Source organism: Streptomyces sp. TLI_053 (assembly GCF_900105395.1).
Taxonomy (GTDB): domain Bacteria; phylum Actinomycetota; class Actinomycetes; order Streptomycetales; family Streptomycetaceae; genus Kitasatospora.
The window spans coordinates 8,589,017-8,704,359 of record NZ_LT629775.1 but is presented as its reverse complement, the minus strand read 5'-3'; the positions used below and the strand labels follow the sequence as shown (position 1 = coordinate 8,704,359).

Annotated in this window: 94 protein-coding genes and 2 pseudogenes (2 of these 96 running past the window's edge); 61 read left to right on the top strand and 35 right to left on the bottom strand. The window is 73.4% G+C overall.

What is annotated here, in order from left to right; all coding sequences use genetic code 11:
• Positions 1 to 692, bottom strand: partial view of a dihydrolipoyl dehydrogenase gene (gene lpdA, locus BLU95_RS36245; protein WP_093863720.1) — the 5' end (the start) only. 724 nt of this gene lie to the left of the window's left edge; 692 of the gene's 1,416 nt are visible here — the first part of the coding sequence; its start codon is at positions 690 to 692; its stop codon lies off the left edge, out of view.
• Positions 693 to 1,020: 328 nt separating this feature from the next.
• On the bottom strand, positions 1,021 to 2,526 hold the full coding sequence (locus tag BLU95_RS36240) for a M28 family metallopeptidase (protein ID WP_502689876.1): 1,506 nt from the start codon (positions 2,524 to 2,526) through the stop codon (positions 1,021 to 1,023).
• Between the two features lie 229 nt (positions 2,527 to 2,755).
• Here BLU95_RS36240 and BLU95_RS36235 point away from each other — a divergent pair, with 229 nt between their 5' ends.
• The 3 genes from BLU95_RS36235 (at position 2,756) to BLU95_RS36225 (ending at position 5,069) form a co-directional block, all read left to right on the top strand.
• Positions 2,756 to 2,935 (top strand): antitoxin, encoded by a 180-nt coding sequence (locus BLU95_RS36235; protein ID WP_093863718.1) that lies wholly within the window; start codon positions 2,756 to 2,758, stop codon positions 2,933 to 2,935.
• A 261-nt stretch (positions 2,936 to 3,196) separates the two neighbouring features.
• Positions 3,197 to 3,682 (top strand): cation:proton antiporter regulatory subunit, encoded by a 486-nt coding sequence (locus tag BLU95_RS36230; RefSeq protein WP_093863717.1) that lies wholly within the window; start codon positions 3,197 to 3,199, stop codon positions 3,680 to 3,682.
• 7 nt (positions 3,683 to 3,689) lie between these two features.
• Entirely contained in the window at positions 3,690 to 5,069 is a 1,380-nt protein-coding gene (locus tag BLU95_RS36225; RefSeq protein ID WP_231978063.1) for a cation:proton antiporter, read from the top strand.
• 67 nt (positions 5,070 to 5,136) lie between these two features.
• Here the strand turns inward: BLU95_RS36225 and BLU95_RS36220 are convergent, their stop codons facing one another.
• Positions 5,137 to 5,346, bottom strand: coding sequence for a hypothetical protein (locus tag BLU95_RS36220; protein ID WP_093863716.1), 210 nt, complete (start codon positions 5,344 to 5,346; stop codon positions 5,137 to 5,139).
• 74 nt (positions 5,347 to 5,420) lie between these two features.
• Between BLU95_RS36220 and BLU95_RS36215 the strand changes: the two genes are divergently transcribed.
• Positions 5,421 to 6,083 (top strand): TetR/AcrR family transcriptional regulator, encoded by a 663-nt coding sequence (locus BLU95_RS36215; RefSeq protein ID WP_093863715.1) that lies wholly within the window; start codon positions 5,421 to 5,423, stop codon positions 6,081 to 6,083.
• Positions 6,080 to 7,522: an MFS transporter gene (locus BLU95_RS36210; RefSeq protein ID WP_093863714.1), complete on the top strand. Its 1,443-nt coding sequence runs from the start codon at positions 6,080 to 6,082 to the stop codon at positions 7,520 to 7,522. Before BLU95_RS36215 ends, BLU95_RS36210 begins: the two co-directional genes overlap by 4 nt.
• A 71-nt stretch (positions 7,523 to 7,593) precedes the next feature.
• Here BLU95_RS36210 and BLU95_RS36205 read toward each other — a convergent pair whose 3' ends face one another.
• Complete coding sequence (locus tag BLU95_RS36205; RefSeq protein ID WP_093863713.1) at positions 7,594 to 8,199, bottom strand: TetR/AcrR family transcriptional regulator; 606 nt, start codon at positions 8,197 to 8,199, stop codon at positions 7,594 to 7,596.
• A gap of 90 nt (positions 8,200 to 8,289) precedes the next feature.
• Here BLU95_RS36205 and BLU95_RS36200 point away from each other — a divergent pair, with 90 nt between their 5' ends.
• The 3 genes from BLU95_RS36200 (at position 8,290) to BLU95_RS36190 (ending at position 10,918) form a co-directional block, all read left to right on the top strand.
• Entirely contained in the window at positions 8,290 to 8,733 is a 444-nt protein-coding gene (locus BLU95_RS36200) for a DUF4345 domain-containing protein (RefSeq protein ID WP_093863712.1), read from the top strand.
• Positions 8,734 to 8,885: 152 nt separating this feature from the next.
• Entirely contained in the window at positions 8,886 to 10,076 is a 1,191-nt protein-coding gene (locus tag BLU95_RS36195; protein WP_159425144.1) for a HEAT repeat domain-containing protein, read from the top strand.
• Positions 10,077 to 10,576: 500 nt separating this feature from the next.
• Positions 10,577 to 10,918 (top strand): ferrous iron transport protein A, encoded by a 342-nt coding sequence (locus tag BLU95_RS36190; RefSeq protein ID WP_093863710.1) that lies wholly within the window; start codon positions 10,577 to 10,579, stop codon positions 10,916 to 10,918.
• A gap of 256 nt (positions 10,919 to 11,174) precedes the next feature.
• On the opposite strand, the gene BLU95_RS36185 is transcribed toward BLU95_RS36190, so the two are convergent.
• The 4 genes from BLU95_RS36185 to BLU95_RS36170 form a co-directional block, all read right to left on the bottom strand.
• Positions 11,175 to 12,041, bottom strand: a complete 867-nt coding sequence (locus BLU95_RS36185; RefSeq protein ID WP_231978062.1) for an alpha/beta fold hydrolase — start codon at positions 12,039 to 12,041, stop codon at positions 11,175 to 11,177.
• A gap of 115 nt (positions 12,042 to 12,156) precedes the next feature.
• Positions 12,157 to 12,972, bottom strand: coding sequence for a class I SAM-dependent methyltransferase (locus tag BLU95_RS36180; protein WP_093863709.1), 816 nt, complete (start codon positions 12,970 to 12,972; stop codon positions 12,157 to 12,159).
• A 20-nt stretch (positions 12,973 to 12,992) separates the two neighbouring features.
• A complete protein-coding gene (locus BLU95_RS36175; RefSeq protein WP_093863708.1) occupies positions 12,993 to 13,193 on the bottom strand; it encodes a hypothetical protein in 201 nt (66 codons plus the stop codon).
• 38 nt (positions 13,194 to 13,231) lie between these two features.
• The gene (locus tag BLU95_RS36170; protein WP_159425143.1) at positions 13,232 to 14,614 is read right to left on the bottom strand and encodes an MATE family efflux transporter; all 1,383 of its coding nucleotides are present in this window, start codon (positions 14,612 to 14,614) and stop codon (positions 13,232 to 13,234) included.
• 314 nt (positions 14,615 to 14,928) lie between these two features.
• On the opposite strand from BLU95_RS36170, the gene BLU95_RS36165 reads away from it, so the two are divergent.
• The 8 genes and pseudogenes from BLU95_RS36165 to BLU95_RS36130 all read left to right on the top strand — a co-directional run bounded on the left by BLU95_RS36165 (position 14,929) and on the right by BLU95_RS36130 (position 26,606).
• The gene (locus BLU95_RS36165; protein ID WP_093863706.1) at positions 14,929 to 15,471 is read left to right on the top strand and encodes a PadR family transcriptional regulator; all 543 of its coding nucleotides are present in this window, start codon (positions 14,929 to 14,931) and stop codon (positions 15,469 to 15,471) included.
• A gap of 283 nt (positions 15,472 to 15,754) precedes the next feature.
• A complete protein-coding gene (locus tag BLU95_RS36160) occupies positions 15,755 to 16,558 on the top strand; it encodes a class I SAM-dependent methyltransferase (RefSeq protein WP_197698837.1) in 804 nt (267 codons plus the stop codon).
• Between the two features lie 121 nt (positions 16,559 to 16,679).
• Entirely contained in the window at positions 16,680 to 17,816 is a 1,137-nt protein-coding gene (locus BLU95_RS36155; RefSeq protein WP_231978061.1) for an acyltransferase domain-containing protein, read from the top strand.
• 190 nt (positions 17,817 to 18,006) lie between these two features.
• The gene (locus BLU95_RS36150) at positions 18,007 to 18,897 is read left to right on the top strand and encodes an isocitrate lyase/PEP mutase family protein (RefSeq protein ID WP_093863704.1); all 891 of its coding nucleotides are present in this window, start codon (positions 18,007 to 18,009) and stop codon (positions 18,895 to 18,897) included.
• Complete coding sequence (locus BLU95_RS36145; protein ID WP_093863703.1) at positions 18,894 to 19,232, top strand: hypothetical protein; 339 nt, start codon at positions 18,894 to 18,896, stop codon at positions 19,230 to 19,232. Before BLU95_RS36150 ends, BLU95_RS36145 begins: the two co-directional genes overlap by 4 nt.
• Before the next feature lie 53 nt (positions 19,233 to 19,285).
• Positions 19,286 to 20,248 (top strand): annotated as a pseudogene (locus BLU95_RS44660) (bile acid:sodium symporter family protein); the annotation flags it as partial.
• A gap of 888 nt (positions 20,249 to 21,136) precedes the next feature.
• Positions 21,137 to 25,333 (top strand): nSTAND1 domain-containing NTPase, encoded by a 4,197-nt coding sequence (locus BLU95_RS36135; RefSeq protein WP_093863701.1) that lies wholly within the window; start codon positions 21,137 to 21,139, stop codon positions 25,331 to 25,333.
• Positions 25,334 to 25,586: 253 nt separating this feature from the next.
• Positions 25,587 to 26,606, top strand: a complete 1,020-nt coding sequence (locus tag BLU95_RS36130) for an NlpC/P60 family protein (RefSeq protein ID WP_231978060.1) — start codon at positions 25,587 to 25,589, stop codon at positions 26,604 to 26,606.
• Positions 26,607 to 26,717: 111 nt separating this feature from the next.
• Here BLU95_RS36130 and BLU95_RS36125 read toward each other — a convergent pair whose 3' ends face one another.
• From BLU95_RS36125 to BLU95_RS36115, 3 genes are read right to left on the bottom strand one after another with little or no spacing between them, the layout of a single operon-like run.
• Complete coding sequence (locus BLU95_RS36125; RefSeq protein ID WP_093863700.1) at positions 26,718 to 27,662, bottom strand: hypothetical protein; 945 nt, start codon at positions 27,660 to 27,662, stop codon at positions 26,718 to 26,720.
• Entirely contained in the window at positions 27,659 to 29,554 is a 1,896-nt protein-coding gene (locus BLU95_RS36120) for a GMC family oxidoreductase (protein WP_093863699.1), read from the bottom strand. The genes BLU95_RS36125 and BLU95_RS36120 overlap by 4 nt, the downstream gene beginning before the upstream one ends.
• Positions 29,551 to 29,985 carry a hypothetical protein gene (locus BLU95_RS36115; RefSeq protein ID WP_231978059.1) on the bottom strand — a complete coding sequence of 145 codons (435 nt, stop codon included), beginning with the start codon at positions 29,983 to 29,985 and terminating at the stop codon, positions 29,551 to 29,553. Before BLU95_RS36115 ends, BLU95_RS36120 begins: the two co-directional genes overlap by 4 nt.
• Before the next feature lie 383 nt (positions 29,986 to 30,368).
• Here BLU95_RS36115 and BLU95_RS36110 point away from each other — a divergent pair, with 383 nt between their 5' ends.
• Entirely contained in the window at positions 30,369 to 31,199 is an 831-nt protein-coding gene (locus tag BLU95_RS36110) for a DUF4389 domain-containing protein (RefSeq protein WP_093863698.1), read from the top strand.
• A gap of 134 nt (positions 31,200 to 31,333) precedes the next feature.
• Here BLU95_RS36110 and BLU95_RS36105 read toward each other — a convergent pair whose 3' ends face one another.
• Positions 31,334 to 33,190, bottom strand: coding sequence for a S8 family peptidase (locus BLU95_RS36105; protein ID WP_502689761.1), 1,857 nt, complete (start codon positions 33,188 to 33,190; stop codon positions 31,334 to 31,336).
• Positions 33,191 to 33,513: 323 nt separating this feature from the next.
• On the opposite strand from BLU95_RS36105, the gene BLU95_RS36100 reads away from it, so the two are divergent.
• Both BLU95_RS36100 and BLU95_RS36095 read left to right on the top strand, forming a co-directional pair.
• Positions 33,514 to 34,269, top strand: coding sequence for an N-acyl homoserine lactonase family protein (locus tag BLU95_RS36100; RefSeq protein WP_093863697.1), 756 nt, complete (start codon positions 33,514 to 33,516; stop codon positions 34,267 to 34,269).
• Between the two features lie 170 nt (positions 34,270 to 34,439).
• Positions 34,440 to 34,877, top strand: a complete 438-nt coding sequence (locus tag BLU95_RS36095) for a MarR family winged helix-turn-helix transcriptional regulator (RefSeq protein WP_093863696.1) — start codon at positions 34,440 to 34,442, stop codon at positions 34,875 to 34,877.
• A gap of 131 nt (positions 34,878 to 35,008) precedes the next feature.
• On the opposite strand, the gene BLU95_RS36090 is transcribed toward BLU95_RS36095, so the two are convergent.
• Positions 35,009 to 35,767 carry a thioesterase II family protein gene (locus BLU95_RS36090; RefSeq protein WP_093863695.1) on the bottom strand — a complete coding sequence of 253 codons (759 nt, stop codon included), beginning with the start codon at positions 35,765 to 35,767 and terminating at the stop codon, positions 35,009 to 35,011.
• A 201-nt stretch (positions 35,768 to 35,968) separates the two neighbouring features.
• A complete protein-coding gene (locus BLU95_RS36085; protein ID WP_231978058.1) occupies positions 35,969 to 36,601 on the bottom strand; it encodes an AAA family ATPase in 633 nt (210 codons plus the stop codon).
• 673 nt (positions 36,602 to 37,274) lie between these two features.
• On the opposite strand from BLU95_RS36085, the gene BLU95_RS36080 reads away from it, so the two are divergent.
• The 4 genes from BLU95_RS36080 to BLU95_RS36065 all read left to right on the top strand — a co-directional run bounded on the left by BLU95_RS36080 (position 37,275) and on the right by BLU95_RS36065 (position 41,364).
• Entirely contained in the window at positions 37,275 to 39,032 is a 1,758-nt protein-coding gene (locus tag BLU95_RS36080) for an AMP-binding protein (RefSeq protein WP_159425142.1), read from the top strand.
• Positions 39,033 to 39,182: 150 nt separating this feature from the next.
• On the top strand, positions 39,183 to 39,368 hold the full coding sequence (locus tag BLU95_RS36075; RefSeq protein ID WP_093863692.1) for a hypothetical protein: 186 nt from the start codon (positions 39,183 to 39,185) through the stop codon (positions 39,366 to 39,368).
• A 282-nt stretch (positions 39,369 to 39,650) separates the two neighbouring features.
• The gene (locus tag BLU95_RS36070; protein WP_093863691.1) at positions 39,651 to 40,472 is read left to right on the top strand and encodes an aldolase; all 822 of its coding nucleotides are present in this window, start codon (positions 39,651 to 39,653) and stop codon (positions 40,470 to 40,472) included.
• 1 nt (position 40,473) lies between these two features.
• The gene (locus tag BLU95_RS36065; protein WP_093863690.1) at positions 40,474 to 41,364 is read left to right on the top strand and encodes a dihydrodipicolinate synthase family protein; all 891 of its coding nucleotides are present in this window, start codon (positions 40,474 to 40,476) and stop codon (positions 41,362 to 41,364) included.
• 105 nt (positions 41,365 to 41,469) lie between these two features.
• Here the strand turns inward: BLU95_RS36065 and BLU95_RS36060 are convergent, their stop codons facing one another.
• Positions 41,470 to 42,045 (bottom strand): helix-turn-helix domain-containing protein, encoded by a 576-nt coding sequence (locus BLU95_RS36060; protein WP_093863689.1) that lies wholly within the window; start codon positions 42,043 to 42,045, stop codon positions 41,470 to 41,472.
• A 180-nt stretch (positions 42,046 to 42,225) separates the two neighbouring features.
• Here BLU95_RS36060 and BLU95_RS36055 point away from each other — a divergent pair, with 180 nt between their 5' ends.
• Positions 42,226 to 43,149 (top strand): phytoene/squalene synthase family protein, encoded by a 924-nt coding sequence (locus tag BLU95_RS36055; RefSeq protein ID WP_093863688.1) that lies wholly within the window; start codon positions 42,226 to 42,228, stop codon positions 43,147 to 43,149.
• Between the two features lie 126 nt (positions 43,150 to 43,275).
• Here BLU95_RS36055 and BLU95_RS36050 read toward each other — a convergent pair whose 3' ends face one another.
• The 3 genes from BLU95_RS36050 to BLU95_RS36040 all read right to left on the bottom strand — a co-directional run bounded on the left by BLU95_RS36050 (position 43,276) and on the right by BLU95_RS36040 (position 50,628).
• Positions 43,276 to 44,268: an ABC transporter ATP-binding protein gene (locus tag BLU95_RS36050; RefSeq protein ID WP_093863687.1), complete on the bottom strand. Its 993-nt coding sequence runs from the start codon at positions 44,266 to 44,268 to the stop codon at positions 43,276 to 43,278.
• A gap of 115 nt (positions 44,269 to 44,383) precedes the next feature.
• Complete coding sequence (locus BLU95_RS42685; RefSeq protein WP_093863686.1) at positions 44,384 to 47,209, bottom strand: FtsX-like permease family protein; 2,826 nt, start codon at positions 47,207 to 47,209, stop codon at positions 44,384 to 44,386.
• Positions 47,206 to 50,628, bottom strand: coding sequence for an FtsX-like permease family protein (locus BLU95_RS36040; protein ID WP_159425141.1), 3,423 nt, complete (start codon positions 50,626 to 50,628; stop codon positions 47,206 to 47,208). Before BLU95_RS36040 ends, BLU95_RS42685 begins: the two co-directional genes overlap by 4 nt.
• Positions 50,629 to 50,991: 363 nt before the next feature.
• Between BLU95_RS36040 and BLU95_RS36035 the strand changes: the two genes are divergently transcribed.
• Entirely contained in the window at positions 50,992 to 51,711 is a 720-nt protein-coding gene (locus BLU95_RS36035) for an ABC transporter ATP-binding protein (protein ID WP_093863684.1), read from the top strand.
• Positions 51,712 to 52,445: 734 nt separating this feature from the next.
• On the opposite strand, the gene BLU95_RS36030 is transcribed toward BLU95_RS36035, so the two are convergent.
• Positions 52,446 to 53,720: a ThuA domain-containing protein gene (locus BLU95_RS36030; protein WP_093863683.1), complete on the bottom strand. Its 1,275-nt coding sequence runs from the start codon at positions 53,718 to 53,720 to the stop codon at positions 52,446 to 52,448.
• Between the two features lie 579 nt (positions 53,721 to 54,299).
• Here BLU95_RS36030 and BLU95_RS36025 point away from each other — a divergent pair.
• The 3 genes from BLU95_RS36025 to BLU95_RS36015 all read left to right on the top strand — a co-directional run bounded on the left by BLU95_RS36025 (position 54,300) and on the right by BLU95_RS36015 (position 58,658).
• Positions 54,300 to 55,748, top strand: a complete 1,449-nt coding sequence (locus tag BLU95_RS36025) for a chitinase (RefSeq protein WP_231978057.1) — start codon at positions 54,300 to 54,302, stop codon at positions 55,746 to 55,748.
• Positions 55,749 to 55,780: 32 nt separating this feature from the next.
• The gene (locus BLU95_RS36020; protein ID WP_093863682.1) at positions 55,781 to 57,988 is read left to right on the top strand and encodes an RICIN domain-containing protein; all 2,208 of its coding nucleotides are present in this window, start codon (positions 55,781 to 55,783) and stop codon (positions 57,986 to 57,988) included.
• Positions 57,989 to 58,478: 490 nt separating this feature from the next.
• The gene (locus BLU95_RS36015; protein WP_093863681.1) at positions 58,479 to 58,658 is read left to right on the top strand and encodes a hypothetical protein; all 180 of its coding nucleotides are present in this window, start codon (positions 58,479 to 58,481) and stop codon (positions 58,656 to 58,658) included.
• 116 nt (positions 58,659 to 58,774) lie between these two features.
• On the opposite strand, the gene BLU95_RS36010 is transcribed toward BLU95_RS36015, so the two are convergent.
• Both BLU95_RS36010 and BLU95_RS36005 read right to left on the bottom strand, forming a co-directional pair.
• Entirely contained in the window at positions 58,775 to 58,993 is a 219-nt protein-coding gene (locus BLU95_RS36010) for a hypothetical protein (RefSeq protein WP_159425140.1), read from the bottom strand.
• Positions 58,994 to 59,256: 263 nt separating this feature from the next.
• Positions 59,257 to 60,258, bottom strand: coding sequence for an acyltransferase family protein (locus BLU95_RS36005; protein ID WP_159425139.1), 1,002 nt, complete (start codon positions 60,256 to 60,258; stop codon positions 59,257 to 59,259).
• Positions 60,259 to 61,410: 1,152 nt separating this feature from the next.
• Between BLU95_RS36005 and BLU95_RS36000 the strand changes: the two genes are divergently transcribed.
• A complete protein-coding gene (locus BLU95_RS36000) occupies positions 61,411 to 61,818 on the top strand; it encodes a hypothetical protein (protein WP_093863678.1) in 408 nt (135 codons plus the stop codon).
• Positions 61,815 to 61,973, top strand: coding sequence for a P-loop NTPase family protein (locus BLU95_RS42680; protein ID WP_159425138.1), 159 nt, complete (start codon positions 61,815 to 61,817; stop codon positions 61,971 to 61,973). Before BLU95_RS36000 ends, BLU95_RS42680 begins: the two co-directional genes overlap by 4 nt.
• A 764-nt stretch (positions 61,974 to 62,737) precedes the next feature.
• Here BLU95_RS42680 and BLU95_RS41775 read toward each other — a convergent pair.
• The 4 genes from BLU95_RS41775 to BLU95_RS42675 form a co-directional block, all read right to left on the bottom strand.
• Positions 62,738 to 63,406, bottom strand: coding sequence for a hypothetical protein (locus BLU95_RS41775; protein ID WP_107452637.1), 669 nt, complete (start codon positions 63,404 to 63,406; stop codon positions 62,738 to 62,740).
• A 31-nt stretch (positions 63,407 to 63,437) separates the two neighbouring features.
• A complete protein-coding gene (locus BLU95_RS35990) occupies positions 63,438 to 64,037 on the bottom strand; it encodes a hypothetical protein (protein ID WP_093863676.1) in 600 nt (199 codons plus the stop codon).
• Between the two features lie 848 nt (positions 64,038 to 64,885).
• A complete protein-coding gene (locus tag BLU95_RS35985; protein WP_093863675.1) occupies positions 64,886 to 65,296 on the bottom strand; it encodes a hypothetical protein in 411 nt (136 codons plus the stop codon).
• Between the two features lie 290 nt (positions 65,297 to 65,586).
• Positions 65,587 to 65,742: a hypothetical protein gene (locus BLU95_RS42675; protein WP_159425137.1), complete on the bottom strand. Its 156-nt coding sequence runs from the start codon at positions 65,740 to 65,742 to the stop codon at positions 65,587 to 65,589.
• A gap of 452 nt (positions 65,743 to 66,194) precedes the next feature.
• On the opposite strand from BLU95_RS42675, the gene BLU95_RS35980 reads away from it, so the two are divergent.
• The 3 genes from BLU95_RS35980 to BLU95_RS45680 all read left to right on the top strand — a co-directional run bounded on the left by BLU95_RS35980 (position 66,195) and on the right by BLU95_RS45680 (position 69,363).
• Complete coding sequence (locus tag BLU95_RS35980) at positions 66,195 to 66,797, top strand: CDP-alcohol phosphatidyltransferase family protein (protein ID WP_286158604.1); 603 nt, start codon at positions 66,195 to 66,197, stop codon at positions 66,795 to 66,797.
• Between the two features lie 245 nt (positions 66,798 to 67,042).
• Complete coding sequence (locus BLU95_RS35975) at positions 67,043 to 68,515, top strand: MFS transporter (RefSeq protein ID WP_093863674.1); 1,473 nt, start codon at positions 67,043 to 67,045, stop codon at positions 68,513 to 68,515.
• A 65-nt stretch (positions 68,516 to 68,580) separates the two neighbouring features.
• A complete protein-coding gene (locus BLU95_RS45680) occupies positions 68,581 to 69,363 on the top strand; it encodes a tetratricopeptide repeat protein (protein ID WP_093863673.1) in 783 nt (260 codons plus the stop codon).
• On the opposite strand, the gene BLU95_RS35965 is transcribed toward BLU95_RS45680, so the two are convergent.
• The gene (locus BLU95_RS35965; RefSeq protein WP_286158666.1) at positions 69,314 to 70,666 is read right to left on the bottom strand and encodes an alpha/beta hydrolase; all 1,353 of its coding nucleotides are present in this window, start codon (positions 70,664 to 70,666) and stop codon (positions 69,314 to 69,316) included. The two genes, BLU95_RS45680 and BLU95_RS35965, sit on opposite strands and share 50 nt — an antisense overlap.
• A 745-nt stretch (positions 70,667 to 71,411) precedes the next feature.
• On the opposite strand from BLU95_RS35965, the gene BLU95_RS35960 reads away from it, so the two are divergent.
• Positions 71,412 to 71,648, top strand: coding sequence for a hypothetical protein (locus BLU95_RS35960; protein WP_093863671.1), 237 nt, complete (start codon positions 71,412 to 71,414; stop codon positions 71,646 to 71,648).
• 206 nt (positions 71,649 to 71,854) lie between these two features.
• Here BLU95_RS35960 and BLU95_RS35955 read toward each other — a convergent pair whose 3' ends face one another.
• Both BLU95_RS35955 and BLU95_RS35950 read right to left on the bottom strand, forming a co-directional pair.
• The gene (locus BLU95_RS35955; protein ID WP_093863670.1) at positions 71,855 to 72,301 is read right to left on the bottom strand and encodes a DUF4265 domain-containing protein; all 447 of its coding nucleotides are present in this window, start codon (positions 72,299 to 72,301) and stop codon (positions 71,855 to 71,857) included.
• 175 nt (positions 72,302 to 72,476) lie between these two features.
• Entirely contained in the window at positions 72,477 to 72,731 is a 255-nt protein-coding gene (locus tag BLU95_RS35950) for a hexameric tyrosine-coordinated heme protein (protein ID WP_093863669.1), read from the bottom strand.
• A 122-nt stretch (positions 72,732 to 72,853) separates the two neighbouring features.
• Here BLU95_RS35950 and BLU95_RS35945 point away from each other — a divergent pair, with 122 nt between their 5' ends.
• From BLU95_RS35945 to BLU95_RS35905, 9 genes are all read left to right on the top strand, one after another.
• Complete coding sequence (locus tag BLU95_RS35945) at positions 72,854 to 73,273, top strand: DUF1622 domain-containing protein (protein ID WP_093865382.1); 420 nt, start codon at positions 72,854 to 72,856, stop codon at positions 73,271 to 73,273.
• A complete protein-coding gene (locus BLU95_RS35940) occupies positions 73,270 to 73,557 on the top strand; it encodes a hypothetical protein (RefSeq protein WP_093863668.1) in 288 nt (95 codons plus the stop codon). The genes BLU95_RS35945 and BLU95_RS35940 overlap by 4 nt, the downstream gene beginning before the upstream one ends.
• Before the next feature lie 230 nt (positions 73,558 to 73,787).
• Positions 73,788 to 74,264, top strand: a complete 477-nt coding sequence (locus BLU95_RS35935; protein ID WP_093863667.1) for a hypothetical protein — start codon at positions 73,788 to 73,790, stop codon at positions 74,262 to 74,264.
• A 127-nt stretch (positions 74,265 to 74,391) separates the two neighbouring features.
• Positions 74,392 to 75,348: a hypothetical protein gene (locus BLU95_RS35930; RefSeq protein ID WP_093863666.1), complete on the top strand. Its 957-nt coding sequence runs from the start codon at positions 74,392 to 74,394 to the stop codon at positions 75,346 to 75,348.
• 117 nt (positions 75,349 to 75,465) lie between these two features.
• On the top strand, positions 75,466 to 76,929 hold the full coding sequence (locus BLU95_RS35925) for an efflux RND transporter periplasmic adaptor subunit (protein ID WP_093863665.1): 1,464 nt from the start codon (positions 75,466 to 75,468) through the stop codon (positions 76,927 to 76,929).
• On the top strand, positions 76,926 to 77,612 hold the full coding sequence (locus BLU95_RS35920; protein WP_093863664.1) for an ABC transporter ATP-binding protein: 687 nt from the start codon (positions 76,926 to 76,928) through the stop codon (positions 77,610 to 77,612). The genes BLU95_RS35925 and BLU95_RS35920 overlap by 4 nt, the downstream gene beginning before the upstream one ends.
• A gap of 98 nt (positions 77,613 to 77,710) precedes the next feature.
• Positions 77,711 to 78,910: an ABC transporter permease gene (locus BLU95_RS35915; RefSeq protein WP_231978922.1), complete on the top strand. Its 1,200-nt coding sequence runs from the start codon at positions 77,711 to 77,713 to the stop codon at positions 78,908 to 78,910.
• A gap of 149 nt (positions 78,911 to 79,059) precedes the next feature.
• Complete coding sequence (locus BLU95_RS35910; protein WP_159425135.1) at positions 79,060 to 83,475, top strand: SMP-30/gluconolactonase/LRE family protein; 4,416 nt, start codon at positions 79,060 to 79,062, stop codon at positions 83,473 to 83,475.
• A 452-nt stretch (positions 83,476 to 83,927) separates the two neighbouring features.
• Positions 83,928 to 85,061, top strand: coding sequence for a Gfo/Idh/MocA family protein (locus BLU95_RS35905; protein WP_093863661.1), 1,134 nt, complete (start codon positions 83,928 to 83,930; stop codon positions 85,059 to 85,061).
• 43 nt (positions 85,062 to 85,104) lie between these two features.
• Here BLU95_RS35905 and BLU95_RS35900 read toward each other — a convergent pair whose 3' ends face one another.
• Complete coding sequence (locus BLU95_RS35900) at positions 85,105 to 85,491, bottom strand: winged helix-turn-helix transcriptional regulator (protein ID WP_231978055.1); 387 nt, start codon at positions 85,489 to 85,491, stop codon at positions 85,105 to 85,107.
• A gap of 179 nt (positions 85,492 to 85,670) precedes the next feature.
• Between BLU95_RS35900 and BLU95_RS35895 the strand changes: the two genes are divergently transcribed.
• Entirely contained in the window at positions 85,671 to 86,714 is a 1,044-nt protein-coding gene (locus BLU95_RS35895) for a zinc-binding alcohol dehydrogenase family protein (protein ID WP_093863659.1), read from the top strand.
• A gap of 298 nt (positions 86,715 to 87,012) precedes the next feature.
• Here the strand turns inward: BLU95_RS35895 and BLU95_RS35890 are convergent, their stop codons facing one another.
• The 5 genes from BLU95_RS35890 to BLU95_RS35870 all read right to left on the bottom strand — a co-directional run bounded on the left by BLU95_RS35890 (position 87,013) and on the right by BLU95_RS35870 (position 92,054).
• The gene (locus BLU95_RS35890; RefSeq protein ID WP_093863658.1) at positions 87,013 to 88,548 is read right to left on the bottom strand and encodes an FG-GAP-like repeat-containing protein; all 1,536 of its coding nucleotides are present in this window, start codon (positions 88,546 to 88,548) and stop codon (positions 87,013 to 87,015) included.
• Between the two features lie 123 nt (positions 88,549 to 88,671).
• Positions 88,672 to 89,835: an FG-GAP-like repeat-containing protein gene (locus tag BLU95_RS45325; protein WP_286158603.1), complete on the bottom strand. Its 1,164-nt coding sequence runs from the start codon at positions 89,833 to 89,835 to the stop codon at positions 88,672 to 88,674.
• A 174-nt stretch (positions 89,836 to 90,009) separates the two neighbouring features.
• The gene (locus tag BLU95_RS35880; protein WP_093863657.1) at positions 90,010 to 91,404 is read right to left on the bottom strand and encodes an FG-GAP repeat domain-containing protein; all 1,395 of its coding nucleotides are present in this window, start codon (positions 91,402 to 91,404) and stop codon (positions 90,010 to 90,012) included.
• 162 nt (positions 91,405 to 91,566) lie between these two features.
• Entirely contained in the window at positions 91,567 to 91,863 is a 297-nt protein-coding gene (locus BLU95_RS35875; protein ID WP_093863656.1) for a hypothetical protein, read from the bottom strand.
• A gap of 5 nt (positions 91,864 to 91,868) precedes the next feature.
• Complete coding sequence (locus tag BLU95_RS35870; RefSeq protein ID WP_093863655.1) at positions 91,869 to 92,054, bottom strand: hypothetical protein; 186 nt, start codon at positions 92,052 to 92,054, stop codon at positions 91,869 to 91,871.
• A gap of 384 nt (positions 92,055 to 92,438) precedes the next feature.
• Here BLU95_RS35870 and BLU95_RS35865 point away from each other — a divergent pair, with 384 nt between their 5' ends.
• Complete coding sequence (locus tag BLU95_RS35865) at positions 92,439 to 93,410, top strand: LuxR C-terminal-related transcriptional regulator (protein WP_093863654.1); 972 nt, start codon at positions 92,439 to 92,441, stop codon at positions 93,408 to 93,410.
• Between the two features lie 455 nt (positions 93,411 to 93,865).
• Positions 93,866 to 95,644, top strand: a complete 1,779-nt coding sequence (locus tag BLU95_RS45675) for an eCIS core domain-containing protein (RefSeq protein ID WP_107452636.1) — start codon at positions 93,866 to 93,868, stop codon at positions 95,642 to 95,644.
• A 324-nt stretch (positions 95,645 to 95,968) separates the two neighbouring features.
• Here BLU95_RS45675 and BLU95_RS35855 read toward each other — a convergent pair whose 3' ends face one another.
• Complete coding sequence (locus tag BLU95_RS35855; RefSeq protein WP_093865381.1) at positions 95,969 to 97,387, bottom strand: COG1470 family protein; 1,419 nt, start codon at positions 97,385 to 97,387, stop codon at positions 95,969 to 95,971.
• A 226-nt stretch (positions 97,388 to 97,613) separates the two neighbouring features.
• Between BLU95_RS35855 and BLU95_RS35850 the strand changes: the two genes are divergently transcribed.
• The 15 genes and pseudogenes from BLU95_RS35850 to BLU95_RS35785 all read left to right on the top strand — a co-directional run.
• Entirely contained in the window at positions 97,614 to 98,426 is an 813-nt protein-coding gene (locus BLU95_RS35850) for a helix-turn-helix transcriptional regulator (protein ID WP_231978054.1), read from the top strand.
• Positions 98,427 to 98,654: 228 nt separating this feature from the next.
• A complete protein-coding gene (locus BLU95_RS35845) occupies positions 98,655 to 101,987 on the top strand; it encodes a DUF11 domain-containing protein (protein ID WP_173862195.1) in 3,333 nt (1,110 codons plus the stop codon).
• Entirely contained in the window at positions 101,984 to 102,730 is a 747-nt protein-coding gene (locus tag BLU95_RS35840) for a Pvc16 family protein (protein WP_093863653.1), read from the top strand. Before BLU95_RS35845 ends, BLU95_RS35840 begins: the two co-directional genes overlap by 4 nt.
• Positions 102,727 to 104,850: an ATP-binding protein gene (locus BLU95_RS35835; RefSeq protein ID WP_231978053.1), complete on the top strand. Its 2,124-nt coding sequence runs from the start codon at positions 102,727 to 102,729 to the stop codon at positions 104,848 to 104,850. The genes BLU95_RS35840 and BLU95_RS35835 overlap by 4 nt, the downstream gene beginning before the upstream one ends.
• 347 nt (positions 104,851 to 105,197) lie before the next feature.
• Positions 105,198 to 106,754, top strand: coding sequence for a phage tail sheath family protein (locus tag BLU95_RS35830; RefSeq protein ID WP_093863652.1), 1,557 nt, complete (start codon positions 105,198 to 105,200; stop codon positions 106,752 to 106,754).
• 62 nt (positions 106,755 to 106,816) lie between these two features.
• A complete protein-coding gene (locus BLU95_RS35825) occupies positions 106,817 to 107,257 on the top strand; it encodes a phage tail protein (protein ID WP_093863651.1) in 441 nt (146 codons plus the stop codon).
• Positions 107,254 to 107,751, top strand: coding sequence for a zinc-ribbon domain-containing protein (locus tag BLU95_RS35820; protein WP_093863650.1), 498 nt, complete (start codon positions 107,254 to 107,256; stop codon positions 107,749 to 107,751). The genes BLU95_RS35825 and BLU95_RS35820 overlap by 4 nt, the downstream gene beginning before the upstream one ends.
• Complete coding sequence (locus BLU95_RS43110) at positions 107,748 to 107,906, top strand: DUF6760 family protein (protein WP_167349762.1); 159 nt, start codon at positions 107,748 to 107,750, stop codon at positions 107,904 to 107,906. Before BLU95_RS35820 ends, BLU95_RS43110 begins: the two co-directional genes overlap by 4 nt.
• Positions 107,907 to 110,895: 2,989 nt before the next feature.
• Positions 110,896 to 111,171, top strand: coding sequence for a hypothetical protein (locus BLU95_RS42665; RefSeq protein ID WP_093863649.1), 276 nt, complete (start codon positions 110,896 to 110,898; stop codon positions 111,169 to 111,171).
• Positions 111,172 to 111,205: 34 nt separating this feature from the next.
• Positions 111,206 to 111,631: a phage tail protein gene (locus BLU95_RS35810; protein WP_030394849.1), complete on the top strand. Its 426-nt coding sequence runs from the start codon at positions 111,206 to 111,208 to the stop codon at positions 111,629 to 111,631.
• Between the two features lie 111 nt (positions 111,632 to 111,742).
• Positions 111,743 to 112,441 (top strand): annotated as a pseudogene (locus tag BLU95_RS35805) (CIS tube protein); the annotation flags it as partial.
• Between the two features lie 176 nt (positions 112,442 to 112,617).
• Entirely contained in the window at positions 112,618 to 114,435 is a 1,818-nt protein-coding gene (locus BLU95_RS35800; protein ID WP_093863648.1) for a VgrG-related protein, read from the top strand.
• A 71-nt stretch (positions 114,436 to 114,506) separates the two neighbouring features.
• Positions 114,507 to 114,824 (top strand): PAAR domain-containing protein, encoded by a 318-nt coding sequence (locus BLU95_RS35795; RefSeq protein ID WP_093863647.1) that lies wholly within the window; start codon positions 114,507 to 114,509, stop codon positions 114,822 to 114,824.
• Entirely contained in the window at positions 114,824 to 115,246 is a 423-nt protein-coding gene (locus tag BLU95_RS35790; protein ID WP_030307173.1) for a GPW/gp25 family protein, read from the top strand. The genes BLU95_RS35795 and BLU95_RS35790 overlap by 1 nt, the downstream gene beginning before the upstream one ends.
• On the top strand, positions 115,246 to 115,343 hold the start of the coding sequence (locus BLU95_RS35785) for a putative baseplate assembly protein (RefSeq protein ID WP_093863646.1). Its footprint extends 1,864 nt past the window's final position; the window shows 98 of its 1,962 coding nt (coding positions 1-98); it begins with the start codon at positions 115,246 to 115,248; its stop codon lies off the right edge, out of view. Before BLU95_RS35790 ends, BLU95_RS35785 begins: the two co-directional genes overlap by 1 nt.

Sequence of the window (115,343 nt, the reverse complement as noted above, 5' to 3'; positions counted from 1 at the left end):
CCGAGCTTGCGGTACTGCTTGGCCAGCTCGGCGGAGACGTCGGCGTCCTCCAGCGGCACCATCCGGTCGAGGAACTCCACGATGGTGACCTGCACGCCGTAGTTGTGCAGCACGTAGGCGAACTCGACCCCGATCGCGCCGGCACCCGCGATGACGATGCTGCCCGGAAGGTCCTCGGTGAGGATCTGCTCCTCGTAGGTCACCACACGGTCGCTCAGGCTGGTGCCGGGCAGCAGCCGGGTGCTGGCACCGGCGGCGATGATGCAGTGGTCGAAGGTGACGACCTCGAAGCCGCCGCCGTTCAGGGCCACCTGGAGGGTGTGGTCGTCGACGAAGGTGCCGCGGCCGTCGTACTCCGTGATGCCGTTCTTCTTCATCAGGTAGTGGACGCCCTTGACCCGGCCGTCGGCGACGGTGCGGCTGCGCTTGAACGCCTCGCTGTAGTCGAAGGTGACCTTGCCCTCGACCTTGATGCCGAAGGTCTTGGCCTCCTTGGTGAAGATGTGCGCGAGTTCCGCGTTGCGCAGCAGGGCCTTGGAGGGGATGCAGCCGACGTTCAGGCAGACCCCGCCCCAGTACTTCGACTCCACGACGGCGACTTTCAGGCCGAGCTGGGCGGAGCGGACAGCCGCGGTGTACCCGCCGGGACCGGCTCCGAGAACGACGACGTCGTAGTGCGTGCTGCTGCTCATGGTGCTGATTCCTCCGAGGGTGTCACGGTGTCGTGCTCTCGCCGTCCATGGTGTCAGGCCACCGCTCCGCGCACTCGGCGGACCCCCGATCGCCCGGCAGCGGGACCCGTCCTGGCGGGATTCCGGCGGAGTTCGGTGGAATTCGGCGGGATCCACCAGGATTCAGCGGGTGCAGCGCGGCTCGGCGGGGTTCGGCGAGGGCCGACATGCGTGCGGCCCCGCCCCCCGAGAACGCGGGGGGCGGGGCCGGTGGCGAGGCAGGCCCCGGTCGGGGCCGCCCCGGGGCGATCAGGGCTGTTCAGCGGTGATCAGCGGTGATCAGGGGTGATCAGGACGCGACCTCGTGGGCGTGACCCTCCTGGAGGCCGCCGCCGCTGCCCACCTGGCCCTCGGTCTGCTTCGGCGCGACGGGCGCGGTCAGCGAGGAGAGGTCCCAGGCGTAGCGGCCGACCGCGTTGGCGATGGCGTCGATGTTGAGGTCGAAAGCGGCGAGGTCCAGGTTGTCCAGGTCGTCGCAGGCCTTGTGGTAGCACTTGTCGAAGGCGACCCCGGCGGTGCCGCCGTACCTGGCCGCCTGCTCGGCGCTCTTGATCACCTCGGCGCCGGTGTCGGTGCCGCCGGACGGGATGCCCGCCTCGATGAACGGTCCGTAGTCGGAGCGGCCGGTGAAGTCGGTGCCCTCGTGCGGGACGCTCCAGTCGTCGAGGAAGTCCGTGATCAGACGCTCGATCTGGGCGGAGCCCTCCGGGCCCGGGCCCGAGCCGACGTGGTCGGAGTCGTCGCCGTCGTAGACGAACTGGGCCGAGTTGGGCGAGGCGATCATGTCGAAGTTGAGGTAGAGCCGGATCTTCTTCTTCTCGGCCTCGGAGAGCGAGTCCACGTACGCCTCGGAGCCCTTGAGGCCGAACTCCTCGGCGGACCACCAGGCGAACCGCACCTTGTTCTTGACCGGCCGGGTGCCGAGGTTCTTGGCGACCTCGAGGATGCCGGCCGAACCGGAGCCGTTGTCGTTGATCCCGGGACCCTCGACCACCGAGTCGAGGTGGGAGCCGACCATGACGACGTTGTTCGGGTCCCCTCCGGGGGTCTCGGCCAGCACGTTCCAGGTCTTGCGCTTCTCCATGAAGGTGCGCAGGTCCAGGCTGACCGTGACCGGACCGGCGGCGGCCTTGACGACGAGGGCCTCGCCGGCCGCCTTGCTGGTGCTGCCGACCGGGAGCCGCCCGGCGTCCGGCTCCCCCAGCGTGCCGCTGAGGTCGGCGTCGGTGTTGTTGTACACGACGGCGGCGGCCGCGCCCGCGGCCGCCGCGGCCGCCTGCTTCACCGCGAAGCTGCAGCCGCCGCGCTTGATCAGCGCGACCTTGCCGGTGAAGACGCCGGCCGCGTAGTCGGAGGCCTCGCAACCCGTGGTGTCGTCCACCGGGACGACCGCGAGCTGGGCGGTGATGCCGCCCGCCGGACCGCTGAGGGAGTACGTCATGGCCTTCAGCGGCACCGTCTCGGCCTGCGGGGAGACGACGGCGAACTTCTCCGAGAGGGCCTGGAAGAAGGTGTACTCGAACTCCTGCTTGGAGACCTTCAGCCCGGCCCGGCGGGCCTGGTCGTAGACGTACTGGGCGGACTGCTCGTGACCCCGGGCGCCGGCCACCCGGGTGCCGCCGTTGCGGTCGGCGAAGCGCTGGAACGCCTCCAGGGTCCCGAAGGCGTCGTCGGCGTCACTGCCCGCGATCAGTCGGGCGGCCAGCTTCGCGCCGTTGCGGGCCGGGTCGGCGTCGGCGGCGGCACTGCCGGTACCGACCAGCAGCAGCGGGGTCACCAGCGCCGCGACCGCCAGTGCGGCGCCCGCCGTCCTGCGGGTCGGGGCGGCCTTGGAACGGGGTGCGGTGGCCGGGCGACCGGTCCGAGCGTTCAACGTGAGTCCTTCCGACAGTCTGTGGGTCTCCCGATTTGACATGCTCCGGGACGTCTTGCCAACCCCGGCGCGAAAGCTGACCGGATGCGGACACCCGGGTCTGCGGCGATCCTGGAGGAGGTGGGGCCGTCTCTTCCGGGAGTGTGACCAGATGTCCATGTTGGATAAGCTCAAGGGCCTGCTCAAGGGCCATGAGGACCAGGCCGAGAGGGGCGTGGACAAGGCCGGCGACATGATCGACGAACGGACGCAGGGCAAGTACAGCGGCCACGTCGACACGGCGCAGGACAAGATCAAGGACCAGCTGCGGGACGACCGGCCGCCGCAGTAGGCCCACCGCGTCGACCCCCCGAGCTCCAGAACCGCGGACCGTCACGCAGTCACCCGGTCCGCACCGGGCCCGTGCCCGCGCCCTTCGGCGCCCGCACGGGCCTGGTCGCATTTTCGGACTTTACATACTCATTACTATTGATCCGGTTGCGCGTTCGCGTCCTGTACGCGGTCAGGCGCCGGTGTTCTCCTGCCCCGGTGCGCCCGGCCTCGCGTCCGCGCACCACCGAGGGAACCCCCCCCTGACGAGAGGACAGCCGCCGTGTCGATCGCCCGTGTCCGAACCACTCCGCTGCCCGGTGTCGGCGTCCAGTACGACCTCACCACCCGAGAACAGCGGCACCTGTCGGTGATCGCGCACCGCGACGGCTCACGCAGCCTCAACGTCTACCGCTCGGACGACCCCGACGCCTGCTCGCAGGCGTTCCGGCTGACGGCCGAGGAGTCCGCCGCCCTGGTCGACGCCCTGACGCCGGCCCACCACAGTCCGGGCCTGCTGCACACCACCGACCTCGGCCTGGTCGCCGAGCGGCTCCCGGTCGACGGCACCTCGTACTGGAACGGGCGGCTGCTCGGCGAGACCAGGATGCGCACCGAGACCGGCGCCTCGATCGTCGCCGTGCTGCGCCGCACCGGCGCCGTCCCCTCGCCCGCACCGGACTTCCGGCTGGCCGGCGGCGACACGCTGATCGTGATCGGCACCCGCGAGGGTGTGGACGCGGCGGCGGCGATCCTGGAGAGGGAGTGATCGGGGGGTGCACACCGCCACCGTCTTCATCGAGCTCGGCTCGGTCATCCTCGTCCTCGGACTGCTCGGCCGGATCGCCGGCCGGTACGGCTTCTCACCGATCCCGCTGTACCTGCTCGGCGGCCTCGCGTTCGGCACCGGCGGACTGCTGCCGCTGAGCGCCAGCGAGGAGTTCGTCGCGACCGGGGCCGAGATCGGCGTCGTCCTGCTGCTGCTGATGCTGGGTCTGGAGTACACCGCCGCCGACCTGGTCACCAATCTGAAGGCCCAGTACCCGGCCGGCGCGGTCGACTTCCTGCTCAACGCGATACCCGGCGCGATCGCCGCGCTGCTGCTCGGCTGGGGCCCGGTGGCGGCCGTGGTGCTGGCCGGCGTCACCTGGATCTCCTCCTCGGGCGTGATCGCCAAGGTGCTGGGCGACCTCGGACGGCTGGGCAACCGGGAGACCCCGGTGATCCTCAGCATCCTGGTGCTGGAGGATCTCGCGATGGCGGTCTACCTGCCGATCCTCACCGCCCTCCTGGCCGGGGCCGGCCTCGTCGCCGGCTCGATCACCCTCGCCATCGCGCTCGCCACGGCGGGAGCGGTGCTCTTCGTCGCGCTCCGTTACGGCCGGCTGATCTCCCGTTTCGTCTCGCACGACGACCCGGAGAAGCTGCTGCTGGTGGTGCTGGGGCTGACGCTGCTGGTCGCCGGCATCGCGCAGCAGCTCCAGGTGTCGGCGGCCGTCGGCGCGTTCCTGGTCGGCATCGCGCTCTCCGGCGAGGCCGCCGAGGGCGCGCACACCCTGCTGAGCCCGCTGCGCGACCTCTTCGCGGCGGTGTTCTTCGTGTTCTTCGGCCTCAGCACCGATCCGACCAGCATCCCGCCGGTACTGCTGCCGGCACTGCTGCTCGCCGCCGTCACCGCCGTCACCAAGGTCGCCACCGGCTACTGGGCGGCCCGACGGGCGGGGATCGCCACCCGTGGACGGTGGCGGGCCGGCGGGGCGCTGGTGTCCCGGGGCGAGTTCTCGATCGTCATCGCCGGGCTGGCCGTGACGGCCGGGATCGAGCCCGGGCTCGGGCCGCTGGCCACGGCGTACGTGCTGATCCTGGTGGTCACCGGACCGCTGGCCGCGCGGTACACCCAGCCCGCCGTGGAGCGGCTGGGCGCGGTGGTCGCGCGACGGCGGGGCACCTGGACGCCGGAGGCGCGAGTGGGCGCGACGGGCGCGGTGGTTACGAAGGGCGCGGTAGGCGCGGCGGGCGGGAGTGCCGCCGCGCCGGCCGCCGGGGCGGTGCTGCCCCCGCAGGCTCCGGAACCGGAGCCGGTGGAGGACTCGCCGGACGCCGAAGGCGCGCTGGAACCCGGTCCCGGTCAGGCCCTGGACGGACTGTCACGCTGACCCCGGGGCGCCCGCGCCCGTAGGACGCCGCCCCCCGGCGTGCCCGACTCCCCCGCCCCCGGGCGGCTCACCTCAGGTGATCCGCCCGGGGGTTCTCGTTGCCCTGCCCCTTGGTCCCGTCCGTGCCGCTCGTCATGCTCGCCCTGCTCGTACCGTCCGTGTCGTCCGTGCCGGCTGCGCAGTACTCGCAGGGGCCGGGGCCCGGCCGCTCGCGCACCCGTCCGCAGTCCTCGCACACCCGGTCCAGCCAGCAGGCCGGTTCGCCGCCCTCGTCCATCCGGCGATTGTGCCCCCGGGGAGACCGGGAGCGCGAGTAGACAGTGTCTACTCGATCTTGATAGACACATCCCCATGACCGAACAGGACAAGTCCGTGGGCCTGCGCGCCCGTCTGGTCGCGGCCGGGGTCGAACTGCTCGCGCTCGAAGGCGTCCACGCCCTCACCCTGCGCGAGATCGCCCGCCAGGCCGGGGTCTCGCACGGCGCCCCGCGCAGGTACTTCGCCACCCACGCCGAACTGCTCGCCGCCATCGCCGGACACGGCTTCGGCGAACTGGCCACCGCGCTCGGCCTCGACGCACCGGCGCCCGCCTCCGCCCCCGCCGCCGATTCGGCCCCCCTCTCGGCCGCGGCGGCACGGGCCCGGCTCGACGACCTCGCCCGCGGCTACCTCGCCTTCGCGGCCGAACAGCCGGGCATGTTCGAGCTGATGTTCCGCCACGACGTGCTGGAGGGCAGCGGCGCCGAGCTGCGCCGCACCTCGCTCCCCCTCTTCGAGGCCGTCACCCGCCTGGTCGCCGTGATCCGCCCGCCCGCCGGGGAGGGGGACGGGGGACGGGTCGGCGACGGGGGCGCCTCGCCGCCGACCGTGGCGGCGGCGGCGCTCTGGGCCAATCTGCACGGCCTCGCCCAGCTCCGCGCCTGGGGCAGTCTCCGCCTCGCCACCGGCGGCGACAGCGTCGAACCCCTCCTCCGCGCCACCCTCGACGCCCACCTCGGACGGGACGCAGGATGACGCCCGCCCGCACCCAGCGCCTCACCCTGGTCGGCAGTGTCCTCGGCGCCGCCGTCGTCGCCCTCGACGGCACGGTGCTCACCGTCGCCCAACCCAGCCTCCGTCGAGACCTGGACACCTCCCTGGCCGCCGTGCAATGGACCAGCACCGCCTATCTGGTCACCGTGGCCGCCCTGCTCGTGTTCGCCGGCCGGCTCGGCGACCGGTTCGGCCACCGCCGCGTCTTCGCCGTCGGCGCGATCGCCTTCGGCGCCACCTCGGCGGGCATCGGTCTCGCCCCCGGCATCGGCTGGGTGATCGGCCTGCGCGTCCTCCAGGGCGTGGCGGGCGCTCTGCTCCAACCCGCGACCCTCGGACTGCTGCGGGCCGTCTACCCGGCCGAACTGCTCGCCCGGCCGATCGCCTGGCGCACCAGTGCGATCGGACTCTCGGCCGCCGCCGGCCCCTTGATCGGCGGTGCCCTGACCGACCGACTGGGCTGGCGGTCGGTCTTCTTCCTGACGGTCGTCCCCGCCGCGGTCGCCGGGGTCTCGGCCCTGCTGGTCCGGCTGCCCCCGTCGGCCGCGGGGGCCTCCGCCGACAGGCCGACCGGTGCCGACGGCGCTGCCCCGGCCCCGAGTGCCGGGCTGGACCTGCCGGGCGCCGGACTGCTGGGCGGCGCGCTGGCCGCGCTCGTGTTCACCCTCGCCGAGGTGCCCGAACACGGCCCGTCCCCGGCCGTCTGGCTCGGACTGGCGGCCGCGACGGCGCTCGGCACCGCCTTCCTCCGCCACGAACGGCGGACCCGGCACCCGCTGCTGCCGCCGACCGTCCTCCGGGCCCCGACGGTCGCCCCCGCGCTGGGCGTCCTGCTCACCGCCTCGGCGGCCCTCTTCGGCAGCCTGTTCCTCGTCACCTACTTCCTCCAGGACGAACTCGCCCTCGACCCGCTCGCCTGCGCGCTCCGGGCGCTGCCGCTCGCCCTAGCGATGGTGCTGGCCGCGCCCCTCTCGGCGGTCCTGGGCCGACGGTACGGCCCGCGCCGGACGGTGGTGGCCGGGATGTCCTCGCTCACCCTGGGGGTCCTCCTCGCCTCGGGGTTCCGCCCGGACACCCCGGTACTCGTGACCGGCGCGGCATTCCTGCTGCTGGGCGCCGGTTTCGGGGCGGTCATGGCCACCGCGACGACGGCGGTCGTCCGCGCCGCCCCGCCCGGGGCCGCCGGGGTCGCGGGCGGGCTCCAGCAGACCGCGATGAACATCGGTCCCGCTCTCGGCGTGGCCGCCGCGACCACCCTCGCCGCCGGCCGCCCACCGGCCGAAGCCCTCACCACCGCCCTGGTCGTCCTGGCGGTCGTGGCCGCCACCGGCGTGCTCTTCGCCACCCGCCTCCCGAACAGCACCACCCCGGCCGGGGCCGCGGCCGTGCCGGCGTCCGCGCACCGGGGCCGGTGGCGCTGACGCCCCGTCGCGGGCCCGGCGAGGCCCGACCGGCTGCGGCGGGCCGGCCCGTGCGGCCCCGGGAACGGCGCCTACGCCCAGTCGGGTGCCGGGTCGACGGGGAACAGGGGGCGCAGAGCGCCCACCGCGGCACCGATACAGGTGTCACGGAGTTCGGTACGACTGCAGGTCTCGTGCGCGAGCCAGTCCACGCAGAGCACCTGGACGAACACGAGCCAGGCCTTGAGCGCCGCGGAGACGGCGTCGTGGGTGCGCGCGTCGGCGAGCGGGAGCACGCCGAGCAGGCGCGACCGAAGGGCGTCCAGCTCGTCGGTCATGATCGTCCCGATGACGGGGTCGCCCGCCAGATCGCGGTTCGCCGCCAGGACCGCGTGGCGGTTCGCGAGGAAGTAGTCGAGATGGGTGTCCAGCCCCTGGGCGAGCTGCTCGACGAGCGTGGCACCGGGATCGATCCGGGTCGCCTCCAGCAGCCGATCGGCGGCCTGCCCGTAGACCGCCGCGAAAAGGGCGTGCTTGCTGGGGAAGTGACGGTAGAGCAGCGCCCGGGACACCCCCGCCTGCTGCGCCACGTCCTCCATCAGCACCTCGGCATAGGGGGCGGCGGCGAAGAGCCGGGCGCCGACACCGAGCAGTTGGGCGCGCCGGTCGGCAGGAGCGAGACGTTGGCGGGGCGGCACGCACCCAGCCTACTTGACACGTGTCAACCGCGCGGGCCTAATCTGGAGCGGGCCTAAGTAGACACACGTCAACCAGTGAGGTGGAGTCACATGGCAAGAACGCTGCGCCTGCTCGCGTGGGCGACCGGCCTCGCCTGCACCGCCATCGGACTGTTCCACGTGCTCGCGGGCAACGCGGCGATCCCGGGCGAGGCCGATGCCGGTGCCACCGTGGACAGCCTGGGCCGGTTCTTCGGCGCCGTCTTCGCCGGGTACGGCCTGGCGTGGCTGTGGGCGGCCCGACAGGATCCCGTACCCGCGCGTCCGGTGCGCCTGCTCGCGGCGGTGTTCCTGCTGGGCGGCGCGGGACGGCTGCTGTCCCTGGCCGTGCACGGGTGGCCGCACCCGTTCCAAGTGGCGCTGACCGTACTCGAACTCGCACTCCCGCCGGTCTGGTTCCGGCTGGCCGACTCCGACGAACGGGCCCACCGGCAACGGCAGCCGACCACCACCCCGGCCGCGGCGGCGCCCCGGCCCACCGGGGAAGCAGCCTAGCCCGACGTCCATCCCTCTCGTGATCCTGTCCGACGGACAAGCGATCTCGACCGCGTCGGAGGCTGGTGATCCATCGCACGGTGGTGGTGAACAGCACCAGGCCTGCCGGAAAATCGTTCGCTCCCCCTCCCGCTCTCCCACACAATCGACCAGTGGATCTGCCCTTGCTGCTTGCTGCTGTCGAACGCGAAGACGACGACGCGGCGCTCGAACTCCTCTACGACGCCACTGCGGACGACCTGGCCGGCGATGCGGCGGTGGCCCTGCTGGCCGCCGCCGCAAGGGCCGGGCGGCAGAGGATCGTCGACCACCTGGTCCTCTGGGGCGTGGACGTGAACCGCCCATGGGACGGCGGTGTGGACCCCGTGACATGGGCGGCCGAGAACGGTCGGTACCGGGTGCTGGAAGCCCTGCTGTCCCGCAGCAAGGACCCCCTGGGCAGCAACAGCCCGCACCGGCGCGCGCTGCGCACCGCACGGGGAGCCCTCTCGTCAAAGGTGGGGACAGGGAGCGAGCCGCCGCCCGCGCACTGGGCGGTCGTCACCGACCTGGAAGCCGCCCTGGGCGTCCACCACTCGCCGGACGAGCTGATGGCCCGCGCCCTGGTGCACGCCGACCCCGACCACGACGACTGGTTCGCCTCCGTCTTCCACCTGGGGCTCCGGATCGACCGGGAAACCTTCGACTGGGCCCTCGCAACAGCCCAGGACACATCCGACCGCGACCGCAGGCACTTCGCGCTCGACACGATCACCCATCTGGGAATCGGGCTGAGCCTCAGCATGGACGAGGACATCACCGAACTCCCCTTCAGCCGCGAGGCGGAGGACTTCCTGCGCCCGCTGCTCAGCAGCGAGCAGGATCCCCGTACCCTCTCCACCGTCATCGCCGCCTTCGCCGAACACTGCTCCGGTGACACGATCCCGGCGGTGCTGCCCCACGCCGACCACCCCGACCCGCATGTCCGCATGACCGTCTCTGCGATTCTCCGCACCCGTACGACCGAACAGCGGGAAGCCTTTGCCGCCCTGACTCGACTGGCCGACGACCACGTATCGACAATCCGGACCATCGCCCTCGGGTTCCTCGCCATGAGCACCGCCGACACCCCCGCGCTGCGCGCCGTCCTCGCCGCGCACCTGGCGGACCCGTGCTTCGATGCCAGGCTCGAAGCCGCCGCAGGCCTGGCTCTGCGCGACGACGAACGCGGCCTGGCGACCCTCGACGTGATCCGCTCCGGCATCAAGAACATGAACAGCCCAGGCTGGGGCCGCCTCTCCGACCTCACCCACCTCCTGCGCGCGCGTTCCGAAGCAGCCGGAGCAACCACCCAGGACCACTGACCGCCCCTGGACACGACCACGTGGCAGCCTCGCACCGGTCAGGATCGCCTGTCAGCGGAGTGCGCCACGGGCTGGCACACGAGCGCAGGTGAAGACCTCCTCCGCCGGGCCGTCTCAGCGGTTCGGGGAAGCCGGGGGCAGCCTGATCCGGGGAACGCCGGGGAGGGCGGCAAGGAAGCCCCGGCAACGGCAGGACGCGCCGGGACCACCGGGCGGTGCGGGTCCGTCCAGCGAGGCCGGACGGTGCAGGGAGGTCGGACATCAACACCGGCCGAAATGCCGACACCCTCCGGACCGGCCTCGGCCGGACTCCCGGTTCCACGAACCCGCACCCCGCGGCCCGCTAAGACCTGGACCTGCTCCTGACCATCGGCGAGCCCTGCCACGGACTCGCCCACCACCAGGTCGGCACCAGGCCACGGCGCACTGGAACAATCACAAGCCCGGAGCCCGTCCCTCAACCACTGGAACGGTGCGGCCCTGGGCAGGAAGACGGGCCCATGACCATTGAGACCGACCCTTGTCGAGATTTCGGAGCCGTTGAGCAGGTCCTTGCCGACAGTCCGGGCCGGGAGTGGCCGACGGATGCACTGGCTCGGGGCAGTCGAGTGCTCGTGCTGCGTGACGCCACGTGGGACGGGCCGTGGAAACGTGGGTTCCGGGGCACGATCGACGGTCTCACCGTCCCGTTGCCCGTGCAACATCCTCACGCCCTTGCCGGCGAGTTGGCCTACTGGGTCCGCTTCGACGAGCCGGAGTTCGACAGCGACGGAGCCGGCCCTTACCGCAAGGCCTTGATCTGGGGCCGCTACCTGAGGCCGGATGTTTCGGCCCAGCGGTAGGACACGCGGTACTCGTCCGGGCCGACCTCCACATCGGTCGATCACGATCCCCCGTCTGCGGTCGGTGAGGGCAGAACGGGCGGGACGGTGCGGCCCGTTGGACCGGATCGCGTCGGTGGGAGCCGGGACGCGTGGGAGGACGACCAGCACGACGTTCCGGGTGCGGTCCGGGTGGCGTTCGAGGTCGAATCAGGCCCGGCAGGTCCAGTCGGCGGATCTCCGTGCGGGTGGCCGGCTCCCCCGTCGCGTTGAGCAGCTAGCCTCCGACGGCGGCCCGGACGAACCGTCGGAGGTGGGCGCGCACCAGGTCGGGCTGCTCGAGCCAGGGCTCGTGCCCCGCTTCGTCGATCCGGGTCAGCGGAAGGCCCAGCCGGAGCGCGAGCGACTCGAGGGCCGACACGGGGCGCGGGTCGTCGACCCCGGCGAGGAGTTCGGCCCGCGCCGGCAGGCATGCGCGCAGTTCGGCGAGGTGCCCGTCGAGCGGATCGGCGCGTCCTTCCGTTCCGAGTTCGGCATTCATGGACCAGTTGACCGGCCGACGCCGCCGGGCGCCCTCGGCCGCCCAGCGCCAGCCGGGTTCGGGGTCCGAGTGATCGGTGAACCAGGCCAGGGTGAGCAGTTCGACCTCCTGCTCCTCCGTACGGTGCGGCAACTCCTCCAACTCGCGGAGCCGCTGCCGCTGGGCCGCGGACATCCGGCGGCCGCGCTCGGCCCGCTCCTCGGTACGCCAGTCACCGACGAACGGCCCGCACATCAGCAGCACGGCGCGCACCCGGTCCGGGTGCCGCAGACAGAACCGGCTCGCCAGACCGGTGCCGTAGGAGTGGCCGATCAGCACGGCCTCGGACAGCTCCCACGCGTCGAGGAGTTCGGCGAGGTCCTCGACGTGCCGGGCGAGGGAATGACGGCCCCGCCAGCCGGATCGCCCCGTGCCGCGCTGGTCGTACCGGTACACGGGCGCGAGGTCGGCGACCATGGGGGCGAGACCGCCCAGATAGTCCGGCAGGCCGGGACCACCGTGGAGCAGGACCGCGGCCGGCCGCCGGGTCGTGTCCCCCAGGGCCTTCCAGTGCACCTGCGCCCCGTCGGTCAGCGACACGAGGCCCTGCGTCGTCGGAGTCACCGCTCGAAGGTTAGTGGCGTCGCTGACGCTGCGCCAAGGTCGTGCTTCCGGCGAGGAGATCGGGTCGGAGTTGTTGGATCCGGACGGTGGGACCGGAGTGTTCGGCGGGTCGGATTCAGCGGCGGACGAAGTAGGTGGCGGTGTCGCGATTGCCGAGCCAGCGGAGGGTGAGGGGGCAGCGGGAGAGTGGGCGCCAGTGGGTGGTCAGTTCGGTGAAGAAGTCCCGGTCGGCGCAGAGGCCGCCGGGGCGGTCGCCCAGGTACAGCAGACCTGGCCCCCGGTAGGCGCGCAGGGTGTCGGCGGCCATCGGGTCCCGGTGCGGCGGCCAGAGCATGGCGAGCACCCGGTCGGGGTGGGCGGCGGCGTCCGCGGCGGCCCGGCCGGGCCGGACCTCGGTGTACTGGAAGCGGTCGGTGAAGCCGTTCCGTTCGGTTCGGGCCTCGGCGTCGGTGGCGAGCACGTCGACACCGCGGGCCCGCAACAGCCAGGCCCAGTAGCCGCTGCCCGCGCCCACCTCCAGCAGACCCCGGCCGTCCAGGCAGGTCGTGATCCAGTCCAGGGCGGTGCGGGAGGCCAGGGCCCAGCTGTAGACCCGGGAGAGCTCCTGCCGCCGGGGCAGCGCGGGGCCCGTCCCGGCGGGCAGGTGGTCGAACACCTCGACGACCGGTCGCGCCCGGCTGCCGTGGCGGAGTGCCGGGTACCACAGCAGCGGCACCATCTGCGGGTTGTGCGCCGCGAACTCGACGTCCCGCTCGGGCAGCAGGTCGCCGAGTTGCCGGAACGGCCGGCCCCACCCGGGGTGGTGCAGTTCGTCGCGGTCGGCCCAGAGGCGGATCAGCCGCTCGGCCGTCCCGGCGACCATCAGGGCGGTGGGGTCGCCGGCGACGGTGCCCGCCCCGGGGTGCCCGGGTGCGGCCGTCGGCTCGGTCATGGGTGGAGTCCGGTGCGCGGTCAGAGTGCCATGTGGTCCTGGACCGCGAGCCCGTCGGAGCCGTCGACGGGCTGCCCGGACAGGGCTATGTGCGCCTCGACGACGATGCCGGGAGCGGTGCGCGGCTCCTGGACCGCGCTGACGCCGCTCACCACGGCGGCGGCCGCGAGCGCCGCCGTGGCGGCACTGATGAGGGCGGTGTGACGGCTGTTCGGTTCCATGGCGCACGCTCCGGTCTCGGCGGTCGATCGCATGCAGCTTAAGCAGGCGCCTTCCGCTCGATCAATCGAATTTCTGACGCCTCCTCAGTCCCGTTCCGGACCGGTTCGTCCCCGACGGCGCCGATCCGGCGGCGGGGCACCGGGACCAGGAGCAGCGCGAGTTGGACCAGGGCACCGATCGTCGTACCGGCCCAGAGGCCGCTGATCCCGAACGGGCCCGAAAGGGCGGCACCGGAAGCGAGCTGCGCGGCGAGGCCGACCAGCACCGCGACCACCGGCCGCCGTCCGTCGCCGGCCGCCTGGCGCACTCCGCCGAGGGCGACCACCAGCGCGTAGGGCAGCAGGTAGCAGCCGGCCGCCCGCAGGAAGCCGACGGCCTCGCCGGTCACGGCCGGGTCGTCCGTGAACAGCGCGGTCACCGGTCGCGCGGCCGCCACGCAGAGCAGGGCCGCGCCCGCGCCGAGGGCCCCGGCCAGCACGGCGGTGTCGCGGGCGAGGGAGCGCACGGCGGCGGCGGGGTCGACCCCGGCCTGCCGCGCCGCGCCGGTCAGCCGGGCGGCCTCGATGGCGGCGGCCTGCCGGACGGCGTAGAAGGCCATGGTGACGATCAGCAGGACGCGGTAGCCCACCCCGTACCCGGCCACGGCCGACACGCCGAAGGCCGCGACCAGGCCGAGCTGGACGGCCCCGACGCCCATCCGGGCGGTGAAGTCCAGGCCGAACGGCGCGCCGGTCGCGGTGATCGCACGCCCCTCCGCGCGCAGCCCGCCCGCCGGGGCCGGCAGTCGGTGACGGCGGCGGAGCAGGGCGGCGACGGCGAGCGCGACGGCCCGGGAGGCGGTCAGCGCCAGCGCCGCGCCGGTGACGCCGAGCGCCGGGAACGGGCCGGGCCCGAGGATCAGCACCGGGTCCAGGGCGAGCAGCAGGGCATTGCCGAGCAGGGCCGTCCGCAGCGGCGTCCGGGTGTCGCCGACGCCCTTGAACAGCTCGTCGGCGATCCGCTGGGCGAAGAACAGGGCGAAGGCCGGGAAGGACACGGTGAACCAGTCGGCGGCGAGCGCGGCGGCCTCGCCGTCCAGGAAGGCGCCGGCGATCCGGTGCCGGGCCAGGAAGCCGGGGACGGCGATCAGGAGGCTGCCGAGCGCGCAGAGCCGCCACGCGGCCCGGGCGACGCGCCCGGCCCCGGCCGGGTCGCCGGCGCCGTGGGCGTGCGCGAGCCGCACGGTGGTGCCGGAGGCGACCACCAGGACCAGGCCGAGCAGCAGGTTCTCCACCGTGCCGGCCAGGGTGACGGCCGCCACCGCCGGCGCGCCCAGTCCGGCCACCCAGTAGGCGCCGACGACGGAGGCGACCACCCCCGAGAGCAGTTCCCCGTAGACCGGTCCCGCCAGCGCCACGAGCCGTGGCAGATGCCCCCGCATGCTTCCTCCGCTGTCCCCGTCGGCCTTCGGCGTCGATGACCTCGAATAGAGATACATCGAATCGAGGCACATCGGCAAGAGGTATCCTGGCGCCGTCACGGAGCGCGCGGCCACGAGCTGCGGACCGCCGGTCCGGACGGGAACGCCGACGCCGGCGGAACGCCACGGAGGCGAGCCACTCGCGAAGGCGAACCACCTGCGAAGGCGAACCACCCACGGAGGCGAGCCGCCGCACCCGTGACCGACCGCCGCGACCACCGCGACGGCGACGCGCCACGCCGCCGGAACATCACGACGATGGAGGACCCCCGACCGTGCTGACGCTCGCGATCCTCGGTTTCCTGCACGACGAGCCGCTGCACGGCTACCAGCTGAAAGCCCTGATCACCGGCCTGACCGGCCATGTCCGGCCGGTCAGCGACGGCGCGCTCTACCCCGCGATCACGCGACTGGAGAAGGCCGGACTGCTGCTGCGGCGCACCGAGCCGGGCACCGGAGCCGCCCCCCGGCAGGTCCTCGAGCTGACCGCCGAGGGGCGCGCCGAGCTGCAACGGCGACTCGCCGAGCCGACCGAGGTCGAGATCTCCGACCAGATCCGCTTCTTCACCGTCGCCACCTTCCTGGACCGGCTGGCCGACCCGGCCCGACAGGCCGCCGTCCTCGGGCGACGGCTCGCCTTCCTGGAGGCGCCGAGCAGTTTCTTCTACGACGCCGACGGACTCCCGGTCACCGCCGAACGGGAACCCAACCCGTTCCGGCGCGGCATCCTGCTGGTCGCCCGGGCCTCCGGGGCGGCGGAGCGGGCCTGGCTGACCGAGACGATCGCCGAACTGGAACACAGCCTTCCGAATACCTGAGCGGACTCCCGGACACGATGCTCCCGGGGGGCTCCCGTCGGCCCCGCGGGTGGCTATGATGACCGCCACCCCCGCGGCCGGACCCGTCCGGCACCCCGGCGCCGGCCGCGAGTGGCCAGGTCACGGGCCGGTACCCGACCCGCGCCGTCCGCACCCGAGGGAGACCGCCGTGCCCAGTGCCGACATCGCCGACGCCGCGGACACCACGCCCAGCGCCGGCGCCACCCGGTCCGCGACCGGCGGCGGACCGGGCGCTGCCCGGGGCGTCGCGCGCCGGGAGGACATCCCGGGCTGGTTCTTCCGGCTGGACCAGGAGGCCTTCGGGCACCTCCTCACTGCCCAGAGCACGGCCGGCACCACCGGCGACATCCTCGAACTCGGCAGCTATCTGGGGCGCAGCGCCGTCCTGCTCGGCGACCACCTGCGGCCGGGCGAGCGCCTGACGGTCTGCGACCTGTTCGACTCGGACGCGGGCGACGCCGACAACGCCGCCGAGATGACGATGTCCTACCGGACCACGCTGACCAGGAGCGGCTTCGAGGCGAACTACCTCGCGTTCCATCCGGAGCTGCCGACCATCGTGCAGGCGCCGACCTCGGTACTGGCCGACGGCCGGGTCCCGGAGGGCAGCTGCCGTTTCGTCCACATCGACGCCTCCCACCTCTACGAACACGTGGCGGGGGACATCGCGGTGGCGCGGCGGGCACTGTCCGGGACCGGCCTGGTGGTGCTGGACGACTACCGCTCGGAGCACACGCCCGGCGTGTCGGCGGCGGTCTGGCAGGCGGTGTTCACCGGCGGGCTGCGGCCCGTGCTGCTGACGCCGATGAAGTTCTACGGGACCTGGGGCGACCCGGAGCCGGTCCGGCGGGCGCTGCTCGCGCGCGACTGGCGGGCGGAGGGGTTCACGGTGGACGAGGACACCATCGCCGGCGCGTCGGTGCTGCGCCTCAACAACGCGGTCCGTCCGGCGGTGCGGCGCTCGGGTGCGCGCCGGCTGCTGCTCGACCTGCTGCCGCCGGTCGCCACCCGGTCGGTCCGGCGGGTACTGGGCACGTTGCGCGGGCGGCGGGGGCCAGGAGCGTAGCGGACGCGGCGGGGCCGGGGCACCGCGGACGCGCCGTGGAGCGGCCGGGCCGCCGATAGGGTCGGCCGGTCGGGCCCGCCGACCGGGCGGGCCGGACGCCACACCCGTGGAGGGCTCCGAAGTGCCGTCGAGAACGCCCGATCTGCCGCACCCGCCGCACGTCCCCGAGTCCGCCGGGCCCGCTCGGCCCGCCCGACCTCCGCAGCTCCCGCAGCTCCCGCACCTCCCCCGGCTCCCGTCGGACGAGGACCTGGTCGACGCACTGCTGGCGCTCGCGGTGCCGTTCGAGGAGGTGAACGGCCTGCTGGCGGCCCGCACCCGGCTGCACCGCGACCGGGGACTGCGGACGTTCTTCGAGGAGATGCTGCGCACGCAGGCCGCAGCTGTGGGAACGCTCGGGCAACCGGCCGGGCTGGAGCGCGACTGGGCCGCCGGAACGGCCGGCGGCGAGGGTCTCGCCGCGCTGCTGTTCGTGGCACTGGCCCCGCTCGCCCGCGCGCACCACCGGGCGCTCGGCATCCCGGCGGAGGTGACCGCGTCGACGCTGGCCGACCTCGGCCGGCAGCTCGCGGTCAGCCGGTGGCGCGGCCGTGCCGGACTGGGCAACGCGCGCTGGCTGACGCTGCACTTCCGGGGCGAGCTGTTCCAACTCGGCCGCCTCCAGTTCCAGCGCACCCGCCTCAGGGGCGGGGACTCCCCGGCGGCCCGGACCCCGGACGCCTCGGCGGTGCTGGCAGCGGACGCCGAGGCCGCCCGGGCCGCGGGCGTCGAGGGGTGGAGCCTGCAGCTGCACATCCCCGACCACTGCGGGCCGCTCTCCCCCGCGGCCTGCGACCGCGCACTGGAGCGGGCGCGGGCGTTCTTCCCCCGGCACTTCCCCGGGGAGCCGTACCGAGGTTGCCACATCTTCTCCTGGCTGCTCGATCCACAGCTCGCGGACCATCTGCCGGCCGAATCGAACATCATCCGGTTCCAGCGGCGGTTCTCCCCGCTGGAACGGCCGGACCGGCCGCCGGTGCCCGAGGACACCAATCCGCTGAAGTTCGTCTTCGGCGACATCGACCGGCCGCTGGACTCCCTCCCCCGCGACACCGTCGTCCAGCGCGTCCTGGTCGACCATCTGCGGGCGGGCGGCCACTGGTACGTGCGGGGCGGCCGGCTGCCGCTCGGGACCGCCGCCCCTGGTGTGCCTCTGGCCGCGCCCTCAGCCGCACCCCCGGCCGTGCCCCCGGCGGTCGAGCCGGCAGCGGATCGCTGAATACAGATCAGACGACATTATCTTTCAGATAAATCTGACCGGCTTCACCCCAATGAGGGAACATCCATTAAAGATTTGCCCACGGAACATTAAAGGGCGCATAGTGATGATGCCTCAGTTGGACATAGGAATGGCCAAGCTTCGGCAAAGTCCCGTGCGTGTCGCGCATGGATCCCCGGCAGAAGAGGAGATGGCGTTGCGTCACGAGAACCTTCACGGCAGCTACGGGCAGCGGCTGCGCGAGCAGATCGCCGCCCCGGGGACGACCCCGCTCATCGGGGTGTACGACATGTACTCCGCCTCCATCGCGGCCGAGCACTACGACGGCATGTTCGTCTCCGGCTTCGGCTTCGCGGCCTCCTACTACGGACTGCCCGACATCGGCTTCATCGCCTGGCCGGACATGGTCGCCTTCGTCGAGCGGCTGCGCGGCGCCTTCCCCCGGCACCACCTGCTGGTCGACATCGACGACGGCTACGTCGACCCGGAGGTGGCTTGCCACGTGGTACGGCGGCTGGAGCGGATCGGCGCCTCGGGCGTCATCCTGGAGGACCAGAAGCGGCCGCGCCGCTGCGGCCACGCCGACGGCAAGCAGGTCCTCCCCCTCGAGGAGTACCTGGAGAAGCTCGACCAGGTGCTCGCGGCCCGCACCGATCTCCTCGTGGTCGCCCGCACGGACGCCACCGAGGAGACCGACATCCTGCGCCGGGCCGAGGCCCTCGCCGCCACCGGTGCGGACGTGGTGCTGGTCGACGGCGTGCGCAGCGAGGAGTGGATCCGGAGGATCCGCCGGGTGGTGGGTGACAAGCCGCTGCTGTTCAACCAGATCGCCGGCGGCAAGTCGCCCCGGCTGTCGCTCTCCGAGCTGGGCGCGCTCGGGGTGGACGTGGCCATCTACAGCACGCCGTGCCTGTTCGCCGCCCACCGCGCGATGGACGAGGCACTCGCCGGCCTCAAGGTCGCGGACGGCCGACTGCCGGCCGAGGCCGGGGGGCGGGAGCCGATCGGCGTCCGCGAATCCACCGAGCTGCTGGAGCGGAACATCGCCCGTGTCCCGACGCGCGAGGAGGTGGGCGTGTGACGCTCCGGCGGCCAGGGCCGGCCGTGCCGATCCTGGCCGAGGCGCCCTCGCGCCGGGGCCGCCACCGGGTGCTGGCCGTGGGGCTGGCGCTGGCGGCCTGGGCCCTGCTCGGCTGCGCCGTCCCGGGCGCGGCCGTCGGGGCGGGCAGTCTCCTCACCGTGATCGACAACTCCGGGGCGGACTCGATCGTCGAGATCGACCGGACGGCCGATCTCCTGTTCGGTCACGGCTCCGCCGGCAGCGATCACGACGGCCCGACCTCGGTGGTGCCCGGCCTGCTGGGCCTCACCGGAGGCACTGCGGCGTCCCCAGCAGCGGAGGAGGACGAGGAGTGACCACGGTCGGTCAGCACCGCTCGCCGCCGCCGGCGGAGGCACCGAGCCCTCCAGTGGGCAGCGGCGAACGACGACGGCCGTGGTGGCGACTGCTCGACCCCTATGTAGCCGCGCTGGCCGGGGCGGTGGCACTGGCCGCGCTGTTTCCGGCCTCCGGACGGGCGGCGCACTGGGCCGAGCTGGCCTGCGAGTTCGCGGTGGGGCTGCTCTTCTTCCTCTACGGGGCACGGCTGTCCACCCGGGAGACCGTCGCCGGGTTGCGGCACCTGCGGCTGCACGGCCTCGTCCTGTCCTGCACCTTCGTCCTGTTCCCCCTGCTCGGCCTCGCCGTGACGGCGCCGGCCCCCGACGCCGGGCCGCTGCGGACCGGCGTGCTGTTCCTCTGCCTGGTGCCGTCCACCGTCCAGTCCTCGGTGGCGCTGACGGCCGTCGCCCGGGGGAACGTCCCGGCCGCGATCTGCGCGGGCACCTACTCCAGCCTGGCGGGCCTGCTGCTGACGCCGCTCCTCGCGGCCTGGCTGCTGGGAGCGGACGCGGCCCTCTCGGCCGACGGACTCCTGCGGATCTGCGGCCAGTTGCTCGCGCCCTTCGTGGCGGGGCAACTGCTGCGCCCCTGGATCGGCGCATTCCTGGGCCGCCACCGCCGGGCGCTCGCCCCGGTCGACCGGGGATCGATCCTGCTGGTCGTGTACACCGCGTTCAGCGGCGCGGTCGAGCAGGGCGTGTGGGCCACCGTCACGCCGGTCGCACTGCTCGGACTGCTGGCGGTCCTGCTGTTCCTGCTGGCAGCCGCGCTCGCCTCCGCCCGGCTCGGCGCACGACTGCTCGGCCTGGACCGCGCCTCCGGTATCGCGGCGGTGCTCTGCGGCTCGCAGAAGAGCCTGGCTGCCGGGCTGCCGATGGCCGCCGTCCTCTTCGGCCCCCAGGCGGGTCTGCTGGTGCTGCCGTTGATGATGTACCACCAGTTGCAGCTCGTGGCCGGCGCATTCCTGGCCGCACGCTGGTCCCGCACGGCGTACCGCACGCCCGCCGGGGTGACGGACGGAGCGGTGAGCACCTCCGGGCCCCCGTCGGACGGACGGGAGCCCGGGGGCGATGACGCAGGGTCAGCAGGCGCTCGGGCAGAGCGTCACGTACCAGGCGGGGTTGAAGTCGAACGGGTCCTCCTTGCTCACGGCGAAGCTGCTGCGGATGGTGTGGCCGCTCCCGTCGGTGATCTTCATGAAGGCACCGCCGGTCTGGTTGTTGAACCAGGATCCGGACCCGTTCCAGTTCGCCAGGCTGTAGGTCTGGTAGTAGAAGAGGTCGAAGCGGGTGCCCTGCCAGCCGACCCGGGTGTAGAGGCAGACGTTGCCGGAGGCGCAGTCCCAGTTGACCGGGTCCGCGGGGTGTCCCTGGACGCCGCCGACGGTGGCGCTGTCGTTGTTCCCGGTCGTGGTCGCGCCGGCCGTGCTCGGAGTGAGGGCGAGGGTCGCGGCGCCGGCGAGGGCGACGACGGCGGTAACGGCGCGCTTGAGGGTGCGCTTGGTCGAACTCACGATGTGCCTCCAGATTCATGATCCCCGATGGAGCGCCGATGCGGGAGCGTCCGGGTGGGGCCGGACAAGCGCGGCCCCGGTGAGCCGGGAGCCGGCCGACCTCCCGATCGGCGCCGGTTTCGAGAGTCGCCTCGTCGCCGGAGCCGCGTCCAGGCAGACGCCGTTGCCCGTACCGACAGGAAACGGGAAACGGTCCGGGAAACCTCGCCGACCTGTGCGGGTGGTCGGCGACAGAGAACTGATGCATCGTCAATAAGGAGATGAACAAGGGACGGAGAAGATTTACGCTTCCCGGCACTCGCGGGCCGCACTGCGGCAAGGATGAGGCGAGGATGAGGCGAGCGCGTCAACCTGAAGGGGGGCAGGATGAGGCAGGAGGCCGACGAAGCGCCGCAGGCTCCACCCGGTTTCGGGGCGGAGTTGCGACGACTGCGACACGAAAGGGGGCTGTCGCTCACGGCGTTGTCCCGGCTGGTCCACTACAGCAAGGGGTATCTGAGCAAGATAGAGAACGGCGGCAAGCCCGCCACCCTGGACCTCGCCCAACGGTGCGACGACGTACTCAGGGCCGATGGCGCACTGGTGCGGCTGCTCGAACCGGTCCGCGACCGCGCTGCGGTGGGGCGGGACGCGGAGACACCGGCGGAGGCAGCGGCAGACTCCGAGAGGGAGGTCGCGTCGGCGTCGCCTGTCGCGGACGACGGTCCGTGTCCCTACCCCGGGCTGGCGGCGTTCGGCCCGGACCAGGCCCGCTGGTTCGCCGGGCGTACCGACACCATCGCCGCCCTGCTCCGTCGACTCGCCGAGCGGGCCGGGCAGGGACCGTTGGCGGTCGTCGGGCCCTCGGGGGCGGGAAAGTCCTCGCTGCTGATGGCCGGCCTCGTGCCCGCGTTGCGCACGGGTGCACTGCGCGGCGAGGACGGGACAGAGCGGCGGGTGGTGACCTGCACGCCGACCGCGCACCCGATGACGGCCCTGGGCACCGCGCTGCGCCACGCCGACCAGGAACCCCCGATCGGGGCGGGCAGCGGACTGGCCCTGGTCGTGGACCAGTTCGAGGAGACCTTCACCCTCTGCACCGACGAGCAGGAGCGCCGGACCTTCGTCCGCTCGCTCTGCGCACTCGCCACGGCGCGGCCGGCCACGCTCGTGGTGCTCGGGGTGCGGGCGGACTTCTGCGGACGTTGCCTCGAGCACCCGGAACTCGTCCCGGTGATCGACCAGGGGCTGTTCGCGCTCGGCCCGATGACCACCGCCGAGCTGCGCGAGTCGATCACCTTCCCGGCGGCCGAGGCCGGGCTGCGGCTGGAGCCGGGACTGGTCGAGGTACTGCTGCGCGACCTCGGCACGCACGCCACCGGCAGCCCCGACCTCGGCAGCCCCGTTGTCAGCGGTCCCATTGTCAGCAGTCCCGATGTCAGCAGTCCCGATGTCGACAGCCACAACACCGGCGGCCACGGCGCCGGCAGTACCGACACCGGACCGCGCGGCGTCGGCGCGCAGCACAGCGGCGGTCCGGACGGTGCGTCGGGCCCCCGGCCGGGCTCCGCCGTCGCCCCCGCCGTCGCCCCCACTCCCACCGTGGCCCCCGGCGTTCTCCCGCTGCTCTCGCACGCGCTCCTGGCCACCTGGCAGCAGCGGACGGCCGACACCCTCACCGTGGACGGCTACCTGCGCACCGGCGGCATCCACGGCGCGGTGGCGGAGAGCGCCGAGCGGGTCTTCACCCGGTTCGGCCCGGCGGACCGGGAGCTCGCCCGCCAACTGCTGCTCCGACTGGTGCAGGTCGGACCGGAGGGCGAGGAATTCAGGCGCCCCGTGCCCAAGGCGGAGCTGCTGGCGCCGCTGCCGGGTCCGCCCGGGGGCCCCGACCGCCCCGTCCCACCCGGGAGCGGCCGGAACGAGGCCGCCCCGGTGCTGGACGCCTTCGTCCGGGCCCGCCTGCTGACCGTGGACCGCGACACCGTCGCCATCACCCATGAGGCACTGCTGCGCGCGTGGCCGAGGCTGCGCCACTGGGTGCACACCGACCGGGCCGGACTGCTGGTCCGCCGCCAGCTCGCCGAGGCCGCCGCCGACTGGGAGCGCGAACGGCGGGACCCGGCCGCCCTCTACCGGGGCACCAGGCTCGCCGCCGCCCGCCAGTGGGCCCGGGACCCGGTCCACCGGGCCGGGATGACCGGTTCGCAGGGCGCCTTTCTGCGGGCGAGCGACGAGCAGGAGGAGCAGCGCCGTGACAGCGCCCGGCGGCAGGCCCGTCGGGAGCGCCAACTCCTGGTCACCCTGGCCGGACTGCTCGTCGTGGCGCTCGCCGCCGGGGTGTTCGCCCAGCAGCAGCGCACCGCCGCGCTCGACCGGGGCCGGACCGCGACCTCGCTGGCGCTGGCCGCCGAGTCCGCCCGGCTCGCCGCCGGCCGCCCGGAGGCCTCGATGCTCCTCGCCGAGCGGGCGTTCCGCGTCGCACCGACGCCCGAGGCCCGGGGCGCCCTGCTCAGCACCCAGGCCCAGCCGTTCGCGGGTCGGCTCCTGGGGCACACGGGGCCGGTGAACAGTTGCTCGATCAGTCCCGACGGCCGGCTGCTGGCCACCGCCAGCAGCGACGAGACAGTACGGCTGTGGAGCCTGCCGGACCGTCGGCCGGCCGCGACCCTGACCGGGCACAACAGCGCCGTCCGGGCAGTCACCTTCAGTCCGGACGGGCGTCTGCTGGCTTCGGCCGGGTCCGACGGCACCGTCCGGCTCTGGGACGTCGAGCAGCGCCGGCCGCCGGTCGTCCTGCGCGGTCACGTCGGGCCGGTCCGCTCGGTCGCCTTCGCCCCGGACGGCCGGACGGTCGTCTCCGGCGGGGCCGACCGGACCGTCCGGGTCTGGTCCACCGTCGGCTGGGACACGCCCGCCCCCGACCGCCCCGCCACCCCCGGACCCACGATCACCGCACCGGCCACGACCTCCGGACCCACGATCACGGCACCGGCCACCACCGGACCGGCCACCGCCGCGCCCGCCACGACCGCCACACCCACCGCCACGCCCACCGCCGCACCCACCGCCGCCTGGGAGGAGCCGCCGCCCGACGCCCGTCTCCTCCTGACCATGACCGGCCACGACGGTGAGGTCCTGACCGTGGTCACCGGACCGGACGGCCGCACCGTCGCCTCGGCCGGCGCGGACCAGTCGGTGCGGCTGTGGGACACCGCCACCGGCACCACCACCGCGGTCCTGGGCGGCCACCGCGGCCAGGTCCTCGGCCTCGCTCTCACCCCGGACGGCCGCACCCTCGCCTCGGCGAGCGCCGACCGCACGGTGCGACTGTGGGACACCGCCACCGGCACCACCACCGCGACCCTCACCGGCCACAACGACGACGTCAACGCGGTGACCTTCGCGGACAACGGCGCCACCCTGGTGAGTGCCAGCGGCGACGGCGCGGTCCGGCTCTGGGACGTCGCCGGGCGCCGGGTCACGGCCACGCTCGGCGGGCACACCGACTACGTCCAGGGTGTCGCCGCCAGCCCGGACAGCAGCCTGCTGGTGACCGCCGGCTTCGACCAGTCAGCGGTGCTGTGGGACCTGGGAGCGGCGGCGCTCGCCCCGCACCCCTTCGCGGAGATCTCGCGCGCGGTGTTCAGCCCCGACGGGCGCACCGTCGCCACCGCCGGGGCCGACCGCTCGGTCCGACTCTGGGAGGTCGCGACCCGACGCGAACGGGCCGTGCTGGCCGGGCACGAGAGCCAGGTCCTCGGGGTCGCCTTCAGCCCGGACGGCCGACTGCTCGCCTCGGCGGGGTCGGACGGCACCGTCCGGCTCTGGGACCTCGCCACGCTGCGCGAACGGGCGCGGTTCACCGGCCACCAGGGCTCGGTGTTCGCGGTGGCGTTCAGCCCCGACGGCCGGCTGCTCGCCTCGGCCGGCGAGGACCGCACCGCCAGACTGTGGAGCGTCGAGGGGAACGCCGAGTGGGTGCTGCTCGGGCACGAGGACTTCGTCAACACCGTGGCCTTCGCCCCGGACGGCCGCACCCTCGCCACCGGCAGCGACGATCTGACGGTGCGCCTGTGGGACATCGCCGAGCGGCGGCCGACCGCCACCCTGACCGGTCACACGGGCGCGGTGCGGACGGTGGCCTTCTCCCCCGACGGCCGCACCCTCGCCAGCGGCGGCAACGACAGCGCCGTCCGCACCTGGGACCCGGCCGCCCACGGCCCGCGCATCACCTTCACAGGTCACACGGGCGCGGTGCGGGCGGTCGCCTTCTCCCCCGACGGCCGCACCCTCGCCAGCGGCGGCAACGACGGCACCGTCCGCACCTGGGAGGCTCCGACCGGCGCGCCCAGGGCGACGCTGACCGGTCTCGGCAGCGCCGTCTGGTCGGTCGACTTCAGCCCGGACGGGCGGTCGGTGGCGAGTGGCGGCAGTGACGGCACGGTCCGGCTGTGGCGACAGGACACCGGGGAGCGGGCGGCAGCCATCTGCGGGCTGCTCGGCCCGGTCGACCCGGAGCGCTGGTCGCGGCTGCTCCCGGGGCAGCCCTACCGCAGGGGATGCGACGGCGGGACGGGCTGACAGGGCACGGTCCCGGCAGCTCAACGGCGGTTTCCCGACGGCGTTTCCCGTTTCCCGCCGCGATGGGCGACGGTGGCCCGCTGGACGCCGTCCTGGCCGGCTTGCCAGGCTCGGACCACCCTCACGGCGCGCGCTGTCCGCCGCGCGCCCCGGCATCTGTCCGCGCGGCCGGAACCGAGCTGGAACGCCCTTGAACGCCATTGGCGACCAGCAGGCGCCCGGCCGGCACACAGCAGGACGAGAGGAGGCATCCGTGCGCTCGAAACACCCCACCACCAACCTGGCCGGCGTAGTACTCGCCCTGCTGGCCGGTCTCCTGACCACGACGGTCCTGGTGTCCCCCGCCTCGGCCTCCCCCGCGCCTCCGTCGGCGCCCACGGTCCCGTCGGCACCGGGCACAGCGGCAACACCGGGACCACCAACACCGACAGCACCGGCAACACCGGCAACACCGGCAACAGCCACGGCACCGGGCCCGACAGCCGCCGCCGACTGCGCGGCGCAGGGCGCCCCGAGCTCCGAGACCGCCGGCCGGGCCATCACCGCGGCCTGCACCCAGGTCGCCGCCGGCACCTGGTACACCTGGGGCGGCGGGCACGGCCCGACCCCCGGAGCGACCTACGGCTCGGTCGACCCGAGCGACCCCGAGCGCTCCCGCAACGACCCGTACCGGATCGGCTTCGACTGCTCAGGACTCGTCCGCTGGGCCTGGTCGCAGGCCGTCGGCCAGGACGTCGTCGGTCAGAAGGACGCGGCCGAGATCTTCGGCCTGCCCGGTCAGCGGCTCGGCACCGACACCGCCGCGCTGCTCCCCGGCGACCTCGTCTTCTGGGGCCGCTCCTGGGTGCACCACGTGGCGATCTACCTCGGCGCCGGCAGGATCGTCGAGGCCCGGGAGTCGGACACCCACCTCATGGTGTCCGACCTCACCAGCCACACCATGTCCGACTACGCGGGCGCGGTGCGCTTCGCACCGGGTGACCAGGGGGCACCGCCCGGCGGCACCACGACGCAGCGGACCTGGAGTTCGGGGGTGAACGTCCGGCCGGCGCCCTCCACCGCCGGCACCCCGGTGGCCGTCCTGCCCGGGCCGACCACGGTACGGGTCTCCTGCCAGGTGCACGGCCAGTCGGTCACCGCCGAGGGCTACACCAATGACGCCTGGTCCTATCTGCCGGACTACCGGGGCTGGATCAGCAACATCTACCTCCAGGGGCCGGCCTGGCTCACCGACGTCCCGGAGTGCAAGCCCCAGCCGGCCCTGCGCTCCTGACCCGACCGGGCCCCTCCCGGGACCGCCCCCGCCGTCCGGCCGGGGCGGTCCTCGGCGTCGTCCGGCCGGGTTGCTGCCGTCGTCCTGCCGCAGCCCCGCCGCGGTCGGGGGTCAGGGGATGTAGTAGGGACGGTGGTGGGCGGCCACCGGTGCGGACTGGTAGGTCCAGGCCCCGGCCGCGGGCGCGTCGCCGACCAGGCGGGCGAGATCGGCGACGGCCTCCCGCGCGTACCCACCGGAACCGGGCGCACCCCCCGAAGCGACTGCACCACCCGGACCAGGCGCACCACCCGGACCGGGCACACCGGTCGAACCGGTCCCGCCCGGGCCGCGCTCGCCGAGGGTGAGGCGTACCCGGTCGGCGGTGCGGGCGTCCAACGGGTGGAAGCGGTAGGGCTGGTGGACGGTGAGCGGGCCGGCCAGCAGTCGGCCCTCCTCGTCGGTGCCGTACCCGGTGACGGGGGTGTTGACGACCGGTTCGCTGTCGAGGCCGGCCAGGTCCGCCTCGACCGCGAACAGTTCCTCCTCGTGCCGGCGCAGCCCGTCCGGGCCGAGCGTGGCCCGGTGGCAGGCGACGGACCAGCGGTCGTGCACGGCGGCCGCGTTCAGCGAGGGCAGAACGGCGGTGAACCAGCCGGGGTGCTTGGGCTCGGCGTAGAGCCGGGTGCCGGCGTCGATGGCGAGCGGGTTGTCGCAGAGCACGTGGAGGCGGGCGATGCCGAGCAGCCTGGTCTGGTCGTGGCCCCGGGCGTACTGGCCGTAGTCGACGGCCGGCAGCCGGTCGGCGGCGGACCGGGGGTGGGCGATCACGTTGATCTCCACCTCCTCGGTGATCCCGCCGCCGGTCGGGTACTGGGCGAAGTACAGCTGGTAGTTGAGCGAGACGCAGGCGCGGCCGCCGAAGTCGGCCGCCGCCAGCGCGGGGTGACGTTCGGCGAGCAGTTCCTGGACGGGGCCGGGGTCGACCAGGTAGTCCACACCGATGTTGTGCAGGGCTCCGTAGTGGAAGGGGAGGTAGTACGGCTCCGGCACGGGTGGCAGTGGCAGGCCGGTCATGAGGGCTCCCTGGGCGAGGTCGGTGAGGGCGCGGGCACGGCGGAGGGGCCGGCGGAGAGGACAGCAGGGGAAACGGCGGACGGAACAGCCGGAGGAGGCACGGACGGACGCGGCGCGGTGAGCACCGCCGGGCCGTGCAGCACCGCCGGACCGCGGAGAACCGTCAGATCGTGGTGGGCCCGGTCGGCGCTGCGCAGGGCGAGGGCGGCCATGGTCAGCGAGGGATTGGAGGTGCCGAGCGAGGGCATCGAGCCGCAGCCGACGGCGTAGAGGTTGGGGTGGTCCCAGCAGCGCTGCCACTGGTCGACCACCGAGGTGGCCGGCGAGTCGCCCATGATGTGGGTGCCGCCTCCGTGGCCGGCGCCCCGGTAGCCGTAGGGCCGGCCGTCGTGCTCGAGCCGCCCGGGCCAGCCGGGGCCGGCCTCGTAGTGGGTGTGGTCCTCGGCGCCGAGCAGGGCGAACAGTTGGTCGGAGACGGCCCGGGCGGAGGCCATGCCCTGCCGGACGTACTCGGAGAGGTCGTAGTGGAGGGCCGGTCGCGGCAGGCCGAGCCGGTCCGGCCGGCTGTGGTCGAGGGTGACCCGGTTGGCCGGGTCGGCCGGCTGTTCCAGTTCGAACTGGAGCGAGAACTGACGGCCGAGCCGGTCGCCGAGGCGGTCGCGCAGGTCCTTGCCGCGGACCCCGGTGCGGAGCAGGGCCGCGGTCTCGACCTGGGGCGGCCGACCGGCCCAGGACCAGCCCCAGTTGCCGATCTCGATCCGGAACGGCGCGCGCCGGGCCCGGGCCCGGCCGAAGCGGAAGGCTTCCAGTCCGCTGGTGGAACCCGGCCCCCGGTAGGGCCCCGTCGGCCCCGGCAGCAGGCCCCAGGTGAGCAGGGCCGGATGGTCCATCAGATTGCGGCCGACCTGGTCGCTGCGGTTGGCGAGGCCGGAGAGGAGCAGCAGCCGGGCGTTCTCGATCGCGTGGGCGGCGAGGACGACCAGGTCGGCGTGGGCGCGGTGGGTGTCGCCGTCCGCGTGGTACTCGACGCCGGTGGCACGGCCGGTGCCGTCGACCAGGACCCGGCTCGCCACGGCGTCGGTGCGCAGCCGGACGCCGGGCGCCCAGCGGGCCTGGGTGCGCAGCGGGGTGTACTTGGCGCCGCTGGGGCAGGCCGGCACGCAGGAGGCGGCGCCCCGGCAGAGCGGTCCGGCCGGGTGCTCCGGTCGGGTGGGCCGGCCGTTGCGGGCGTGCGGGGTGGTGCTGACCTCGAGTCGGGCGTCCTCGTCGGCGGCCGGGTCGCGGACGGTCCGGCCGTCCAGGGCGCGGCCGAGGGTCCGGTCCAGGTGGGTGGCGGGGATCGCGCGCATCGGGAAGGCGTAGTCGGCGGGGATGGGCAGTCCGACGGCGGTGCGCTGCTGGTCGGCGTCGGCGGCGACGCCGAGCTCGTGTTCGGCCTGCCGGTAGTACGGTTCGAGGTCCTGGTAGCCGATGGGCCAGTTGCGGCCGTGGCCGAGGTCGGCGGTGCGGAAGTCCTCGGGGTGCATGCGCGGGGTGAGGCCGGTCCAGAGCAGGCCGGTGCCGCCGTTGGCCCGCAGGTAGCCGCTCGCGTAGGGCAGCGGGCCGTGCTGGCGGAGGTGTCCGGCGGCGGTGGACCCGCCGTCGGGCCGGCCGGTCAGGTCGTCGACGTCCGGGGACGGGGCGTCGGCGCTGCGGGGGTAGGGCGAGGTGGGGGTGCCGCCGCCGGCCGCCAGGTACGCGGCGGCGGTGGTCGCGGCGTCCGGGACGTCGTGGCCCGCTTCGAGGACGAGGACGCGGTGGCCGTGCCCGCCCAGGCGGTGGGCCACCAGCGAACCGGCGAAGCCCGCGCCGACCACGATCACGTCCCAGTGCCGCCGGGTGTCCCGGGTCATCGGCCGGCCCCGCCGTCCCGCGGAGGCTCGGCCCAGCTGCCGTGGCCCGGGGCGGTGCTGCCGGGGGCGGCGCCGTGGAACGTGCGCCACATCAGGCCCCGCTCGTGGGCCCGGGGCGAGGCGGGCGGCTCGTCCGGCCAGGCACCGACGTACCAGAGGTGGACCAGGGCGTGCTCGTCGCGGACCCGGTGGGCGAGCAGGGTGCGGTGGTGTTCGTGGGCCATGCCGGTGTCGCGCAGTTCGCTCTCGTCGAAGCCGGTGAGTTCGGCGGAAAAGCGGAGGAAGTCGGCGAAGTCGGTCAGCTCCAGGAGGTCGCCCGACGCGGGGAAGCCGTAGGCCGCGCGGTCCGGCTCGTCGGTCCCGGCTCCGGGATCGGGACCCTCGGCGACCGGTCCCGAGAGGCGGTGGTGGTAGTCGTCGAACCCTGGCAAGCCGGCACCCCCATGGTGAGCAGGTCGCATCGCGTCGCGTCGCATCACGTCGCATCACGTCCCGGACATGACAGCCGGGTGGGCGCTCCGCGTCCGACGGCCGATCGGGCGCACTCCCGATCGTCCCGGAACCGATGCTGCCCCGTTGCCGGCGCCCGGAGAACCTTCGACCACAATCGATCGATCACGACCGCCTCGCCATGGTCTGGCCGTTATTTTGCGATCGATTGCTTATCGGACCACCCGCCAGAACGACCGGTCCCGACCGGTCGGGTACATCGCCCGGGTGGCGCAACGCAGCGCGCGGTCTTCCCGGTCGGCTGCGATCTTCGGAGCACGCGCGGGTCCACCGCGCGCCCCGGTGCCGAGCCCTGGAGGCCCCGATGTGGCAGGCTCCCCCCGCCGCCGCCCCCTACCCGAACGAATGGCTGCCCGCGCTCGACGTGCCCGCCCCCGGACCGCAGAACCGCCTGACCGTACTGTTCCGGCTCCTGCTGCTGATCCCGCAGTTCATCGTGCTCTGGGTACTGTCGGTGGTGGCGTTCGTGGTCACGGTCATCGGCTGGTTCGGCGCCCTCGTCCTCGGCCGGCTCCCGGTCTTCGCCGCCGACTACCTCTGCGCGTACGTGCCCTACGAGACCCGGGTGAACGCGTACCTGATGATGACGACGGGCAGCTATCCGCCGTTCGCGTTCCGCGTCCCCGACCACCCCGTGCAGGTCGGCCTCAGGCCCGGGGAGCTGAACCGGCTCGCGGTGCTGTTCCGGATCGTGCTGGTCGTCCCGGCCGCCGTGGTGCAGGGGCTGCTCTACGCGGGCTGGTGGGTGGTCGGCTGGATCAGCTGGCTGGTGGTGCTGGTCCTCGGACGGATGCCGCAGCCCCTGTTCGAGGCGACCGCCGCGGTGCTGCGCTACCGGATGCGGTACATGGCCTACCTGGTGATGCTCACCTCGGCCTACCCGAAGCGGCTCTTCGGCGACGAGCCCGGCTCGGATCCCGAGGGGACGGTGTCGGCGACCCGGCCGCTGGTCATGAGCGGCGCGGGCCGGGGGCTGCTGGTGCTCTTCCTGATCCTCGGCCTGGCCTCCGGGGTGACCAGCTCGGTCACGACGACCGTGAACGATGACGACGACGAGGTCAAGAACGTCACCGGCCCCCTGCTCCCCGGTCCCGTCCTCCCGGGGCCCGTCCTCCCGGGGTCGTCGTCCCGCTGACGGCACGACCGTTCCCAGCCGGAGGAGCGCGCCGGAGCAGCACGAGGAACGGGAAAGCCGCGGCGGCGGGATCGCTCCCGCCGCCGCGGCCCGTTCCGGTCCCCGTCCGCACTGCCCACCGGACGGGGCGACCGTCAGAAGGTCAGGTTCCAGGCGTCGACGGTGCCGACGTCGCCGGAGGCGCCGTCCTTGACCCGCAGCTTCCACGTCCCGTCGGCCGGGCTCGCGGAGGCGTTGACGGTGTAGGTCTTGGCCACGTTGTCGGCGCTGTCGCTGTCCGTGAAGTCCTCCAGCAGGTAGACCGTGCCGTTCGGCGCGACCAGGGAGAGGACCAGGTCACCGCGGTAGGTGTGCTTGATGTCCACACCGACCTTGAGCGCGGCGGGGGCGTTGCCGCCGACCCCGGTCACGGCCAGCGGGCTGTCCACCGTCGCGTTGTCGGTGATCGCCACGTCCGTCAGGTTCTCGAAGTACTTGCCGGTGGGCGGGGTGCCGCCGCCGACCGCCTTGAGCGCGTCGACCTGGCCCTCGCCGAAGAAGGCGTTGTTGGCGGTGGTGCCGGTGCAGCGGCTGTCGGAGGGGCACGCCACGTCGTTGGCCTGGGTGGCCAGGCGGGCACGGATGTCGGCCGGGGTGAACGTCGGGTTGGCGCTCGCGATCAGCGCCGCGACACCGGTCACGTGCGGGGAGGCCATCGAGGTGCCGCTCTTGGTACCGTACTTGCCGCCGGGCAGCGTGGAGTACACACCGGTGGCGCCGTCACCGCCGGGCGCGGCGACGTCGATGACGCCCCGGCCGAAGTTGGAGTACGAGGCCTTGCCGGTGCCGCTGGCCATGGCCGACACGGTCACCACACCGGGCAGCTCGGTCGGGATGTCGATGCAGGCGTTGGTGATGGTCCGGGTGACCTTGGTGGAGTCGTTGGGGCTGTCGCTGTCGGTGGTCTTGTTGGCCAGGTCGTAGTTGGAGTTGCCGGCCGCGGCGACCTGGAGCGAGCCCTTGCCCTCGGCGTAGGCCTGGGCCCGGCGGACGCCCTCGATGATGGCCGCCTGGTCCAGGTTGTCCGGGCAGTTGAACTGCCACGGGTCGGTGTAGTAGCTGTTGTTGGTCACCTTGAAGCCGTGGTCACCGGCCCACACGAAGCCGCAGACGGTGTTCTCGGCGAAGAACAGGGTGCTGGTCGGCTCGGCGATCCGGACCGAGGCGATCTTGACGCCGGGGGCCACGCCGATGACGCCCTTGCCGTTCTTGGCGGCGGCGATGGTGCCGGCGACGTGGGTGCCGTGGGTGTCGACGTCGCGCCAGGCACCGGTGCGGGTGTCGGCCTTGCCGTAGGCACAGGAGGCGGAGTCGGCGGCGTCGAAGTTGGGCGCCAGGTCCTGGTGCTGGTCGTCGACGCCGGTGTCCAGCACGCCGACCTTGACCGTGGACGAGCCGGTGGAGACGGCCCAGGCCTGGTCGGCCTTGATCTGGGTCATGTCCCAGCGGTTGGACTCGGTCAGCGTGGTCGCCGACTGGGCGGGGTTCGCGGGCAGCGCCGGGTTGTAGGCGTCGGCCGGAACGTCCGAGGTGCGGGTCGCGCCGACCTGCTGGACGCCGGCCGCCCCGCGCACCGCGGCGGCGAAGCCGGTGCCGGTGGAGTGGGCGACGACGACGCCGATCGCGTCGTAGCTCGCGAAGACGGTGCCGCCGTTGGCGGTCACCGCGGACTTGGCGGCGGCGACGTCGGCGGGGGCGCTGATCACCAGGTAGGCGCGAGTCCCGGCGGCCCAGGCGGCGGCGACCGCCGGTGCCTGCGGGGCGGCCTGGCTCTGCGGAGCGGCCGGGGCGGCCGGGGCGGCCGGGGCTGCCGGGGCCTGGACGACGGGGGCGGAGGCGGGCGCGGCGGGCGCCGCGACGGCCAGGGTCGCGGGGGTGGCCAGGGCCGCGGCGGCCAGCAGGGCGAGCGCGGCGGTGGGGCGGCCGACCCGCCGGGATATCAGGGGTGACACGTGCGTCCTCCGATCGGGGCCCGTGCGTGAGGGGATCACACGGGGGTTGAACGCAACATGCCAGAACAGCAAGCATTTGGGGAAGGCTTTACGCGTGACCTGTTGTCACAAACGTGTCAACGTTTGATGTCTCCCCGATTGCCCCTGTCATTCCGGTCATCCCCACCTGCGCGGAACCCGGGCAGCCGGCACGCCCGGCCGCAGCGATCGGCACGGGTTCCACCCGCCGGGGCGAGCCGCGGCCACCGCACCGTCGGAGCGGCCGAATCCGCTCTCGGCGGACGACCCCGGAACGGACCCCGTCCGGGCGCCAGAATGAGCGGATGGGCACTCACGCGGCAGTACGTCGACTGGACCTCGGCCACTTCGTCCGACCCGCCCCGGAGACCGGCGGTCCCCGACCGCGGGTCGAACCCGTGCTCGCCTACCTGGTGCGGCACGACCGGGGGCTGGTCCTCTTCGACACCGGCATCGGTGCCGTCGACCCCGGGACCGAGGCCCACTACCGGCCCAGGCGCAGACCGCTGGAGGATGCCCTCGCCGCCGCGGGTGTCACCCTCGCGGACATCTCCCTGGTGGTGAACTGCCATCTCCACTTCGACCACTGCGGCGGGAACCCACTGCTGGGCGGCACGCCGATCCTGGTCCAGGCCGTGGAGTTGGCCGCCGCCCGCCGGGGCGGACACACCGTCGACGAACTGGTCGACTTCCCCGGCGCGACCTACCGGGTGGTCGACGGGGAGGCGGAGGTCCTGCCCGGGATCCGGATCCTCCCCACCCCCGGGCACACCGACGGGCACCAGTCGCTCGTGGTCCGACAGGACGACGGGACCGTGCTCCTCGCCGGCCAGGCCTACGACTTCGCGTCCGAATTCTCCTCGGACCACCTGGCCCGCCACGCGGCCGGCCAAGGCGTCGAACCGCCGCTTCCCGGCTACCGGCCCTGGCTGGACCGGCTGGCCGACTTCGACCCGCGGCGCGTCCTCTTCGCCCACGACTGCTCGGTCTGGGAACCACCCCGCCCGGGCAGCTGGGACCACCCGCCCCGGCCCCTTCCGCATCACCCCGAACGGGACTGACGCCGCAGCTGCGACGGCGACTGCGACTTCGCCTGCGGCTGCGGCTGCGACGGGCGGAAGGCTGGACGACCGGGAGGCCGGCCGACCGGAAGGCACAGGAGTTCACCGGCGAGATACTTCAAGCTTGCATTGCTTCATCTTGAAGCTTGTTCCCTGGGTAGCATGACCGCATGACACCGCCCCCGGATGTGCCGGACGAACGGGTCCGGGCCGAGCGGGCCCTCTGCGGCCTGGTGAACGGGCTCGCCCAGCGGATCGGCGACCATCTGCGCGAGCACGCCGCCGGGCTCGGGCTCACGGCGGCCCAGGCCACCGCGCTGCGCGAGCTGCACGGGCCGCTGACGATGCGTGAGCTCGCCGGGCGGATGAGCTGCGAGCCCTCCAACGCCACCTTCGTCGTCGACCGCCTGGAGCGGCAGGGGCTGGTCGAACGGCGCCCCCACCCCACCGACCGGCGCGCGCGGCACCTCGTCCTCACTCCCGCGGGCACCGGCCTGCGGGAGCGGCTGCTGGCCCTGCTCGCCGCAGACTCACCGCTGGCGGGGCTGGGGCCGGAGCAACGGCTGGCGCTCCAGGAGCTGCTCGAGCAGGCCCTCGCCCGACCCTGAACCCTGCCCTGGGACCGACCCTGAACCTGCCCCGAGCCCTGGCCCGAGCCCGGCGCTCCGACGGGGTCGGCCGGGAGCCGGCCGTCGCCGGGGCACGGGCGCCCGTGCCCCGGCGACGGCCGACGGCCACCTCAGAGGGCGCGCAGGTGGGCCTTCACCACGTCCAGCACGCCGGTCCGCTCGTGGGTCAGGTAGAAGTGGCCGCCGGGAAAGACCTTCAGGTCGAAATCACCCGTGGTGTGAGCGGCCCAGTCGCCCGCCTGGTCGAGGGTCACCCGGGGGTCGTTGTCCCCGGTCAGGGAGGTCACCGGCACCCGGACCGTGTCCTCCGGCGCGGCCACATAGGTCTCGATGGCCGTGTAGTCGCCGCGCAGCGAGGGCAGGATCATCTCCCTCAACTCGGGGTCGGCCAGCAGGCGCTCGTCGGTGCCGCCGAGCCTGGCCAGCTCGGCGAGCAGCCCCTCGTCGGGCAGCAGGTGCACCGCGGAGTCGCGCGGCTCGGACGGCGCCCGGCTGCCCGAGACGCACAGCCGCACCGGACCGGCCACCTGGTCGCGCTCGAACCGGCGGGTCACCTCGAAGGCGATCGCCGCCCCCATGCTGTGCCCGAAGAGGACCAGCGGTCGGTCCGCCCACGGCCGGAGCGCGGCGTAGACGCGGTCGGCCAGCTCGGGCAGCGAGTCGAGCGCCCGCTCGTCGATCCGGTCCAGCCGGCCGGGGTACTGGGCGGCGAGCACGTCCGCGTACGGCGACAGCTCGGCCGACCAGTCCCGGAAGAAGCCCGCCGAGCCACCGGCGTGCGGGAACATCACGACCCGGGCGGGCGCCGTGTCGAACGGGTGGAAACGGCGGAACCAGAGGCTGTCGGTGACGGCGGTGGGGCCGGGCATAGGGTGCGCTCCCTCGCGACTGACTGATCGGCAGGACGGTCTTCCCGCACAGTCTCCCCGGCCGACCCGCACCCACGTCAACCGCCCGCCGGAGGAGGATCGTCCGGCCACGGCCCATCGGCGCTCCCCGGCCGGTCCGGAAGGCCGTCGCCGCAGCGCTTCGACACTCCCGCACTTCGGCCGACCCCCGCGAGCCTTCGGTCACCCCCCGGCCGCCACCGCCTCGCCGCGGCCGAAGCGCGCCTCGGCCGCCCGCGAGCGGGACCGGCCGTCCAGCAGCAGTACCGACGCCGCCTCCGGCACCGGCGTCCCCGCGGCGCCCCGGGTGTGCGCGGTGAGCGCCGCGAGCAGCCGGTCCAGGCCCCGGCGGTGGCGGGCGAAGACCCGGTTCGAGGCCCAGCGGCCGCGGGCCCGCTGACCGGCCAGGGCGGTCGCCGCCCCGACGTCGAGCAGGACGAGGTGCAGCTCCCGTCCCTGCCGGGCGGCCTCGCGGGCCAGCCAGCGGCGCATCCACGCCCGGCTGCCGCAGTCGTGCACCAGCAGTGGCCCGCCCCGGCGCAGCGAGCGGCGCAGCAGCCGGAAGTGCTCCAGCCGGGCCCACGGACGGTAGACCGCGTACGGCAGGCGGTCCGGCATGACGGCGGCGCAGGCCTCGTGCACGGCGCGCGGGTCGACGGTCGCGGCCTGCGGCGCGCGGGCGGACCAGCGCCGCAGCAGGGTGCTCTTGCCGCTGCCGGGCAGCCCTGACACCACCACGACCGCGTCGGCCGGGTAGTGCACGACGAACGGCTCGCCGGTCACGCCGCGCAGGTCCACCGGTCCCCGCGGTTCCATCCCCGCCTCCGCCGTCCGGCCCGCGCCCGGCGCGACAGCCCCCGCTCCGCCCGCGCCCGGCACGACCGCCCTCGCTCCGCCCACGATGGCCGACCCGTCCATACCGCTCACCCGTCCCGTCCGTGCCCGACCTGGAACGATAACAATCCACGCCGCCGGCTCCCGCCGCGGTTCCCGGCCCCGCCCCCGTTGCCGGTCCGGCACGGTCCGGCACGGCCCGGCGACGGACGGCCCGGTGCGGCCCGGAGACGGACGACCGGGCGTCCGCCATCACCGTCGTGGCACTCGGCCCCGACTGCCGGGCCGAGGACACCGCCGCAGTCGCCGAGCTGCACGCCCGCCTCGATCTGCTCCTCCCCTGCCTTCCGGGCACTGAGCGAGCTCGCCCGACCCCGGGCCGGACGACCGGTACCAGGAGTTCACCCCGGCCGAGCCGCGCGCCCGCTCCGCCGTCGCGGACGCCCGACGATCTGCAGCAACTTCGTCGCCGAACCCCCGACCGCCTCGCCCGGCCCGGCGGCGGGCCTCCGCCCGGGGCGAGCCGTCCGACCCCGGCGCCCCCGAACGGCCCCGCCCGGTGGCGGTCGGCACGGCCCCGGGTCCTATGGTGGTCGCCGTTCATGATGCACCGTCAGATTCCCGGACCCCCTCCGGGACGGGTGAAGGGCTGTACGTGACAGAGACGCTGCGGGCCGGGACGGGCGGGGCGAATGCCGGGGCGGCGGACGCGACGCACACCGGGCTGGTGCTGGCCGGGCTGGCCCGGGATCCGGGGCGGGTCGCGCTGCGGTACGGGGAGCGGTCGTGGACGGCCGCCGATTGCCTCGCGGACGTGTACCGGCTCGCCCGGGCGCTGCGCTCCACCGGGCTGGGGCGCGGTGACGGCGTCACCCTGCTGACCGGGAACCGGCCGGAGGCACTGCTGGTGCGGCTCGCCGCGAATCTGATCGGCTGCCGGGTGGCGCTGCTCCCCACCGACCGGCCGCTCGCGGAGCTGATCGCGCTGGCCGGGTCGGCGGGGACGGACGCGTTCGTGTTCGACCCGGCGGGGTGCGACGTGGCGGCGGCCGGTGTCGCGGCCGCGCTGCCGTCGGCCCGGCTGCTGGCCCTCGGTCCGGGCCGGCTCGGTCCCGGCCCACTCAGCCCCGGCCCACTCAGCCCCGGCCGGCTCGGTCCCGGCCCGCTCGATCCCGGCCGGCTCGGCACGGATCTGACGGCGCTGGCCGAACCGCTGTCGCCCGAGCCGGTGGCGCCCCGGTTCCGGCCGCAGGACGTCATGGCGATCCGCTTCACCGGCGGCTCGACCGGGCGACCGAAGGGGGTGCTGCGCCGATTCGCCCGGCCGCCGCGCCCGGAGCTGGTCGCCGGATCGGTCTTCCTGCTCTGCACGGCGCTCTGCCACGGCGGCGGGACGACGGCCGACCTGGCCCTCGCGGCGGGCGGCACCGTGGTACTGCAGGACGGCTTCGCGGCGGAGGAGGTCCTGGCGGCGATCGAACGGTACCGGGTGACCCGGGTCTACCTTCCGCCGCACCTGCTGTACCGGGTGCTCGACCACCCCGCGCTCCCCCGGACCGACACCGGCAGCCTGCGCCGCATCACCTACACCGGCTGCCCGGCGGCGCCGGAGCGGCTGGCCGAGGCCACCCGCCGGCTGGGCCGGGTGCTGCACCAGACCTACAGCCTCACCGAGTGCGGCCCGGTGACCCGGCTCACCCCGGACGAGCACCTCGACCCCCGGCTGCTGACCACGGCCGGGCGGCCGCTCCCGGACACCGGCGTGCGGATCCTGGACGAGCACGGCCGCCCGCTGCCGACCGGCGGCGTCGGGCGGATCTGGGTGAGCACGCCGACCGTGATGCAGGGCTACTGGCGCGATCCCGGTTCGACCGCGAGGGTGCTCCGGGACGGCTGGCTGGACACCGGTGATCTGGGCTCGCTGGACGGCGCGGGGTATCTCACGGTGTCCGGGCGGCGCGATCCGGTGGCGATCGTCGACGCCCACAACGTCTTCCCCCGGGAGGTCGAGGGGCCGCTGCTGACGCACCCGGCGGTGCGCGAGGCGGTCATGTTCACCACCACCGACCGGGACCGGCTCCAGCACGCGCACGCCGCCGTGACGGTCGATCCCGGCAGCGCCGTGACGACGGCCGAACTGCGCCGCTGGGTGCGGGAGCGGGGCGGGCCGGCGTGCGAGCCCGCGACGGTCCTGGTGCTGCCGGACATCCCGCTGTCCGGGACCGGCAAGCCGGACCTGGGGGCGCTCCGGGCCCTGGTACCGGACCCGGCCGACCCTGCGGCACCTGCCGCACTCGCAACACCCGCAGCAGCCACAGCAGCCGCAGCAGCCACGTCACCGATGCCGCCCACAACACCGCCGCCACCCGCGGCACCGGTGCCGACGGCGCCAGGGGCGCACGGCCCGGCGTAGCGCACGCCGTTCGTGCTTCGACCGCCCGCGTGCACCACCGTGCGCGGGCGGTCGGCAGGCGGAACCGCCCGTGGACACTCGACCTCGTCGGCCGGTCTGCCGATATCCCCGGCGGCACTCCCTCGCGCCGTCCCCCTGGAGGCACCTCCCGTGACCTGGCTCCGCGTCCTCACCGCCGTCGGCATCCTCGCCGCGGCGGCGAGCGCCCTGCTCGTCTTCGCCCTCTGCACGGCCGCCGGCCGGGGCGACCGGATCGACCGGGGGGACCCCGACGGCGATCTGCGCTCGGACGCCGAACGCTCGGGGCTGATCCGCCGCATGACCGACGGGAGCTGACGGCCCGGCGACCGCCGCCGCTCCGACCGCAGGGGCCATCGGCCTCACGCCCGGCACCGCCGTCGGCCTCACGCCCGGCACACCGCTCTCGGCCGCGCTCTCCGCACCGCTCTCGGCATCGCCGTCGACACCGACACCGGCATCGACACCGGCATCACCGTCGACGCCAGGACACGATGTGTCCTATGGTGAACACAGTGTCCTGCCGGTGCGCCCGGCACACGGCACCGGACCGCCGCGCGCCGCCGCGGCCACGCCCCCGAGCGAAGGAGCACCCCGGCCATGGCCGAGACCCTGACCACCGCCAAGGCGGACCTGGTCGACCTCGCGCAGCGCAGGATGCGCACCGCGATCCCCGACAACGACTGGACCACCCGTCAGAAGCTGGCCCTCACCTGCCGCATCCTCTTCGAGGCCGGCCACGACTCCGGCCTGGCCGGCCAGATCACCGCCCGCGCCGAACGGCCGGGCACCTACTACACCCAGCGGCTCGGCCTCGGCTTCGACGAGATCACCGAGGAGAACCTCCTCCTGGTCGACGAGGACCTCGAGGTCCTGGAGGGCGACGGCATGGCCAACCCCGCCAACCGCTTCCACAGTTGGGTCTACCGGGCCCGCCCCGACGTCACCTGCATCATCCACACCCACCCGCCGCACATCTCCGCCCTGTCGATGCTGGAGACGCCCCTGGTCGTCTCGCACATGGACCTCACCCCGCTCTACGAGGACTGCGCCTTCCTGGAGTCCTGGCCCGGCATCCCGGTCGGCAACGAGGAGGGGGAGATCATCACCGCCGCGCTCGGCGACAAGCGGGCCCTGCTGCTCGCCCACCACGGCATGCTGGTCGCCACGGCCGGCGTGGAGGAGTCCTGCACCCTCGCCGTGCTCTTCGAGCGGGCCGCCCGGCTCCAGTTGCTGGCCTCCGCGGCCGGCCGGATCCGGGAGATACCCGCGCCGCTCGCCCGGGAGGCCCACGACTGGACCTCCACCGCCAAGCGCAGCCAGGCCAACTTCGCCTACTACGCCCGGCGCGCCCTGCGGGCCGGGCACGGCGACGCGCTCGGCACCGGCACCGCCGGCACGACCTCCGAGGGTGGTGCCTGAGATGAACGGGCTCCAACTGGAGGGGATCATCGCCTACCCGGTCACCCCGTTCACCCCGGGCGAGGGCGGCGGCGTGGACGTCGACGCCCTCACCGCGCTGGTGGACCGGCTGATCGACACCGGCTGCCACGCGATCGCCCCGCTCGGATCCACCGGCGAGAGCGCCTACCTGGACGACCAGGAGTGGTACACCGCCGCCGAGGCCTCGCTCGGCGCGGTCGCCGGCCGGGTGCCCGCCGTGGTCGGTGTCGCGGACCTCACCACCCGGGGCGCGGTCCGGCGGGCCCGGTTCGCCGAACAGGCGGGCGCGGACGCCGTCATGGTACTGCCGCAGGCGTACTGGAAACTCGACGAGCGCGAGGTGGCCGGCCACTTCACGGCCGTGGCGGACGCGGTCGGCGTCCCGGTGATGCTCTACAACAACCCGGCCACCAGCGGGGTCGACCTCTCCCCCGAGCTGATGGTCTCGCTGGTCGAGCGGGTGGAGAACATCACCATGGTGAAGGAGAGCAGCGGCGACGTGCGGCGGATGCACCGGCTCGCACAACTCACCGACGGCGCGCTGCCGTTCTACAACGGCAGCAACCCGCTCGCCCTGGCGGCCTTCTCGGCCGGCGCGGCGGGCTGGTGCACCGCCGCGCCCTGCCTGATCCCCGGACCGGTCCTGGAACTCCACCGCGCCGTACGGGCGGGTGAGTGGGACCTCGCCCTGGAGGTCTTCCAGCGCCAGCTCCCGGTGCTGGAGTTCATCCTGGGCGGCGGCCTGCCCACCACCGTGAAGGCCGGTCTGGCCCTGCTCGGTCTGGACGTCGGCGAGCCGCGCCGACCGCTGCTTCCGCTGGACCCGACCGGGACCGCACGCCTCGCGGAACTGCTCGCCGCCGCGGGCTGAGCCGCCAGGACCGCGCCGGCCCCGGTACCGCCCCGGCGGTACCGGGGCCGGCGCGTGCGAGGGAGGGCGCGCGGCGGGCAGGGGTCGCGCCAGGGCAGGTCCGAGTCAGGGCAGGGTCGGGACGTGGTCGGCCGGACCGGACGGCTCGTCGTGGATGACCACGAGGATCGCGGCGGGCCGCCCGCCGGTGGAGCGGCAGCGGTGCGGCAGGGCGGAGTTGAAGTACACGCTGTCGCCCGGCCCCAGGGCCACGGTGCGCTCCGGGAACTCCAGCTCGGCGGTGCCCTCGTGGACGAAGAGGTACTCCTCCCCGGCGTGGGACTTGAACGGCGGGTCGGCGGGATCCGTCGGCGGGTGCATCATGAACGGCACCATCCGCTTGTCGGTCAGACCGGTCGCGATGCCCTCGTAGCGCGTGTCGCCCGGGCCCGTTCCGGCACCCATCGGGGTCCGCTCGTCGGCCCGGACCACAGTGATCAGTTCGGGCTCCACCTCGTCCGAGAACAGCCGGCCGACATCGACGTTCAGCGCGTGCGCGAGCTTGAGCGCGGTGGAGATCGACGGGTCGCTCAGGCCGCGTTCCACCTTGGACAGATAGCTCTTGGTCACCCCGACCCGCTCCGCCAGCGCCTCCAGGCTGAGCCGGTTCTGCTTCCTCAGCACCCGCACCCGGCTGCTCATGTGCCGCCCCTCACCACCTGCCGCCGCGGAATGGACCGGTCCAGTATCCCACCCGGGTCCGGCCTCCCCACCCGCGCCCACCGCCCCGCTCCCGTCCGCCTGCTCCCGGGGACCGGGCCACGGGGCCCGACGCACACGCCATAGGCTCGATCCCTCCGAGCAGAGGGACGGGTGAGCCGAGTGGGCAGGTGGGAACGGGCGCTGGACGCGGCCGGGGTGCGGGATGCCGGTCTGCGGGCCGACTACGGTCGGCAGCGGCAGCAGGTGACCCGGTACCGGCGCGAGGTCGCGGTGGCGGCCGGGCTGCTGCTGCCGGAGCGGACCGTCCCGCACGTGATCGCGGCGGCCGCGTTCATGCACCGGACCGACACCCTGCTCGACAGCGGCCCGCTCGCGGAACGGCGCGCGGCCGCCGACCGCTGGCAGCGCGAGGTGACCCGCGGCCTCGACGACGGCCGGACGGACGACCCCGAACTGCGGCCGCTGCTGCACAGCGCGGCCGCCCACCCCGAGCTGCGCGACCGGGTGCTGGACCACCTCGCCGCCGCGGAGGCGGATCTCGACTTCACCGGCTTCGACACCGAGGAGGACTACCAGCGCTACGTGGACGGGTACTCGCTGCCCGGCTTCATGGTCGTCGCCGCGCTGCTCGGCCCGGCCGGCGACCAGTCGGAGTACCGGGCCGCGTGCCGGACCTTCATCGACGGCAGCCAGCGGCTCGACTTCGTCAACGACCTCGCCGAGGACCTCGCGGAGGGCCGGCTGACCGTCCCCCGGGACCGGCTGGAGCGGCACGGGGTCACCCGGGCCGATCTGGAACAGGCCCGGGACCTGCCGGCGGTCCGGGAGCTGCTCGGCGGCCTGCTGGACGAGGCCGACCGCACCCTGGCCGAGGCCCGGACCGTGATCGGGCTGGTCCCGGCCGTCCACCGGCCGATGGTCCGCTGCATCGTCGGGGTCGAGGAGCTCACCGGGGCGGCGGCGCGCGCCGATCTCGGCGCGCTGCTGCGGCGGTCCGCGAGCCCCGCCAAGCCCGCCGCGCTGCGCCTGCTCGGCCGGGAGTACCTCCGGTTCCGCCGGGCCGCCCGTCAGGACCGCGGCTGACGGGCCGGCCGACGGCGGAACGGGCCGCCGCGCCCCATCGGCACCGACCCGTCGGAACCGGGCCCGTCAGCGTCAGGCCCGTCGGCAGCAGGCCCGTCGGTGCCAGGCCCGTCGGCGGCGGGACCCTCAGTGGCCCTCGAGGTCGTCCGGACGGACGGCGATGTGGTCGGGCGCCAGCTCGACGGCGACCCGGTGCTCCATTCCCAGCGCCTCCAGGAACTTCGCCGGGAGCTGCACCCGGCCGGTGCGGTCCAGCATCACGTACTCGGTCTCGTTGACCGACTCCTCGCCGTGCTCGTCGGTGAGGGTGCGGCGGAGCACCTCGCTGCTGGTGCGGCCGTCACGGATGGCGACGGTGCGGCGGACCTCCCCGGCCACCATCGGGTCGTGTGTGACGATCACCACCGTGGCGCCGAGTTCGCGGTTGACGGTGCGGAAGGCCTCGAAGATGCTCGCCCCGGTCTCCGAGTCCAGCTCACCGGTGGGCTCGTCGGCGAGCAGCACCGGCGGGTTGTTGGCCATGGCGACCGCGATGGCGACGCGCTGCTGCTGGCCGCCGGACATCTCGGTCGGGCGCCGGCGGGCGAGCTCGCCGATGTCCAGCGCCTCCATGAGTTCGGCCACCCGGGCCGCCTGCTGCCGGGACGCGGCGCGCGAGGACCGGCCGCCGCGCAGCTGCATCGGCAGGGCGATGTTCTCGGCGGCGGTGAGGAAGGGCAGCAGATTGCGGGCGGTCTGCTGCCAGATGAAGCCGACCACCTCGCGGCGGTAGCGCAGCCGTTCGCGGGGGGACATCTCCAGCAGGTCGCTGCCGGCCACGGTGGCGGTGCCGGCGGTCGGCACGTCGAGCCCGGCCAGGATGGTCAGCAGGGTGGACTTGCCGCTGCCGGAGGCGCCGACCAGGGCCACCAGGTCACCCTGACGGATCGTCAGCTCGAGCCCCTGGAGGGCCTGCACCTCGACGCCCTGGGCGCTGAAGATGCGGACCAGCCGGTCGCAGACGATGGCCGCGTCCGCGCTGTGCGCCGCGGGGCCGGCCGCGGCGGCGCGGGCGCGCTCCTGGAGTTCCTGGAAGGTGGGGGCCGGGGCGGTCTTCTGGTCCTGGGCGCTGCCGTTCACCGCGTGCTCCTCTCGTCGGCGCGGGGCCTCGTGGTCGTGGGCGTGGTCGGCGCGGGTGCGGCCGGCGTGGCTGCGGCCCGCCTTCCGGGGGTGTCCCCGGTCCGCGGCGGGAGGGTCATCGCTGGTCCCCCGCCCGGAGTTCGGTGGCGATCTGCCGGCGGCCGGCGATCAGCGCCTCGGCGACGACGCCCGCGGAGACGAGGGCGGCGAGGCCGACCGTCGGCACCAGCACCGGCGGGACGGCGATCCGCAGCCCGGGGGCGATGTCGGCGCCGACCAGGATCGACAGGTCGAAGGCGGGCCCGAGCAGGGCGACCGCGGCGACCGCGACCAGGCCGCCGCCGACGGCCGCGACCAGGGTCTGCGGCAGTGTCTCGATCAGGATCAGGGTCAGGCCCTGCCGGGGCCGCAGACCCATGGTGCGCAGCCGGGCCAGCAGCGCGGTGCGCTCGGGCGCGGCCCGGACCAGGGTGAGCAGGACGGCCAGCAGGGCGAGCGCGCCGGCCCCGAGCACGGCGGTCCAGAACAGCCGGGCCGCGGCGGCCTGGAGCGGGTCGGCGGCGAGCTCGGCGCTCAGGGCCGCGCTGGTGCGCACGCTGTAGCCGAGGGGCAGGCCGTCGCTCCCCCGGTCGGTCGCGACGGGGAATGCGGTGGCCCGCTGGGCGTCGGTGGCGATCTTCTCGCGCACCAGGCCCCGCAGCCGGTCCTGGTCGATGTCACCGGTGGCCAGCCAGAGGTTGGCGCGGCCGAGTTCGGGGGCGACGGTGACGGCCGGACCGGCCGGCAGGACGACGAACATCCGGTCGTCGCCCTGGAGCGCGGGGGTGCCGTCGACGACGCCGGCGGTGCGGGCGAGCAGTTCCCCGCCGTTGGGCAGCCGGATCCGGCGGGTGTCGCCCGCTCCGAGCCTGCGGGCGAGCGCGCTGGAGACCAGGGCGGGCACCGGGGCGTCCGCTCCGCCGGTGCCGCCCGCGAGCGCGGCCGGGTCGAAGGCGCCCCGCCCGAGCGAGCGGGAGATCTCCGCGTAGGCGACCGGGTCGGCGACCACGGCGAAGATCCGGGTGGAGCCGTTGCCGTCGATCACGAACACCTCGGTGTCGGCCCAGACCCGGGTGGAGGTGCGGACGCCCGGCAGCGCCGCGGCCGCCGCGGCGAAGTCCTCCGAGACCGGGACGCCGATCGGGACGACCACGGAGGCGTCGCCGCCGACGGTCAGCCGGGCGGCGTGGACGCGTTCGGTGTCGACGGCCCCGAGCACGGTGGAGCCGAAGCCCGCGGTGGTGACGGCGAGCAGCAGGGCGATCAGGGGCAGGACGGAGGGGCGGGCCCCCTCGGTGCCGCCCCGGGCGGCGCGGGCGAGGCCGAGGAAGCCGATGGCGCCGGGGCTCCGGGTGGCGATCCGGGCGAAGACGCCGAGCAGCAGCGGCTGGAGGCGGGCGAGCAGCAGTCCGCCGGTGAGGGCGAGCAGCAGGGGCGCGGCGACCAGCAGCGGGTCGATGTCCGCCCCGGCCGGGGCGACGCCGCGCCGGCGGACCTCGACGACGGCGGTGACCGTCAGGGCCAGGACGGCGAGTTCGCCGGCCAGGCGGCGCCGGCCGTTGCCGGCCCGGGGCCGGGACCAGAGCCGGGCGGCGCGCAGCGGCAGGGCGAGCAGGGAGAAGAGCGCGACGGCGGTGCCGGCCAGGACGGCGCCGCCCCAGCGCGGGGTGGGCAGCAGCCACAGGGCGAGCACCCCGGCGAGGACGGCGGGCAGCAGCACGGTGACGACGCCCTCACCGAGCAGTCGGCCGACGACGCCGGTCCGGGAGCCGCCGCGGGCCTGGAGCAGGCGCAGTTCGGCGGCGCGACGGTCGCCGGCGAGGGCGGCGGCCAGGCCGAGCACGACCAGACCGACGCCGGCCAGACCGGCCGGGCCGATGGCGGCGAGCGGCGCGGTGGCCTGCTGCCGGGCGGTGGCCTTCTCCAGGACGCCGGGCAGCGGGGAGGTGATCTGCAGGCCGACGCGGTCGGTGACCTTCGCCAGTTCGTTGGCGGTGTGCCCGGTGAGGTAGGAGGCGAGCTCCCGGTCGGTGGTCGCGAGCCGGTCGGCGCGCAGCCGGTCGACGTCGACCGGGATCCGCCAGAAGTCCTGGGCACCGGTCTGCCAGGCCTGGATCGCGTCGAGCGCGCTGCCGTCGACGAGCGCGGTGAAGCGCCAGAAGGCTTCGGGGTGCTTGCCCTTGGTGAAGTCGAGGCAGGCCTGCACGGGGCAGGAGAGCTCGGTCCAGTACGGGTCGTCGCGGTCGACGGCGTCCAGGATGCCGACCACCTCGGCCTTGGGCGCCCGGTCCTCCTGGAGGACGTCGGGGGTGTTGAGGACGTCGCCGAGACGGATGTTGAGGGTGGTGGCGACCTCGCGGACGAGCGCGATCGGGACGGGTCCGCCGCTCTTCGGAGCCTCCGGCCAGCGGCCCTCGGCGAGTGTGGTGTGCTCGCGCAGGCCCTGGACGTAGAGCAGGCCCATCTCGGGGTCGGCGTGTTCGGGGCGGGCGAGCCAGGGGTCCGTCAGGGTTCGCGTCTTGCCGCTGCGAGCGCCGTAGACGAGTCCGCCCGGGGCGACGGCGAGGGTGGGGCCGACGTGGGAGGCCAGCAGGCCGGCCGCGTCGTCGAGGCCCTTGGCTCCCCCGGAGCGTGTGGCGGAGGCGTAGATGCTGGTCGCGACGGTGCCCCGGTCGTGGAGGTAGTCGCGCAGGCCCTGGTCGGCGGCGCGGTCGAGGACCCGCGGGAAGGCGGTGGCCAGGAAGACCGTGCCGAGCGCGAGCACGGCGGTGAGCAGGGCGGCGAGCGGGGTGGCGCGCAGCCGGGTGCGGACCCACGGGGCCGGGCGGTGGCCGGCCCCGGTGCCGGTGCCGTGGCCGGTGCCGGTGGGGCGGGGGGCGGTGGTGGCGGCCGGGCCGGTCACATCTCCTCCAGGTGCCGCAGGCGCTGGGCGACGTCCCGGCGACGGCGGCCGCCGAGCAGGGCCGACAGCAGGGGGACGGCGGAGATCGCGACGGCCAGCAGCGCGGCGGTGCCGAGCGGCAGGGCCACCAGGGCCTCCGGGACGGGGCGGCGGGCCGCCGGGGTGAGGACGACGAGGGGCACGATCAGATGGACGATCAGGGCCCCGAGGGCGAGCCCGACCACGCTGCCGAGACCCACCAGGACGGCCTGTTCGGCGGCGGCCGTGCGGACCAGGCGGCGCCTGGGGGCGCCGAGGGCGAGCAGCAGCGCGGAGTCGCGGGAACGCTGGCCTGCGGCGGCGGCCCCGGCGGCACCGAAGCCGATCGCGGCCAGCACGGTGGTGACGACGGCGATGGCGGCGAGGGCGTTCTGCGGGGCCGCGCTGAGCGGGTCGCCGAGGAGGTCGGCGGCGACCTCGTCGCGGAGCTGGAGCCCGGGCGCGCCGGGGGCGGCGCGCAGTGCGGCGGCGGCCTGGGCGGGGGTGCGGTCGTCCGGGCCGGTGGCGGGCAGCCACCATTCGGCGGGGGCGGGTGTCTCCCGGCCGTCGGCGGCGAGGGCCCGGCCGACCGTGCCGAGGTCGACGAGCACCGCGTTGTCCCCGACGACGGGCAGCGAGGCGACTTCTCCGGTGATCCGTACCGGCACCGTGGTGAGACCGAACGGCACCCGGACGGTCGCACCGACGGCGGAGCCGGTGGCGGTGAGGTAGCCGCGGGTGGCGACGCCGGCGATGGCGGCCGGGGGGACGGCCGCGGCCGGGGTGATGACGGCGCGCCGGTTGTTGAGGGCGTCGGCGCCGACGCCGAAGCGCACGCCGAGCAGCCGCCGGTCGTCGGAGCCGCCGGGCACGACGTCCACACCGACGGGGCGCGCGGCGGAGTCGCCGGTGCTCCAGTCGAGGCCGGCGGGGACGGCGGCCGGGACTCCGGGGTCGGCGGGGCGGTCGGCGGCGGCGAGCCGGCGGACCGTCAGTTCGCCGGCGTCCTTGGGGCCGAGGGCGAGGGTCAGTCCGATCACGGAGAGCGGCGCGGACACCGAGCTGAGGCCGCCGTCGGTGAGTCGGGCGAGGTCGACGGTGGCGCGGCCGTCGCCGGTGCCGGGGATGCCGGTGACCGGGGCGACGAAGGAGAGGTTGTGGCCGTCGCGGAGCAGCAGCCAGACCTCCGGGGCCTTGGGGGGCGGTGCCGTGTCGAACAGGTCGTCGGGGCCCGGCGCGGGGCGCGGGGCGGGGGTGAAGGTGACGTCGACGTCGATCCGCTGCGGGCGTCCGGGCAGCGTGATCCCGGTCGGCGCGCCGCCGGCCGGGGTGTCGACGAGCGGGGCGAACAGGCTGTTCGGGTCCTGCCCGTCGAGGAGGTCGGAGCGGATCGGGACGCGGGCGGCGAAGGCGGCGGCGTCCAGGGCGAGGACCTGGCCGTGGGTGCCGTCGGGCAGCGACTGCTCCTGCCGGGCGACCGGGAGGATCCGGTCACCGCCGGGCAGGGCGGTGAAGCGGCTGCCCTGGCCGATCGCGGCGGTGTGGGCGCCGTGGATCCGCAGGCCGCCGGCGGTGGCGAAGGAAGCCTGGTCCTGCTGGGAGGCGTTCCAGGTGTCGTGCTGGCCGAGTGCCAGGACGCCGGTGGAGACGCCGAGCACCAGCAGCAGGACGGGCCCGCTGGCCTGGCCGGGCCGGCGGGCGAGCTGCCAGCCGACCAGGGCGGGGCCGAGGCCGCGGCCGCGGGCGGCCAGCCGGGCGCCGAGCCGGGCGACGATCGGCAGCAGTCGCAGCACGAGCAGGGTGCCGGCACCCAGGGCGAGCGTGGGGGTGGCGACCAGGACCGGGTCCAGACCGAGGCGGCCGTCGGAGTCCGGGGACAGCCCGCCGTTGTACTGGGAGAGTTGCTGGTAGGCGAGGACGGCGAGGCCGAGCAGGGCGAGGTCGGCGCCGGAGCGGGCCGCGCCGGCGGCCATGGCCTGGCGGCGGCCGGCCCGGCGCAGTACGGCGCCGCCGGCGCCGCGCAGCAGGGCGGGGACGGCGGCGAGCAGGACGCAGCCGAGGGCGCAGGCGATCGAGACCGGCCACAGCGTCCAGTGCAGCGAGGTGTCCAGCGGGACGTGGCGCAGCGGGCCGAAGCCGCCGAGGACGCGCAGCAGCGGCGGGGTGAGCAGGGGTGCCAGCAGGGCGGCGGGCAGCGCGAGCAGCAGTGCCTCGACGGCGGTGTAGCCGCCGAGCCGGGTCCCGGAGGCGCCGCGGGCGGCGAGCAGGGCGTTCTCGGCCTGCTGGCGGCTGGCGATGAGGTGGACGACGAGCAGCAGGGCGGCCGAGGCCAGTACGACGAGTTGGAGCGCGCCGATCAGCAGGGTGGACCGGGCGACCATCGCTCCGGAGTCCAGCTCCCGCAGCAGGTCGGGGAGTTCGGTACGGGCGATGAGTCCGGCGTTCCGGTTGAGCGTGTCGCCGGCCGGGGCGACCCGGTCGCGGACGGCGTCCACGGCGGCGGTGCCGACGCCGGTGAAGTCGGCGTCGATCAGCCAGCTGCGGCCGTTCTGGGGGATGCCGCCGGCGGCGAAGGCGGTCTCGTCGACGAGCAGCGGGCCGTAGGTGGTGAAGCCGCCGGAGAGGATCTCGCGGCCCTGCACCGGGTCGAGCCGCCAGTAGAGGTCGGCGGGGTCGTTGGCCCGGTAGGCGCCGGTGACCCGGACCACCAGCGGGGGGCCGCCGTAGCGGTCGGTGAGCCGGACCTCGGCGGGCAGGGCCTCGGGGGTGAGGCCGAGGCGGGTGAGCACGGACCTCGGGACGGCCGCCTGGACCGGGCCCGGCGCACCGGGGGCCGCGGCCGCGGGCCAGCTACCGGCGAGGAGTTGGACGTACTGGCGGTCGACGGCCGCGAGCAGGGTGAGGTCGTCGGCACTGGCGCCGCCCGGCTGTGCGCCGGCGGCCGTCGGGGCGGCAGCCGTCGGGGCGGCGGTCGTCGGGGCGGCGGAGGGGGCGGCGGAAGTGCCCGTCGGGTTGCCGGCCGGGTTGCCCGTCGGGTTGCCCGTCGGGTTGCCCGTCGGGGCAGCCTGCGCGCCGCCCGCCGGTCCGGCCGGCAGGCCGTAGGAGCGGCTGCGGGACAGGCCGCGGGTCTCGGCCGGCAGGTCGCCGAAGAGCGTCCGGGCGTAGTCGGCGACCGCCGCGTCGTCCTTGCCCTTCCGGTCCAGCCCGTGCTCGGAGTTGACCACCACCGTGGTCCGCGGGTGGCCCGTGCCCTGCAACGCCTGTCGCTGTCCGATCTCGCCGACGGTGCGCTGGAAGGCGACCAGCGCCGTGAGCACCGCCGTCGTGATCAGTACGGTGAGCAGGGCGGCTGTGGCCAGGGGCAGTCGCCCGCGCAGACGGCGCATGACAAAGCCGAGCATCCCGATCCTCCCCCGGTCGTCAATGGTGTCCGCGCCGCATCCGGTCCGGGCAGGTGTCTCGCCTGCGCGGACGGGCCCCCGGGGCGCTTTCGTCATGGTGATCACCGGCGCTTGATCACCGGATAGCGGACGATGCTTTCAGATCCGGTCAAGGAAGGGAAGGGACTTGCGCGAAGGATGTAAGTAATGAGCAAATGCTGCGCATCGCATCCGTAGCGCCGCACCGTGACGGCCGACGGTGCGTCGGCCCGCGATTCCCGCGAAGCCATGAACACTTCAAGTACGACGCCTGAAGAACACCGCGAAGAACACCCCGGCCGGCCGTCGGCAGAACCCGCCGGGGAACTCCCAGGGGGACGCCGCATGACTCAGCAACCGGCCGGCACCGACAGCACGCCCATGGTGGCCGTCACCGAGGTCCACCGCAGCTTCGGCACCGGCGAGCGCGCCGTGCACGCCCTGCGCGGCGTCTCCTTCACCATCGGCCGGGGTGAACTCACCGCCCTCAAGGGCCGGTCCGGCTCCGGCAAGACCACCCTGCTCAACCTGGTCGGCGGTCTCGACGCCCCGACCGGCGGCACCATCACCCTGGACGGCACCGACCTCGGCGGCCTGGACGAGGACGGACGGCTCGCGCTGCGCCGGGACCGGCTGGGCTTCGTCTTCCAGTCCTTCGGCCTGCTGCCCGTGCTCACCGCCGCCGAGAACGTCGGCATCCCGATGCGGCTGCGCAAGGTGCCCGCCGCCCAGCGCGAGGAGCGCGCCCGCACCCTGCTCGCCCTGGTCGGGCTGGCCGACCACGCCAACCAGCGTCCCGGGGAACTCTCCGGCGGCCAGCAGCAGCGCGTCGCCATCGCCCGGGCCCTGGCCAACGAGCCCGACCTCATCATCGCGGACGAGCCGACCGGCCAGCTGGACTCCGAGACCGGCCGCTCGATCATGGAGCTGCTGCGCGCGGTGGTCCGCAGCGAGGGCGTCACCGTCCTGGTCGCGACCCACGACCCCAACCTGATGGAACTCGCCGACCGCGTGGTCGAACTCCGCGACGGCCGCGTGGTCGAGGAACCCGCCACCGTCGCCTGAGCGTCCTCCCGCAGTGTCCAGCTGCCCCCCTGCGGCATCCCGGTCGGCGGCGATTGCCCGCGGACCGAGGGCCGACCGGGAAATTCCCGGGGAATCCGGCGGGAGCGCGTCGGGGAACGCCTTTCGGGAATGCGCCGGGGAATTCCCGGGCGGGTTCCCGGCGCGTGCCCGGCGGATTCCCCGGGACGCGCTCCGGGGATTCCCCGGAACACGCTTCCAAGGCGCCCGGCACAGGGGGAACCGGAACGGGCCGGCCCCACCGGGAACGGGGCGCGACACGTCCGCCGGCCCCCGTCCGCGCTGCCGACGACCCGGCCGCACTGCCGGGCGGCGGTGCGCGCGCCGGAGGCACATCGGCCACCGTCCGATCGGCACCGGCCCCGCACCTGCCCGCGTTCCGGGCCGACGGCCGGAGGCGGTCCCTCCGCACGGGCACGAAGGATCCGGCTCGCGAAGGTCCGACGAACTCCCGCTGATCACTCGGCGAATTCGCTCGCGGGCGCGCCGCCCTGGGACGGCGCCCCGAAATTCCCCGGGCCGCATCCCGTATTTCGGCAGTCACCGGTGCGGCACGGCTCCCGCCGCTCCCGCCCGGTCGCCCGGTCGCCCGGTCGCCCGGGGCGACCGGGGCGACCGGGGCGACCGGGGCGACCGGGGCGGATCCGTGCGGTACGACAGCAGGAGCGGTCCGGCACGGATCCGGACCGCTCCCGCCGCCGCCCCGCGAGCGGCGGTCAGGGCTGCGCGGTGAGCCGGAAACTCTGCGCGGCGGAGTTGTCGCAGGTGCGCTGGACGAGTTGCACGGAGTCGGTGGCCGCCGTGGTGGCGACGGCGAGGCACTTGCCGCTGTGGCGGGCGACGAAGTGCTGGGTGCCGCCGGCCTCCGCGACGGGGCGCCACTGCTGGTTCGCGCCGCCGCCGTAGGCCCACAGTTGCAGGGGCGCGTTGTCGGCCGTGGCGACTCCGGTGACGTCGACGACCTGGCCGGGGTCGTTGCGGGCGGCCAGCCGGACGTAGCCGCCGTCGGTCGCGGCGAGCCGGAAGTGCTGGGCGGTGGTGCCGTTGCAGGTGTACTGCTGGATCGCGGTGCCGTTGGCGGTCGAGGCGGAGCGGGCGTCGACGCACCGGCCGTTGGCCCGCGAGGTCAGGCTGTACCAGGGGTCGGTACCGGCCGGCGCCCGGCCCAGCCACTTGAGCGCGTCGACCAGCATCCGGTTCTGGACGGCCGACGCGAAGGTGGACGAAGTCCGGGTGTTGGTGGCGTAGTTCATCGCGTTGTGACCGAAGTTGGCGTACAGCATGCGGTACTGGGTGTTGGTCCAGACGATCGGGTAGTCACCGCCGTACCAGGTCTGGTTCGGGTCGCTGCCGAGCGGGAAACCCGACGGGTCGACCGAGGCCAGCACCTTGATGTCGGGGTTGGTGCGGAGGTCGTTCGCCCAGGAGTACCACTCGCTGACCGCGGAGGTCCAGGTCGGCGGCAGGGACGCGGCAGCGGGGTGGTTGCCGTTCTCGGTGCGCAGCACGGCGGTCGTCGGGCCCCAGGTGTTGGAGCGGAAGTTCCCGCTGCCGAGGAAGCGGTTGTAGTACCAGTCCCAGCCGGCGGCCTCGGTCGCGAAGGCCGACACGTGGAAGCCGAGCCAGGCCCCGCCGCCGCGCATGAACCGTTCGAAGCCCGCGCGCTGGGCGGCGGTCTGCGGGGCGTCGTCCAGGAACAGGACGACGTCGTACGCGTCGACCCCGCCGTTGGCCAGCAGGTTCCAGTCGGTGGTGGCGGTGTAGGTGAAGTTGTTGGCCGCCGCGGTCCTGGGGAACCAGTCGTTGGCCTCCTTGTCGAAGTCGATGTGGGCGGCGTCCCAGGTGCCGTTGTAGAACGCGATCACCTTGAAGTCGGGTGCCGTGGGGGCGGCTTGGGCGGCGGAGCCGGTCGGGGCGAGGATGCCGAGCAGGAGGGCGAGCAGGGCGAGGACGGCCTGCGGCAGCCGTCCTCGGACACGGTGGCGCGGCATGGGGCTACTCCTTCGGTGGGGGCGGGCCGGCCGGAGCGGGGCACTGCCGGAGCGTTCCCGGCCACGGCGACGGACGTGCCGGTGTGGGGAATCGAGCGCGAGGTGCGGGGAACTGGCGGCGGGGGGTGCGGGGAGCTGCGGCGCGGGGAGCGGCGGCGCCGGGCCGGGGCAGCCGTCGGGCGAACACCGGCCGAGGGAACGCCGGCCGAGGGCCGGCCGGGCCCGGTCGTGGCAGGCGCGTCGTCACCCTTCGTGCCGCGAACCTAAAAGGTCTGAACCAGATGAGTCAACCCCCAGGCCTTCAGTTCATGAACGGACGGTCGGCGCCGACCGATGCACCCCGTGGCGTCCGACGCCCGGCCGTGCGTGCACGGCCTGCTGATCCCCCCTGCACGGAGGGTTGACGTGGTCTAGGCCAACCCCTAACTTCACGTCTTGAAAAATGTCCGGACCCCGTCAGGTTCGACGGCGCGGCCACCGCGACCCCAACCCGCCCCACCGCCCTCGAACCTGACACCTCGTTCACTTCCTGAACGAGCATGCGAGTGAACGACCGACTTCCCCCCACAAGGAGCCGTCTTGCTTCGCAACCTCACCCGCACCGCCGCGGCCGCGCTGGCACTGCCCGCCACCGTCGCCGCCCTCCTCTCCGGCGCCGCCGGCCAGGCCTCTGCCACCGCCGGTCAGGCCGCGGTCGCGGTCGCGGCCGCCGCCGGCCCGGGTTTCCCCGCCCAGTACGCGGCGCCGTACCTGGAGACCTGGAACAACCCGTCCACCCTCGCCGACGCCCGCAACGGCGCCGGGCTGAAGTACGTCACCCTCGCCTTCGTGATCAGCGACGGCGGCTGCAACGCCACCTTCAACGGCAACACCCCGATCACGGACGCCGGTTGGACCGGCGCGATCAACGCGCACCGGGCGGCCGGGGGCGATGTGATCGCCAGCTTCGGCGGCGCGTCCGGCACCGAACTCGGCCAGGCCTGCACCAGCGTCGCCGCGCTCCAGGCCCAGTACAAGCGGGTGGTGGACGCACTCGACCTGACCCGCATCGACCTGGACATCGAGGGCGGGGCACTGGCCGACACCGCCGCCAACGACCGCCGCAACCAGGCCCTCGCCCAACTCCAGCAGGCCCAGGCGGCCGCCGGGAAGCGGCTGGACGTCAACTACACCCTGCCGGTCGCCCCCACCGGCCTGCTGCCCGACTCCCTGAGCCTGCTGAGCAACGCCAAGAGCCGCGGCCTGAACGTCAACGCCGTGAACATCATGACGATGGACTACGGCCCGGCCATGGACATGGGCCAGGCCGCGATCAGCGCCGCCGAGGGCCTGCACACCCAACTCGGCCGGATCTGGACGGCCAAGACCTCCGAGCAGCTGTGGGCGATGGAGGGCAACACCCCGATGATCGGGGTCAACGACACCCAGGCCGAGGTCTTCACCACCGCGAACGCCCAGACCCTCACCGACTTCGCCCGCTCCCGCGGCATCCAGCTGCTCGCCTTCTGGGCCGTCGGACGCGACAAGGCCTGCGCCACCAACGGCACCCTGTCCTCCACCTGCAGCGGCACCCCGCAGTCCGCCTACCAGTTCTCGCGGACCTTCAACACCGTCACCGGCGGCGGCACCACCCCGCCCACCGGCCGCACCGGCCGGATCACCGGCTACGGCGGCAAGTGCGTCGACGTCGCCTCCGCCGGCACCGCCAACGGCACCGCGATCCAGCTGTGGGACTGCAACGGCACCGGCGCCCAGTCCTGGACCGTCGGCACCGACGGCACCGTCCGGGCGCTCGGCAAGTGCCTGGACGTCACCTCCGCGGGCACCGCCGACGGCACTCCGATCCAGCTGTGGGACTGCAACGGCACCGGCGCCCAGCAGTGGCAGGCCCGGGCCGACCGAACCCTGGTCAACCCCGCCTCCGGCCGCTGCCTGGACGCCACCGGCCCGTCCTCCGCGAACGGCACCCGGCTGCAGATCTGGGACTGCTACGCCGCCGCGAACCAGCAGTGGACCCTGCCCGCCTGACCTCCCGCCGACCCGCGAAAGGAACGACTCCCGTGCGCAGGAAGACCAGGAAGACCAGGAAAACCACGAAGACCCTTCTCCCGCTGACGGCCGCGGCCGGCCTGCTGGCCTCCTCGGCGGTGCTGCTGACCCCGGCCCCGGCCGCCCTGGCCGCCGTCCCCACCGGCGCGACCACGCTCGTGTCGCAGAACTCCGGCAAATGCGTCGACGCCGCCGCGGCGGCCACCGCGAACGGCACCGCCGTACAGCAGTACACCTGCAACGGCACCGGCGCCCAGCAGTGGCAGGTCCAGGAGCTCGGCAACGGCTACGTCCGGATCAACGCGCAGAACGACCCCGCGCAGGCCCTCGACGTCACCGATGTCTCCACCGCCGACGGCGCCAAGGTCCAGCTCTGGACGTACGGCGGCGGAACGAACCAGCAGTGGCAGGCCGTCGCCGAGGCGAACGGCGCCCACCACTTCGTCAACCGCAACAGCGGCAAGTGCCTGGACGTGCCCGGCGCCTCCACCGCCGACGCGGTCCGGCTGCAGCAGTACACCTGCAACGGCACCGCCGCCCAGTCCTTCACCTTCGGCAGCACCGGCACCAACCCGCCCGGCACCCCCGACCTGGGCCCCAACGTGGCGGTGTTCGACCCCTCGACGCCGACCGCCGCCATCCAGGCCAAGCTCGACCAGGTCTTCGCCCAGCAGGAGACCAACCAGTTCGGCACCCAGCGCCAGGCCCTGCTCTTCAAGCCCGGCAGCTACAACGTGAACGCCAACGTCGGCTTCTACACCCAGGTCGCCGGCCTGGGCCTGTCCCCCGACGACGTCACCGTCAACGGCGCCGTGCACGCCGAGGCCGACTGGTTCCAGGGCAACGCCACCCAGAACTTCTGGCGCTCCGCCGAGAACCTCTCCGTGAACCCCACCGGCGGCGCCGACCGCTGGGCCGTCTCCCAGGCCGCCCCCTACCGGCGGATGCACGTGCGCGGCAACCTCCGGCTCGACGACGGCGGCTGGTCCTCCGGCGGCTTCATCGCCGACTCCCTGATCGACGGCCGGGTCGAATCCGGCTCCCAGCAGCAGTGGCTCTCCCGCAACACCCAGTGGGGCGGCTGGACCGGCTCCAACTGGAACATGGTCTTCGTCGGCGACGTCAACGCCCCCGCCAACACCTTCCCCGCCCCGCCCTTCACCACCGTGGCGCGGACCCCGGTGGTGCGCGAGAAGCCCTTCCTCTACGTGGACCGGGCCGGCGGCTACCAGGTCTTCGTCCCGGCGCTGCGGAGCGACACCACCGGCACCACCTGGGCCGGCGGCACGCAGGCGGGCGACTCGCTGCCGATCGACCGGTTCTTCGTCGTCAAGCCCGGCGCCACCGCCGCGGACATGAACGCCGCCCTCGCCCAGGGCAAGAACCTGCTGATCACACCGGGCGTCTACCACCTGAACCAGACCCTGCGCGTCAACCGGCCCGACACCGTCGTGCTCGGCCTGGGCCTGGCCACCCTGGTGCCCGACAACGGCATCACCGCCGTCGACGTCGCCGACGTGGACGGCGTGAAGCTGGCCGGCCTGCTGATCGACGCCGGCACCGTCAACAGCCCCGTGCTGATGCGGATCGGCGGCGACGGCCCCACCGCCGTCGACCACCGCGCCGATCCCACCTCCCTGCACGACGTGTTCTTCCGCATCGGCGGCGCGGGCGTCGGCCGGGCCACCCAGTCCCTGGTCGTCAACTCGAACCACGTCATCGGCGACCACCTGTGGCTGTGGCGCGCCGACCACGGCAGCGGCGTCGGCTGGACCAGCAACACCGCCGCCAACGGACTCGTCGTCAACGGCGCCGACGTCACCATGTACGGCCTGTTCGTGGAGCACTACCAGCAGACCCAGGTGATCTGGAACGGCTCCGGCGGCCGCACCTACTTCTTCCAGAACGAACTCCCCTACGACCCGCCGAACCAGGCCGCCTGGACGAACGGCTCCACCCGCGGCTACCCCGCCTACCAGGTCGCGCCCGGCGTCACCACCCACGAGGCCTGGGGCCTCGGCTCCTACGCCTACTTCAACGTCAACCCCGCCGTCGTCGAGGAGCAGTCCTTCGAGGCCCCCAACCGCCCCGGCGTCCGCTTCCACGACCTGGTGACCGTCTCCCTGGGCGGCACCGGCACCATCAACCACATCATCAACTCCACCGGCGGCCCCTCCAACTCCACCACCAACGTCGCCAACCTGGTCGCCTACCCATAAGCCCCACCACCCCCGGCCGGCCGCAGCCGCGACCTCCCGTCCGCACGGGAGGTCGCGGCCACCGCGTACGCACCCGCCGAACGTCACAACAGCACCTCGCGTCCTTCGAGAACTCGACGGACGCGCCCTTCGGCCCACTCATGCCCGTAGCCACCCGACGGCAGCCGCCCGTCGGGAGCCCGTCACGCCATTTCCTGGCACTGCCGACTCCGCAGATGCCGGCCGCCGTCAGCACACTCACGGCCAACGGAGGCACCTGCGCTGTTACCTTCCCCGACGACGCGCCCGGCGCATACGCCCTGTGCGACACCACAGCCACTCTGCTGCCCTGGCCGGACTGTCGGCACGAGTGGGTGACCCGTTCTGGTACAACAGGTTCATCTACTACGCCGGTGGGTGGACCGACCTGGCTCCCCTGCCTTTGGAGCCGCTGGCTCTCGTCCTGTGCACCTGCCCGTGACCGCCCCGGACTCGGAGCGGTTACGGGGTCATGAGCATCCACAAGCGGGCCCTCGTGGCCCTCGTCGTCGCCGTTGGCACCATCGCCCTGTCCAGCCCGGCCCACGGGAACGGCAGCGTCGGAGTGGCGGTGGACGACTACCAGAACCGGTACTCCGACTACCAGCGCACCCAGTACACCGTGGACATCCACTCGACCGACTCCCACTAGCGAGCCGCCTGGCGGCACGGAGAGGTACGGCGCCTGCCGCGCCTGCGCATCCACTACCTCGCTCGCCGGTTCCTGCTGGTCAGCACCACACCTGACCGTCCTGCCCGCACTTGCGGTCAGGACGGTCGGGCGACGGCCTCGACCGGGCGGCCGACTACCGAAGCGAGTTCCAGGGCCTCCTCGCAGGTGTACCCGGCCTCCCCGAGGGCGGCGCCGTCGAGAACGGCACCACCGTCCGCGGGTGCCGGCTGGACCGTCCCGCTTACCGGGGCTGCCGAAGTCGCCGGGGCGGAACTGTCGGCGCGCAGCTCGGCGTCCACTTCCTCGTCGTTCACCACCGGTCAGCCGTTTCCGGCCGGGTCGCTTCCGTGCGCGGTGATTTCTCGAAGGCGGCCCGAGGAGCGGAGACGGTCGCGCCGGCCGGCTGGTGAGGGACAGGCGGCCTCCGATGCGTCCTGGAGCTGCCGATGTTCTTGAGTTTCAGTGCGGGCTTCTCCACGACGTACCAGGAGAAGAAGGCCGCGAGGATCGACAGGGCGACGGAGGCGCCAGTGTAGACAGCGTATCCGTGTACGGGAACGTGCCAGAGCGTCAGGGTCTATTGGATCGGGAACGCGTAGATGTAGACGCCGTAGGACAGGTCGACCTTGGTGCCGATTCGCGTGAGTGGCCGCGGGGTGAAGGCAGCGATCCAGAGCAGCAGATAGGCGAGGGCCGGAATCCCGATCACGAGGTATCCGCCGAAGCGGACGGCCCCCACGAGAATGCCGAACGCGACGAGTGCGGCGATCCCGTTCATCCGTATGTGCGTCTTGTACAGTTCGGCGACCGCGCCGAGGCCGAACAGGAGGCCCAGCGGTATGAGCATGTCCATGTTGATGATGCCCAGGAGGGGCAGCCGCCAGTCGGGCAGGCCTGTCGGCGCATAGCCGGGAGCGCGCAGCTGGGGGTAGTCCAGCGCGAGGTGGACGGTGTAGCCGTACAGGACGGCGACCGTGCCGAGGACGACCCAGCGGGCCCGGTGGAGCAGGCCCGTGGCCGCGAGGGCGGCTACCACGACGTAACAGAGGGCCTCGTAGGCGAGCGACCAGATGGAGCCGTTGAAGGAGCCGGCGTGAGGATTGTGCGCCAGCAGGCCGGAGATGGACCACTGGTTCACACCGATCGACCAGTTGGCCCGGACGTACTCCCACGGCCCCTGCGGATGGGACCAGAAGCCGTCGAGCAGGTGCTCGTGGCGGGCCACCGCCGGCGCGAGGACGAAGGCGGTGAGCAGCAGACAGGCCCAGAGGCCCGGGAGGATTCGGATCGCGCGGCTCCAGAGAAAGCGGGCCGTACTGAGTCGCATTCCGCTTCGCGTGATCAAAAGTCCGGAGAGGACGAAGAATCCGGCGACGGCGACTGCGCCGAGCCCCGTCTGCCCGTGCGACCAGTCCGCCCCGAGGTCGCTTGTTCCCATGCCGAGCGGATTGGCGTGAGCGAGGATCACCGAGATCGCGAGCAGCAACCGCAGGAGGCCGAACCCGTTCTCCCTGCCCAATACCTCCGACAATGGCCGGGCGGTCAAAAAATCGGCTTGCAGAACGTACTTACTGGGCATGCAGAAATGCTCCGAATGTTCAGGATAGAGGGTGGGTCGACGTCGCCCCGCACACACTGGACCGCCGCTCGCCCTGGAGCAGGGCGGTCGAATGCCTGTGGGCCGGCCCGGGTCGGGATCCCGACCTTGCCGCGCGGAATCCCTCGGGCATCCTCAGATGCCCCGCCACAGGCACAGTGGCCGGTGCGTCCGCTGCCCCGACGCCGCTGTGCCTCTGGGGCCGGGTGCCGGCGCGGCCGGTTCGTGTGCCGTTCCGGCAGTGCCGGTGTGCCCCGACGACGGCCGTGGGCCGGTGGCCGGGCCGTCCGCCCCCCGAGCGGACGACCACGGCGACCTGGCTCAGGTTCGTTCAGCCGGTGAGGCTCTGGGTTGCCCCCAGCAGGCGGGTTCGCCCCCTCACGTGGCTGGTCGTGAGACCGCCGGTGGGACGGCGCACTGCGTTCCGGCGCTGCTTCACCAGGGTGTCGCACCGATCGGCGCGGACGGACAGGGTCGTGCGGCTGCCCGGTACCGGTCCTTCCCGGCGTGCGATCACGTCCATCGGGGCGGGCACGGAACGGTAGAACTCATCCGCCGAAATCGCCGCGGCCGCGCCCGTGTCACCCTGCGTGCACGGCCTGACCCGAACACGGCCCGCCGTGCATTCGTCCTTGCTGCCTTCGGCGCCCGGCGGGTCCGCATCGCCCGTGGCCAGGGCCCGGTGGGGCCGAGGTCGAATACGGCGTCACCGGGCCGCACCCGCCGCCGAGCCCGGCGGCTTCGCCGCGTGCAGGGCCGGTACCACTGCTCTCTCGGAGACATCGGCGCCCGTACCGGCCGGTGGCGGCCCGGAAGACCGGCAGAGACGTCACGGCAATCATCTATACGCCGGACGAGCAGTATTTTACGGACATCTCTCTGAGCTCCGGCGGTACCGCCGGAGCCGAGCAGCTTCCCGCTCGCGGTCCGATCGTTCCAGATGCCTACCGTCTCAAGGGCGGCACTATCATGCAATGGAGGACGGCGTCCGATTCAGGAGGAGCAACGATTGACGTCTCACCTACCGACGGTGCCAGGTCAAAGAAGGTCCACCTTCCGAAACGCGGGTAAATCCGAAGAATTTAGAATCGACACCGTGCCGCACGGGACAATCAGGAAGACGAGTGGACTTGAATGATCGAAGGTCGCGTATTCGCCGACATTCTGATCGAGGGGATGGATGATTGGGTGCCCATCGATCAGCTTATCTGGACTGCACGGGAGGAAGCCGAAGAGGAATCCTGGAAATCTTATTTCTCGGAGCTGCTCCTTTTTTTGCTCGAGAAGGACTTGATCCGGATCGGCGAGCTTGCCGAAGGTGGCTTCTTGCCATGGGGCGGAAGTCCCCCCGAAATCCTTGAACTTGTGATCGATGACCTCGAACGTCTCGACTGGGAGCCCCGGCTGGGCAGTCGCGCATGGATTGCGAACACCGAGTTGTCACCCCCGGCCGTGGGTACGGACGGCGATGTGGACGACAGCATGAAGCACCCCACCGCCGGGGCCGGGACAGGCCGACCCGGCCGCTGTCCGCCGAGGTGAGCGCCGAACAGATGGCCGACTGGTACCGGCCGCTGGACCTCCTGCCCGGCGACCTCGAACATGTCATCGGCGAGGACAGCACCCTCGACGACACCGTCACCAGGATCCTGACCGACACCGCACTCACCCCACCGGGCTGGACACCGCGCCCCTGACCCGGCAGGCGAACGAACCGGCCGGTCACCTGGAGAGCAGCATCCAGCCTCTGGGGCTGTGAGCACCGGTGTCGTGGGAGCAAGTCACTCCGTGCGCACCCAGGCCGGACCCAGGGCTGCCCCTCGAACAGCTTGACCGGTACTGGGGCGCCACCTGTACCGGCTGCCCCGCACTCGCGGGGAAGGCCGGGGCACGGACCTGTACCCGCTGACATCGACCGGCTTCCCTCTTCCGTCCACGCGTCGGTGTGTGGCTGACCCCCGAGCAGACGGTGCCACCTGGGGCCCTGCCCCTGCGGGGCGAGCCGGGCAACCACATCCCCCGCTTCGACCGAACCTGACGCCATGGTCCGCTCTCTGCGTCCGTGCGGGGGGACGCCCACGGCGAAGTCCGACGGCGTCCTCGCTGCAAGCGCGGGGGGCAGCCAATGAACCCGACTGTCGCGTACCCGGTGGTCAAAATCCTCCCCGCACCCGCCGAGGTCAGCCGGCCAGGAGGGGGCAGGTCTTGTGAGCGCTGCGGTCCTCCCGCGCCGCGATGGTGATCCTTTACGGCGTGAAGACCCGAGCGTGCGGAGAAGCTGCTGCCCTCGCCTGCGGGGACAACTTCCCCGAGGCACATCGATGCCACCGGTCCGCGCGACCACGGCCACTCGCGGATGATGCCGTCCAGGGGGGTCCAGGCGGATGTCCGCTGCCTCCCGTGCTGCGACCGCCGCGTCGCGCCGACCGAGCGCCCCGTGCGCTCCGGGTGTGCTGGTGGTTCAGGTACCCAGGAGGCGCTCCAGCAGTGAGCGGTACTCACGCAGCGTCAGGCGCAGGTCCTCGGTGCTGGCCGCCGGTGTGCCGTCCGGTGCCGCTTCGGCACCGCGCAGTTGGTGGCGCCGCTCGGTGACGGCCTCGGTCAGCAGGCCGACCGACTTCTCGATCAGGGCGTCGGCCTGCTGCACGGCCTGACGGGGATCGTCGACGAATCCCGCCTGGACGGAGTGCCATTCGGCCCGCAGTCGCTGCGTGCGCCCGACGCCGAGCCAACCGCCCGATCCGGCCTCCGCAGGTGCCGCCGGTGCCGCCGGTGCCGGTTGCGGGTCGCCGGGCCGGGGGCCCGGCAGGGACCGGGCAGCCCTGGCGGGCTGGGACGGCCGTTCTGCGGCCCGGTCGGCTCCCGGTACGACGGCGAAGCGAGCTGCGCCGGCGCCTCGTTCGGGGGAAGCTTCCGGGCGGGCGGCCTGCGGGTCGGCCGGATCCGGGCCGGAGCCCGGGCCGGAGCCCGGGCCGGGTGCGCCGGCGGCGGCGCCGGCGGCGGCGTCCGGGTGGGCGCGGTGCGGACGGACGGCGTCCGCCTTGGCCAGGTCGGCCCCAGCGGTGCGGGGGTCCGGGGCCGGCGCGTCGTCGTCGGGGTTGTTCCGGGCTGCGGAACCGTACGGGGACATGGTCGTCCTCTCCTTCACGGGGTCGTCGGCGTCATCGGGAGGCGGGGCGTGGGCCGGAGCGGCGGACGGCAGGGGTGGAGTTGCCAGTAGGAGCGGTCCTGCCCTTCTCGTCGCCGCCGGAGCGGACCACCTCGAGGCACAGGTCACGCACCGCCAGCAGCGCCGTCCGCAGTTCCTCGGTGCCCACCCGCTGCGACCGGCTGCGCTCCAGCACCTGTCGCGCGGTCCGGTAGCCGGGCACCAGGGCGGCGTGGTCGACCGAGAGCAGGGAAATCCGGTCCCCGGCGGGGACGCCGATCTCGTCGAGCGTGCCCTCGAGCAGGGTCACGGCCTCCTCCAGCGAGCGGGCGGGGTCGTCGACGAACAGCTCCTGCAGGGCAGTGAGCCGGTTGCCGACCTCTTCGGCGCGGCGCCGCGGCAGCCGGGTGAGCGCCAGCTGCCGGACCTGTCGCAACCGGCCAGCCAGCTCGTGCTCGGCCTCCCTGGTGCGGCCGCCGTGCGCGCGAACCGTCCGGTCGTACTCCGGACCGAAACGCTGCTGCAGCCGACGGGTGTTCCACCGCGGCAGCAGCACGGCGAGGGCCGCCGCGACTGCCAGCACGGCCACCACCAGAACGATCCAGACACTCATACCGCTCCTCCTTCGGTTCGACACGGCCCGCGGTGGCCGGCCGCTCCCGTCCCTTCGGGTTCCCGCTCAGGCGAGTTCAAACAGCCACTCCCCCGGAAACGTCGACCGCCCGGGTTCGGGAGACCCGCCCTGGCGCCCGGACGGACACTCATGTGCGCTACAGACCGGCGGAGTTCACCCCCGAGGAAGCAGGTCGCAGTGTTCCGCGGCCCCCGCCGGCGAGCCACTCAGGACACCCGAGCCCGCACCCGTGGTCGCCCCCTCCTCGATCGCGGCCCGGTGGGCGTCCTCGGGTTCTCGCAGCCGGTTGCGGCCACCGCCGTCCACGCCCGACTGCTCGCCGCGATCGACGGCGCCGCCCCGGGGCGGTAGGACCACCGCGGCGGGCCCGGCACCGTGTCGGTGCCGGGCCCGCAACTCACACACCCGGTCAGGCCGCTTCGGCCTCGCCGATGTGCTTGTACCGTTCGCTCAGGAACCTCGGGAACCTGCCGGTGCTGCGGGCGTCGTCGAAGGCCAGGTACGCGGCTGCGGTCCTCAATGCGGCGATGGCCTCCGACCGCAGCCGCTCCAGCTGCTCGACAAGCTCCTCCGGGCTGGGTGACCGGCACGCTCTACGGCGGGCACTCGGTCCCGGGGCCGCCCGGGTCCTCGCAGACACTCGGTCGCCCTCTGCACCACAATGGAGTCGGGAACCAGGTCGGCGGCGCACAGGGGCACCTCGATGCGGGCTCGGGGTCGCCGCCGTCACCGTGTTGATGTGAGCCCTGCTCGTCGACCGGCACAGCACCCGATCGCTGTCACGCTGACCACGGACACTGCCACGACGTCACGCAAATGTGCCGCAGTCAGCTATGGATCGTGGCGCAAACTTCGTTTATGTAGTCCATTTCGAGGTGAGTCTGTGACACGCCGGCGCAGATGACGGTGCCTTCGGGGTAGGTTCGATCACTGAGCGGCTTTATGTAAATAATTAGGCCGTTGGTTGTCTGCCAATCCGTCCAGACCCACTCGCCGCTCCCGCGAACCTTCGCGAAGAAGTATCCATCAGTTTTTTTGACTCCGACCTGAACGGCAGAAACATATCGGCCCTGCCCGACCACCGAGAGACACACCTGACTGCCGCACTTGGCGACACTCGGTGGAACAATTCCCTGGTCAGGAGTACTAGCCAGGGCGCCAGCAGGGCTCGCGCCCAACAGGGCTGCGGTCGCCATCCCTGCGACAGCGAGCAACTGCGCCTTGATGTAGCCCTTCATTTGCTGCTCCTTCACGAGTTCCGTCAACCCTCAACGGCAAGGTTGGTGAAATTTCTGCTGCACCGAGGGACGAATGCGACTCCGATGCCCTGCGGGTTTGACCCACCAAGCGAGGCCATGGCCTTCCGGAGTGTGATCAAATATCCCTCTGGATACTGGCCGGAGACACCAGGGTGCACACACGGCTCACAGTTGGTCTACAGATGAGATGCGAGCGGCTCAAAGAAGTCGTCTACTGTCTCGATTTGGAAGCTTCATGGAAGTCGAGGCTCCGGTACCACTTCGGCGAATCACATGAGAACTGCTGCAAGAAGGATGCGCGCGTTTTCTGAATCCGAATTCAGGAATCTTTGGCCGGAAAAATAATCGAAGCTGCCCGAAAACACTTCTAAATCCCCGGCTGCCCCGCCAGATACGGAAACATGTGACAGCACTGTGCTCGCCACGCCAGTGCTCCGGCGCAGCCATCCGGGAGCGGCCCGGTGGTGCCCTGATTCTGCGGTTGTCCGGGCTCAGGTCCGGGGGCGGGGCGCCGGTCGCGCACCGCCCCCGTCGACCAGTGCCGGTTGTCTCCCTCGTCCGCACCGCTTCGATCACTTGGGTGACAGCGCCCCCGGCCGACCCCATGCCCGCGTGTTCGCCGTCGAGCAGGGCACCCCCGGAGGCACGGTCCGACACCGCACACCGTGCGACCGGGGCGGCTACTCTCGGTGGACGTCGGGCGTGGTACCGACGTGGGCCGGCGAACCACCGGAGACGGTGACTCCCAAGACATCCGCCCACGGGACACCGGCGATGCCGGGCCGTGACGACCATCGACGTCCGGAATCGCCGGACCTGATCACACGCACCACAGTCGAGAACGGGGCCGAGGCGCCCGCGGGCAGGAGAACAGGTAGTGCGGATCCTGACGGTTCCCAATGTGCTGAGCATGCTGCGACTCGCGGGTGTTCCGGTCTTCCTCTGGCTCGCCCTGCTCCCCTTGCTGGGGCGCGACAACCAGGACCTGTGGGCCGTTCTGGTCCTTGCTCTCAGCGGGATCACCGACTACCTGGACGGCTACCTCGCGCGAAGGCTCGACCAGGTGAGCGATCTCGGCCGGATCCTGGACCCGGCCGCGGACCGTCTCTACACTGCGGCGACGCTGGTGGCACTGACTCTGCGCGATCTCATTCCCGTCTGGCTCGTCATTGCGCTCGTCGCCCGTGATGCGGTCATGGCGGCTGGGGTCGTGCTGGTGCGACGGAAGGGATTCGAGCCGCTGCAGGTGAGCTTCGTCGGAAAATCGGCCACCTTCTGCCTGATGATCGGATTCCCGTTGGTCCTGCTCGGATCCACGGTTTTCCCGGGCGCCTGGGTGTCCCACGCCGTCGGCTGGGGAGCCGTGCTCTGGGGCTCGAGCCTGTACTTCGTCGCACTTCTCTTCTATTTCCGGCAGATCGCCGGGCTGGTACCCGCCCCCGGTCAGGTGGCAGGGGGACGATCGGCACCTCGGCCGTGACGAGCAGGGTGATGACGTCGTCGACGGTCTCCAGCGACGGCACGCCTGAGAACCCCTGGTGACAGCCCGCCCCCGCTGTCGGCGGGCTGTCGGGGCTGTCAGTGGGATGACAGCGGCCTGTCGGCGCGCTCCCGCAGGCTCTGGGGAGACGGGCGGCAGTGCCACGGCGGCAGTGCGGACGGCATCGATGCACCGCGACGCCCGCCCCGACACCGCCCTGACACCCGTCCCGAGAGGAGGCCGCCATGACCGGCACCGAAACCACCACCGCCGCCCCAGCCGCGGCGCCGCGCACCTATCCGTCGCTGCGCGCGGCGTGGATCCCGATGGCCGCGCTCTGCCTGGCCTTCTTCGTCGAGATGGTCGACAACACGCTGCTGTCCATCGCCCTGCCCACCATCGGCCGCGACCTGGGCAGCGGCACCACCGCGCTGCAGTGGGTCACCGGCGCGTACTCGCTGACCTTCGGCGGCCTGCTGCTGACCGCCGGATCGATGGCCGACCGTCTCGGCCGCCGCCGCGTCCTGCTGGTCGGCCTCGCCGTGTTCGGCCTGCTCAGCCTGTGCGTCGCCCTCGTCACCGGCGCCGGGCAGCTGATCGCCCTGCGCGCCGGCCTCGGCATCGCCGCCGCCGCCATGGCCCCGATCACCAACTCCCTGGTCTTCCGGCTCTTCGACGACGCGGCACTGCGGATGCGGGCGATGACCGTCATGATCGTCGTCGGCATGTCCGGCTTCGTCCTCGGCCCGCTGCTCGGCGGCACCGCCCTGGCCCACGTCAAGTGGCAGTGGCTGCTGCTCGTCAACGCCCCGATCGCACTGATCGCCGCCATCGGCGTGCGCCTGGGCGTCCCCGCCGACCGGCCCGAGGACCTCACCCGCGACCGGCTCGACCTGCCCGGCGCCGTGCTGAGCGTCGCCACCATCGGCCTCGCCTGCTACTCGCTCACCAGCGGCGTCGACCACGGCTGGACCTCCGCCCCCACCATCGGCTCGATCCTCGGCGCCCTCGCCGCCGGCCTCGCCTTCGTCCGGCACGAGCGCCGCACCGCCGCCCCCATGCTCGACCTGAAACTGTTCACCAACGGCACCGTCCGCGGCGCCGCCATCGCCCAGATCGGCACCGCCATCGCCATGGCCGCCGTCATGTTCGGCCTGATCCTGCACTTCCAGTACGCCTACGGCTGGAGCCCCGTCAAAGCCGGCCTGGCCAACCTGCCGATCATCGTCACCATGCTCGCCGCCACCCCGCTGTCCGAGTGGCTCGCCAAGCGCTGCGGCCACCGCATCGCCTGCCTGGTCGGCGCCGCCTGCCTGGCCGGCTCCCTGGCCGGCCTCGCCTGGGGCGTCTCGCACGGCTACGCCGCCATCGCGGTGTGCATGGTCGTGATGACCGTCGGCCTGCGCACCGTGATGACCATCTGCGCCATCGCCCTGGTCGAGAAGATGCCGGAGAACCGCACCTCGATCGGCACCGCCCTCAACGACACCGCGCAGGAGGTCGGCAGCAGCTTCGGCACCGCCGTCGTCGGCACCCTGATCGCCGCCCTGGTCACCACCCAGCTCCCCGCCGGCGCATGGGACAGCGCCCTCGTCCACTCCTTCTTCCACGGCGAGCGGATCACCTACGCCGTGCTGGCGGTCATCGTCGGCCTGGTCACCGCATTCGGCGCACTCACCCTCACCGACTCCCACAGCACCGAGGAGCACCCCGCCTGACCCCTCCGGTGCTTCGACTGCGACCGGCGCCCCGCCCCTCCCGGCGGGGCACCGGTCGCGGTCGGATGCCCTCCCGGGTCACCCGGTCTGCCACAGAACTCGGCGAGGAGCATCCCGACACCCCGACCGCCTGTGCCAACCTCGCCGCCTCCTACTGGCAGGCGGGACGCACCGAGGAGGCCGCCAGTCTGTTGCGTTCCGTTGTGGAGCAGCGGGACCGTGTTCTCGGTCCCGCGCACCCGGACACCGTGATGTGCAGGGTGGACCTGGCAACCGTGCTGACCGAGCGGGGGCGTGATCTGCTGCCCGGTGACACGCTGCGCGCGTGGCGGGATGTGGCCGAAGCGGTCCAGGCGGTCGGCCCGTACCTGTCGGGTGATCAGGCCGGGTACGGTCCCGTGCTCGCCCGCGCGTACGGGATTTGCGCCGCGGTGCTGGACGCCGACGGGCAGCCCGAAGCCGCCGCCGACTTCCGGTCACCATTCAGGCCCGGCGACGATGCTGCGGACAGGAGCCGACCACGACCCCACGCCCTCGGCCATGACGCAGACCCGCCGGGAAGCAGCCGCAGGTCGACAGCCTGTTCGGCGAGCACCGACAGGCCTGACCGCCCCTTCCCCAGGCACCCTGCCCACAACCCCTCTCGGCCCCCGGCAGCAGGTTCTCGATCTTCCAGGGCGTTGGCCTCGGGGCCGCCCGGCGAGCGCGAACGAGACCAGGGTGCGGGGCCGAGAACACAGGCGGCGGGTGCCACCTCGCCGGGCTGCGGGGTGGTAGCCCCGTTCCGCTCCGCCCACTTCAGCTGGACGGCCCCGACGTGGCCGGGGGCATCAGGCAGGGTGTCCTGACCTGGAAGAGCAGCAGCCCTCCGGTCGTGGTCTCGACGGTGATCAGATACCGGCTCGACGCCTGGGAGGCATCCAGGACCGTGTCCACCTTGCCGTCCGTGGTCTCCCGGTAGCCGTCGATCTTGAATCCCTGCTGTTCGAGCATCGCGCGGACCTTGCGGACTGCCTCGGGGTGCTGCTCGACCGGGGCGGAACTGTACACCGCGTACGCCATCTTGTACCGGCCGTCCTGGGCGACCTCGTCGTTCTTGCCGACGCAGTCGTTGAAGAACGGTTCGGCGCTGCCGGCGTCGAGGGCGAGGCCGGCGCTCTGCGCCATGTACTCCGTCATGTGCTGGGCCCAGTCCTGGACCTCCTGGCGGGCCTTGACCGGCAGCGGATCGTTGGGACCGGACGTGGACATGCATCCTCCGAGGATCAGGGGCAGGCAGAGGGCCAGCGCGGCGACAGCGAGGCGCCGCGCAACGGTGGGGCGGGCGGCGAGGCGTGGCAGGGGGAACGGCACGGTGGAATTCCTTGCGGCTGGAACGAGAGTGAGGACCGAACGGTCGGGCCGCGGCCGGCCCGGCCCGGTGGTCACAGGGGACCCGGTGACGTGACGGGCTATCCGGGGAACCGTGCCCGGCGGTTTCCCGACGATGATGCGGCCCTGATTGGCGAGGCTGTGGCTGCCGTCGTCCCAGTAGCCGCTGTGCCCGGAGGTGTCGACCTCGAATCGCTGCCCGCCGAAGTTGTCCTCTATCGGGTCCTCGCCGAGGGTGAGTCCCGCAGCCAGCGCAATATTGTCGTCCGCCGCCCGGCCGGTCCAGAAGTGGCTCGGGTCGATGTGCAGCTGGTCGGCACGCTCAACGGTCATGCCAGGGCTCGCAACAGCGACGATCTCATCGGCGCCCAGTCCCGCCCCGCCGGCGGCAGCCGCACCGACGAGCGTCGTTCCGTAGCTGTGGCCGAACACCGAGAGGTGACTGGGGTGGTCGCCCTGGGCGGCCCGGGTGCCCTGGGTGAACTGGCGAAGCGCCTCCGCCCCGTCCGTGGCCCTGCTGGTCGAGCCGACCGCAAGGTTCGGCGCCTGCACGACCGGGACCTCGGGAGCGTCGTAGCCGAGCCACGAGATCACCGACACCTTCTGGTTGGTCCCCTTCGACGCCCCTTTCGCGGCCTCCTGAAGGTCATTGGCACGCGTGGGCTGGCCCCCTGTGCTGTCGATCGTCGATGGCCCACTGTGTTCCCCTCCCGACAGCTCATCAGTCAGCAGAAAGCCTATTGCGGTGACCGGCCGACCCCCATCCGTACAAGTACTCATCCGGTATGACACGAATGCGATCGTTTGGAAACGCCGAAAGTGCCTCTCGAGAAGCACCCGTCCCGCGATGGCCGGCGCGCCCGCGCTGCTCACCGACCGGAACCGGCCACACCCCGCGGACCGGCCACTGTGCGTTCCTGCCGACCGGGACCGTGGGACCGGTCCATCCGGGCCGCCGGCCGGGAGAACGGGGAGTTCGACATGGGCGGGCTCCGGGACGGTCGAGATGCCCGGACCGGTCCGACCGGTCCGGGCGCAACCCGTATCCAGAGGTGCGCGCGGAGTCGGCGACATCGCCGGCGGGACAGCACCGCAGGCTGTTCTGCGGCTGTTGGGCAGCCGCAGAACAGCCTGTGATATGCGGCGATGCGCCAAACTGGGCCTGTCGACCTGTTGGGAGGCAACGGGTCCAGCACCGGGCGGTGCGGCACAAGAACAGGCGTCACAGGGGTCGCAGACGACCAGGCCGAAGTCCCGGTCGAGGGTCCCTTTATCCGCGGGGGTCAGCCGGCGCCGTCGGCCTTCAGGGCCTGGACCGTGTCGGTCGTCGCTGGTTCTTGACACCTCAACAGGCCATCCCGGATCTCGACGCCCGGCAGACAGGTCAAAAGCGGCAAAGCCGCGAGAACGGTGCAGGTTGCGAAGGGTCCTCCCAGCGAGCACGGGGGTACCCCTGTCTGTTCGGTCGAGGTCGGGGACCAGTACGTTCGTGTGGTCGAGGGTGGGGCCAACCGCAGGAGTGCACATGGGCGATAGTCAGGTCACGATCAAGCTCACGAGTGACGAGGCGCTGGTGTTGTCGGACTGGCTGGAGAAGCTGCAGATGACGGACCTGAGCCGAGTTGTCGACGATCCGGCGGTCTGGGCGCCGATCCATCGCATCGCCGGGGCGCTGGACAAGTCACTTCCCGGGCTGTTCGCGCCTGACCATGACCAGCGGCTCGAGGCCGCTCGCCGACGGCTTCGGCCGGAGGAGGACTGAGTAGACGGGCCTGGAGCGGTCCCCTGCCTCCTGCAGGTCGGGGTTCCTGGAAGGGTCCGTCGCGGAGCATCGCGAAGAGGACGTCGGCCCGTCGTCGGGCGAGGCAGGGCAGGACCTGGGTGCGCTGTTTGCCCTGAGCGACGGTTTCCTTCTCCGAGCGAGTTCGGCCAGGTCGACGACGAGGTCCGAGATCGGACCTCGTCCGTTCAGTCCGCGGTGCCGAACCACCATTCGGTGTTGTCCACGCCGGCCGCCCAGTCGTTCATGACCCGCTCGACGGCAGGGAGTCCGACCTGCCGGGCAACCGTCGCCACGATGAACCGCCCGTCCGCCGGTGCCTCGGCCAGCCCGTCCAGAGGGACGAGGCCGGCCTGCAGGTCTGCCAGGTCCTCCGACGAGAAGGGGCCTCCACGGTAGGCCTGGATGCAGACATTGGCCCCGCGCTCGGTCACCTCGAACGTCCCGTCGTCGGCGATCCGCAGCACGTCTCCGGCAGCGCATCCGAGTACCAGTCCAGGGCTTCCGCTCAACTCGAACGACCGCTCTCCGAGCACCCGGGCAGGAAGTACCTCGAGAACAGGCCGCCCAGCACTGTTGCGGCCCGCCAGCAGCCGTATGTGGGTGTCGGCACCGACGTCGAGCTCGTCCATCATGAGCGCGATCGTGTCACACGGTGGTGTCGACAAGAGTGTCGACCTGCGTCCTCACACGGTGGGCAGACCATCACGACGGAGGACAGCCGCGCGCGCCCCTCGGGCCGTCCGGAGGGCCGTCGTGGTGGCGGCGCTCCGGACGGGCCGGCCGTGGGGGGCGGGCTCGGGTTCTGGCTCAGGGGCGCCAGTAGTTGTTGGCCGCGGCGATGGTCTGGAACTCGACGGCGACGGTGTGGGCGGCGGCGATGATGCTGTCCGGGTCGGTGGAGTAGTTCGGCCGGCCGCCCTTGAGCACGTCGAGATCGGGCTGGATGTTGTGCACGGTGTGGCGGGCCAGGGTGAGGGCGAGGGCGCGGCCCTCCTCCGGGGTGCTGGTGATCAGGGTGTTGCCGGGGACCAGGACCAGGGCTTCGTCGGGTACGCGGTTCATGGCACCACTGTCGGCCGCCGACGGCCTTCGTGCGGCCGGACGCCGGGTCTGCGTCGGCTGCACGGGTGACGGAGCGGGCCGGGCGGGGGCCGGGCGGGCCCGGCCCGGTGACACTGGGCTCCATGGACGACTTCCTGTCCGAGTCGACGCTGCACGACATCGTCGACCTGTTCGTTCGCCTGGTCGAGTTCGCGGGCGCGCTGATCATCTTCGTCGGCGCGCTGTGGGCGTTCGTCCGCTTCGTCCTCTTCTGGTTCCGGCCGTCCCGGCCCGCCGCCCCCGAGCCAGGACCGCTCTGGGACTTCACCCGGATCCGGCTGGGCATGGGGCGTTTCCTCGTCCTGGGGCTGGAGTTCCAGCTGGCCGGCGACATCCTGCGGACGGCCGTCGCGCCGACGTTCACCGAGATCGGACAGCTCGGCGCCATCGCCGCGATCCGCACGGCACTGAACTACTTCCTCGGCAAGGAGCTCCGGGAGGAACGCGCCGAGATCGAACGCTCCGCCGCCGGTCCCGTCGCCGCCCGGACCACCGAGGGATGACCGACACCGTCCTGCGGCAGGCCGCGCTCTGGGTCACCGTGCTCGGGGCCGGCGCGGCCGTGCTCGCGGGCCTGCGGCTGCGCCGGGTCCGGCCCGCGGTGACCGTGCTGTCCGACTTCCTGCTCGCGGCGGGGCTGATCCACCTCGCCGGACGGACCGGCTGGACCTCCTTGGCGCTGGTCGCGAGCGTGGGCGCGCTGCGGATCGTGCTCGACCTGGACCTGCGCGCGTTGGCGGGGCGGCCGCGCAAGGACGCCGCTGCGCCCCCGACCCGGGCGAGCTGAGCGATCCGAGCGACCGTCGTAGTCCCGTCCTCGTCACAAACGGCGATGCGCATTCCTACAAGTCTCCGCTGCCGCCCTCCTGGCAGGCTTTGCCTCGACAGGACCACGGATCGTGCCGGCAGGAGAGGCGGACGCGCAGTCGCTTCCGCAACGTCGGCGCGCCCTCGCGTGACGCCCTCCCGATCGGCTACGCCACGGGGCGGCACACCATCTCGATCCCAAGGAGAATCGTGAAGATCGGCAAGCGTGTCGTCCTGGTCGGGACACTGTCGGCGGTCGCTCTGCTCGGAGTGTCGGGCCGGGCCATGGCCTGGGATCCCAGCATGGAGGGCAACAACCTCTGCAACACCGGCGAGATCTGCATCTCCGAGGACCTCAACAACAGCGGCTGTATGAAGGACACCTACTACTCGGCATCGACTTGGTTGAACGCGCGGTGGTCGACGGACGGCCTCAACTGCTACCTCGAGACATCGGGCGCGACACTGTACAACGGCACGGACGGCAGCCCGCGCAACGCAACCTGGGCCCGGAACTTCGATGCTGCGAAGACCGTGCGGATCTACTACAACTCGAACCACTCCGGGCCGAGCTTCCAATTGCGACCCGCGGGCCAGGCGGGCAGCGAAGCCAATTTCTTCAACTTCACGCTCAGCAACGGCATGAACGCCAACGACCGGATGAACTCGCACAAGTTCGGCGCCTGACGGCCGCACTGCCCGGGCCCGTGCCCCTTCCCGCCCCGTGGCCCGTTGGTGGCAACGGGCGTCCTCCCGGACCCACCCCTGTTCAACCATGCGCGCTGCCCGGTCCGAGTGCCCTGGAGAATCTCGAATGATGAAGCGTGTTGCGGCGGTTGCCCTGCTGACGGTCACGTGCGCTTGCGCGAGCGGCGGGAACGGCTCCGCTCCGTCGACGGACCGCCCGCCCAAGGGTCCGGATCCGGCGGCGGCCGAAATCCTGCGGATCAACGCGTTCTCGGCCAGGCCCGTGACCAGGGGCAAGGACATCGTCCTGCCGCTGACTCCATACCTGCCGACAACGGCGCAGATCAACGCGGAGACGAAGGCGTTCAACCTGCGGGTGCGCAGCTGCATGGCCGCGTTCGGCCTGGACTGGCGGGTGCCCCCCGGGGATGCCGTCGACCCGTCGACGGCACCGAGCGAGAGCCGCCGGTACGGGGTCATCGACGCCGCCGAGGTCGAACGCCTCGGCTATCACGCCCCCGGCTCGGTGACGGAAGAGAAGCGGCCCGGCGACGAGGGCGGCCCTGGCGGGAACGTCGACACGAAGGTGCTGAACCTGGTCTTCCTCGGCAAGGGCGAGTCGAGCTACGGGGGGCGCTCCATTCCGGCGGGCGGCTGCGCGGGCGAAGCCAATCGGCTCCTCAACCGGGGCGGCGGCCCGAGCAGCGCGGACGACCAGCGGTTCACGGAACGACTGATCATCGATTCCTTCGAACGGTCCAAGCAGGAGAAGCCCGTCGTGGAGGCGATGGCCGCATGGTCCGCGTGCATGAAGAAGTCGGGCTACGACTACCAGGACATCTGGAAGGCCAACGAGGATCCTCGCTGGACCGCAGCCGAGCCGACCCCGCAGGAGTTCCAGGTCGCCAGGGCCGATGTGGGGTGCAAGCAGGAAGCCAACCTGCCGGGAATCTGGTTCGCGGTGGAGACCGTGTTCGAACAGAAGGCACTCGAGGCGAACGCCCCGGCACTCAAAGCGGCCCAGGACCGCCACAGTGCACGGATCAGGACCGCCGCCGACATCGTCGCCGGTATCGAACGCTGATCGAACGCCGGTCGGGCAACGGACCGGCGGCGGCCGACCGGCGACGGGGCGGCTCCGCTCCGCCTCTCCACCGGCGGTCGAGCGGACAGCGGAGACGACGCAGACAGGAGGACCGGAGTGGACGGGCACGTGGCGGATGCCGCCGGGCCGGAACCGGTGCCCGCGCCCCGGCGCGGGCACCGGTTCCTGGCCGCGCTGGTCGCGACGGCCGTGGCCGCCGGCATCGGCGGTACGGCCGCGACGCGGTTCATCACCTCGCCCGGGCAACGGGCCGCGCAGGCGGCTGCCCCGCCGCCGTCGGTGATCACCGCGGCGGTGGAGTCCCGACGACTCGTCGACACGGTCGTGCTGCGCGGCAGGGTGGCCTCGACGCAGAGCGTCGAGGTGTCCCCACAGGTCGTCGCCGGTGGCAAGGACACCGGCAGCCGCACGGTGGTCACGGCTGTGCGGGTGCGTCCCGGCGACGCGGTGAGCGCCGGTCAGGTACTGCTGGAGGTCTCCGGACGGCCGGTGTTCGTGCTGACCGGCGAACTGCCCGTCTACCGGGATCTCAAGCCGGGCAGCGAGGGCAAGGACGTCGAGCAGCTCCAACGCTCGCTCGCCCGACAGGGCCTCAAGACCGGTGCGGACGAGGCGGGCAGGTACGGACCGGGCACCCGCAGGGCGGTCGAGGAGCTCTACCGCCGCTTGGGGTACGACGCACCGCAGTCCCCGGACGTGTCACCGGAGCAGCTCCGGACGGCCCAGGAGCGGGTCACCTCGGCCGAACGCGCGGCCGGAGGGGTCCCGCCCGCAGGTCCCGGGCCGGAGCCGGGGGCCGGGCCGAGGTCGGGTCCGGACTCGGCCGGACGGGCCGTGGCGTATGCGAAAGCCGACCTGGAGCGCGCCCGCGAGGAGCGGGCGGAGCTGGAGTCCCGCGCCGGTGCGATGGTGCCGGCCGGTGAGGTCGTCCTGGTCCGGGACGACATGGCGCGGGTGGACACCGTCAACGCCGTGGTCGGCAAGCCGGTCAAGGAACGCGCCGTGACCCTCTCCTCCGGCGCTCTGCTGGTCGTCGCGCGGCTCGCCCCGCACCAGAAGGACCTGGTCCGGTCGGGGATGCCGGTCCGGATACTGTCCGAACTCACCGGCGCGCAGGCCGATGCTTCGGTGACCGCGGTCGCCGACACCCCGGACACCGCCGACACCCCCGACCCGGCGGGCGGACCGGCGGCCGGACCCGGTGGGTCCTCCGCCGCAGGAGGCAGGGCCTACGCGACGACGGTGACTCCCACGGTGCCGTTGGACCCCGCGCTGGCCGGACAGGACGTACGCCTGACCGTCGAGGCCGCGTCCTCGGACGGGGACGTGCTGGTCGTCCCACTGGCCGCGGTCTCCGCGGGTGCCGATGGCCGGACCCTGGTGACCGTCCTCGCCGCGGACGGATCCCGGCGTCCGGTCGAAGTACGACCCGGCGCGACCGGTGGCGGCTTCATCCAGGTCGCCCCCGCCGATCCGGTCGGACTTCGGCCCGGCGAGCGGGTGGTGGTCGGCGTCCGGCGCGGTGCCGCAACCGACACCGGGACCGGAGGCGACCGGTGACGCCGGTCCTCACTTTCGACGGCGTCGGCCTGACCTACCCGGGCCCACCTCCGGTTCTCGCCCTGCGTCCCGCCGATCTCGTGGTCGAGCGCGGCGAGTTCGTCACGGTGATCGGTCCCTCGGGGTCCGGCAAGTCCACGTTCCTCAACGTCGCCGGTCTGCTCGACCGGCCGACCTGCGGCACCTACCGGCTGGACGGGACCGACACCGGCACCCTCAAGGACAGTGCGCGCACCGCAATTCGGGGAGCCCGCATCGGGTTCGTGTTCCAGGCGTTCCACCTCCTGCCGCACCGCAGCGCGGCGGAGAACGTCGAACTGGGGATGCTCTACGGAGCGGTCCCCCCAACGGAGCGCAGCGTCCGCTCCCGCGATGCGCTGACACGCGTCGGACTGGCCCACCGCCTCCACGCCCTGCCCACCACACTTTCCGGCGGGGAACGACAGCGCGTCGCGATCGCCCGCGCACTGGCGCCCCGGCCCGCACTGCTGCTGTGCGACGAACCCACCGGCAACCTGGACAGCGCCACCTCGTCGGACGTCCTCGCGCTGTTGGACGAGCTCAACGCGGACGGCGTCACCGTGCTGCTGATCACCCACGACGCCGCGGTCGCCCGGCGCGGCACCCGCACCCTGGCCATCCGCGACGGCGTCCTGTCCGAACTCGCCGGATCACCCGGATGACCCGCGCCGAGCCACCTGGCACTCCCCACAGCGCCTCCGCCGACCCACCGGACACCCGGCCCGGCAACCACGGCGCCGCTCGGACGCCGCGCTCGCGTATGCGGTGGCGCGACCTGGCCACCGAAGCAGTCGCCGGCGTGCTGCAACGCCCGGCACGCTCCGCGCTGACCGCGCTGGGCACCGTGCTCGGCGTGGGCACGTTCGTCGCGGTTCTCGGTCTCACCGCCACCGCGACCGGGCAGATCGGCGAACGCTTCGACCGCCTGGCCGCGACCGAGGTGACCGTCGAGGACACCGGCGGGGCGGATCCCGCGATGCTGCCACTCGCGTTCACCCCGGATGCCGACGAGCGGGTACGCGCACTCAACGGCGTGACCGGCGCAGGAGTCCACTGGCCCGTTCGGCTGCCGCCCGGCGCGACCGTCCGTGCGGCCCCGGTCGGCCGGGACGCGGACGGCCAGCCCGTCCAGGTCGTCGCCGCCTCCGCCGGAGTCCTCGACGCCGCCGGCGCCCACTTCGCGGAAGGGCGCGGTTGGGACGCCTTCCACGACTCCCGGGCCACACAGGTCGCGGTCCTCGGCCAGGGCGTCGCCGCACGCCTCGGGATCGCCACTCTTGAGACCCGGCCCGCCGTCTTCGTCGGTGACGTCCCGTTCACCGTGGTCGGGATCGTCGCCGACACCGACCGCGAGGCGGACCTGCTGCTCTCCGTCCTGGTCCCGCGAAGCGCCGCGGAGCGGGTCTGGGGGCCGCCCCAGGAGGGCCGGCGCGCCACCATGCTCATCACCACCAGGATCGGCGCCGCCCGGCAGGTCGCCGACGAGGCCCCCTACGCGCTGCGCCCCGACCACCCCGACTACTTCAAACCGGTCCCACCACCGGATCCGCGCACCCTGCGTAACGGGGTCGCGTCCGACCTGAGCGCGCTCTTCCTCCTGCTGGCCGGCATCTGCCTGGTCATCGGCGCCGTCGGCATCGCCAACACCACCCTGGTCGCGGTCATGGAACGCACCTGCGAGATCGGCCTGCGGCGCGCCCTCGGCGCACGCGGACGGCACGTCGCGGGCCAGTTCCTCGCCGAGTCCGCGGCACTCGGCGCGCTCGGCGGGCTGGTGGGGACCGGCCTGGGCGTCGTCACGGTGATCGTGACCAGCACCACGCGCGAGTGGACACCCGTGGTCGCGCCGGGCACGGTCGCGGCGGCCCCCGCCATCGGGCTCGCCACCGGCCTGCTGGCCGGGCTCTATCCGGCCTGGCGCGCCGCCCGCGTCGAACCCGTCGAAGCCCTGCGGAGGTAGCCCAGGTCCGACCCGCTCCGCAGGACGCCCTCCCCGCGTCACTTCCCACCCGCCGCTCTTCGCGGCGGCCTCGCACACCACCGCGACAGGCGGCCCACCGGTCGACGCGCGGCGGCGGGCACACCTGTGCCCGGACACGGGAGGAATCCATGCGACCACGGGGCAGAACCGCACAAAAACGTGAACGGCTGCGAACACGTCACACCTGGACAGCGCTCGGCGCCGCCGCACTCATGGCGTTCGCCGCGCTCTCGGCGAACACCGTCCCGGCGGACGCGGCACCCACGGCGCCGAAGTCCTCCGAGGACCGGGCGTGGACCACCACGGGCGACGCCGAGGGCTTCCACATCGTCGTCGCGGACGCCAGGGACGGCTACGCGTGGCGCACCGCCGCCTCGCTGTCCGAGCCGGGCTTCGATACCGACCTGTGGATCGGCAACGCCTGCGTGACCGGCTCCGGCCGGCGTGCCGTCGTCGTCTACGCGCCGCGGACCTTCACCAACAGGCCCGAGCTGATGGCCCGCGGCGGGTTCACCGCGATCGTCGATCTGGCCGACGGCACCGTGACGAAGCTGGACCTGCAGGCCTCGCTCTCCTACTACAACCCGGGCTGCGGCGTCGACGAGACAGCCGTCCTCACCCAGTCCGGTGGGGAGGACAGGGCCGGCACCCGGCTGATCCGCGTCGACGCAGCGACGGGAAGGATCGCCGCCCCGATCGAGACCGAGGGGCAGCTCACCTCCGCTGTCCCGGTCAAGGACGGCTCCGTCGTCGCCGCGGGCGCGGGCGCCCTCGTCAAGGTCGAGACCAGCGGTGCCACCACCCCGGTCTCACGGACCGTCGGTGTGCCGTTCCGCCTCACCGCCGACAAGGACGGCGGCGTGGTGTTCCTCGACTCGGATACCGTCGGCCGGAGCACTGCGGACAGGTCCGTGGACGGGCCGGGGACCGGCCGCACCACCGACTCGGCCGTGGTCGGACGCGTCGCCGGGGACCTGATCAGGAGACCCGATGTGAGAAGGACAAGGCCGACGGAGCTGGCCCGGGGACCGCTGACCGCGACGGGCCTCACCCGCGACGCCGCAGGCACCGTGTACGTGACCGGCCCCGTGACCAGGGGCACGGAGAAGCCGCCCACCAGCACCAGGCTGCTGCCCACGGCACCGAAGGAGGCCAGGGTCAGCACCAAGGGCGAGACTGTCGTCACCCTCAGCGAGTGGGCCGACGGCAGGGACTCGCGACTCGGCCCCGACGAGGCCAGGTCTCCCCGGCCGGTCATGGTGGCGTTGGGTCGCACCGACGGCGGCCGGATCGGCGCGGGAACCGTAGACCCGGGCGCCGTGCCGAGTCCGAACAGGGCCCAGGGTGCGGCTCCTTCGCCGAAACTCGGGGTAGTCCCGGCACCCGGAGCCGCAGGTGCCGCCGTGCCCGGCGCGACGACGGCCGACCCCACCGAGACCGTCGAGTCCGAGCGCACCTGCGCGGTGCCGCGCAACGATCCCCGGAACCAGGCTGTCCAGCCCAAGCCCCGCCAGGTCGAGTGGGCGGTCGACCAAGCCGTCCAGGGCACCTTGAACCAGAACACCGTCCGCCCGGCGAACTGGAAGAACCTGGGGATGCCGGCCTACCAGCCGCAGGCCTTGTTCCCCCGGCCCATCCTCGACGGCAACGGGCGGGTACCGGCACAGATCATGCTCGGCGTCGCCGCACAGGAATCGAACCTGTGGCAGGCCGCGCGCTCGGCGGTTCCCGGTGTCACCGGCAACCCGCTCATCGGCAACTACTACGGCATCGACTACTACGACGGCAATCCGGCCAACGACTGGGACGTCAACTGGTCGAAGGCCGACTGCGGGTACGGTGTCACCCAGGTCACCGACGGCATGCGTCTGGCCGGGAAGGAACGGCCGGGCGAGACCGCCCTGCCCTACCAGACCCAGCGCGCCGTGGCGCTCGACTACGTCACCAACATCGCGGCCGGGCTGCAGATCCTCTCCAACAAGTGGAACCAGACCCGCGCCGCCGGACTGACCGTCAACAACGGCTACGCATCGAAGATCGAGAACTGGTACTTCGCGCTGTGGGCGTACAACTCCGGGTTCTACCCCCGGAGCGGCGACGGAGGCCCCTGGGGTGTCGGCTGGGCCAACAACCCCGCCAACCCCGAGTGGGACGCCGGACGCCTGCCCTTCCTGGAGCACCTCGACGGCACCGACGACTACTCGGATGCCGCTCATCCGCAGGACTGGCCCTACCAGGAGAAGGTCATCGGCTGGGCCGGACACCCGCTGGAAGGTCTTGAGTCCCCGGGAAAAATGGTGAGTGGATACCGCCAGGCGTGGTGGAACGGCAAGGAGGGGAGTGCCCTGACACCCGGGAGTGCCAAGAACCTCCGGGCTGCGGCGAAGCCGGAGGAGTCCTGGTTCTGCACGGCGCAGAACAACTGCATGCCGGGCTACATCTCGGACGGTTCCAGCAACAGCCCTGGACAGGGGCCGTGCGCGCGCGATGACCTCAAGTGCTGGTGGAACCAGCCGGTCACCTGGAAAGCGGACTGCGACTACTCCTGCGGGAACGAACTCGTACGGTTCAACGACACGTACAAGGAGGAACCCGACGGCACGGCCTACCCGCCCGCGTGTTCCCTGGACGGCCTGCCGGCGGGCGCGCTGGTCATCGACGACGTGGCCGACGACGTGCCCTCGGTACGTCCTGGCTGCCCGCGTCCGGCTCCGAACGCGGGCACCTTCACCATGACGTTCGGCAGCGATCCGAACGCCGCGACGTTCCCCGCCAAGGCCGACCTCCACCAGCTCGGCGCCGGCTTCGGAGGGCACTTCTTCTTCTCCCACACCCGCGCCGACGACGCGAAGGGCCGACTCCTGAGGACGTCCGGATCATGGCGCCTCAACCACCCGATCGAAACCAGGCAGGCCAAGGTCTACGTGCACGTCCCCGACCACGGCGCGCAGACCCGGCAGGCCGTGTACGAGGTGGTCACCGACGCCGGGCCCGCACGCGTCGCGATCGACCAGACGGCAGGGACCGGCAAGAACCGCTGGGTTCCGCTGGGCGCCTTCGCCTTCGGCAACACCGTTCCCGAGGTCCGGCTGACGAACATCGTTCCCGGGGGTACCGGGGACGCAGACATCGCCTTCGACGCCGTCGCCTTCGTCCCGGGCAACTACGTCATGCTCGCGGACTTCAACCTCCCCGAGGCGGACGAGAACGCCCCCGACATCGAGTACGAGAGCTCCTATCTGGAGGACGAGCGTCAGGTCATCAACCTCGGTGTGGGCGGCGGCGCCGGTTGGCGTGCCAACACTCCGGAGAACACCTGCGGTCCCATCGATCGATCGACCGGGCGTCAGACCTGCATACGCGTCGATCCGATGACGCCGGAGGAACTCGTGCAAGTCGCCGAGACCCGGAGCAGAGAGCCGGCGCCCGGCGCCGGACTGGCTGCGGCGTCCCCCGACCTGCTGCCGGGCTGTGTCTCCAGCATCAGCACGCCCTCGACCATGAGCCGGTTCGACGCGTGCGTGAACCGGACGGTCACCCTCACGTACCTGCAGAACCAGGAACCGATCGGCACCCTGGTCTGGGGTGTCACCCACATGGTGAAACTCACGTTCAACGAGACCTACTTCGACGAGCAGTACACCTGGACGCCGTTGCCGGGCTTCACGGCGCTGGGTGAAACCTCGCCGATGCTTTCGTTCCAGTGCGCCCCCGCTTGCAGCACAACCGTCACCGGCTCGGAGGGCGGCTGGTTGTGGGTGCCGGGCGACTACCACACGGCGAAGACCTGGGTGCGCCACCAGTGGACCGTCCCGACAGGTACGACCGGCAGCACGAGCATCGACATGGGCGTCGCGATCTCGCCGCGGGTGCCCGAGTTCCCCGAGACCACGGGCGGTGGCCTCAACAACCTCGCCTACGAAGTGCGCTGCGACAACGAGGTCCCCGCCCGCCGCCCGGGTTGCGTGATGAAGGACGTCGTGCCGGTCCTCAAGCTCAACACGAAGAGGTATCCTGCGGCGGGCGCGCTGTACTGGTGGTTGCAGAAGCGCCTGGCGACCCACCCCGGCAGCGCCGAGTGGAAACGGCCGCTCAACCGGGAGAGCAGCGAGGCGAACAGAACGGCCAACCGCGCCGTCATCTGCCCCGGGAGCTGGACGGCCCCCGCTGTCGCCACGGACAGCCCCAGCTGCGACGAGTACCCTTTCGCGGCGAGCAAACAGGGCGGCGGCGGCCAGAACCCGCCGACCGGGTTCACCGGCAACGACTGTGCCCAGCTGTACGCGTCCCGGGTGGGAAACGGACCGTACAAGCTCGCATTCGATCCGCGGTTCGCGCTGCCGACCGTGGACTCGGCCGGGTACCTGACCGCTGTCTGCGGGCGAGGAGCCATTCCACTGAAGCACAACACCGGGATCGCGTCACCCATGGGCTGGCACTTGTTCAAGGGCGCTCGCGTGCTGGAGAACGACCGGTTCTACGTCGGGACTCCCGGTTATGCGGGGTGTGATCCCTTCGTGTCCTGCACACCGAACCTTCCCTGATTCCGCGACCGAAGGTGCTGTGAGTGGTCCAGGACCACCCACGGCACCTTTCGGTCGCGGACCTCGTCGACGGGGCGTGCGCCCGTTCCGGGGGAGCACGCACAGCACGGCTCTGCGCGATCGGGCGAGCGGTGCCGCCCTTGAGCCGGTAGAACCCCCGCTCCCGACGAAGCCAGGCCCTCCACCTTCGTGCCGAAGACATCGTGGCCCGGGCCCACGACCCCGACCTGATGGAACGCGCCGACCGCGTGGTAGAACTCCGCGACGGCCGTTTTCTCGACGAGCTCGCCGAGGGCAGCCGGTCACGCAACCGTCCGGGGCCGCCGGGCTCTCGGAAGAAACGCTCGACCGGCAACGTCTGACCGACCGTGGACCACCGAACCGCCCGGGCACCTGCGAGGCCGGCGCCCGCGCCCCGGCACCGCCTTCGCCCGCCCTTCGAGAGGACCCCCATGACGCAGGAACGGTCGATCGCCGCGGACGGCGCCACAGACAGCGCCGCGGACAGCGCCGCGGACAGCGCCGCGGACAGCGCCGCGGACAGCGCCGCGGACGGGACGGCGGGCACCGTGCTGCCTGCGCCCCGCACTCCCTCCCCCCGTGAAGCACCCGCCCTGAACTGGGGCGTGCTGGCGCCGGGCGGGATCGCGGCGCACTTCACCGAGACCCTGCGGCAGCACACCGGGCAGCGGGTCGTGGCGGTCGGCTCGCGCGACGCCGCGCGGTCCCGGGCGTTCGCCGACCGGTTCGGCATCCCCGCGGCGCACGGCAGTTACGCCGAGCTGGCCGGGAACGACGAGGTGGACATCGTCTACGTCGCGTCGCCGCACTCGGCCCATTTCGAGCACGCGATGCTCGCCGTCGAGGCGGGCCGGCACGTTCTCGTCGAGAAGGCGTTCACACGCAACGCCCGCGAGGCCGAGCAGTTGATCGAGGCGGCCCGCGAGCGCGGGGTGTTCCTGATGGAGGCGATGTGGACACGCTTCCTGCCGCACATCGACGTGGTCCGCCAGGTGCTGGCGTCCGGGCTGCTCGGCGAGGTGCACACCGTGACGGCCGACCACGGGCAGCGGATGGATCCCGACCCGGCGCACCGCCTGTTCGCCCCCGAGCTGGCGGGCGGCGCCCTCCTCGACCTCGGCGTGTATCCGGTCTCGTTCGCCTCGATGGTGCTCGGGCCGTTCGCCTCGGTCACGGCGGTGGGCACGAAGGCCTTCACCGGTGTCGACGGGCAGGCCTCGATCGTCGTCACCGGCGGCTCCGGCGCGCACGGGGTGCTGAACACCTCGCTCTTCGCCCGCACGCCGACCTCGGCGTCGATCTCGGGAACGCATGCCCGGCTGGAGATCGACGGCCCCTTCTACGGAGCCGCCCGGGTCCGGCTCGTCGGCCGGGAGAACGAGCTCCTCGACACCTTCGTCCCGCCGCGCGACGGGGGGATGAGCTACCAGGCGGCCGAGGCGGCCCGGTGCATCGCCGCGGGGCGGCTGGAGTCCGAGCTGATGCCGCTCGCCGAGACGCTGGACATCATGCGCGTCCTGGACGGCGTCCGCCGCGACCTGGGGGTCGTCTTCCCGGGCGAGTGACCCCGCAGCGACTCGCAGCGACTCGGGCGGGCCTCGGGGTGCCTCAGGCGGCCGGGAAGCGGTCGATGTTCCGCTCGACCCAGGTCCGCAGGTGGGCGAGCGGGGCGCAGGCGTCACGCCCGAGCCCGGTCAGGCTGTACTCGACCCGCAGCGGGACCTCGGCGAAGACCTCGCGGTCCACCAACCCGAACTCCTCCAGTCGGCGCAGGGTCTGGGTGAGCACCTTGGGGCTGACACCCTGCAGCCGCGCGCGCAGGGCACCGAAGCGCTGCGGCCCCTCCTCCAGCGCGCCCAGGGCAAGGGCGCTCCACTTGTTGGCGAGCAGGTCGAGCATGTCGCGGCAGGGACAGGCGGCGGCGTAGACGTCCTTCGGTGGACCGCCGTCGACCGACGCCGCCGGAGCCAGGGACAGAGTCGCTTTCGTAGTCATATCGTCATAGTACCCAAAAGGAACTAGGAGCCCTTGCGGGTTACCACTACCTGTTGCGTACCGTCCTGATGACGGCCCCGGGAGCCGGTGCCGGGGACCCGGGACCAGAACCAGGGCCGGGACCAGGACCAAGGCCAAGGCCAAGGCCAGGACGACATTCCGCAGCGAAGGACACCGCGATGAGCAAGAACACGATCCCCACCACGATGCGAGCGGTGGCCTACCGCGCGAGCCTGCCCGTCGAGAACCCGGACAGCCTCCAGGACGTCGAGCTGCCGGTGCCGCAGCCCGGCCCGCGGGACCTGTTGGTCCGGGTCGAGGCGGTGGCGCTGAACCCGGTCGACCACAAGGTGCGCCGGAACGTCGATCCGCAGGGCGACTGGAAGGTGCTCGGCTGGGACGCCGCCGGCACGGTGGTCGCGGTGGGTTCCGCGGTCGAGCTGTTCGAGGTCGGGGACGAGGTCTACTACGCCGGGGCGATCGACCGCCCGGGCGCGAACGCCGAGTACCACGCCGTGGACGAGCGGATCGTCGGGCGCAAGCCCGCCACGCTCTCCTTCGCCGAGGCCGCCGCGCTGCCGCTGACCGCGCTGACCGCGTGGGAGGGCCTGTTCGAACGCCTGGGCCAGGGCGCCGTCGCCCCCGACCGCAGCGGCACCCTGCTGGTGACCGCCGCCGCGGGCGGGGTCGGCGCGATGGTCTCCCAGCTGGCCCGCGCGCTGACCGGGCTGACCGTGGTCGGCACGGCCTCCCGTCCGGAGAGCGCGGAGTTCGCCCGCCGGATGGGCGCCCACCACATCGTCGACCACCGCGAGCCGCTGGCCGGGCAGCTGGCCGAGGTGGCCCCGGACGGGGTGGACCTGGTGTTCAGCACGGTCGGCACCGACCGCAACCTCCCGGCGTACGCCGAGGCGCTGAAGCCTTTCGGGGCGATCGTGGCCATCGACGACCACGACTCCCTGGACATCGGCGTGCTCAAGTCCAAGAGCATCTCGTTCCACTGGGAGCTGATGTACACCCGCTCCCTGCACAGCACCGCGGACCTGGCAGCCCAGCACCGCATCCTGGACCGCGTGTCCCGACTGGCCGAGGACGGCGTGCTCGCCAGCACCGCGACGACCGACCTCGGCCCGGTGAACGCGGCCAATCTCCGCGAGGCCCACCGCCGCCAGGAGTCCGGCACCACGATCGGCAAGACCACGCTCACCGGCTTCGCCCGATGAGCCCGAGGCAGCCGCAGCCGCCGCACCTGTTGCGCCCGTTGAGCCCGTTGAGCCCGTTGAGCCCGCCCCACCCGCTGCACCCGCGCGGTGGCCGCCGCCGCTAGCACGGCCGGAACCCGCGGACGCGCGCGGCGCCCCCCGCGACGCGCCCACGAGGAAGCCCCGGCCGCCCCCGGCCGGTGGTGGCGGGGACAGTCGGGGTACGGGGCCGGGGTCACCGCACGGTCGTCCGTGCGGTGACCCCGGCGCGGCGCGGCCCGTGGTCGCGGCCCGTAGGCGGCAGGGCGGCCCCGCCCGCTCAACTCCCGGCGGCGATCCGGCCGTAGTCGATCCAGCCGGGGTTGTTGTGGCCGTCGCCACCGTTGTTGAGGAAGGCGGTGGTGGGGCCGGTGGTGACGAGGTAGTCGGCGTGGCCGTCGGCGTCGATGTCCGCCAGCGCCACGGCGCTCTGGTCGGTGGTGAGACCGGACGCGGTCCGTCCGTGGTCGCTCCAACCGCCGTGGTGGTCACCGCCCTTGTTCAGGAAGGTGGTGATCGATCCGTCGGGGTTGACCACGTTGTAGTCGACGCGCCCGTCACCGTCGAAGTCGGCGAGGCGCAGTCGGCTGCGGTCGGTGGTGAGCCCGCCGGCGACCCGGCCGTTGTCCACCCAGCCGCCGTGGCCGTCGCCGCCCCGGTTGAGGAAGACGTTCACGGCGCCGCTGTCGGCGAGGGTGATGTAGTCGGTACGGCCGTCGCCGTCGAAGTCCGCGAACGTCACCTGCGACGGATCGGCGGTCAGGCCGGAGGCGACCTGGCCCAGGTCGCTCCAGTCCCCGTGCCCGTCACCACCCTTGTTCAGGAACACCCGCACCGAACCGTTGGCATTGATCAACAGGTAGTCCGCGCGCCCGTCACCGTCGTAGTCCGCCAGACGCACCCGCGCACGGTCGGACGTCATCCCGGTCGACACCTGACCCAGATCCCTCCAACCCCCGTGCCCGTCACCACCCTTGTTCAGGAACACCCGCACCGAACCGTTGTCGTTGAGAACCACGTAGTCCGCACGACCGTCACCGTCGAAATCCGCCCACCGCACCCGCCCCGCACCACCCGACTCCGTACCGGCGTGACGCGTGGCCGCCGGGGCGGCCAGGACGTCGGTGAAGGAGCGGTCCAGAGCCTGGTCGAAGGTCTGCGCCATTCGCTGGTAGCCGGAGTCGTTGGGGTGCAGTCCGTCGGCGAATTCGGCCGGCGTCAGCGCGGGCGCGGCGGTGTAGCGGACCTTGCGGCCCTGGGTCTGCTTCGTCTCGACGGCCCGGCTCAGCGCAGTGTTGTAGTCGGCCACCAGGGCGGTCAGGTTCGGTGTGGTCGGAATCAGGCCCATCACGAGGACGCTGACACCGGGACGGGCGGCGAGGACACGGTCGATCAGTGCCGAGGTGCGGTCCGCCGCGTGGGCCTTGTCGGTACCCCGGTCCAGGTCGTTGATGCCGATGTGCAGCAGGACGACGTCCGGCTGCGCGGCCTGGAGCCACCCGTCGACCCCGGCCGCGATGTCGTTGACCATGTACCCGCTGTGGCCCTCGTTGTCGGGGTCGGTGACCGCGCCGTTGTGGTTCGATCCCACCAAGTCGACGGTGTAGCGGTTCTGCTGGGCCACCAGGTCGCCGAGCGGGCCGCGATAGCCGGCGTCGGTGCTGCTCCGGTACCCGGCGGTGATCGAGTCACCGAGCGGCATCACCCGGAGCAGCGGGGCCGGTGCGGGTGCCGTGGCCGAGGCCGTGGGGGCGGTGGCCGCGATCGCCGCCACCGCGCTCGCGGCGGCCAGGGCGAGTCCGAGGGTGCGCTTCACAGGATTCCTTCTTCCTTGCTGGGGTTCGTGACTGCGGTTCGTGGCTGGGGTTCGTGACTGGGGTTCGTGGCTGGGGTTCGTGGTGCCGGTCAGTGGTGCCGGTCGGTGGTGCGGGGGCGGGGTTCAGGCGCCGGCGGCGATCTGGCCGTAGTCGATCCAGCCGGGGTTGTTGCGGTCGTCGCCGCCGTTGTTCAGGAACGCGGTGGTGGGGCCCGTGGTGACGAGGTAGTCGGCACGGCCGTCGCCGTTGATGTCCGCCAGCGACACCGCGTTCTGGTCGCCGGTCAGACCCGTGGTGATCTGCGCCCGCAGCGTCCAGCCACCACCGGTGTCACCACCGTGGTTCACGTAACTGGTGATCGAGCCACCGGGGTTGACGATGTTGTAGTCCGCACGACCGTCGCCGTCGATGTCGGCCCACTTGACACGGCTGCGGTCGGTGGTGACACCACCGGCGACCTTGCCGAGGTCGCTCCAACCACCGACACCGGTGTTGCGGAACACACCCACCGCACCGTCCGCCTGGGTGACGACATAGTCGGTGCGCCCGTCACCGTCGAAGTCCGCGAACGTCACCTGCGACGGATCGGTGGTCAGGCCGGAGGCCACCTGACCCAGGTCGCTCCAGTCCCCGTGCCCGTCACCACCCTTGTTCAGGAACACCCGCACCGAACCGTTGGCATTGATCAACAGGTAGTCCGCGCGCCCGTCACCGTCGTAGTCCGCCAGACGCACCCGCGCACGGTCGGACGTCATCCCGGTCGACACCTGACCCAGGTCACTCCAACCCCCGTGCCCGTCACCACCCTTGTTCAGGAACACCCGCACCGAACCGTTGTCGTTGAGAACCACGTAGTCCGCACGACCGTCACCGTCGAAATCCGCCCACCGCACCCGCCCCGCACCACCCGATTCCGTACCGGCACCGCTGGGGTACGGGTTGGCGTGGTCGGTGGCCAGACCGGTTCCCGGAGCGCAGCTCCACGCGCCGGCGCCCTGGTCGGCGAGGATCTTCTCGGCTATCAGGATCTGCTGTTTCTTGGTGGCGAGGTCGGGGCGGGCCGCGTACGCGGTGCCGCCGTAGTACTGCCAGTTGTGGAGGTTGATCTGCAGGCCGCCGTAGTACGTGCCGCCGGTGTTGATGCTCCAGTTCCCTGTGCTCTCGCACTGGGCGACCTTGTCCCAGGTGCTCACGGAGGCGGCCGAGGCCGTCGGGGCGCCGATTGCGCAGGCCGCGGCGGCGGCCAGGACGACGAAGGAGAGCGGGGGACGACGGCGCGGCTTCAATGGAATCACTCGTTTCGGTAGCGCGGACGGTCAGGGGGGTGGGAGGGGCGCAGCGCGTTCGGTGCGCTGCGCCCCGGGTCATTGCGGTTCGTGGCTGGGGTTCGTGACTGGGGTTCGTGACTGGGGTTCGTGGTGCCGGTCAGTGGTGCCGGTCGGTGGTGCAGGGTGCGGGGTTCAGACGCCGGCGGCGATCTGGCCGTAGTCGATCCAGCCGGGGTTGTTGCGGTCGTCGCCGCCGTTGTTCAGGAACGCGGTGGTGGGGCCCGTGGTGACGAGGTAGTCGGCACGGCCGTCGCCGTTGATGTCCGCCAGCGACACCGCGTTCTGGTCGCCGGTCAGACCCGTGGTGATCTGCGCCCGCAGCGTCCAGCCACCACCGGTGTCACCACCGTGGTTCACGTAACTGGTGATCGAGCCACCGGGGTTGACGATGTTGTAGTCCGCACGGCCGTCGCCGTCGATGTCGGCCCACTTGACGCGGCTGCGGTCGGTGGTGACACCACCGGCGACCTTGCCGAGGTCGCTCCAACCACCGACACCGGTGTTGCGGAACACACCCACCGCACCGTCCGCCTGGGTGACGACATAGTCGGTGCGCCCGTCGCCGTCGAAGTCCGCGAACGTCACCTGCGACGGATCGGCGGTCAGGCCGGAGGCGACCTGGCCCAGGTCGCTCCAGTCCCCGTGCCCGTCACCGCCCTTGTTCAGGAACACCCGCACCGAACCGTTGGCGTTGATCAACAGGTAGTCCGCGCGCCCGTCACCGTCGTAGTCCGCCAGACGCACCCGCGCACGGTCGGACGTCATCCCGGTCGACACCTGACCCAGATCGCTCCAACCCCCGTGCCCGTCACCACCCTTGTTCAGGAACACCCGCACCGAACCGTTGTCGTTGAGAACCACGTAGTCCGCACGACCGTCACCGTCGAAATCCGCCCACCGCACCCGCCCCGCACCACCCGACTCCGTACCGGCGGAGGCGCTCGCGCCGGTGATGTTGTTGTAGCGGAGACCGAAGTAGCCGCTGGCCGGGTGGCCGCCGATGTTGCCGCCGTAGATGGAGGCGGTGCCCTTCTGCATGTCGTTCACCTTGCTGGACTCGGCGATGTAGGCGAAGGTGCCGGCGGACCTGTCTATCCAGCGGTCGAACAGGACGATGTGGCCCGAGCCGAGGATGTTGCCGTCGTGGGGGTCGTTGTCGAGGGCGTCGCCGGGCTGGAGGTCGGTCAGCGCGACGCGGGTGGTCAGCGACCGCACGTCGATGCTGTCGGTGTTCTCGCTGGAGGCCAGGTGCCAGGCCATCGAGACGAACCCGGAGCAGTCGGTGCGGTAGTAGCGGCCGCCGACGTCGGTGGCCGAGGCGTCCTGGTCGTACTGGACATTGCGGTTGTACCAGTCGTTGGCACGAGCGAGTACCTCGCTGCGGGTGATCTGGCCGCCCACCGAGGACGCCGCCTGGGCGGTGGTGGCGGTGGCGACGGTGACCGCGGTGGTCGCGATCGCGCCGGAGGAGGCGACGGTGGCGGCCAGGGTGAGCCGGACGAGCCTGGAGCGGAGGGAGGAAGGCATGCGGAAACTCCTTGGGTCGGGTTCGGGTGGTGACGTGGCACGGCGGGCGCGCGGGGCGGCCCGGCGGGTGTCGGCGGACGGCTGTCCTGCAGGAACAGCGGTCGGTGTGGAACAGCCGGGGCGAAGGCCCCACCGGCGGTCCGGTGGGCCGATGACGGACGATCAGCTGGTTTCCGGCGCCGGCGGGTGGTAGCGGCGGGAGAGCAGGGGTGAGGCGCGGTGACCCCGGGCGATCAGGGTGTGCGCGGAGGCGACGGGGTCCGACGGGCCGTCGGCAGTGCGGCGGGTGAGGAGGTAGAGCAGCAGGTCCACCCGGTCGTCCTGGGCGCGGGCGGCGATGTGCTGGAGCCCGTCACCGGGCCGGGCGTGGGCCCACAGGATGCCGACGACCTCGCTCGCTTCCTGCGACGCGACCGCACCGCGATCCCTGCGCCGCAGGCTGGCGTGGACGACGTCCAAGGGGGTCAGCCCCAGCCGAGGCTGCCGTCGGCCGGCACGGTGCCGCTCGGGGAGGGCGCAGCGGCGGCGGGTCCGGAGGTGGCGGCGGCAGCGGGGCCGGAGGCGGCGGGAGCGAGAACGGCCGGGGCCGCGAACAGGGCGGTGAGGGCGAGGGCGGTGACCGCGACGACCTTGACCAGGTGGCTGCGCATAACGGTGATTCTCCTGAACGACTCGGTTGGGCAACGGAGTTCCGGTTCGGCGTCCCGCGGTTGACGCTCGTTCCGGTTCGCCGTCCGGTCGGTTTCTCCGGCGGCGATCACCAGCTTGGCCTGTCACGGGGCCCCACCGGAAGGCGCTCCGGCTGTCGCCAACCGGACTGTCCGACATCGGACAATCAGTCATAGACATGTCAGAATCTTCGACGCGGCCGGCTCCCCCAGCAGGGGACACAGAGGGGAATCCGCTGGTCAAACCGGTGAAAGCCGCCGCAGCCGGGACAGGTCTGCCCTTGTGTGCAACTGCGCCCCGCTGAAATCATCAGTGCCGTTTCGTGCACCGTCGTGCATGTCCGCCACACGTTTCCGGGGGGAACCATGTTGGAGGCACTCGGCCTCTCGTCCACTGCCTGTCAGGTCTACCGGGCCATGCTCGACCACCCGACGGACGACATCGACACCCTCGCCGCCCGCACTGGCCTCACCCCCGGCCGGCTCCACGACGCCCTGGACGAACTCGGCACCCTCATGCTCATCCGCGCCTCCGCCGAACACCCCGGCCGGATGCGCGCCGTCGACCCCGCCATCGGCCTCGCCGACATCGTCGCCCGCCAGGAAGCCGACCTCGCCGCCCGCCAGGCCGCCCTCGCCGCCTCCCGCGCCACCGTGACCCGCATGGTCGCCGACCGCGCCGAACACCACACCACCCACGGCGAACGCCTCCTCGGCCTCGACGCCATCCACCACCGCCTCGAACACATGGGCCGCACCGCCACCCACGAAGTCCTCAGCAGCCAACCCGGCACCCAACGCCCCGAAGACCTCGCTGCCTCCCGCCCCGCCGACGCCCAGGCACTCACCCGCGGCGTCGCGATCCGCACCCTCTACCAGGACTCCAACCGCCACCAGCCCCACGCCGCCCACTACGCCCACTGGCTCCTCGGCCAGGGCGGCGAAGTACGCACCGCCCCCACCGTCCCCCAACGCGTCGTCATCGTCGACCGCACCCAGGCCCTCGTCCCCATCGACCCCGACAACACCCGCAAAGGCGCCCTGCACATCACCGAACCCGGCATCCTCAACGCCCTCCTCGACCTCTACGAACAGGCCTGGAACACCGCCGTCCCCCTCGGCGCCACCACCCCCGACGACCCCACCACCGGACTCACCCCCACCGAACGCCACCTCCTGCGCCTGCTCGGCACCGGCCTCACCGACGACACCGCCGGCCAACGCCTCGGCATCTCCTCCCGCACCGTCGGCCGCCACATGGCCGCCATCATGGAACGCCTCAACGCCACCAGCCGCTTCGAAGCCGGCATCAAAGCCGCCCAACACGGCTGGCTCTGACACCCGCAACCCGCCCACCCGGCCACGACCGGGCGGTGCCGGACCGGGCACCGCGCCGACCCGGCCGCACCTGGTTGTGCGTGGTGGCGACGCGCAGCGGTGACCGGTGCGCCGGGAGGCGGCCACTGCCGCCCCCGGCGCACGACGACAGGGGCTGCTCACGCGTCGGGGTGCTCCGGCAGGGCGAGCCGGTCCGGCCAGGAGAGGTCCCGGCCGAGGCAGCGCGCGGCCGGGTCCCCGGCGGCCCGCGGACCCGGGGCCGGCCCGGTCGGGCAGGGGTGCTGCCCCAGGGGTGCACTTCCGGGGACGGGAGCGGCGGGTAGCAACGGTGTAGGGAGAGAAGGCAAGGCAGCGGTAGGCGACCGGGAGGGTCAGTGCGCGCGAGGGCGGACAATCGCAGCGGGAACGGCGGCGAGCGGGCCGGCGGAGGTGACCGCAAGGCCCGGGAGACGCCGATGAGCGGGCCCCCGGCGGAGGTGATGTCCCCGGAGCAGGTTCGTGAGCTGCAGCGGAGCATCGGCAACGCGGTCGTGGCCCGGATGGCGCGGGGCGGCCGGGACGGACAGAGCGGGCAGGGCGAACAGGGACCGGACCCCGTCCAGCGGTCCGGTGTGCACGAGGTGCTGCGGGAGGCCGGGCGCCCGCTCCGAGGGCCGGTGCGCGAGGAGATGGAGGGGCGGTTGGGGGCGGACTTCTCCGACGTGCGGCTGCACACCGGCGCCGCCGCCCAGCGGTCCGCCGCCGAGATCGGTGCACGGGCCTACACGTCCGGCCGTCATGTGGTCATCGGGCACGGGGGCAACGACCGGCACACCCTCGCGCACGAGCTGACCCATGTGATCCAGCAGCGGAAGGGGGCCGTCGCCGGTACCGACCGCGGGGACGGCCTGCGGGTCAGCGATCCCGGTGACTCCTTCGAGCGCGAGGCCGAAGCCAATGCGCGACGGGTGATGGCCCGCCCGCCCGGCCGGGCGGAGGCGGTCCAGCGGGCGGAGCCGGTCCAGCGGACGGAACCGGTCCAGCGGGCGGAGCCGGGCCACGGCCCGGGCGCCGCCGGGCCCGCCATGCAGCGGAAGCTGGGGTTCGAGACGGAGATCGACATGCCCGTCGAGAAGTCCGGCGGCGCGACGTACGAGGGCGACACCGACCTGGCCGAAAGCACCGCGGCCGACTTCAAGCTGGTCTCCGACAAGCGGTCGCTGCGCAACGGGGGCGACTACTCGAACCTGGAGTTCGTGACCGGAGCGGTCGCGGTCGTCGGTACCGGCAGCGAGTCCGGGCCTGCGGCCCTCGACCGGATGGTCGACGAGATCAGGACCGTGCGCGAGGCGTTCTACCGGCAGACCGGGAAGACCCCGCTGGCGGGCATGGGCCTGCAGCTGGAGATCCTGCCCGCGGGGGAGGACGCCCGGATCGCCCCGGACCTCGACTTCCCGGACTACGCCGGCGCCCCGGGCATGGGCGACGGCCTGTTCGTCCACTACTCGGTCGGTGTGCCGCTCGCCGGGATGCCGCTGTTCTTCGACCACCTCCGGGAGGCGGCACCCCAGGGCCCGGGGGTGCCGCTCCCCCGCGCCCGGTTCCGGCTCTCGCAGTCGAAGACGTTCGCCGCGCAGGTCGTCGCCCGGTACGAGCGGGGCCAGGAGTCGGCGCGCAAGCGCAAGCGGCTGGAGACGGACGCGCTGGACGGCTACAGCCAGCTGTTCTTCATGCAGGTCGCGGCCATGGCCGACTACCTCGCGCAGGACGAGGACCGGGGCCAGATCAAGAACCTGACGGTCGTGCTGTCCCGCTCTCAGCTCACGGACGTCCGCGCGCTCCTCGACCCCGGGTTCCAGGAGTTCCTGTCGGCCGACAGCGAGGCGATCGTCGACCTGCTCGCACAGTTCCAGGAGGATCCCGGCGACGGCAGCGCGAACCTGGAGTTCCGCGACGAGGCCACCCGGGAGATCGACGGCCTCCCGGTGTCGCTCCTCGGCTTCGCCGAGTCGACGCTGAAGGGCGTCCCCCAAGTCCCCCAGCAGAGCGTGTTCGGCGGCATGAACCAGATCGCCCCGCACGAGGAGGAGGGCGCCATGATGGTCCCCTTCGAGATCCGGACCATGGGCTCCCTGATGAAGACCTGGGACGAGCTCAAGGCCGAACTGCGGGACCTCGCGAACTGGGCGGAGGAGGCGTACCGGCACGACCGGTCGCTCGCCGGCGACTCGGCCCGCCGGCGCGCCGGTTCGTGACGCGTCCCGGCATCCGACGAGGGCCGGCCCGTGTCACGGGCCGGCCCTCGGTGCTCACCGACACTCCTGGACGGCCGCCGTCCCGGCCCGTCGGCACCCGAACGGTCGGTCGGACGCCGGGAGGGATCGGATCCAGCCTTATTTGAAGGTCCGTCAGGTTCACATTCGAACGCCCGGCCGGAGCCGCCCGGGGCCGCCGAAATGAGGATGTACGGTCACCTGCACGTCGCCCTCGCGGCGTCCGAACCGTCGTTTTTCAGCCGGAATGACTCAGGCTCACCTTTTCTCACGGGACAACCTGACAGACGATGCGTGTGCATCTGTTCACCTGAGGTCGCTCAACACGCCGCTCACGTTGAGGACCTCGTGGCACTCCTGGGCCTGCACGCCAGTGGCCGGAGTGCCCGGCTTCGCACAGGTCACCTGGACCGTCACGGTCTGGTTCTCAGTGATCCTGATGGGGGTGACCCAGTGGTAGTCCTGGTTACGGAACGTCTCCAGCGCGATCGTCGTGATCTTGCGGTCGCCGAAACCGATCGTCACGACGCCCTCGTCGCCCTGGAAGTTGGCGACGACGATGTCCGTGATCCCGAACGCCTTGCCCACGGGCACGGTGTAGGTGCCGACCTTGGTCTCGCCGGCGGCCGTCGTCTGGTCGACGGTGGCCGAACTCTGCTGTCCGCCACCCGATCCGGCAACGACGCCGCCCCCCGTTCCGGTTCCGGTGCCGCTTCCGGTACCGGCGCCGCCCGCGCCCGCCCCGGGCAGGGCACTCCCGGCCCCGGCGGCCGGCAGCCCGGTGCCCTGCCGGCCGGAGCCCGCCGCCGGGGTCCGGCCGTCGGCCGGCGCTTCGGTGGGGGTCGGAAGCTGCTGCTGGACCGCCTGGTCGGCGGCCTCCTTCGCAGTGCTGCGTACGGCGGGACGCACCAGCAGGAACCAGGCCAGCAGCAGCGCGAGAAGCGCCGCCAGGACCGCCAGCAGCCAGGTCGGGAAGATCGGTATCTGGACGAACTCGGCCTCCGACCGCGGCTGTTCCCGGTCGTCCCCACGGACGTCCCCACGGGCATCCTCACCACCGCCGTCGGCCCGGGCTCCGGCCTTCGCCGCATCCGCCGACCCGGCCTTCGCGCCGGGCTCCGTTCCGGCCTTCGCCACGGCCTTCGCCACGGTTTCCGCCACGGTGACGGTGAACGGCCAGGTCACCGGCTTCCCGAACCACACGGGCTTCCCGGCGCGGACCCGCAGCGCCACCTCCACCGACTCCCCCGGCTCCAGCGTCGGAGCCGCGGGGCGGACGTCGAACTTCAGGTCCTCGCCGGGCTGGTCCGGGGTGAATCCCACCCGGACGGGCCGGTTGCCCTCGTTGTGGACGGCGACGCGGAAGCGTCCGCGCAGCCAGCCGCGGCGGCGCCTGGGAGTGCTCGCGGCCCGGAGCTGCCGGAATGCCTCGACCCGCACGGTGGTCTCGGGGACCTTGACCGCCTCGGGGTGCTCGGTGGGCAGGACCCGTACGGCCAGCGGCACCTCGCCCGCCCGCACCCGCGGCGAACGCGGCGGCGCCAGGCGGATGGTCACCGTTTCCGAGGTTCCGGGGTAGAGGGAGACCCGGTCGGGCTCGACCGTCGTCCAGGCAGCGCAGTCACCGACGACTTCCAGGCGGTACGCCTCGACGATGTCGCCGTCGTTGCGAACGGTCAGGCTGGTGGTCGCGGTACCGCCCGGCGTCACCGTCACCGACGGGATGTCGAGGCCGGGCGCGCCGGAGCCGGGAGCGGCTGCTGGAGGGGTAGAGGGAGTCGTCACGCCGCGACGCTACGCCGCCGCCCGGCCCGCCTCCACAGGCGCGGGGGCAAGGCCAGGGCAGCCCCGATGCCCCGAAGAACCCACCCCAACTCCCCTGCCCAGCGGCTTTGTTGCCCTTAGCACCCGCAGTACACCCCTCATACGCATCACGGAACAGGTACGCCTCATGCTCCACACCGACCTCATCGGCACCGCCCACCCGTCCGGCAGCGGTGCCGGTACCGGCACCGGTACCGGCACCGGCACCGCACGGCCGAGCGTCCCGCCCCAGGGCCGAGCCCCGGGCCGCGGCCCGGCGGCCCACGGCCCGGCCCACGCCCGGGCCGCGCACGACGCGGCGGCCGGCGAGCCCGGCGGGCGGGTCACCGTGGCCGTGTACGCCTCGGACCCGGTCCTGCACGTCGGGATCGTCCAACAGCTGCGCCAGCGGCCCGAGGTGGAACTCGTCGACGACGCCCACGCGCACGAGGCGCGGGTCTCGCTCGTCGCCGTGGACAGCGTGGACGACGAGACGACCGCTCTGCTGTACCGGCTGCGCCACAACTCCGCCACCCGCACCGGGCTCGTGGTCGGCACCTTCGACTCGGGCGACGCCCTGCAGCGCGCCATCGAGTGCGGGGTCACCGCGGTGCTGCGGCGCACGGAGGCCGACCAGGACCGGCTGCTGCGGCTGGTCCTGGCGATGGCCAACGGCGAGGGCGTCCTGCCCGGCGACCTGCTCGCGAAGCTGCTCGACCATGTCGGCAGCCTGCAGCGGTCGGCCCTCGACCCGCACGCCGCGTCCCTGTCCACGCTGACCCCGCGCGAGGCGGACATGCTGCGCCTGGTGTCGGAGGGCCTGGACACCGCGGAGATAGCGCGCAACACCTCGTACTCCGAACGGACCGTCAAGAACGTGCTGCACGAGGTCATCACCCGGCTGCAGTTGCGCAACCGCTCCCACGCCGTCGGCTACGCGCTGCGCAACGGGCTGATCTGACCCGGCTGATCCGACCGGGCTGATCCGACCGGGCTGACCCGACCGGACCGGCCGCGCCGGGGGAAGCACCGGCTCCGGCAGCGGTACCGGCAGCGGCACCGGCTGCCCGAAAGCGCAGCCGGTGCTTCCCCCGGGCGCGGCCCCGGGGCCCTGCCGGTCCGCCGTCGCGGACCGGCAGGGTGGCAGCGTCGGACATGGATGCTGGACCGGACTGTGAGGTGGACCGTGATGGGCACGGGTGGCTCCGGCCGTCGGCGACAGCGCTGGGGCAGGGCCGGCGCGGCACTGCTGCTGCTGGCGCCGCTGCTCGCGATGACGACGGCCGCCGGCCCGGGCAGCGCCGGGGACCGGCCCCCCGAGGCCGGCAGCGGGCCACGGACCGCGGCAGCCGATGCCGGGGAGAGCCGGATCGCGTACGCCGGTACCCGCCACCGGAGCCTCGGCCGGGTGGCGACGGACACCACGAGCCCGCCGCTGTTCGGCGAGGGCCCGGCGCACTTCGACGTCCAGCCGGCCGCGCTGGGCGACCGGCTGGTGTTCGCGAGCCGCCGCGACGAGCAGGCCCCGCAGGTCTACCTGCGCTCCGCCGACGGCGCCGTGCACCGCCTGACCAGCGGCCTGGACGCGGCGAACCCGCGGCTGACGCCGGACGGCCGGTCGGTCGTCTTCGACGCGGCCCGGCCCGCCGGGACCGGTGGAACCCAGCGCGACCTGTGGCTGGTGCGCACCGACGGCACCGGCCTCACCCGGCTGACCGACACCCCCGCGAACGAGGAGCACCCCACGGTCTCGGCGGACGGCACGCGACTGGCGTACTCCTCCGACGTCGACCGGACCGCCGGCCGGCAGGTCTACGTCCGGCCGCTCCGGGGCGGGCCCGCCACCCGGGTGTCCGACCCCGCCGACGGCGCCGGCACCGAACCGGTGTGGAACCCGGTGGACGGTCCGGCGACCCGGGACCGGATCGCGTACACCGCCACCGGACCGGAGGGACCCCGGCTGCGGTGGACCGACGGGCGCACCGGCGGGCCGCTGCTCGCGGGTCCCCGGGCGCAGTGGCGCACGCACGGGGCAAGCTGGCTGCCCGACGGGAACGACCTGCTCTTCCTCAGCCCGGACCGGACCTGCAGCTGCGAGGGCGACTGGGACCACGTGTTCCGGGTGAAGGCGTACTCGGAGGACGAACCTGCGGTGGTGCTCAGCGAGGACCGCGAGGTCGGACCGGCCACCTGGCTCGGCCCGCTCCAGGGCGGCGGCGCGGTGGTCGAGCGCGTCTCGGCGGACGGCCCGCACGTGGTGACCCTGCAGGACGTCCGGCCGGACGGCTCCGACCCCCGTGACCTCAACCGGACCGTGCTCAAGGAGGACCCGGCGGCCGACACCGAGACGGATCCGGCGAAGGACCCGCTGTTCCGGCCCGCCGCCGGGAACGACCCGTGGACCGAGCGGCAGAACTACACGCCCGACGGGCGGCGGATCGTGCTGACCCGGTTCGAGGACGCGCCGGCCGGACCGAACCTGCCGGCCGGGCGGATCGAACGGATCTGGATCGCGGACGCCGACGGCTCCGGCCCGACGGCGCTCCCGCTCGCGGGCCGAGGCCCCAGGGACTGGGACACCGACCCGACGTTCTCCCCGGACGGCCGGTACCTGGCCTTCACCCGCAGCTCGCCCGGCGGGGTCGGCGACGCCTCCGGTCCCGGCCGGATCCTGATCGCGGACGCCGCCACCGGCGCGCTGCGGGGCGTGATCGTGCCGCCCGAGGGGCAGCTCCAGGGCGGCGACGCCCAGCCCACCTGGTCCTCCGACGGCACGACCCTGGCGTTCACCCGCAACCAGGTGATCAACGGCCGCGGGGGCAACAAGCACGTGTGGACCGTGCCCGTGGACCGGCTGGACCGGCAGCGCGACCTGAGCACCGCCCACTGCCCCGGCGCCTGCGAGGTCGTCGACGACAGCCCGGCGTTCTCACCGGACGGCGCCACCATCGCCTTCAACCGCAAGAACGGTGCCGGCCGGATCGACGAGCGCAACGGGATCCTGCTGGCCGCCGCGACGGGCGGCGCCTGCCGGGTACTGCTGCCCGACGCGGCCCGCGACCGGCCGGGGGCCTGCGGCCGGGAGCTGCCCGACACCACCGCCACCGGGCCCTTCCAGCCCCGCGACGCCGCCTGGAGCTCCGACGGCAGGACGCTGGTGATCAGCTCCCGGGCCGCCCTGGCCGCCAACAGCCCGGAGAAGCTGTCCCTGGTGGACGTGGCCTCCGGCGCCCGCACCTCGCTCACCGGCGGTCTGCCGGGCCGTCAGAAGGAGCCGGGCGTCCAGCAGTCCGTGGACCTCGCCGTCCGGGCGCCCGGGACCGCCGCACCACTCACCGTCGGCGACTCCGGGACCGTCCGGGTGGACGTCGTCAACCACGGCCCGGCGGCCTCGCCCGGGACGCGGCTGACCGTCGCGCCCCCGCTCGGGGTGACCGTCACGGGCCTCGCCGCACCCGGCGCCACCTGTGACGCGGCGGCGCTGGTCTGCGCCCTGGGCGTGGTGCGCCCGGGCGCCACCGTGCCGGTCACGGTCACGGTCACCGGGGTCGAGCCCGGCGACCAGCCCCTGGACTGGTCGGTCACCGGTGCCGTCCTCGACCCCCGTCCCAGCGACAACACCGGCCGGACCGTGGTGCCGGTACGCCCGGCCCCGCCGATGCCCGGTCCGACGCCGACGGCGACCCCGACGGCGACCCCGGCCCCCACGCCGACCCCGACACCGACACCGACGGTGGATCCGCCGACGACCCCGGTGCCCGCGCCTGCCCCGCCCGCCCCTCCGGCCCCGGTCCCGCCGGCCCCGGCACCCGCCCCACCGGCCCCGTCGCCGATCGGCACGCCCCGGCCCCTGCCGCCCGCACCGCCGGCACCGCCGGCCGGCCCGGGGCTGAGCCTCACGGCGCAGCCGAACCCCGGCTACGTGGGTGGTCGCGTGGTCCTCACGTACACCGTTCGCAACGGCCGCGAAGGGCTGGCCACCGGTCTGCGGCTCCGGGTGGGGCTGCCCGGGGGCGTGCCCCACGACGCGCCGCCGCCGGGCTGCGACAGCGCCTGGGTGTGCGCGCTGCCCGACCTCGCCCCGGGCGCCCGGACCGTCGTCCAGGTCGTCCTCAGCCCCGACCGGGCCGTCACCGGCCTGGTGACCGGCACCCTGACCACCACCGGCACGGACGCCGACCCCGCGGACAACGAAGCCCGTCAGCAGCTGCGGATCCTCCAGCCGCGCATCGTCGCCGTCCCGCCGATCGGCAAGCCCGGCTTCGTCACCTCGGTGCGCGGTGAGGACTTCCCGCCCGGCGCGCCGGTGCGGTTCACCTGGCAGCCGGGCATCACGGCCGCGGCGGCGCCGACCGTCCCCGGTCCGGACGGCCGGTTCACCGGCCAGTTGCTGATCCTCGCCAAGGACGCGACCGGCCCCCGGGTCATCACCGCGAGCGGGCCCGGCTTCTCCCCGGTGCGGACCGACTTCCTGGTGGTCAGCGGCACGGTCCAGCCGCCCAACGAAATGATCCGCCGATGATCCACGAGGTCGACGAGGGGCTGCGCCGGCTGCTCGCGGAGTCCGGCCTGGAGACGTCGGGCGTCGACGTGGTGTTCGACGCGCCGACCCGCGACTGGGCGGCCCGCCGCAGCGCCCCGACGGTGTGCGTGTTCCTGTACGACGTCCGCGAGGACCACAGCCGGCGCGCCAGCGGCGCGGGCGAGGTGTACGACGCGGACGGCTTCCTCGCCGCGCGCCGCGCCCCGGCCCGCTGGTTCGAGCTGACGTACCTCGTCACCGCGTGGGCGAGCCGGCCGCAGGACGAACACCGGCTGCTCTCCCAGGTGCTGAGGTGCCTGGTGTCCACCGACGCGCTGCCGGCGCGGCTGCTCACCGGTTCGCTCGCCGAACTCGGCCTCATCGTGGGCCTGGACGGCGGCGGTACCGGGCTCGACGCGCCCGCCGCCTCCGACGTGTGGTCGGCGCTGGGCGGCGAGCTGAAGCCCTCGCTGGGGCTGCGGGTGCGGGCACCACTGGCCGGGGCCGTCACCGCCACCGCCCCGCCGGTCACCGAGGGGCTCGTGGTCCGGGCCGCCGCCCGGACCGCACCGGAGGAGCCGGCGGCGGCACCGGAGGAACCGGGGGCCGCACCGCAGGAGCCGACGGCCGCACGGCGGCTGCGCTACACCGAGGTGGCCGAGCCCGGTCCCGAGGGCTTCGGCGGCCCCCGGGAGCGGGGGTCGGCCCCCGCCCGCCGCCGGCGCGGGGAGCGGCAGCCGTGACCCGGACCCTGGAACCCACCGCCGCGGCGCCGGCCCGGGCCCCGTACCTGTGGACACGGCTGCGCGTCGTCGAGGAGCGGGTGCGCGAGGCCGTCGCGATCCGGCGCGCGCTCGATCCCGATCCGGACGATCCGTACCGCGGCCAGTTCCTCACCCCCGAGGCGGCCGTCCGCGTCCTGGACGAGGGGGACCGGCCCGCTCCGCCCGCGCTGCCCGGACCGGACGCGCCGCCGCCCGGCTCCCCGCTGGCCGTGCTCGCCGACCGCTTCGCCCTGGCACCGCTGGACCTGGACCTGCTGCTGGTGGCCCTGGCCCCGGACCTCGACACCCGGTTCGAGCGGCTCTACGGCTACCTGAACGACGACCTGACGCGCCGCCGGCCCACCGTCGGGCTCGCCCTCGAACTGTGCGGGCAGCGCGGGGTGGCGACGGCCCGGTTCCGGCTGGCGCCCTCCGCGCCGCTCGTCGCGGGCGGTCTGCTGGAGGTCACCGAACCCGAGCGGCCGCCCCTGTCCCGGGTGCTGACCGTCCCGGACCGGGTCACGGCGCACCTGCTGGGCGACACCGCGCCCGATCCGCTGCTGACGGGTGTGCTCGGCCGTCCGGCCGGTGATCCGGCCGTCGACCCGGCCGAGCTGCGCCGGGCCGCCGCCGCGGCCGGGACCGGCACCGGCCATGTCCACCTGCGCAGCCGGGGCGGTGATCCCGAGGGGCTCGCCGTCGCCGCGCTGCGGGCGGGCGGGATGCCGCCGCTGGCCCTGGACCCGGCGGCGCTGGCCCGGGACCCCCGGGGCACGCCGGGCATCGCCCGGGCCGTGGCACGCGAGGCCCGGCTGCTGGGCGCGGGCGTCCTGCTGGGGCCGCTGGAGGAACTGCCCGACCGGCCCGAGGAGCGGGCCGGGGTCCTGCGCACGCTGTGCGACGCCCTGCGCGGCCTCCCCTTCCTCACCCACGGGACCGGCGGCTGGGAACCCGCCTGGGCGGCCGACACCCCCGTCACCCTGACCGTGGCGGCACCCGCCCCCGACCGGCAGGTCGCGCGCTGGCGGCACGCGCTGGCGTCGGCCGACGAGCAGCACGGCGCGAGCGGCGAGGGCGTCGGCGAGGAGGGCGTCGGCGGCGAGGCCGGGGCCGAGGCGCTCGCCCGGTCCGTGGCCGCGCACCGCCTGGACGCCGGGCAGCTGCGGCGGGCCGCCGGCACCGCGGTGCGCACGGCCGAACTCGACGGCCGCCCGGTGTCCCCCGACGACCTGCGCACGGCCGTCCGGGCCCAGAACGGCGCGGGGCTCGCCCGGCTCGCCCGCCGGGTCGAACCCGCGGTGAGCTGGGAGGACCTGGTGCTCCCCGCCCCCACCCACCGCAGCCTGCGGGAACTCGCGGTGCGCGCCCGTCACCGCGAACAGGTGCTCGGGCAGTGGGGCATGCGGCCCGGCGGCGGGCGGGGGCGCGGGGTGATCGCGCTGTTCGCTGGTTCGTCCGGTACCGGCAAGACGATGTCGGCCGAGGTGGTGGCGGCGGACCTGGGCATGGACCTGTACGTGGTGGACCTCTCCACTGTGGTCGACAAGTACGTCGGTGAGACCGAGAAGAACCTGGAGCGGATCTTCACCGAGGCCTCCGCCGTCAACGCGGTGCTGCTGTTCGACGAGGCGGACGCGATCTTCGGCAAGCGTTCGGAGGTCAAGGACTCCCACGACCGGCACGCCAACATGGAGTCGGCGTACCTGCTCCAGCGGATGGAGTCCTTCGACGGCATCGCCGTCCTGACCACCAACCTGCGCGCGAACCTGGACGAGGCCTTCACCCGCCGGCTGGACGTGATCGCGGACTTCCCGGTGCCCGACGCCGACCAGCGTCTCGCCCTGTGGGACCGCTGCCTGGGCTACCGGGTGCCCCGGGGCGACGACCTCGACCTCCGCTTCTGCGCGGACCGGTTCGACCTGGCCGGAGGCTCCATCCGGGCCTGCGCCGTGACCGCCGCGTACCTCGCCGCCGAGTCGGGGGGACCGCTGACGATGGCCCAGGCGGTGACGGCGGTCGCGCAGGAGTACCGCAAGCTCGGCCGGCTGGTGCTGGAGGGCGAGTTCGGACCGTACGTGGACCAGGTCGCGCGGGCCTGAGCCGGGGCGGCCGGCGGGCCGTCGCGGCCGGCTGCGACGGCCCGCCGGGGGCGGTCGGGGAGGGTCACGGGGCCCGGGAAGGGTTCGCGGAGAGCCGGGAAGGGTTCGCGGAGAGCCGGGGAGGGCAGTGCCCTTGCCCCCGGGCAGGTCCTCCGGTCCCTCCCGCCGGTGACGGCCCGCCGGAAAAGCTGGGGCCGGGGCGCGGCGGCGCGCGACCGGGTCCGTCGACGGCGTTCCGCCGTCGGCCGACCGACGTCCGCCGTACCCGGCCCGAACCCGGCCCGAGATCCACCGAAACCGTCCACCGAAGAGCGTCCACCGAACTCCGGTGACACGAAGGAGCGAGCATGCCGACGTACCTCACCCCGGGGGTCTACGTGGAGGAGGTGCAGTCCGGTGCCCGCCCGATCGAAGGGGTCGGCACCGCCGTCGCCGCGTTCGTCGGGTTCGCCCGGACCGGCCCGTTCCACGAGCCGACGCTCGTCACCAGCTGGGACCAGTACTCCCAGCGCTTCGGCGGGTTCACCGAGGGCGCCTACCTGCCCCACGCGGTCCACGGGTACTTCGCCAACGGCGGCGGCGCCGCGTACGTCGTCCGGGTAGGCGGCTCCGACCGGGACAGCTCCGCGCCCGCCGCCGCGGTCCCCGAGCAGCGCGCGGCGGAACCCGTCGCGCTCGACGGGTTCCTGTTCGCGGCCCGGCCGGGGGTCACCGGCGTCTCGGTGGAGATCGCCGACGCGGACGGCGAGAACCCTCCCGAGGACCGGTTCAGGCTGCTGGTCCACCGCGACGGCGCGGTGGCCGAGACCTTCGAGGCGTCGGCCCGCCGGAACGTCAAGGGCTACCTCGTCACCCAGGCCCGCGGCTCGGCGCTGATCGAGGTCACCGAGCAGCGCGGCACCGCCCAGGGCCGGCCCGCGAACCGGACGGCGGCCCTGCCCGACGCCCCCGCCGCCGTGCCCGCCCCGGCCGCCGGCCAGGGCGCGCTGCCCCGGCTCGACCCGGCCGAGTACGTCGGCGACGCGGCCGCCCGGACCGGGCTCGGCGGTCTGGAGTCCATCGACGAGATCACCATGGTCGCGGTGCCCGACCTGATGGGCTCCCACCAGCGCGGAGAGATCGACGCCGAGGGTGTGCGCACCGTCCAGCTCGCCGTGATCTCGCACTGCGAGCAGATGGGCGACCGGGTCGCCGTCCTGGACGCCCCGCCCGGTCTCACCGCGCAGCAGGTGCGGACCTGGCGCAACGACGAGGCGGGCTACGACTCCCGCTACGCCACCCTCTACTACCCGTGGATCCGGGTCTTCGACCCGGCCGCCGGGCGCAACGCCACCGTCCCGCCGAGCGGCCACATCGCCGGTGTGTGGGCGCGCAGCGACGCCGAGCGCGGGGTGCACAAGGCTCCCGCCAACGAGGTGATCCGCGGCGCGGTCGACCTGGAACTGCGCCTGAGCAAGGGCGAGCAGGACCTGCTCAACCCGATCGGGGTGAACTGCGTCCGGGCCTTCCCCGGCCGGGGCATCCGGATCTGGGGCGCCCGCACCCTCTCCTCCGATCCGGCCTGGCGCTACCTGAACGTACGGCGCCTCTTCAACTACCTGGAGGAGTCCATCCTCCTGGGCACCCAGTGGGTGGTGTTCGAGCCGAACGACGACCGGCTCTGGTCGAGCATCCGACGCAACGCCACCGCGTTCCTCACCGAGGAGTGGCGGCGCGGCGCGCTGTTCGGGCGGACGGCCGCGGAGGCGTTCTACGTCAAGTGCGACCGGGACAACAACCCGCAGGAGTCGATCGACCAGGGCCGCGTGATCTGCGAGATCGGCGTGGCACCGGTCAAGCCGGCCGAGTTCGTGGTCTTCCGGCTGGCGCAGTACTCCGACAGCACGAGCCTCGTCGACGAGTGACCCGCGGGTCCGCCGGTCCCGGGACCACCGGGCCGAACAGCAAGGAAAGGTGACAGACAGTCATGGCAGAGGGCGATGCTCTTTCCACCCACATCTTCGGCGTCCAGCTCGGTGGCTACCTGGTCGAGTCGATCCAGGAGATCAGCGGCCTGACCGTCGAGGAGGAGGTCGTCGAGGTCCGGCAGGTCAGCAAGGACGGCAAGCAGATCATCCGCAAGCAGCCCGGCGCCCGCCAGGCCGGCGAGGTCACGATCACCCGGGGACTCGACAAGAGCAGCGAGTTCACCAAGTGGATCACGGAGACCCTGAACAACGGGGCCGTCGACACCGCTCGGCAGAACCTCACCATCGAGATCAAGGACTCCACGGGCGCGACCGTCCGGCGCATCCAGCTGATGAACGGCTGGGCCTCGAAGTGGGAGGGCCCCTCCCTCAAGGCCGGCGAGTCCGCCGCGGCCACCGAGTCCGTGACCATCGTGTTCGAGGAGATCATCGTCGAATGAGGCGACGTACGGTGACGGCGGGCAGCCTGGAGGAGATCCTCCAGGCCACGGAGCCCGCCCCGGCCGCCCAGGCACCGCCGACGGCGCCCTCCGGCGGCGCTCCGGCGCGGCGCGAGGAGCACGCGCTGCGGACCGAGTTCGAGTTCGAACTGCCGCGCGGGTACATGGACGAGGCGGGCACCCTGCACCGGCACGGCTCGATGCGCCTGGCCACCGCGCGCGACGAGCTTCGGCCCCAGATCGACCTGCGGGTCAAGGAGAACCCCGCGTACCTGAGCGTGGTGCTGCTCAGCCAGGTCATCACCCGGCTCGGCACCGTCACCGACGTGCACGCCGGGGTCGTGGAGCGGATGTACGCGACCGACGTCGCGTTCCTCCAGGACTTCTACCGGCGCGTCAACAGCGAGGGCCACACCCGCGCGGCGGTCATCTGCCCGCACTGCGAGGGCGGCTTCGAGGTCGACCTCTCCGGTGGGCGCCTGGGGGAATCGTGACGTACGCGCTCCCCCGGCTCAGGGAGGAGATCGCGTACATCGCTTACCACTTCCACTGGCAACGCGACGAGATCCTCGACCTGACCCATGCCGAACGCCGGCAGTGGGTCACCGAGATCGCACAGATCAACTCCCGTATGAACGAAGGAGGTTGAACAAATGGCGTGGCGGGACAGGGTCCGTCGGCGCGGCGCCGCGCCGCACGCCGCGGGTACGGGCGCGGCGGGTACTGGTGCGGGCGTGGTCACGGGCGCGGGCGCGGGCAAGGAGGCCCCCGTCGGCGGGGGCCCGGGCGTGCCCGCGGACTGGGACGGCGGGTGGCGCCGCACCGCACCGGCCCTCCTGACCGTGTCCCGGGCGCCGATGAGTGTCAGCGACGGACTCGCCTTCCGGGACGGGCTGGCCGCCTGGCGCGATCCGTCCTTCGACACCGGCCTCGCCCACGCCCTGCTGCCGACCGCCCCGACCGGCCTCGTCCGCGGCATCGCCCGCCCCGCCGTCGCGCACCCCACCCACAGCGGAGGCGGCCCGCTGCTGCTCAGGGCGCTGCGCCCGTCCGACGCGGACACTGTGCCGGACACCGCGCCGGTCGCCGCGCCATCGGCGGGGGCGGGAGCGGGGGCACCACTGCTGGAGGTGCCTCCCGCAGCGGGTGCGCGGGCCGCCGGGCGGGCCCAGCCAAGTGGGTCGGGTGCGCGTGCGTCGGGTGCGCGTGCGTCGGGTGCGCATGCGTCCGCGAAGGGCACATCGCTGTCCGCGCAGGCCGCGCCCGCAGTCGGCACCGGCGCCGGCACCGGTCGCTCGCGGGCCGACGGGGTCGGCAAGCCCGGCGAGCGGCCGGGTCGGTCCGGCGGCGGGCAGAAAACCCCCTCGGCGGCCGGGGCGGCCGCCGGTGCACCCGCCACCCACAACCGTCCGCCCGCACCGTCCACGGCGGTGCTCGGCGCGGACGCGTTCGGCCCGGACGCCGATCCCGTCGTCCAGCGGGCCGAAGCGGCCGCCGCAGCCCCGACCGTGACCCCGACCACAGCCCCGACCACAGCCCCGGCCGGGGCCGGCCGTACGCCGGTCCCCGCACGACTCCCGCTGGTCCGCCGCATCGCGGTGGTCCCCGGCGCATCCGTCTCGGGCGCGCCCGAGACGGCCCACGCCGGCCGGTCCGTGCAGCGGATCGCCACCGGAACCGGGCCCCTCTCCGCCGTCACCGGCGGCCGGCCGGGCCAGGAGGCACCCGCCGCCGACGCGCGTCCCGGCCGCGCCGGTGAAAGGGCTCCGGGGGACCGCGCGGAAGCCACGCAAGCCGTGGTGCGGACGCGCCCTGTCGGCCCGTCGCTGACCGTCGCCCGGGTGCCCGCCACCCCCAGGCGCCGGGTACCCGCCGTGCGCCCCGCCGTCCCCCCGGCACAGCTCGCCGGGCCTTCCCCCGAGACACCCGTACAGCGGGCGGCCGACCAGGCGCCTCCTCTCGGCACCCCGTCGACCGAAGTCCCGGCGCCCGCCACGCCCTCGGGCGAGACCGGTCCCGGCCCCGCTACGGCGATGGCACCGGCACCGGCACCGGCCATGCCTGTCGTCCAGCGGCAGACGGAGATCACCCCCGACCGGCCCGGCACACTCCTGCGGGGCACGGACGAGACTCCCGTTCGGCGTACGGCCGACCGTCCCGCCCCGAGCGCCTCGGCATCCGAACTGCCCTCTTACACAGGCTCCTTGGCGCAGGGTGGGACCGCGCCCGCGCCGGTCGCACCCACGCTCCGGGGCCGGGCGGAGACCGTGGCCGACGCACCTGTGCAACGTGCGGCCGACCACCTCACCCTCGGCACACCGACGACCGAACCCCCCACCACCCCAGCACCCCTGGCAGCGGCTACCACCCCTCCCGCACCAGGCATGCCGATCGTGCAGCGCCCGACGGAGACCGCGACCGACACACCCGTACAACGCGCGGCCGACCACCCCACCCTCGGCACACCGACGACCGAACTCCCCACCACCCCAGCACCCCTGGCAGCGACTACCACCCCTCCCGCACCAGGCATGCCGATCGTGCAGCGCCCGACGGAGACCGCGACCGACACACCCGTTCAGGGCGTGCCCCTGCAACGCGCGGCCGTGCAACGCGCGCCCGGGCGGCCGACACTCGGTCCGCCGCTGACCGAAATCCCGACCACCGCAGCACCTTTGGGAAACCACGCGACCGTCCCGGCGCGGGCCGTCGATGTCCCTTCCGCAGCGGCGCCGACCCGGGCGCCGGCCCTGCCGGTCGTGCAGCGGCAGCCGGAGGCGCCGGCTGCCCAGGGCGGCCCTGGACTGACCGCGCGACGCCCGCGCGCCGGGTTGGGGGCCCCGCTGCCCGCGATGCCACCCACCGCCAACCGTCCCGCGCTCCCGTCCACCGTCCAGCGCATGCCCGTACCCACGCCCGTGCCCGTGCCGGGAGCGGCACAGCACCCCGCATCCTCGGCCCCGTCACCGGCTCCCACCTCACCGGCTCCCACGCCACCGACCACCGCGTCCCCGACCACGCCGCGACCGATGACCGCGTCCCCGACCACCGCGTCCCGGCACGGCCGCCGCACCGGTGTCCCCGCGCCGCCCGCAGGGGCACGGAGGAGCGGACCCGTGCCGCTCGTCCGCGCCGGTCGGTCCGGGTCACCGGACCGGGCACCGGCCGCACCGCACCGCAGCGTCCAGTTGCTCGCGGCGCGACCGCTGGCCGTCGGCAGCGGCCCGGACATGGGGAGCGCGACGGTCCCCATGGCCTCCGCCCGCGCGGTGAGCCGCCCCGTGGTCGCGGCACGCTGGGTCGACCGGCCCTCCGCCGCCGCGCCGCAGCACCTCCAGCGGGCGCCCGGCTCCCCCGGCCCGCACCAGGCGTCCGCCTCCGGCCCCGTTCGGCCGTCCCAACCCCTTCGTGGGCCCGGACCCGAAGCCCTCCGTACCTCCGGCCCCGGGCGCTCGTCCGGCCCGCTGCCCGTGACCGCCCCGCATACACCGCCGTTGGTGGTCCGGCCTTCCCCGGCCGGGTCCTCCGCACGGCCCGTCCCCGTGGTGCCGCCGGCGCGGTCCAGGACACCGGACCCCGGCGGCACGCCCGGAGACCCCCCGGCCTCGCCACCGACCCCGCCCCCGACCCCGCTGCCCGTGCAACGCGACACCGGCGGTGGCCGGGGCGCCGTCCCGGCCACCGCCGCCACCACCCCGCGCACCACCGTCACCGGTAGCACCACCGCCGCGGACCAGCGGGTCACCGCCGCCGACCGAACCGGCGGAAGTCCGCGTGACGCCGGAACGCAGGGCGGCGACCTCGACCTGGAGGACCTGGCGCGCCGCCTGCTGGACCCGGTCGCCCGCCTGCTGCGCGCCGAGCTGCGGCGCGGCCGGGACCGCGCGGGGCGGACCTTCGACGGCCGCCGCTGAGCACCCGCACGAACGAGAAACGGACGACGGACCGATGACGGACAACATCTTCGCGACCAGCGTGTTCTTCCGGCTGGCGATCGGCGGGAACGACCTGGGCGCCTTCCACACCTGCTCCGGCATGGGCGCCGAGGTCGAGATGGAGAGCTACGCCGAGGGCGGCAACAACGGCTTCACCTGGCAGCTCCCGGGCCGCGTGACCTGGTCGAACATCACCCTCACCCGGCCGGTCACCGCCGACACGGCGAAGATCGGCCGCTGGCTGGACGAAACGCTGCGGCGGGTCGAACCGAAGGACGGCGAGATCGTGGCCCTGCGGCCCGACCTGAGCCGGATCATCAGCTGGCAGGTGTTCGGCATCGTCCCGGTCCGCTGGCAGGGTCCGTCCTTCGACCCGGCCAACTCCGCGGCAGCGGTGGAGACCCTGGAGATCGCCCACGCGGGGCTGCTCCCCGCCTGACCGTCCCACCAGCACCCAGCCACCACCGCCCCGTCGCACCACCACCCTGTCCCACCACCACCCCGTCGAACGACCGACCGCCGTACTCCCGCTCCGGAAGGAAGCCACGCCATGGCCTTCTCGGCACGCGCCAGCCGCGCCAGGGCCCAGCTCACCCTGAAAGAGCCCCCGGCCTCCGTCGGCGCCAAGCCCGGCGGGACGATCGCCCGGCTCGACCTCCAGTTCAACCCCTCGACCCTGCAGTTGGGCAAGACCACCGAGTGGCGGCGGTCCCCGTCCCGGATGGCGGGGCAGTCGGCGCTGCCCGAGTTCGTCGGCAGCGGCCCGCGCACCCTGAGCCTGGAGGTCTTCCTGGACGCCACCGCCACCCACGACGACTCGGTGGAGCAGGCGGTCGAGAAGCTGATGAAGGCGTGCGTGCCGACCCCGGCCAGTCTCGGCCGCAAGAAGCCGGCGAGCCCCTGGGTGCGCTTCGAGTGGGGCAGCGCGCGCACCACCTCGTTCGACGGGGTGCTGTCGAACCTGTCGGTCTCGTACACGCTCTTCGACGTGGACGGCACGCCGCTGCGGGCGACCTGCTCACTGTCCATCGAGGAGGCGAGCGTCGAACCGCCCGGCCAGAACCCGACCTCGGGCGCGCGCACCGCACGCAGCACCCACACCCTGGTGGCGGGCGACAGCCTGGCGATGCTGGCCTGGCGCGAGTACGGCGACGCGACGGCCTGGCGGGTCGTCGCGGAGGCGAACGGCATCGACGACCCGATGGCACTCGCCCCGGGCACCGAGTTGGTGGTGCCGGCCCTGCGGGACGACGACCAGGTCCGGCTGACCGGCGACGGGCACGCCTACGACGACGGACTGCCCGACCACGGTCGCGACAACCATCCGGACAACGGTCCCGCCGGCGGACGAAGCAGCGGACGAAGCAGCGGCAACGGGTTCGGCAACGGCAGCGGGTTCGGCAGCGGCAGCAGTGAGGGGGAACGGTGAGCGGGTTCGATTCCGGGGGAAGGTCCTTCGCGGCCGACCCGATCGTGGAGGCACCCGGCGAGCTGCCGCAGATCTGGGCGGCGCAGCTGGTCAGCTGCGTGGTCGACGAGAACGTGAGCCTGCCGGACGCCGCCGTGCTCACCTACCGCGACCCCGACCACGAGTTCCTGCGCGCCACCGGCATCACCATCGGCTCCCCGCTGCGCGTGTCGGTGACGACGGCGAAGGGGCAGGCGCGGGAGCGGCTGTTCGACGGGGAGGTCACGGCCCTGGAGATCGACCGGGACGGCACCGGGTCGTTCACCGTCGTCCGCGCCTACTCCAAGGCCCACCGGCTGCAGCGCGGCCGCAAGGTCGTCGCGTACCGCAACATGACGGCCGCGGACATCGTCCGCAAGGTGGCCGCGGGCGCCGGCCTCGCCGTCGGGAAGGTGGAGGCCGCGCCGGTGACGTACCGGCAACTGTCGCAGGCGAACGTCTCCGACTGGGACTTCCTGCAGTTCCTCGCGGGCGAGAGCGGTGCGCGGGTGCGCGTCGACGACAAGGGGCTGCTCCAGTTCACCAGGCCCGCGAAGGCGTCCGGGGCGCCCTCGCCCTCGACGTCGGCCGTGCTCGACCCGATGGTCCTGGAGTACGGGCGCAACCTGCTGGCACTGCGGGCCGCGCTGTCGGCCGCCGACGGCGCCTCGAAGGTGCAGGTGCGCGGCTGGGACGTCGCCACGAAGCGTCCGCTGGTCGCCGAGCAGCCGTCCGTGGTCAGCGACACCGTGGTACCGGGGCTCGCTCCCGGGACGGCCGCCCGGTTCGGGAGGTCGGTCGTGGCCGTCACCGACACCCCCTACCGGACGCAGGCGGAGACGGCGGCGGTCGCCCGCGCGGCGGCGGCCCGGGTGAGCGCCGGCTTCGGCGACCTGGAGGCGGTGGCCGAAGGCAATCCGCTGCTGCGGGCGGGCAAACCGGTGGCGCTGGGCAACGTGGGGCCGGCGTTCTCCGGCCGGTACACGGCGACGGCCGTGCAGCACGTCCTGGAGCCCCACGGCGGCTACCGCACCACCGTGTGGGTCGACGCCGGCGCGGACCGCTCCCTGCCCGGTCTGATGGCGGGCGCCGACGCGCCGGGGCGCGGCCCGCGCATCCCCGGTCTGGCGATCGGCGTGGTGACGGACGTGCGCGAGCCGAACGGGTCCGAACGCGGCGCGGTGCGGCTGACGTTCCCCTGGCTGGACGACACGTACGTCACCGACTGGGTGCGCACCGTCCAGTGGGGCGGCAAGGGCGGTGGCGGGGTGGTGAGTCCCGAGGTCAACGACGAGGTGCTGGTCGGGTTCGAGCAGGGCCTGCTGGACCGTCCGTACGTGATCGGCGGGCTCTACAACGGGGTGGACCAGCCCTCGCCGCACGACGTGCCGCTGGTCGACGCGACCAGCGGCAAGGTCAACCGCCGCTCGGTGGCCTCGCGTTCGGGTCACCGCGTGGAGCTGCTGGACGCACCGGCGCCGGGCCCCTCCGGGCTGCGGCTGGTGACCGGGGACGAACGGCTGGAGGTCCGTCTGGACGACCGCCGGGACCGGATCGAGCTCACCGTGTACGCGGGACGCAACCGTCCGCTGACCTCCGTCCTGCTGGACCGGGACGGCATCACGCTCGACGCCCGGCAGGGCACCGTGAAGGTGACCGGCCGGCAGGTGGACATCGACGGCACGGCCGGGGTCAGCATCGGCGGCCGGTCGGTCCGGGTGTCCGGGACGGCGGACGTCTCCGTCGACGGCGGCCTGCTCGCCGTGCTCAAGGGCCGCCTGGTCCGGATCAACTGACCCCGCACGGGCGCCCGGCGCCTCCTCTCCCCCGACCGACCTCCCTCCCCCTTCTCCCCGAGGAGCCCCCGATGCCAGCCGCAGCCCGTACCGGTGACCCCACCGACCACGGTGGCCGGGTCGCGACCCCGCCGCCCGGCACCGCCGCGCAGGTCGCGACGGTGCTGATCGGCGGGCGGCCCGCCGCCGTGGTGGGCAGCCTGCACGTCTGCCCGGTACCGCCGCACGCCGCCCTGGGGCCGGGGAACGTGCTGCTGCCCAGCCCGGCCGCGGTCACCGGGGGCGCGGTGCTGATCGGCGGACTGCCCGCCGCGCGGGCCCGCGACCGGGCGGCGTGCGGCGCGACGGTCCTGACCGGAGCGCCCGACGTGCTGATCGGCGGGCTGTGATGGGCGACCGGTTCATCGGGCGCGGCTGGGCGTTCCCGCTGCGGGTCGGGCCGACCGGCGGGATCGCCATGGTCGAGCGGGAGCGGGAACTCGAGGAGGCCATCCGCCTCGTACTGGGCACCGCGCCCGGCGAGCGACCGATGCGGCCCGACTTCGGCTGCGGCATCCACGAGTACGTCTTCGCCCCCGGCGACGGCGTCACCGCCGGGCGGATCGCCCAGCAGGTGCGCGAGGCACTGGAGCGCTGGGAGCCGCGGATCGCGGTGGACGAGGTCGTCGTGGCCTTCGACGCGGTGGAGACCGCCACCCTCTACATCGACGTGCGCTACACGGTGCGCACCACCAACGACCGGCGAAACCTGGTCTTCCCCTTCTACACGATCCCCTCCGAGGAGGGGACCGAGGAAACGGTCGCGGACTGATGGCCCTGCCCTCCCCCAACCTGGACGACCGACGGTTCCAGCAGCTCGTCGACGAGGCGAAGCGGTACGTGCAGCAGCGCGCCCCGGAGTGGACCGA

Coding starts and splice junctions, on each gene's coding strand:
- BLU95_RS36235 (WP_093863718.1), top strand. CDS start 2,756: ATGTCCATGTTGGATAAGCTCAAGGGCCTGCTCAAGGGCCATGAGGAC.
- BLU95_RS36220 (WP_093863716.1), bottom strand. CDS start 5,346: ATGGACGAGGGCGGCGAACCGGCCTGCTGGCTGGACCGGGTGTGCGAG.
- BLU95_RS36215 (WP_093863715.1), top strand. CDS start 5,421: ATGACCGAACAGGACAAGTCCGTGGGCCTGCGCGCCCGTCTGGTCGCG.
- BLU95_RS36210 (WP_093863714.1), top strand. CDS start 6,080: ATGACGCCCGCCCGCACCCAGCGCCTCACCCTGGTCGGCAGTGTCCTC.
- BLU95_RS36200 (WP_093863712.1), top strand. CDS start 8,290: ATGGCAAGAACGCTGCGCCTGCTCGCGTGGGCGACCGGCCTCGCCTGC.
- BLU95_RS36190 (WP_093863710.1), top strand. CDS start 10,577: ATGACCATTGAGACCGACCCTTGTCGAGATTTCGGAGCCGTTGAGCAG.
- BLU95_RS36180 (WP_093863709.1), bottom strand. CDS start 12,972: ATGACCGAGCCGACGGCCGCACCCGGGCACCCCGGGGCGGGCACCGTC.
- BLU95_RS36175 (WP_093863708.1), bottom strand. CDS start 13,193: ATGGAACCGAACAGCCGTCACACCGCCCTCATCAGTGCCGCCACGGCG.
- BLU95_RS36170 (WP_159425143.1), bottom strand. CDS start 14,614: ATGCGGGGGCATCTGCCACGGCTCGTGGCGCTGGCGGGACCGGTCTAC.
- BLU95_RS36150 (WP_093863704.1), top strand. CDS start 18,007: ATGGCGTTGCGTCACGAGAACCTTCACGGCAGCTACGGGCAGCGGCTG.
- BLU95_RS36135 (WP_093863701.1), top strand. CDS start 21,137: ATGAGGCAGGAGGCCGACGAAGCGCCGCAGGCTCCACCCGGTTTCGGG.
- BLU95_RS36125 (WP_093863700.1), bottom strand. CDS start 27,662: ATGACCGGCCTGCCACTGCCACCCGTGCCGGAGCCGTACTACCTCCCC.
- BLU95_RS36120 (WP_093863699.1), bottom strand. CDS start 29,554: ATGACCCGGGACACCCGGCGGCACTGGGACGTGATCGTGGTCGGCGCG.
- BLU95_RS36110 (WP_093863698.1), top strand. CDS start 30,369: ATGTGGCAGGCTCCCCCCGCCGCCGCCCCCTACCCGAACGAATGGCTG.
- BLU95_RS36100 (WP_093863697.1), top strand. CDS start 33,514: ATGGGCACTCACGCGGCAGTACGTCGACTGGACCTCGGCCACTTCGTC.
- BLU95_RS36095 (WP_093863696.1), top strand. CDS start 34,440: ATGACACCGCCCCCGGATGTGCCGGACGAACGGGTCCGGGCCGAGCGG.
- BLU95_RS36090 (WP_093863695.1), bottom strand. CDS start 35,767: ATGCCCGGCCCCACCGCCGTCACCGACAGCCTCTGGTTCCGCCGTTTC.
- BLU95_RS36085 (WP_231978058.1), bottom strand. CDS start 36,601: ATGGAACCGCGGGGACCGGTGGACCTGCGCGGCGTGACCGGCGAGCCG.
- BLU95_RS36070 (WP_093863691.1), top strand. CDS start 39,651: ATGGCCGAGACCCTGACCACCGCCAAGGCGGACCTGGTCGACCTCGCG.
- BLU95_RS36065 (WP_093863690.1), top strand. CDS start 40,474: ATGAACGGGCTCCAACTGGAGGGGATCATCGCCTACCCGGTCACCCCG.
- BLU95_RS36060 (WP_093863689.1), bottom strand. CDS start 42,045: ATGAGCAGCCGGGTGCGGGTGCTGAGGAAGCAGAACCGGCTCAGCCTG.
- BLU95_RS36040 (WP_159425141.1), bottom strand. CDS start 50,628: ATGCTCGGCTTTGTCATGCGCCGTCTGCGCGGGCGACTGCCCCTGGCC.
- BLU95_RS36035 (WP_093863684.1), top strand. CDS start 50,992: ATGACTCAGCAACCGGCCGGCACCGACAGCACGCCCATGGTGGCCGTC.
- BLU95_RS36030 (WP_093863683.1), bottom strand. CDS start 53,720: ATGCCGCGCCACCGTGTCCGAGGACGGCTGCCGCAGGCCGTCCTCGCC.
- BLU95_RS36015 (WP_093863681.1), top strand. CDS start 58,479: ATGAGCATCCACAAGCGGGCCCTCGTGGCCCTCGTCGTCGCCGTTGGC.
- BLU95_RS36005 (WP_159425139.1), bottom strand. CDS start 60,258: ATGCCCAGTAAGTACGTTCTGCAAGCCGATTTTTTGACCGCCCGGCCA.
- BLU95_RS36000 (WP_093863678.1), top strand. CDS start 61,411: ATGATCGAAGGTCGCGTATTCGCCGACATTCTGATCGAGGGGATGGAT.
- BLU95_RS41775 (WP_107452637.1), bottom strand. CDS start 63,406: ATGTCCCCGTACGGTTCCGCAGCCCGGAACAACCCCGACGACGACGCG.
- BLU95_RS35990 (WP_093863676.1), bottom strand. CDS start 64,037: ATGAGTGTCTGGATCGTTCTGGTGGTGGCCGTGCTGGCAGTCGCGGCG.
- BLU95_RS35985 (WP_093863675.1), bottom strand. CDS start 65,296: ATGAAGGGCTACATCAAGGCGCAGTTGCTCGCTGTCGCAGGGATGGCG.
- BLU95_RS35975 (WP_093863674.1), top strand. CDS start 67,043: ATGACCGGCACCGAAACCACCACCGCCGCCCCAGCCGCGGCGCCGCGC.
- BLU95_RS45680 (WP_093863673.1), top strand. CDS start 68,581: ATGCCCTCCCGGGTCACCCGGTCTGCCACAGAACTCGGCGAGGAGCAT.
- BLU95_RS35965 (WP_286158666.1), bottom strand. CDS start 70,666: ATGAGTACTTGTACGGATGGGGGTCGGCCGGTCACCGCAATAGGCTTT.
- BLU95_RS35960 (WP_093863671.1), top strand. CDS start 71,412: ATGGGCGATAGTCAGGTCACGATCAAGCTCACGAGTGACGAGGCGCTG.
- BLU95_RS35955 (WP_093863670.1), bottom strand. CDS start 72,301: ATGATGGACGAGCTCGACGTCGGTGCCGACACCCACATACGGCTGCTG.
- BLU95_RS35950 (WP_093863669.1), bottom strand. CDS start 72,731: ATGAACCGCGTACCCGACGAAGCCCTGGTCCTGGTCCCCGGCAACACC.
- BLU95_RS35945 (WP_093865382.1), top strand. CDS start 72,854: ATGGACGACTTCCTGTCCGAGTCGACGCTGCACGACATCGTCGACCTG.
- BLU95_RS35940 (WP_093863668.1), top strand. CDS start 73,270: ATGACCGACACCGTCCTGCGGCAGGCCGCGCTCTGGGTCACCGTGCTC.
- BLU95_RS35930 (WP_093863666.1), top strand. CDS start 74,392: ATGATGAAGCGTGTTGCGGCGGTTGCCCTGCTGACGGTCACGTGCGCT.
- BLU95_RS35915 (WP_231978922.1), top strand. CDS start 77,711: ATGCGGTGGCGCGACCTGGCCACCGAAGCAGTCGCCGGCGTGCTGCAA.
- BLU95_RS35910 (WP_159425135.1), top strand. CDS start 79,060: ATGCGACCACGGGGCAGAACCGCACAAAAACGTGAACGGCTGCGAACA.
- BLU95_RS35905 (WP_093863661.1), top strand. CDS start 83,928: ATGACGCAGGAACGGTCGATCGCCGCGGACGGCGCCACAGACAGCGCC.
- BLU95_RS35900 (WP_231978055.1), bottom strand. CDS start 85,491: ATGACTACGAAAGCGACTCTGTCCCTGGCTCCGGCGGCGTCGGTCGAC.
- BLU95_RS35895 (WP_093863659.1), top strand. CDS start 85,671: ATGAGCAAGAACACGATCCCCACCACGATGCGAGCGGTGGCCTACCGC.
- BLU95_RS35880 (WP_093863657.1), bottom strand. CDS start 91,404: ATGCCTTCCTCCCTCCGCTCCAGGCTCGTCCGGCTCACCCTGGCCGCC.
- BLU95_RS35870 (WP_093863655.1), bottom strand. CDS start 92,054: ATGCGCAGCCACCTGGTCAAGGTCGTCGCGGTCACCGCCCTCGCCCTC.
- BLU95_RS35865 (WP_093863654.1), top strand. CDS start 92,439: ATGTTGGAGGCACTCGGCCTCTCGTCCACTGCCTGTCAGGTCTACCGG.
- BLU95_RS45675 (WP_107452636.1), top strand. CDS start 93,866: ATGAGCGGGCCCCCGGCGGAGGTGATGTCCCCGGAGCAGGTTCGTGAG.
- BLU95_RS35850 (WP_231978054.1), top strand. CDS start 97,614: ATGCTCCACACCGACCTCATCGGCACCGCCCACCCGTCCGGCAGCGGT.
- BLU95_RS35845 (WP_173862195.1), top strand. CDS start 98,655: ATGGGCACGGGTGGCTCCGGCCGTCGGCGACAGCGCTGGGGCAGGGCC.
- BLU95_RS35840 (WP_093863653.1), top strand. CDS start 101,984: ATGATCCACGAGGTCGACGAGGGGCTGCGCCGGCTGCTCGCGGAGTCC.
- BLU95_RS35830 (WP_093863652.1), top strand. CDS start 105,198: ATGCCGACGTACCTCACCCCGGGGGTCTACGTGGAGGAGGTGCAGTCC.
- BLU95_RS35825 (WP_093863651.1), top strand. CDS start 106,817: ATGGCAGAGGGCGATGCTCTTTCCACCCACATCTTCGGCGTCCAGCTC.
- BLU95_RS35820 (WP_093863650.1), top strand. CDS start 107,254: ATGAGGCGACGTACGGTGACGGCGGGCAGCCTGGAGGAGATCCTCCAG.
- BLU95_RS35810 (WP_030394849.1), top strand. CDS start 111,206: ATGACGGACAACATCTTCGCGACCAGCGTGTTCTTCCGGCTGGCGATC.
- BLU95_RS35795 (WP_093863647.1), top strand. CDS start 114,507: ATGCCAGCCGCAGCCCGTACCGGTGACCCCACCGACCACGGTGGCCGG.
- BLU95_RS35790 (WP_030307173.1), top strand. CDS start 114,824: ATGGGCGACCGGTTCATCGGGCGCGGCTGGGCGTTCCCGCTGCGGGTC.